Here is a 115,343-nt window from a genome sequence, read left to right as displayed (position 1 = left end):
ATGTTTGCATCTCTAGAAGTACCTAAAGTTACTGTAGCTAATGCTTGAGTTTCTCCACGTGTAAAGATTGATGAACCATGAGTTCTTGGTAAGTAATCTACCTCACACCAAATAGGTCTAATATCAGTAGTGGTACGTCCGTCTAAACGTAAACCTTCATTTAAAGTTAAATCTCTAACAGCTGCTTTGTGTGCTTTACTAAAATATTTTCCTACTAAATCACCGTATTCTTCTAATTCTTCTTCGGTGAACATTGCAATAACCTCTTCTTTAACTTCAGAAAAAGCTAATCCTCTTTCTTGTTTAGAAGTTCCTTTTTTAGCAATGTCATAACATTTTTGGTAAGCTGCATCATGAATTTTTTGTGCTAACTCTTCGTCTTCAGCTTCTCCTTCATACTCACGAGTTTCTTTTTTACCAAAAGCTTCCGCCAATGCTACTTGAGCATCACATTGTACTTTAATAGCCTCGTGTGCCACACGGATTGCTTCTGCCATTTCTTCTTCAGAAACTTCATCCATTTCTCCTTCAACCATTGCAACAAAGTCATTAGAAGCTCCAACCATTAAGTCGATATCCGCTTCAGCTAATTGAGTAGCACTAGGGTTGATAATGAATTCACCATTAATACGCGCAACACGTACTTCTGAAATCGGTGCTTCAAATGGGATGTCTGATAATTGAATTGCAGCAGAGGCGGCTAAACCAGCTAAGGCATCTGGCATTACCTCTTCGTCATGAGACATTAATTGAATCATTACCTGAGTTTCTGCGTGGTAATCTTTTGGGAATAGTGGACGCAATACACGGTCTACTAAACGCATTGTTAAAATCTCCTCATTTGAAGGACGTGCTTCACGCTTCATAAATCCACCAGGGTAACGACCTGCAGCTGCAAATTTTTCACGGTAATCTACCGTTAATGGTAAAAAGTCAATACCTGGATTTGCAGTTCTTGCTGATACAACTGTTGCTAATAACATTGTATCTCCCATTCTTACAACAACAGAACCATCTGCTTGTTTTGCTAATTTTCCTGTTTCTAATGTGATGGTTCTTCCATCTCCAAGTTCTATTACTTGGTTAAATACTTTTGGAATCATAAATTAATTCTTCTAAATTTTAATTCGTTTTTGTTTGTTGTTGTGTTGTTGTTGCTCCAATGGAAAATCAAAATTGTTGTTAGTAATTTTGAGCTTTTTATATATAAATTTCTGTTTGTTAGTCAGAAATAAACTTCATGTAAAAATAAAAAAGAGGCACGTTTATAGAGCCTCTTTTCTTGTAGAATTATTTTCTAATTCCTAATTCTTTAATAATCGCACGATATCTATTAATCTCTTTTTTCTTTAGATAATCTAATAAGCTTCTACGCTTACCTACCATACGTACTAACGAGCGTTCTGTGTTAAAATCTTTACGATTTTTCTTTAAATGCTCAGTTAAGTGGTTAATTCTGTGCGTAAATAACGCGATTTGACCTTCTGCAGTACCAGTATCATTTGCTCCTTTACCGTGTTTTGCGAAGATTTGTTCTTTAACTTCTTTTGTTAAATACATGCCAATATTATTTAAATGATTATTATGTACTCAATGCATTTACATTGAAGATGCAAATGTACGATTATTTTTTTGAATGGTAACGAAAAAGTTAGAAAGCAAAAAAGCTAGCAATCGCTAGCTTTTTTGTTATGCTCTTACAGGTTGATTTTGTATTAAATCTAAATACAAGTTTACCTGTTTTTTTAAGTCTTTTCGTTCGTAAATACCATCTAAGAAACCGTGTTCTAATAAAAATTCAGAACGTTGGAAGCCTTCTGGTAAATCTTTACCAGTAGTGTCTTTTACTACACGAGGTCCTGCAAATCCAATTAAAGCATTTGGTTCAGCAATGTTTATATCTCCTAACATGGCAAATGAAGCTGTAGTTCCTCCAGTAGTTGGATCGGTACATAAAGATATATATGGAATTTTAGCCTCTGCTAATTGCGCTAGCTTTGCAGAAGTTTTAGCTAATTGCATTAAAGAAAGTAAAGCCTCTTGCATACGAGCTCCTCCTGATTTAGAAATCATTAAGAAAGGAATATTGTTTTTGATAGAATGATCAATAGCTCTTGCTATTTTTTCACCAACAACACTTCCCATAGATCCACCAATAAAAGCAAAATCCATTGAAGCAATTACTAAATCTTTTCCCATTGATTTACCAACAGCAGCACGAGCAGCATCTTTTAATCCTGTTTTCTTCTGAGCAGCTTTTAGTTTTTCAGGGTACTTTTTAGTATCCTCAAATTTTAATGGGTCTTTAGCAGATAATTTTGGATCAAGTTCTGTGAACTTATTATCGTCAAAAAATATTTCAAAATATTCTTTACTCCCTATACGCACATGATATCCATCTTCTGGACTTACGTATAAATTTTTTTTAAGTTCGTCTGTGTCAATTATCTTTCCGCTTGGGGTTTTATACCACAAGCCTTTTGGTGTGTCTTTTTTTTCTTCTGTTGGGGTTTGAATCCCTTTGTCTGTACGTTTAAACCAAGCCATAATTTAGTTTTTTAATCTTTAGTTGTTTGGTTTTTCTTTTTTCAAAGAATTTTATAATGTGTTTACATTATTTAGGTCTTCAAAAGCTTTCTTTAATCTAGCTTTAAAAGTTTGTTCTCCTTCACGTAACCATTTACGAGGGTCATAATGTTTTTTGTTAGGAATATCATCTCCTTCAGGGTTACCGATTTGAGATTGCAAATATGCAGATTTTTCTTTCATATAATCACGAACACCTTCGGTAAATGCATATTGCAAATCAGTATCGATATTCATTTTTATAACTCCGTAACTAATTGCTTCACGAATTTCTTCTAAAGTAGAACCAGATCCTCCGTGGAAAACAAAGTCGATTGTGTTATGAGGAACGTTATATTTTTCTGAAATGTGTTCTTGTGAGTTCTTTAAAATTTTTGGAGTTAATTTTACGTTTCCTGGTTTATATACTCCGTGAACATTTCCGAAGGCAGCAGCAATAGTAAATTGCGGACTAACTTTCATTAATTCTTCATAAGCATAGGCTACTTCTTCTGGTTGTGTGTATAATTTAGAGCTATCAACATCTGTATTATCAACCCCGTCTTCTTCACCTCCAGTAATTCCTAATTCAATTTCTAAAGTCATTCCCATTTTACTCATACGAGCAAGATATTCTTTACAAATTTCAATATTTTCTTCTATTGGTTCTTCACTTAAATCAATCATGTGAGAACTGTATAGAGGTTTTCCTGTTTCTTTATAAAATTGCTCACTAGCATCTAGTAAACCATCAATCCAAGGTAATAATTTTTTTGCAGCATGATCGGTATGTAAAATAACAGGAATACCATATGCCTCTGCTAATAAGTGTATATGTTTAGCACCAGCTACTGCACCAGCAATAGCAGCTTTTTCATTATCATTTGATAAGCCTTTACCTGCATTGAATTGAGCACCTCCATTAGAGAACTGGATTATTACAGGCGAGTTAAGTTCTTTAGCTGTTTCTAAAACCGTATTAATAGTGTTTGATCCTACAACATTAACAGCTGGTAAAGCAAAACCTTTTTGTTTTGCTAATTTAAAAATTGCTTGAACTTCTTTTCCGGTGGCAACTCCAGGTTTAATCATTTTTTATTTTGTTTAGTAGTGTGTTACTTAGTTTAAGGAACAAATCTACACTTTTTTATACAAGTTGCGATAAATTTTTATTAGAAAGTACTTTGTTAAAAGGGGTAATTAATACCTATATTTAGCACAGAGTTAGAGAAATTGAAGTTTTGGAACCACTTATTATTAGTTAAATATGGTTCATGTGCTTTGAATCCTAAATCCAATCTTGCAATTAAAAATTTAAAGTCGTAACGAAGCCCGAAACCAGCACCAACAGCCATATCTTTTAACGATTTAAAACCATTAAATTTAGCTGGATCATCAACAAATTCTGTGTTGGTTATATCCCAAATGTTTCCTGCATCAATAAATAAAGCAGACTTTAAAGAACCAAAAACGTTAAAACGGTATTCAAAGCTAGTTAAAAATTTTAAGCTACCAATGTTGTATTCAAGAAGAGGTGCTCTAGTACCAGGACCCAAATCGTAGGTTCTCCATGCACGTATGTCGTTAGAACCTCCTGCAAAATAACTACGAGAAAAAGGAACGCCAGAATTATCATAAGTAAAAATAGCTCCAAGAAAAGTTCTGTGCGCTAAAACATTGTTATCACCTAAATCCCAATATTTTTTATACTCAATATCTGTTTTAAAATATTGAGCAATAGGAATTTTAAAAACAGTTTTTTGTCCAGAACTATTGGTCTTATTTGATAAAAGTCCCATAATATTTCCTGAGTTAGCAACTCTAAACTTAAAAAAAGAAAAGCTAGCATCTTTAATACTTTCTTGATTATTATAGGTATAACTATAGGCAATTTCTGGAATTAAAAAGTCGGATGTTACAATATTATATCTGTTAGCAAGGTTTAAGACGTTTTGAAACTCAATTGGGTTTGATGCTGCAAAATTAGCATCGGTAAGAACGCCTGAAATGAAATTAATTATTTCACCTGAGTTACTAGGGGTATTGTCTGGAAACGTATATGAAGGATCATAAATTTCAGCGACTTCAGATAATTTTCGATATTCAGAATTATATATAGAAAAATAATTATCAACATTTAGATTTCTAATATATTGAGTGTTTAATAGTTCTAATTGAATGGATTTTCTTTTGTTATAGTCCCATTTGTAATCTATACCAATAGATATATTTTGTTTATCCAATCCTATGTTTTTTTGAATTCCTATTCCTGAGTAAAACTTAGTTCTAGGAAACATTCTTTTTGGAACCAATTTATGCAATCCGAAAGGAGCCATAAATCGAGGAACTTCTAGTGAAATATCCGAACCAATTTCCCAACCGGGTCCATTATTGGAGTTAAAATAAGAACCAAAAGTAGAGAGTTTAAAAAGCTCAGCACCTTTAAATGTATTTCTATTAGTTAATGAAAACTTTAAAGAAACATCAAAGTTACGAATGTTGGAACGTGATAATTCTGTTTCAAAACCTAAAGTGTATTTTTCTATAGGGGTTAAATATACATTGGCTTCCAGTTCGTTTTCGCTTAATTCATTATATCGAATAGAGGTTGCTTTGAAGTTTTTTAATCCTCTTAAATGTGTGCGTGTTAAATTTCTTAGTGAGTCACTATAAACGGTATTTGGTTTTATGAATAAAGATTGAGATAAGTACTTAGGATTGTATTTTAGTTTTCGAAGTGCGTAAAAATTAATTCCATTATAACTTACACTGTCTTTATGCTTAGAGTTTCTAGTGCTATAATTATAGTCGGTATAAACGTTTACTTTTCTTAATTTCTGAATTTGAAAAGGAATAGTTTTATCAGAAATATTGATATCTACATCGGTTTTTTCATAATTTTTTAAAGTGTCATTTTCAAAGGAGATATAATTTTCATTAAATTGATATATTCCTTTATTCCTAAAAAGTTTTACAAGTCGATTCGCTTCCTTTATAAAGTTGTCATTCTTATAATGATCTCCAGGTTTTAGGTAGCTTTTCTTTTTTGTAAGTTGATATAAAGAATCAAGAACTGGAGATGTAATAAAAGTTTTAATACTATCTAAATAAGAAGGATTCCCTTTGGTAATATGGTAGCTAATTTCTCCTTTTTTCTTACCAATAGTATCTTTTTTAGAGAAAACTTTAGCTCTAAAATATCCTTCAGTTTGAAAGTAAGCTTTTAAGTTATCTACAGTTTTATCTGTTTTTTTATCGTCAATAATAATTGGGGGTTCCCCACTAGTTAAAAACCAATTATTAAAACCAATAAGTGTTTTAGCTACAGCTATACTTTGCTTTTCTGAAAATACATCTTTGTAAAAATTATAGGTTTTTGGATTTTTTTTAGCCCATTCACTAGGTGTTTTTGGAGCTTCGGGATTTCCTAAATTATAAAAATGTAATGATAATGGTATACCCAAAGCCTTAGCGTTAGGGCGTTGTAATAATAATTCAGCAATATTATCACTAGAGTTTTTCACACTATCAATATATACTGTGTTTTTAGCTAGTAATAACTCATTTTTTTTAACATATTTAATTGTGCTACATGAGCTGAATAAGCCTACTAATAAAAAGAAGAAAGAAAGTTTTTTCATTAACTTTACGCCTCGTATTAAGAATCAAAAATACTATTTTTTAGTGGTTTTAGAGTGTTAAAAATAATTTAATGAATTTATCTAAAAACAACATAAAGTTAATAACTAGTTTACAGCAAAAAAAGTATAGACAAAAGCATCAATTATTTGTAGGAGAAGGTGTAAAGGTGGTTAATGAATTACTAGCGTCTTCTTTGGTAGTAGAACAATTATATACTACAGAAGAGTCATTTATTTCTTCAAAAAATGTAGAGGTTATTTTGATTTCTGAAAACGAGTTAAAAAAGATTAGTACTTTAAAAACACCAAACAAAGTTTTAGGAATTTTTAAAATTCCAAACAAAAAAGAAGTTAATAAGGGCAATTTTATAGTTGCTTTAGATGGTATTAATGACCCAGGAAATCTAGGAACAATTATTCGTTTGTGTGATTGGTTTGGGATTTCTGAGTTGGTATGTTCTAAAAATACGGTTGATTGTTATAATCAAAAAGTGGTACAGTCTACCATGGGATCGTTAACTAGAGTTCAGGTTTCATATGTTGATTTGCCTAAGTTTTTAAAGAGTACTCCATTGCCTGTTTATACAGCAGATATGTATGGTGATAATGTTTATACTACTCCATTACCTCAAAAAGCAGTTTTAGTAATGGGAAATGAGGCAAATGGAATTTCTCCTGAAGTTGCTGATATTGTAAAAAATACTGTAACCATTCCAAGGTTTGGCGATTTACAAAAAACTGAGAGTTTAAATGTTGCTACTGCTACAGCTATATTATTAAGTGAGTTTAAAAGAAATTTGATTTAATACGATTGGATAGCTAATGCTTTATTTTTCTTAGAGAAAGCTTCCAATTCTTCTTTGTAAGGAGTATAAGTACTTTGAGCAAAAGTTGAAAGGTAATTTGTAATTTCAATAGGTTTTATTGGTTCAATATTCTCTTTTTTATGTAGCTCTGGATAACATGATATGAAGAACTTTTGTATGTGAGCAATAAGCTTAATTAAATCATTACAGTAAACAGAAGGATTATTGAAACCATTTTTTTTGCTATAACGATGAACCAATCTGCCACCTTTACAAATTTCATTTAATGGGCATTCTAAGCATTGTGTACAAAGCTTTGTGTTAAAATCATTAAAATATAATTTACCTAAAGAGGTGTGTTGTATGTCTTGAAAATTGTTCTTTTTAATATTAAGACCTGTTTTAGTAAAACCGTGACCACAAGCTTTAAGAGAATCAATAGCCTCGATTTCTCCATTCGTTTCGATAACTAAAACGGTTGATTCATTTTTTGCTTTTTCGTTAACTCTCATTAGAGAGTTTAACAAGCCTAAAAATAATGGGATTTTAAATCGCTTCGTATCTTTAATCCAAATGTCAAATAAATTAATTAACCAATCGGCCATTAAGGTTTTGTCTTTATCGAAGGGAAAATTGTCATGTGTGTAATCAGGAATTAAAAAGTTTACATAACTAACATTCATTTTTTTAAAACTATCGTAAATTTCTTTTGGGCTTTCTTCAATATTAATAACACAAGCTATGTCAGCAAAATTCATTTCATTTTTTAATAACTTGACACTTTCAAAAACTGTGTCGTAGCTGCCATTTCCTTTATGGTCTACTCTATACATATCGTGTGCCTTTTTAGTTCCGTCAACGCTTACACTAGGGCAAATGTTCAAGCTTTTGAATAGCTGTATCCAACTTTTATCTAAAAGAACACCGTTTGTTTGCAAGTCAAAAGAAAAAGATACATCGGTTAATTCTTGTTGTATTTTGTGCACTTTATTTATAAAATTAATATAAAAATCTTTAGAAGCGAGTAGAGGTTCGCCTCCATGGAAAATAAAGGAAAAATCTTTTTTATTATACTTTTTTATATAATTTTTAGTCTTTTCAATAATATTATCAACAACTTCTGAAGACATGAATTTAGGTTGGTTTTTATAGGTAGTGTCTCCAAGATTATACATAAAACAGTATGAACAATTAAGATTACATCTACTAGCAATTTTTATAGCTAAAGAATTAAAATTCATAATTAGAAAAGGTGTTGGTTAAAACAAGGAAACTATACAGTGTATAATTTCCTTGAGAAGATTTTAAAATTCTGTGTTATAATCTGAAGTGCTCTTTTTCAGCTTCAACTTCTATTAATTTCACACATTTTTGTAGCTTGTTACTCCAAACTAATCCGTCAGGACATACTCTTCCTCCTCCACTAGTAGGGTAATAAATTTCTTCTTCCACATAAATAGCTCCTCCTTTAACAAGATCTAGATTGTCAGCTTGTAAGTTTGTGAACTTTTCTAATCCCTTTGGTAAAAAAAATGTTTTCTTCATAATTATTAATTTTAAGTTAATTGCTTACTCTATTTCTTTTTAAGTTTAAAAGATTACATTTTCAGCTACCTGTAAATCATTAAACTAATAGAAGTTAATAGGCTTGTTTTTAAACAAGTTTCTTAAATGAATTGCAGCAAATATTAATGATTTGAGATGAAAAAGTAAGGTGACTAGGTGACTATTTATAAAAAATGGATGCATAATTTAAAAATTATAACACCCTTTTAGAGGGGTAATTAACTTGTTTTTGAAGAGAAGAGATTTGAGAGTAAGATTTCTGTTTGAAGGTAGATTTTATTTTTAGGATAGCGAATACGCTATAAAGATATAGATTGATAAAAGAAAACCTCTTTGTTTTTACTAAAAAACAAAGAGGTTGTTATTGTAGGCTTAAATTCTTTAAAACTTAAAATAATCCATTTATTTGAGCATCTATTCTATCGATAATAAAACCTAAGTCTTCTTGGTTATCAACAAAATCTAAATTATCAACATCTATAATTAATAATTTACCTTTATTGTATTGACTAATCCAAGCTTCATAGCGTTCATTTAACCTACTTAAATAATCGATACTGATAGAGTTTTCATATTCTCTACCACGCTTATGAATTTGACCTACGAGTGTAGAAATATCTGCACGTAAATAAATTAATAAATCAGGTGGAGTTACCAAGTTTTCCATTAATTCAAATAGAGAAGAATAGTTGCTATAATCTCTATTTGTCATTAAGCCCATTGCATGTAGGTTTGGAGCAAAAATATGAGCATCTTCATAAATAGTTCTATCTTGAATTATTTTTTTACCAGATTTACGAAGTTCTAAAACTTGACGAAAACGGCTATTTAAAAAGTATACTTGCAAATTAAAAGACCAACGCTCCATTTCTCCATAAAAATCATCTAAGTATGGATTTTCATCAACCGATTCAAAATGAGCTTCCCAATCGTAGTGTTTTGCTAATAATTTAGTTAAAGTGGTTTTTCCCGCGCCTATGTTTCCGGCAATTGCTACGTGCATAATTGTTTGTGTAAAAATGTTTTTAATATTGCTGGCACAGCCAGATTAGGGGGTGGTAAAATTACATAAAAAAAGGAATTAAGAAACAAGTTTAATAAATGAATATTAGATAAAAATAAAAAGCAAGCCAATTAGCTTGCTTTTTACTTTTCTGACATAGTTTATAACCTACTTAACAACTATTTTTCTTGTCACTTGTTTACCCGCATTTTCAACTTGTAATAAATAAAGTCCGCTTGCAGCTTTGGTTAATTGTATTTCTTCATTAAACTGACTAGAAATAGTTGAAAATTTTTGTGTTTCAAGTAATCTTCCCCTAAAATCAAAAAGTCTAATAATTGTTGATTTTTTATCTTTTACCTTGAAGTTTATTGTTAGCTTTTTATTTAATAGCGTGGGTGTTGGGCCTATTTTTAAATCATTAAACAACGTATTGTCTGTAGCAAAGCTTTCTTCAACGGTAATAGTATAGTCTTCTACCTCACCATTAAAATTTAATCCACAAGAATTAGGATTACTATTTACTTTTGTAGAAATTCTCATAGTTGTAGAATCTAATAAAGCATCTTCAGGAACGATAATAGAAAGAGTATTAGAAGTTAAGTCATAAGTTTCATTAGCATCAAATGCACAGTTTTGGTTCCAGTCTATCCAAGCAAATGTGTTTGTATTACTGTTTCCTGCTGTATTGATAGTGGTTGTTAAATCATAAGTTTCTCCTCTAACTACTTGGGTTGTTACTGATTTAAAATCTGAATACCCATTTGTTTTATCAGAATTATTGTTGATACCATTAAAAGTAACATTAGTAATACTTAATTGAGACTCAGTGTTACCTGAAGAATTACAAAGGCTGTTGTTTACGTTTAAAAGGATATTTACTGATTTAGCCATTGAACCTGATGCTGCAGTAACAGTAATTGTGTAATCTCCTGTATCTACTTCTTTGGCGGTTAAATTACTTATTGTTAAGGTAAATTTTCCACTAGCACTCATACTAGTAGGGGTTAATGTTATAGTAGAATTAGTTGGTGCTCCTGAATAAGAAAGATTAACAGTTTCATTAAACCCATACAAAGCTGTATAATCCAAATCAAAGGTTACTTCATTTGTAGCTTGTTTACATACAGATAGATCTCCTGTACTATTAGAAATAGAAAAAGTAGGTTCTAAAACTGTAATAGTATAATCTTCAACTTCACCATTAAAGCCCAAGTTACAAGAATTTGGGTCAGCGTCTGACCTTGTAGAAACTCTCATAATAGTTTCTCCTGTTGGGATGCCTTCAGGAACCGTGATTAAAATAGCGCTAGTAGAGGTTAAGTCGTAAGTTTCATTAGTATCAAAAACACAATTTTGGTTCCAGTCAATCCAAGCAAATGTTTTTACATTATCATTTCCAGCTGTATTAATAGTAGTTGTTAAATTATAGTTGTTACCTCTAACTACCTCAGTGTTTTGACTGGTGAAGTTAGAATAACCAGTTGTTTTAGTAGAGTTATTGTTAATACTATTAAAGGTAACATTCGTAATGCTTAATTGCGATGCAATATTTCCAGAAGAATTACAAAGATTGTCATTTACGTTTAAAAGTATATCAACAGATTTAGTTATTGAACCTGACGTAGCTGTAACAGTAATTGTATAATCTCCTTTTGAAATATTTGTAAGGTTAGTTACGGTTAAGGTAAACTTACCGCTACTACTTATTGAAGAATTACTTAACGTAACAGTAGAGTTAGCAGGAGCTCCTGAGTAAGACAAATTTACTGTTTCATTAAATCCGTATAAAGCATTGTAGTCAAAATCAAAAACAAGCTCATTTGTAGCTATATTACATACAGATAAATCTCCTGTATTATTAGCTATTGAATACGTTGGAGCTGTAGGGAAAATGGTTAAATTGCTATTGTTTATGTTATAAAAAATATTATCTGAAGCTTCTACTAATATTCGTGCATTTGTAGTAGGGGTATCAGGTATAATAATATCTTCTGAACCGTCATTTGGTGTATTGTTTTTTAGAGTGATAGGGTAAGTAAGGCCTCCATCTGTTGAAAGTTTTATGTTTACATTAGCACAGTTAATAGGTGATTGGTCTGTAGTTCCTTTATTCCATATAATGGTTTGGGTTGAACCAACTCCCCAAGATACCGCAGAATTAGGAGATGTTACAGTAAAAGCTTCAGCGTTTGTAACAGTTATTTTTATATCATCTCTAGCTGAGCTACCTCCTCCTATATGATTATCTCTAACTGTAAAGGCGAAATCTAATTCTCTTGCCACAGAAGGTAAAACTTCCCATTCAGTAGAATTGTTACCACTTAATACGGTAGATAGTGCAGGTATGTATCTATCAGCTGATGAAGAAGGAAGTAATGATCTGAACATAGGACCTCCTGTATTTGTAGATAATGGAGACATGGTTGCTACTTCATTATCAATTTGTTCCCAAGTATAAGATAAAGATTCTGTTCCATCAACATCTGTAGCGGTTCCTTTTAAAACAAATGGTGTCGATTTAGGAATACTAACATTATTTCCCGCATTAGCTGTAGGAGCAGTATTACCTGTGTTTGAAGTGCTGGCACAATTCCCTGAACCTTGAATATGATTCCACATTTGAGCAATGCTAACCGCATGAAAATAGTCATCACTTACATTTTGTACATTTGGACCGCAAATACCAGCATATCCCATAATTGTTGAACCACTACCTGGTTCAACAGCAGTACTAGAGCTTCTATTCCCCTCACATGAATTATTAAATGTATGAGTAGCTCCGAATTGGTGTCCAATTTCATGAGCAACATAATCTATATCGTAAGTATCTCCTATAGGTCGGCTTCTTCCTGTAACTCCTTGAGCCTTATAGTTTGTAGCACAAACAGAGTTTAGCTGAGCTAGTCCTCCTGCTCCAGTACTAAACGTATGTCCAATATCATAATTAGCATCACCAATAATTTCATCACATTTTTCTTGACTTTCATCAATCAAGGTTCTGGCACTATCATTTGTTAAGCCATCTGTATCAGCATCTAAAAAGATTAAAGCATCATTATTGTCCACGATAACCATTCTTACTGCTAAATCTCTTTCATAAACCTCATTAACACGAGTAATTGTAGTATTCATAGCAGATAGTACAGCTGCTTTTTTTTCTGCATCACTAGCTGTAGATGGTACCCTTTGGTTGTTTATGTGAAATTGAGCATATTCACCTGTACAAGCAATGGCCATTCTATAGGTTCTTAAATTGCCATCATCAGCATTTCTTCGTTGATGTGGTGATATGTTATTTTTTTGTACAGTGTCTTCTACCTTACACGAAAATTCATCTTTGCTTGGAGGTAGACTACTTTTCTTATAAACAATATATTCTTTATAGTCTTTGGTGTATGGATTTATGTAGGAAGTACCTTCATTTGCTGAAGAAATAATTACGTGAACTCCATCTTTTCCAATACTTATCTTAGCCGAAGAAGAAGGATTGTCAATTCCTTGAGCTGAAAAAGATTTAATCATAGGGTATTTTTCAGCTAGGGAAGGAGCTAAATAAGAAGTTTCTTTTATAGAAAATCTTTCTAGTTGTCCGTTAGCATTAGGAAGCTGGATAATTTTTGAATTAGGTGTATTTTTAGATAATGAGCTAGGCAATGTATTTTTAAAGCCTTCTAAGTTTAAACTCATTAAAATGTATTCTTTAGGTAAAGTGTTATTTGTATTAAAAATTTCTTTCTTTTGTTGAGTAATGGCGTCTTTATGACTCCTTGTCCATAGTTGTTGTGAAAACAAGCTAGCTATTGATAAATAGAAAGCAAATAAAAAAGGAAGGGTACTTTTTTTAAACATGATTTTTGTTATTGATATACGTTTAGTTTATAACAGTAAAACTCTAAATTTCCCTACCTTTGTAGGGTAGTTTAGCGCCACAATTTATGAATAAAAAAATAAGAATTAGTGATCTAGGAAGAAAAGATTACAAGGAAACATGGGATTATCAAACGAACCTTTTAGATGAAATAGTCTCATTAAAAAGAGAAAGAAGAAATGGAGATAGTGAAATAGAAACTCCTAATTACTTTTTGTTTGTAGAACACCCGCATGTGTACACCTTAGGAAAATCAGGAGATATAAAAAATCTTTTGTTGAATGAAGAAAAATTAAAAGAGAAAGAAGCAACTTTTTATAAGATTAATAGAGGAGGGGATATAACTTATCATGGACCAGGACAAATTGTTGGTTATCCAATTTTAGATTTAGAAAATTTTTTTACAGACATCCATAAATATTTACGTTTGTTGGAGGAGTCAATCATTTTAACAATAGCAGAGTATGGGTTGGAAGGAGAAAGAAGTGAAGGAGAAACAGGTGTATGGCTTGGAGTAGGTACGCCGTTTGCTAGAAAAATTTGTGCCATGGGAATTAGAGCCAGTAGATGGGTAACTATGCACGGTTTTGCTTTAAATGTGAATGCTAACTTAGGCTATTTTGATAATATTATTCCTTGTGGAATACGTGGAAAAGCTGTTACTTCAATGGAAGTTGAATTAGGTAGAAAGGTCTCGGAAGAAGAGGTAAAAGAGAAAATTATAAAACATTTTAAAGAACTGTTTGAAGTGGAAGAGCTTATAAAAGCATAAAAAAAGGTTGACAATTGTCAACCTTTTTTTATGCTTTAGAACTAAAAATTATTTTTTAGCTTTGATTTCAAAAGAAATTTCCATTAAATCATTGATGAATTTGTCTTTTAAAGCAGCGTCAATTTTTTTAGACTTGTAAGTAACACCAAAGTCAGTTCTATCAATACTAAAAGTATCACTTTTAAAAGTTACCATATCATCAGCTTCTGTAATAGTAGCAGGTATAGTAATACTTTTAGTAACGTCTTTAAGAGTTAAGTTCCCTGTAACGTGTACTTTTCCACCTTTTACTTCAGAGCTAGCTACTTGAAATTTAGCAGTAGGGAATTTTTCAACATCAAAGAAATCAGCATTTTTTAAGTGTCCCTCTAAATCTTCTTTACCGTCTCCAGCTTTTAAATCTTCACAAGAAATAGTAGTCATGTCAATAATGAACTCACCAGATTTTACGTTTCCGTTTTCGATTTCTAACGTTCCTTTACTTAAACTTACGACACCATTATGAGAACCAGTAGGTTTGCTACCTTTCCAAGCAACAGCAGATTCAGCGATGTTAGCCTTATAAGTATTAATAACATTCTCTGTTTTTGCAACTTCTTTAATTTCGTCACTAACAGTAGCCTTGTTTTTATCTGTTTTACAAGAAACAGCTCCAATTGCAACAAATGCAATAGCTAAAATTGTTTTTTTCATTTTTGTGTTTTTAATAATGATACTTAATCAGATACAAATATAATTAAAAATAATTCCCATGGAAATTATTTTTTATCTTTGGAATCAATAGTGATAGTTACAGGTCCATCGTTTAGCAACTCTACCTTCATATCCGCACCAAATTGACCTGTTTGTACTTTTTTACCTAAATCAACCTCAATTTGTTGAACAAACTTTTCATATAAAGGAATAGCAACATCAGGTTTGGCAGCTTTAATATAACTAGGACGATTTCCTTTTTTGGTAGAAGCGTGTAAAGTAAATTGACTTACTATAATAGCATCTCCATTTATATCTTTAATCGATTTATTCATAACACCTTCTTCGTCATTAAAAACACGAAGGTTTGTTATTTTGTTTGAGAGCCATTTAATATCATCAGGTGTATCTTCAGTAACAATTCCAAGTAAAATTAAAAGCCCCTGTTGTATTTTAGCTACTCTTTCACCTTCAATAGTAACGCTAGCTTTTGAAACACGTTGAATGACAATTTTCATTTTATATAAATTGTTGAATTTTTAAATATTTGAATGTTTTGAACCTTAGTGGAGATTAGACTAAAAAATTATATTACTCCCAAATGTCGGTTCTGTAGTGTTCTTCTTCGCCTTCTAAAATTTGTAGATAACTTTTATAACGAGACCAAGCTATTTCTTCATTTTCTAAGGCTTCTTTAACTGCGCACTGTGGTTCGTTAATATGAATGCAATTGTTGAATTTGCAGTTTTGTTTTAAAGCAAAAAACTCAGGAAAATAATCGCCTAATTCATCTTTGTCCATATCAACTACACCAAAACCTTTAATTCCGGGAGTGTCAATAATACGAGCATTAAAACTTAAATCAAACATTTCGGCAAATGTAGTAGTGTGTTGTCCTTGTTTGTGTTGTTCAGAAATTTCTTTCGTTTTTAAGTCTAAAGATGGTTCAATAGCGTTAACTAAGGTTGTTTTTCCAACTCCTGAATGACCTGCAAACATACTTACTTTGTCTGTCATCATCTCTTTTATTTTATCAATATTGATGTTTTTAGTCGCGGAAACTTCAATGCATTCGTAACCGATGGCTTCATAAATATCTTTTAAATACAAAATTTCGGCACGCTGCTCAATTTCGTAAGAATCAATTTTATTGAAAACTAATATAGTTTTAATTGAATAGGCTTCGGAAGTAACTAAAAAGCGATCAATGAAAGTCGTAAATGTAGGAGGGTTGTCAATAGTAATCAATAAAAACACCTGATCAATATTAGAAGCAATAACATGAGTTTGTTTTGAAAGATTAACAGACTTGCGAACGATATAGTTTTCTCGTTCGTGAATATTAGTAATCAATCCTGTTTCTTCATCATTTTTAGTTTCTAACGAAAAATCAACAATATCACCTACAGAGATGGGATTGGTACTTTTAATTCCTTTGATACGAAACTTTCCTTTAATGCGACACTTATATAGCTCGCCTTCAGATTTTACCCAATACCAACTTCCTGTAGATTTATAAACCGTTCCTATCATAAAACAAAGATGCGGATTATTCATAAAAATATAATATATTCGTTGCTTAAATTTTAAAAACATTATGAAAAAATTATTATTAGCAATTGCTTTTGCTGTATCATCGTTTTCGGTTGTAGCTCAGTCTTATGAGTACAAAGTGATTACAAGTGTTGAGTCAACGGTTCCAAATGGAATGGGGAGGTCAAGGTTATTATCTTCTAATGAAAGTAGAGATTTTAAAGATTTCACCTCAACAAGATCTGATGATAAAGAAAAAGATAAAAGAAACAAATCTGATCGTTCAGAAATTAGAGTTAAAAATTTTGAAGAAACAAAATTATTAAACTTCTTTAACTTAGGAGGAATAAGGTTCCAAAACATTGTAGCTAATGATGCTGTTATTTCTTCGAAAATTAACACTATGACAGAAGAAGGATGGGACTTAGCTTTTGTTAATACAGGAGTAGAAAGTTATGGAGGTAAAGGAGATAAAAATGGATTATTTATAACAAGATATATCTTTAAAAGATTAAAGAAATAAAAAAAGCGCCATTTGGCGCTTTTTTTATTTATTAATTATTTTCTCTTGATGATTGATACTTTCTTGATGTATTGCTTTGAACATTTTAAGTACAAACTCTTCACTTAAACCACGTTCATCACCTTCTAAAATCATTTTGCCTAGTATCTCATTCCACCGTTTAGTTTGTAAAATAGCGACGTTTTTCTCTTTTTTTAACTGACCAATAGAGTCTGCTATTTTCATACGCTTTCCTAACATTTCAATGAGTTGATGATCTACTACGTCAATTTGAGTACGTAGCGTATTTAAAGCATTTCTGTACTCAGTTTCTGTATCTGTGGCTTTTCTAACTTTTAAATCAATCATCATTTGAATTAATGATTTAGGAGTAATTTGCTGAGCTGCATCGCTCCATGCATTATCTGGATCGTAATGAGTTTCAACCATTAAACCATCAAAATTTAAGTCTAATGCAGTTTGACAAACATCGAAAATAATATCACGACGACCAGCGATGTGTGACGGATCACAAATCAGTGGTAAATCAGGGAAACGGTTTTGTAATTCAATAGGAATTTGCCATTCAGGATTGTTACGGTATCTTGTTTTTTCGTAAGTAGAGAAACCTCTATGGATAACCCCTAGTTTTTTAATATTTTTAGCGTACAAGCGTTCTATGGCACCTAACCACAATGGTAAATCGGGGTTTACAGGGTTTTTTACTAAAACAATTTTATCTGTACCCTCTAAAGCATCTGCTATTTCTTGAACAATAAAAGGACTTACGGTAGTGCGAGCACCAATCCATAAGATGTCTACGTCGTGCTCAATTGCAAGTTTTACGTGATCTTTGTTGGCTACTTCAGTAGCAATTAACATTCCTGTTTCTTGCTTTGCTTTTTGTAACCATTTTAGCCCTAAAGCCCCCACACCTTCAAAATTACCTGGTCTTGTACGAGGTTTCCAAATTCCAGCTCTTAAAACAGTAGCATCTGTATCTTTTAATTCGTGTGCAATTTGTAGTACTTGTTCTTCTGTTTCGGCGCTACAAGGTCCTGCAATTACTAGTGGATGCCCTAACCCGAAAGCATCTAACCATTTTTTTAACTCTTTTGTATTCTCCATTTTTGATATTCTTATTGTTGAGGTATTCCCTCTAAAATTCCATTTAATATTTGTTTTATATGATTGGTGTTTTCCATTTCTATATAGATTTCTGGAAAATCGTTGTTTTCTAATAAAGTTTTGAATTGTTGTAAGTTATGAATATATTCATTCAGAGACTCAATAACATTTTCTTTATTTTGCTCAAAAATAGGTGTCCACATTGCTGGTGAGCTTTTTGCTAAACGTACAGTAGAAGCAAACCCACTACCAGCCATATCAAAAATATCACGCTCGTTTTTCTCTTTTTCAATGACTGTTTTACCTAACATGAAAGAGCTGATATGTGATAAATGTGATACATAGGCTATATGCTTATCGTGTGACTTTGGATCCATGTATCGAATACGCATCCCTAATTTTGAGAATATGTCTAATGCTTTTTCCTGTAATTTGAATGCTGTTTTTTCTACTTCACAAATAATATTAGTTTTATTTCTAAATAAGTTTGTCAATGCAGCATTGGGTCCTGAAAACTCGGTTCCTGCAATGGGGTGTGCTGCTAAAAAATTTCTTCTTTTCGGATGGTTTTTAACAGCATCACAAATTAGTTCTTTAGTCGAACCTACATCGAAAACCAAACAGGTATCAGAGATATTATCCAATGTTTTCAAAATAACCTCTCGTGAAACATCAACAGGAATAGCAATAATGACTATATCTGCATTTTTTAACTCTGAAAAAGTTGCTTTTTGATGGATAATCCTTTTCTCTAAAGCAAGGTCTCCATGCTCTTCGTTGGAATCTATTCCGTAGATAGTAGCATTTTTAAATCTTAGCTGAATATCTAAGGCAAAACTTCCGCCGATTAATCCTAGTCCTATGATAAATACGTTCATTATATTCTGTTGATTGCTTCGTTAATTTTTTCTTCTGGAACGCATAATGAGAAACGAATATAGCCTTCTCCTTGATTACCAAAAATGGTTCCTGGAGCAGCGAAGATGTGTTTATTATATAGTAAATCATCAATCATTTCTTCAGATGTTTTTCCATCAGGAAGTTTGCACCAAACAAACATTCCAGACACGTTTTTATCGTAGGTACATCCTAATTTTTCTGCTAACTCAAATACTAGTTTTTGCCTTTTTTTATAGGTGTTGTTTAGCTGAGTAAACCAATCTTTGTCTAACTCTAATGCTTTAGTGGCTCCTTTCTGAATTCCATAAAACATACCTGAATCCATTTGAGTTTTTACTTTTAAAATTTCAGTTAAAAATTCAGGTTTACCTAATAACATTCCAACACGCCATCCAGCCATGTTAAAAGACTTACTCACTGAGTTTAATTCTAAAGCAACATCTTTTGCGCCTTCAATTTGTAAAATACTTTGAGGGTGTTCATTCAATATAAAGCTATACGGATTGTCATTTACAATAACTATGTTATGTTTTTTTCCAAAGTCAATCAACTTTTGAAAAGTTTCTTTGGTAGCATCAGCACCTGTTGGCATGTGTGGATAATTTACCCACATCAACTTTATTTTTGAAGTATCGAGTTTTTCCAAAGCTTCAAAGTTAGGTTGCCAGTTAGTTGCTTCTTCTAACTCGTAAAAAATAGGTTCTCCTCCTAATAAATTGGTCACAGAACTATAGGTCGGGTATCCTGGATTAGTAATTAATACCTGATCCCCTTCGTTTAAAAAAGCCAATGAAATATGCATAATTCCCTCTTTACTTCCCATTAAAGGAAGTACTTCGTTAGCAGGATTAATACTAACTTGATAGTTTTTATGATAAAAACTTGAAACAGCTTGTCTAAATTCAGGTAAGCCTTGATAACTCTGATAACTATGTGCTCCAGTATCTTGTAAACTATCTTGAATAGCTTTCAATACTGATGTTGGAGGTTGTAAATCAGGGCTCCCAATTCCAATATTTATGATTGGTTTACCTTCTGAAATTAATTGACGTACTTCTTGTAATTTTTTAGAGAAGTAGTATTCCTGTACGGTTTGTAGTCTGTTAGCAAACTGTATCATAATCTTCCGTTTTTGTATTCGCCTAATATTTTAAATTCTTCTGCCATAATTTGTATGATGGCTTTTGCTTTTTCGTAATCTTTATATTTTTCAAAAGTTACATCTACGAAAAAAGAGTACTTCCAAGGTGTCTCGATTTTGGGTAGCGATTGTATTTTAGTAAGGTTTAATTTACAGTCGCTCATTACATTTAGTACTGTAGCTAAACTTCCTCTTTTGTGATCTAGTTCAAATTTTAATGAAGCTTTATTGATTTCACTTTTACCATTTTTTGGGAGACTTGTTTGAAGAAATACAAATCGAGTTGCGTTATTTTTAATCGTTTGAATTTCATCTTCAATAACTGATAAATTAAAAATATCAGCAGCCATTTTTGGTGCAATTGCTGCAACTCCTTTTAATTGTTGATCCGCGATTCTTTTTGCAACAGCGGAAGTGTCAACATCTTCAACTAACTTGATGTGCTTATGTTGTTTGAAAAATTCTTTACATTGTAGTAATGCCATCGGATGTGAACAAACCTCAGTAATGTCTTCAATTCGTTGGTCAGGTAACGCCATTAAATGATGATGTATAGACAAGTAATACTCACCAGAAATATGCAAATTGTACTTGTCAATTAGGGCATAGTTGGGTATGATTGAGCCTGCTATGGTGTTTTCTAAAGCCATAATTGCTTGCTCACTTCTTGAATTAATAAGGCTATCAACCAATACGTCAAAAGATAAGCACTCGTGTAAGTCGATGTTTTCTCCGTAGTAGTTGTTTGCAACAATATGGTGGTTGCTTCCTTGTATTCCTTGAATGGCTATTTTTTTCATTTTACATCAAAAAAAAAGCCTCGATAAATTCGAGACTTTGATTGGGTATATATTTTTTGTTAGGTTAACAATATGATACAAAGTCTCGTCTCTTACTAAAAAAGTAAAAGTAAAAATAGAAACCTTGCCATACGTTTTGTAACATCATTGTATTTGTGTTTTTTGTACGGAACAAATCTTAGAAATAAATTTAACTAAACCAAATTTTTTTAAAAAAAAGTGTAAAAAATAAAAAAGCTTCTCATTTTGAGAAGCTTTTTGCGGTCTGGACGGGACTCGAACCCGCGACCCCATGCGTGACAGGCATGTATTCTAACCAGCTGAACTACCAGACCGTTGCTTTAAGCAATATGTTATATGTTTTTAGAGAAACTTTAGCGGTCTGGACGGGACTCGAACCCGCGACCCCATGCGTGACAGGCATGTATTCTAACCAGCTGAACTACCAGACCGTTGCTCTAAGCGGATGCAAATATATAACCTTTTTTTAAATAAAAAAGAGTTATTTATAAAAAATTCTGTCTAGTGATAAGATAAGCTATAAGCACTTTATCATAACCTTCACTAATATCTACAGGAATGTAATCTATTTTATATTGTAAGCATTTGTTTTTTAGGTTTTTGAAAAAAAAGGAGCTCAATTCTTGATATTTTTGCTGTACATTTTCTGCGTATAAATTTATTTCTTCTCCAGTTTCAACATCCACAAATTTTTTTGGTGAGTTATCAAAATCAAACAAAAATTCTGTTTTTTTATCATATGTATGAAACAATACTACTTCATGTTTATTAAATTTTAGATGTCTTAAAGCATTAAAAAGTTCTTCTTCATTCTTTGAAGTTTGAAACATATCGGTAAATAAGAAAATTAAAGACCTTCTATGAATCTTCTCTGCTATTTCATGTAAGTATTGATAGGTTTTTGTATTTGAAGTAGAATTAGATGATAATAAATGCTCTAATTGATGTAATAACATTTTACGATGACGTTCACTACCTTTTTCTGGAGCATAGTATTCATAAGTGTCAGAGTAAATACTTAAACCAACAGCATCACGTTGTCGCTTTAAGATATCCATTAAAGAGGCAGCTGCTACTGCAGAGAAACCAATCTTATTTAAATCATTTATTGATTCATTATTGCTTGGAGGATAATGCATCGACGCAGAATTATCAATGATTATATGACACCTAAGATTCGTTTCTTCTTCGTACTTTTTAGTGTACAATTTTTCAGTTTTGGCAAATAGCTTCCAATCTATATGTCGAGTACTTTCTCCTTTGTTGTAGAGTTTGTGTTCAGAAAATTCAACTGAAAATCCGTGAAATGGACTTTTATGCATTCCTGTAATAAAACCTTCTACCACTTGTTTAGCAAGTAGCTCAAGGTTGTTAATTTTTGAAGCAGTACTGTTTAAATCAATCATAGATTACCGAAAATAACAAAAGGTTTGGCGATAGCCAAACCTTTTTTATAATATCAAATAATATCTTTACTTATAAAGCAGCATCAATTTTATCTGTATATGCTTTTTTTGGAGCAGCACCAACTTGTTTGTCTACAACTTCTCCGTTTTTGAAGATTAATACAGTTGGTATGTTTCTTACACCATACTTAGCGGCAAATTCTTGGTTTGCATCTACATCTACTTTTCCAACTACAGCCTTACCATCGTATTCATTACTAATTTCATCAACGATAGGAGATACCATTCTACAAGGTCCACACCAAGCTGCCCAAAAATCTACTAATACTGGTTTGTCAGATTTTAATACTACTTCTTCGAAAGAAGCATCTGTAATTTCTAATGCCATTTTATTTATGTTTTATCTAAAGTTATTTTCTTATTTATTTACGTACAAATGTAAACAAATATTTTACCAATACAATTTTACAAAAATTACTTTTTATTATCATAATATCAATACTTTCTATTTATTTACGTGTAAGTTTGTTTTTGTGTATGTAAAATAATCTATAACTTTGTCAAATATATTTGAGGAAAAATTTGACTGATTGCAACCTCATTGAACAATGATTCAAAATAAAAATGCTAAAGCAGTAATATCTACTCCTTTTAGCGACTCAGCAATCCAAGTTTTTTCTTTTAGTTAAATTTTAAAAAAAAGTATTTATGTCATATTTTTTTACTTCAGAAAGTGTTTCTGAAGGACATCCAGATAAAGTAGCAGATCAAATATCTGATGCTCTAATAGATAATTTTTTAGCTTTTGATTCAAATTCAAAAGTAGCATGTGAAACATTAGTAACAACTGGTCAAGTAGTATTAGCAGGAGAAGTTAAGTCTTCTACTTACTTAGATGTTCAAAAAATTGCTCGTGAGGTAATTAATAAAATTGGATATACCAAAGGTGAGTATATGTTTGACGGTAATTCTTGTGGAGTGTTATCAGCAATTCATGAACAGTCAGATGATATTAACCGTGGAGTAGATAGAGCTTCAAAAGAAGAGCAAGGAGCAGGTGATCAAGGAATGATGTTTGGTTATGCGACAAACGAAACTGAGCATTATATGCCGTTAGCGTTAGATTTATCACATATAATTTTAAAGGAATTAGCAGCAATCCGTAGAGAGAATAAGGAAATTACTTATTTACGTCCAGATGCTAAAAGTCAGGTAACTATTGAGTATTCTGACGATAACGTACCGCAACGCATTGAGGCAATTGTAGTTTCTACTCAACATGATGATTTTGCTGATGATGAAACAATGTTAGCTAAAATTAGAAAAGATATTGTTGAGATTTTAATTCCTAGAGTAAAAGTACAATTAACTCCAGAAATTCAAGCGTTATTTAATGATGATATTAAATATCATATTAATCCAACAGGAAAGTTTGTAATTGGTGGACCTCATGGAGATACAGGGTTAACAGGTCGTAAGATTATTGTTGATACTTATGGAGGAAAAGGAGCACATGGTGGCGGAGCATTTTCTGGAAAAGATCCAAGTAAAGTAGATCGCTCTGCAGCGTATGCAACACGTCATATAGCTAAGAATTTAGTAGCTGCTGGAGTAGCTGATGAGGTCTTAGTACAAGTATCGTATGCTATTGGAGTAGTAGAACCGATGGGTATTTTTGTAGATACTTACGGAACTTCAAGAGTGGATTTAACTGATGGAGAAATTGCTCAAAAAGTTTCTGAAATTTTTGACATGCGTCCACACGCTATTGAAGATCGTTTAAAGTTACGTAATCCAATGTATAGTGAAACAGCAGCTTACGGGCATATGGGAAGAAAAAATGAAGTAGTTTCTAAAACATTTACACAACCTAATGGAGAAAGTAAAACAATGGAAGTTGAATTGTTTACTTGGGAAAAATTAGATTATGTGTCTAAAGTAAAAGAGAGTTTCAGTTTGTAATAAACGAAATAAAAACATAGTGAAAAATACCTGTAATTTTATTGCAGGTATTTTTTTATACAGCTATTTTTGTATAAAATTTAAAAACAATATAAACCGAACTTGTTTTTTATATTTTTCAAATTGCTAAAAATTGCTGTTCTCTTCTTTTACTCATTTCTATTAATTGTCTTAAAGATTTTATGTAGGGGGAAATACTTAGTTTTTGCTTGAACAATAAAAATGAGTTCATTAAAAATCACAAAAAATGAAAAAATTAAAGTATGTTTTTGCTATTGGATTAGGAGTAGCATTATTAACCTCATGTAGTAGCTCTGCTTCAGACGATTTTGATGAAGTTAACGGAGAAGCTAAAAAGAAAAGATTAAAAACTGTTGCAGCGACAAATCAAGAAAATGAAACAATTACTACTCAGTTTATGTATAATGCTGAAAAAGAATTGGTAAGTGTTTCTGGAACAAATGGAACAGACGCTACTTTAATAAACTATAGCAATGACGGGAGTACTATTAAGGTGACAGAAGACAGCGATCTTTCAGAAAGCCTTTCAATAGAAGAGTTGTATCAATCACCATATAATATTTATGAAACAGGAATGGCATTAGAATATGATTCTAACAAAAATCCTAGTAAAGTTTTATTTCAAGTTGAGGTTTATGATTGGGAAACTGAAATGAATGTTGTTGAAAATTATACAGCAGAAATATTTTATGACAATAAGCCAAATATGTATTTTTCTACTTTAGAATCTGCTGGGCTTATTGAAATTTTAGATGGAGTTGATGTTAGTTTTGGTGTAAGTCCTCAAGCATCAGAAGTAATTAAAGCTAGAAGATTATTACCATTAAATAACGTAACGAAGATTATCTATAAAGACGGAGGTGATAACGTTATAGGTACTTTAACTGTAGATTATACTTATGATTCGGATGGGTACCCTTTAATAGGAAAAGGAGTAGCTGTTGCTGGTGAAGAATCAATTGCTATAAATACTACTTATAGTTACGAATAAACTAGATTATAATAAAAAAAGCCTCGACATTGTCGAGGCTTTTCTTTTTTACTTCACTTGAAATACAAAGGGTATTCTAGCTTGAATTCCTTTTAGGTTTTTCATTTTGTGAATATTATGGTATAATTGGTAATTTTCATCACCTAAAGTTTCTTTAAGTATTTCTTCTTTTGAAGCTTTCATAAATGGAGAGAATTTTAGAGCCTCTTTTAAGTCAGTTTTATAATTAGGGTAATTACGAACTCTAAAATTTTGAACTTCTGCCAATTCAGCTGCAACTTTAATGGCGTCATTTAATCCTCCTAATTGATCTACTAAGCCATTTTCAATAGCTTCTTTACCAGTCCAAACTCTACCTTGTGCAATTTCGTTTACTTGCTCAAAAGTCATGTTACGCCCTGCAGAAACACGGTTAACAAAAGTAGTGTAGATTTGTTCAACACCTTCTTTAGTTACATCGTAGAATTTCTTGTTCATTGGCTCAAAAACACTATAAGAAGCACTGTTGTTAGTAGAGACTTGTTCTGCATTGATACCAATATTATCGGTAAACTGACTAAAGTTAGGAATGGCTCCAAAAACTCCAATAGATCCTGTAATTGTAGTAGGTTCTGCAATAATTTTGTTAGCATTACAAGCAATATAGTAACCTCCAGAAGCTGCATAGTTACCCATAGAAACTACTAAAGGTTTTTCTTTTTTTGTTAATTCTAGTTCACGCCAAATTAATTCAGAGGCTAAAGCACTACCTCCAGGTGAATTTACGCGAAGTACGATAGCTTTTACATTATCATCTTTTCGGGCTTTTCTGATAGCTTTGTTTATAATTCCTTGTCCGATATAGTCTTCGCTTCCTTCTCCATACACAATATCACCTTGTGCATAAATCACGGCGATTTTATTTTTAGCAGTAGAAGAAATTCTTCCTTTTCCAGAGTTTATGTAGTCTTCAATAGAAATAGTATTTACTTTCTTATCAGAACCCATAGCTAACTTCTTTTCGTATTCATCTTCATAAATAGAAGCATCTATTAAATTATTTTCTTTTGCTACAGTAATATTTCTTCCATTAGAATTATCAGCAATAAGGTTTAGTTTTTTTATAGAAATGTTTCTACTCTTACTAATATCATCTATGATTTCTGACCAAATTGATTTTAAAAATGAAGAGGTTTGTTCGCGGTTAGCTTCGCTCATTTCATTTTCCAAGAAAGGTTCAACTGCACTTTTATATTTTCCGTGACGAATAACCTCCATTTTAATACCATATTTGTCTTCAAAGTCTTTGAAATATAAAATTTCGGTAGATAAACCTCTAAAGTCAATAGCTCCAACTGGGTTTAAGAATAAACTGTCAGCAACAGAGCTTAGGTAGTAATTTTTTTGAGTATAAATGTCATTATATGCATATACAAACTTACCACTTTCTTTAAACTCTTCAATTTTGTTTCGTATGGCTTGTGTTTGGGCAATACCAGCATTAACAAAAGGTGTTTTAATACTTATTCCTTTTATTTTATCATCAGTTTTTGCATTTTCAATAGCGTTGATAATTTTGTTTAAAGCCAATTTTTCATCTGTTAGTTCTAGAGCTTCAGCAATAGGGTTGTCTTCTTTTGGAGCATAATCTTTAATAGGGGTTGATAAGTCTAATTCTAAAACTGAGTTTGATTTTACAACAATTTTTTCTTCAGCTCCTACAATAGCAGCTATAGCAAAAAAGAATACAAACAGTAAAAATAAGGCAATGAAAAAGCCTAGAACAGAGGCAAGTAAATTTCTTAAAAACTTCATGTTATATGATTAATTTTTTGAGCAAATATACAGTTTTTCGAAAGACGTCTTTTACTAAGGTTTTACTAGTTCCAACGATTTATTCCTACATCCAAATTCATGCGGTATTTTCGTTGGGCGAACTCAAAATAATTAAAAAGTTTATAGTTTACTTCATAGCCATAATCAACGTGTGGACTATAATCAATTACATTTTCATAAATGTTTGAATTAAATTGTAAAGGATTCCTAGCTCGATAATTCCATGTGTTTACATACAAACGGTTTTTATTTTCGAGGTATTGTTGTGAATAAAATCCTTCGGGTTTAGCAATGCTGTTTAAATAGGTAGTAAAACCAGGGTCTATAATTATAATTTCATATTCTAAACTATCATTAGCAATTACAACTGGTTCCTCTTTAGAAGTATTCTTTATAGGCGAGGAACTGCAAGCCCATATCATAATTCCAATAATACTAAGAAAAAGAATGCGTTGTAAGGTTTCCATAATCAGTATGATTTGTAATTATAAAGTTGCAAAAATTATTCCATTTTTCATTGATTTTTAATTTGTTTAACAGTAATTTTAAGCATTAAATAATAGAAAATGAAGAAAAGATGTTTTTGGGTTAGTAATGACCCACTATATATTGAGTATCACGATAATGAATGGGGAGTGCCTGTATATGATGACGATAAGCTGTTTGAGTTTTTAATATTAGAAACTTTCCAAGCAGGTTTGAGTTGGATTACAGTTTTGAAGAAAAGAGAAAACTTTAGAAAGGCATTTGATAATTTCGACTATAAAAAAATAGCAAAATACTCTGAAGACAAATATGAAGAATTGCTTCAAGATGCTGGAATTATAAGAAATAAATTAAAGATAAAAGCGACTATAACCAATGCTCAGGCTTTTATGAAAGTACAAGAAGAGTTTGGTACGTTTTCAAAATATATTTGGGCTTTTACTAATGGACAACCGATAGTGAATAAGTTTGAAAAGAGAGAAGAGGTACCAGCAACAACAGAGCTTTCTGACGCGATTTCAAAAGATTTAAAAAAACGAGGATTTAAGTTTGTAGGTTCAACAGTAATTTATGCACATATGCAGGCGACAGGAATGGTTAACGACCATACAACCGACTGTTTCCGATATCATGAAGTTTAAATTTCGTAATTTTAGCGTTCAAAAAATAAATTTAAAAATATATAAATGAAACTAAAACAAATGCTTTTTGTGTTTGCAGCAGCAGGAGTGTTAACTTCTTGTGGTGTAGACGCAAAAAAAGAGCCTAAAGTAGTAGAAAAAAAGGCAAAAGAATTTGAATATGTTGTTGAGCAATTTGCTGATATAAAAGTGTTACGTTATCAAATTCCTGGGTTTGATGAGTTAACACTAAAAGAAAAAAAATTAGTGTACTATTTAACACAAGCTGGTTTATCTGGACGTGATATTATGTGGGATCAAAACTACCGTCATAATCTAGAAATTAGAGCTGCTTTAGAAAACATTCATAATAACTTTAAAGGAGATAAGGAAAGTGAAGATTTTAAAGCATTCACTACTTATTTAAAAAGAGTATGGTTTTCAAACGGAATCCACCACCATTATTCTAACGATAAGTTAAAACCTACCTTTTCTAAGGAGTATTTAGAAACGTTGTTAAAAGAAACTAATACTGAGTTATCTACGGAAGCATTAGACGTTATTTTTAATGATAAAGATGCTAAAAAAGTAAACAAAAAAGCTGGGGTAGATAATGTATTAGCATCAGCAGTAAACTTTTACGGAGCAGATATTACAAGTAAAGATGTAGAAGATTTTTATGCAAAAGCTGATAAAGGCCCAGAAGGACAACCAATTGAGGCTGGATTAAACTCGAAGTTAGTTCGTGAGGAAGGAAAATTAGTGGAGAAAGTTTGGAAGTCTGGTGGAATGTACGGACAAGCAATCGATAAAATTGTTTATTGGTTAGAAAAAGCTAAAGAAGTAGCAGAAAACGAAAAGCAAGCAAAAACATTAGAGCTGTTAATCGAATACTATAAAACAGGAGATTTACATACTTGGGACGAATATGCAATTGCTTGGGTAGAATCTACCGAAGGAAATATTGATTGGATTAATGGTTTTATTGAAGTATATAATGATCCTAAAGGGTACAGAGGTTCGTACGAAACAATTGTACAGATCAAAGACTTCGATATGTCTAAAAAGATGAAAGTATTATCAGACAACGCTCAATGGTTTGAAGATAATTCTCCATTAGATCCAACTCACAAAAAGAAAGATGTGGTAGGAGTTTCGTATAAAACAGTAAATGTCGCTGGTGAAGCAGGAGATGCATCTCCAAGTACACCAATTGGAGTGAACTTACCGAACAATAACTGGATTCGTCAACAACACGGTTCTAAATCGGTATCGTTAGGAAATATTATAGGTTCTTATAACAATGCTGGAGGAACTGGACGTTTAAAAGAATTTGCGAATGATCAAGAAGAAATCGATTTAGAGATTAAATATGGTAAGCTAGCTGATAAATTACACACAGCATTACACGAGGTAATTGGCCATGCTTCTGGGGTTATTAATGACGGTATAGGGCAACCAAAAGAAACTTTGAAAAACTACGCTTCTACAATGGAAGAGGGTAGAGCAGATTTAGTTGGACTGTATTACTTAATGGATCCTAAATTACAAGAGTTAGGTTTAGTTGATGACTGGCAAAAAGTAGGAAAAGCTGCTTATGACGGATATATCAGAAACGGGTTAATGACACAGTTAATTAGAATTAACTTAGGAGACGATATTGAAGAAGATCACATGGTAAACCGTCAATGGGTTTCAGCATGGGCTTTTGAGCAAGGAGCGAAAGATAATGTAATTGAAAAAGTTACCAGAGATGGAAAAACTTTTTATAATATTAACGATTATGAGAAGCTTCGTGAGATTTTTGGTCGTTTATTAAAAGAAGCACAGAGAATAAAATCTGAAGGAGATTTTGAAGCTGCAAAAGCATTAGTAGAAGGTTACGGAGTAAAAGTAGATCAAGATATTCATAAAGAAGTTTTAGATCGTAATGCTCAGTTTACATCTGCTCCTTATAGCGGATTTGTAAATCCAGTATTAGAGCCAGTAACTGATACTGAAGGAAATATTACTGATATTAAGATTAAGCAACCAGAAACGTTTGAAGAGCAAATGAAGTTCTACGCTAAAAACTATAACTTCTTACCAATAAAAAATTAAAAAGTTATAAGCTTGAATAAAAAAACCGATTCTGAAAAGAATCGGTTTTTTGCTTTTATAAGAAACTCTTAAGAGTTTTATTATTTAGTTAATAATTTTGATAAAAACAATAACGCAATTACTACCGCTATTGCTATGGCAACGTATAAAGCTCCATTTTGATAATGCTTTTTATTGTTTTTAGCATCTTTTTTATAACTAAAATACATTAAAAGAATAAAAGCTATAACAAATAAACTCGCAAAAATAATTCTACCTGTAGTAAACATTTTAGCAGCAATAAGTATAAACATAAAATTGTATTTTTAGCAAAGTTAAAGAATGATTTTAGAATGGAGAAAACTAAAACAGCAATTATTTTTGGAGGCACTTCTGGTATTGGAAAAGGACTTGTAGAAAAACTAATACAAGAAAATTATATCGTAGCGGTAACCGGGAGAAGGCTTGAAAAATTGGAAGAGTTAAAGAATAAGTATTCTAACCAAATACTTATTAAGCAAAATGATATCCAACAAGTTGATGAGGTAGAAAAAGTGTTTAATGAGTTAGTAAATGAATTAGGAGAAGTTCATTTGGTGATACAATCTTCAGGAGTTGGATTTGTAAACCCAAAGTTAGACTGGGATAAACAAGAGCAAACTATAAACACGAATGTTTTAGGTGTAACAAAACTATATGCATTAGCTTATAAATTGTTTAAAAAACAAGGTTTTGGTCATTTAGTCGGTATTTCTTCTATCGCTTCACTACGTGGAAATAGAGCAGCACCAGATTATTTCTCTTCTAAAGCATATCAAAAAGCGTATTTAGAGAGTTTGTATATCAAAACAAAATCTATTAAAACAAAAAAAGTTTTTATTACAGATATCCGTCCGGGGTTTGTTGATACAGCAATGGCTTTAGGTGATGGTATTTTTTGGATGGTTCCTCTAGAAAAAGCAGTTAATCAAATTTATTCAGCAATAAAACGAAAAAAGCGAGTAGCTTATATCTCAAAAAGATGGAGGTTAATAGCTTGGGTATTAAAAATAGTACCAGCAAGAATTTTAAAAATGGCAACATAATGAAAAAGGAAAATTTAATAATATTTGATATTGATGATACATTAACTAAAAGTGAAAATCAACATCAAGAAGCGTATGTAGAAGCTATGAAAAGTTTCGGAATAAGTAAAGTAAACCAAGACTGGAAAAGTTATAAAAACATGACAGATAGTTATATTTTAAAAAGAAACTATGAAGTCAATTTTAATACAACTTTTAGTTTTTCTTTTATTCCTGAATTTGAAGAAAAAATGATGGAACTACTATTGTCTTTAACAAAAACAGAAGAAATACAAGGAGCAAGAGAAATAGTTGATTTTTTTATGAAAGAAACCGATTATGCTATTTGTTTTGCAACAGGGTCATTATTAAAACCAGCATTAATTAAATTAGAACAAGCAGGTATAAACTTTGTTCCGAATTTAGTAGAAGCATCAAATAATTTATTCACAAGAGAAGAAATTGTAAACTCAGCAATTCAAAAAGCAAAAAGTTATTTTCAAGTAGAAGAATTCAAAAATATTATTTCGGTAGGAGACGGAATATGGGATTTAAGAACTGCAAAAAACTTAGGAGTAAACTTTTTAGGTATTAGAAATAAAAATTTATCAGATTTTAAAGAAGAAGGAATTAAGAGTCATATTGAAGATTGGACAAGATTTAATTTTCAAAAAGTAAAAACAGAATTACAAATCATATAAGTTATATAGAATGAAAAAAAGAATTGAAGCAGTACATGAATTTCATAGTGCATTTGGGTTAGGAATTAAAAATGAACCCACCGCTAATATAGGTGAAGAAAGAAACTTACTTCGCTATAATTTAATGAAAGAAGAAAATGAAGAGTATTTAGAAGCAGCACAAAATAACGATTTGGTTGAGGTAGCAGACGCTTTAGGCGATATGTTGTATATTTTATGTGGAACTATAATAGAACACGGTATGCAACATAAAATAGAAGAAGTATTCAATGAAATACAACGAAGCAACATGAGTAAGTTAGGAGAAGACGGTAAGCCTATTTATCGTGAAGATGGTAAAGTACTGAAAGGACCAAATTACTTTAAACCAAACATTAAAAAAATTTTAGATAAATAAAAAAGCTCCTTAATAAGGAGCTTTTTTACATTTTGTTTTTCTATTTATTTACCCATAATTCTTTCTAATTCTGATGTTAATGTTTTTACATTATTAACCATTTTAATAATAATACCATTAGCATCTACAATTAAATGTGTAGGATATTGTTTAACCTTTAGTTTCTTAGCCATATAATCCTTTTGTTCAGGAATAGTAGGGTATTTAAATTCTTTAGTTTCTAAAAATTTAATCAATTCATCTTTTTTATCAAAAGCCAAACTAACAAATTCTATTTTATCATCCTTGTATTTATCAACCAGTTCATTTAATTCAGGAAACTCTTCTACACATACCTTACATGTAATAAACCAGCACTTTAGCACTAATAATTTTCCTTTTGTATCCGCTTTATTGTGAGCGTTACCATTTAAATCAACAAAATTGTAATCAGGAAGTTTTTTGCCTTCCATCTTAAAATATTGATGTGCTATTGAAGCCTTACTAACGATTGATTTTTTTATTTTTTCATCAGAAGAAGCATCAATACCAGTAAGCTGGTATTGTACTTTACCTTTTTTTTCCGATTTAATCGGAATATAAGCGCCTGTGCGTAGTAAGGTTAAAAAGATACCTTTTTCCATAGCTGCACCTTCATCATCTAGAGGAATAAAGGTAGACATTAAATCAATGTTTTCCTTTGCATAAGCTTCCCAGTTATCAAAGTTCTTTTGAATGTCTTCGATGTCAACGGAAAAAGAACCTGTTGAGGAATTATCAACAGATAAGGGCTCTTCAGGAGTGTCTTCTTTAGAAGAAGTAATTTTATTACTTTGGGCTATGATATTATTTTCATTTTCTAATGAATTAGAATAGAAATCCAATCCAAAAAATGAAATAACAAAACCAACTCCTATTGATAATAAAGCAGGTATAATATTTCTCATTTCTTTAGAATTTTTTATTAAAATAACTTAATTCCGTTTACTAATATAGCTTTTTTAAATGAAATGATTAAATTTTAACTCTCCAGTTGTGCTTGTCTTCTAATTTGTTATACTGAATGTTGAGTAGTTTTTCTTTAAAGAAAGAGGCATAAGAATCATTTGTTTCAGGTAATTCAAAAGTTTCGTTTTGGTGTTTAAATCCTTTTATAGGATTTATAACAGCAGCAGTACCAGAACCAAAAATTTCCAACAGTTCACCTTGTCTAGCAGCTTCTTTAATTTCAGCAACTGAAACTCTTTTAACTTCAATATCTATATTATAATCTTTTGCAAGTTGAATAATTGATTTACGAGTAACACCATCTAAAATTCTATCATTAGTAGGAGCAGTTATAAGTTTATTACCTATTCTAAAAAAGATATTCATTGTACCTGCTTCTTCAAGGTATTCGTGGGTGTTTGCATCAGTCCAAATAATTTGTTGATACCCTTCCTTATGTGCTAAACTAGTAGGGTAAAATTGCGCAGCATAGTTACCAGCGGCTTTGGCAAAACCAACACCACCGTCAGCAGAACGACTATATTCTTCAGCAAATAGTACTCTAACTTCACCAGCATAATATGATTGAGCAGGTGAGCAAATAATTATGAATTTATATTCTTCAGCAGGTGAAGCAGCAATAGCTCCTTCTGAAGCAATAATAAACGGACGAATATATAACGAGTTTCCTATTCCTTTATTAATCCATGCATCATCTATCTCAAGAAGTTTTTTTAACCCTTCAAAAAATACATTTTCAGGAACTGGAGGCATTGCTAAACGAGCCCCAGATTTATTAATTCTATGAAAATTTTCATCTGGACGGAATAAAAAGACATCATTATTTTCATCTTTATAAGCCTTCATTCCTTCAAAAACAGCTTGCCCGTAATGAAAAACCCTAGCAGAAGGCTCAAAAGTTAAAGGTCCATAAGGTAAAATTTTAGGTGTTTTCCATTCTCCATTAGCAAAGTCACAAACTAGCATATGGTCAGTAAAAGTGCGACCGAACGCTAAGTTGTTAAAATCTACCGTATTTATTTTAGACTCTTGTATAAGCTCAATATCAATATTCATTATGTGATTGTTTTAGAAGTGCTACGAAGATACGAAATCTAGTGGTATGTTTTGAGGTTAACTACCAGCTTGAAGAAATATGAGTATATTTGTAGATATGTTAATTTTAATTTTTTGAAAATGAAAAGACTACTAGTTTTTGCTACGCTTTTAAGCGTAATGTTTAGTGCTTGTAAAACTGAAAAGAAAGATGCAGCTCCTGCTGCGAATGGTATTAAAGAACAAAAGATTGCCTATGCGTCTTTTGGAGATGAGATTACAGATAGCAATGCTATTTCTGCTGAAGAAATGCGAATAAAATTCAAAAACTTAAAAAAAGGGGATACTCTAAACATAAAATTTACTTCAACGATAAATGAAGTGTGTAAGAAAAAAGGGTGTTGGATGAAGTTAGATTTAGGGGAAGAACAAGAGTCAATGGTGCGTTTTAAAGATTATGGTTTTTTCATGCCTTTAAATGCAGATAATAAAGAAGTGGTAGTAAACGGTAAAGCTTTTGTTACTGAGATTTCTGTTAATGAATTACAACATTATGCTAAAGATGCAGGAAAATCAGAAGAAGAAATAGCAAAAATTATAGAACCAAAATACACCTATGCTTTTGAAGCAGATGGAGTGTTAATGAAAAAATAATGAAACAATTAATTATTGTTTTATTGATGTCTTTGGTGCTTTTTTCTTGCAAAGCGGAAAAGGAACAACCAAAAGAGGAACTTATAATGTATCAGTCTTCTGAAATGGCAGCTTTAATGAATGCTATGTACGAAGGGAATATGACTGTTAAAAATAAGATTTTAGAAGGAGAGTCAATAGGTGACTTTCCTGAAACTTACTTGAATATTCATAGTGCTGTTTTAACTGATCCTGCAGATAGAAATGCAAGTTTTGAAGCTTTTTCAAAATTATATATTCAAAATATACAGCAAGTATATTTGGGTTCAAAAGATTCTATAAAGCAAAATTTCAACAAAGCTGTAAATAGTTGTATTGCCTGCCATAAAACAACTTGCACTGGACCAATACCTAGGATTAAAAAATTACTAATTAAATAGTTTAGTTATAAAACGAGAAATTATCATAACGTCAGATGGTTCTACAACCATTCATTTACCAGAATGGAATGAACAATATCATTCTAAACACGGAGCAATACAAGAAGCATATCATGTATTCATTAGAAATGGATTAAAGTATGTAGATGCTAAAAATGTTTCTATTCTAGAAATAGGCTTTGGTACAGGACTTAATTCTTTTATCACGTTATTGGAAGCTAAAAAGGAGATTGATTATGTTGGAGTAGAGGCATATCCTGTAGCTAAAGAAGAAGTAGCAAAATTAAATTATGTTGCGGAGTTGGACGCCGATGATAAAAGAGAATTTTTTGAAAAAATTCACGAAGTTTCTTGGGAAGAAAAACACAACATTACTCCCAATTTTTCATTAACTAAACGCAAACAATTTTTTGCTGAAATTACCGATGAGAATAGTTTTGATTTGATTTATTTTGATGCTTTTGGAGCAAGAGTACAACCCGATTTGTGGACTGAGGATATTTTTAGAATTATGTTTGCTGCGTTAAAACCAGAGGGTGTTTTAGTAACTTATTCAGCAAAGGGAAGTGTACGACGAGCAATGCAAGCAGTAGGTTTTGATGTTGAGCGTTTACCCGGGCCTCCAGGTAAAAGAGAAATGTTACGAGGAACAAAAATTATAACGTGATATTTTACGTGATTAATGTAGAAATTAGAAAATAAAGAAATGGAGTTTAAAAGACGTTTCGGTAATCGAAAAAGAGGGAATCCTAAAAGAGGGTTGTTTTTAGTAGTTTTATTAATTGTTGTGTTGTACTTATTTTTCAACGCAGAAAAAATTCTTGGAAAATTTTTATAAATGAAACCATTTCAGTTTAAAGAATTTACAGTGCATCAAGATAAAACAGCGATGAAAATAGGTACTGATGCTGTATTATTAGGAGCATGGTGTAATTTAGGAGAGTTTCCAGACACAATATTAGATGTTGGCTCTGGTACAGGAATCATTTCGTTAATGTTAGCACAACGAAGTGATGCGATGACTATTGATGCAGTTGAGATTGATACAAACGCTTATGAGCAAACGGTTGAGAATTTTGAGCAGTCTGATTGGGGAGATAGACTCTTTTGTTACAATGCTTCTTTTGTGGAATTTGCAGAAGAAATGTCTGAAGATGAAGAAGAGTATGATATAATTGTATCCAATCCTCCATTTTATACTGATAACTACGAAACAGAGGATGTAGCGCGAAACAAAGCACGGTTTACGAGTTCTTTGTCTTTTGAAGAGTTATTAAAAGGAGTTAGTGAAATATTGTCCGAAAACGGAAGGTTTTCAACCATTGTACCATTCAAAGAAGAAGAAAATTTTATAGAACTAGCTAAAAATCATAATTTATACCTACACAGAGTTTGTCGAGTAAAAGGAGCTCCTACTACTGAAATCAAACGTAGTTTATTAGAAATGTCCTTTGTAGAGACTACAATCCAAGAAGAAGAGTTGATAATAGAAACAAAAAGGCACCAGTACACTGATGCCTATATTAACCTTACGAAAGATTTTTATTTGAAGATGTAATCTTTTATGAGGTTGTGTTTTCAAAATTTCTGTTTAGTTTTAGTTATGTTCTTGTGAGTAATGTAGTTCTTCAGTGCCAGTTTTTATGACAGCAATAGGGGTTTTATTTTCATCAATAGCAACAAAGGTGAATTCACCTTCAATGGCTTTTTCTCTATGTTGAGAGTACATCTGTTCAGTAAAAATTTTAACAGTAACTTTTAAACTTTTGTTACCTATATAACTTACTTTTCCTACTAATTCAATAATAGTTCCAGCAGGGATAGGCTTTTTAAAATCAATTTTATCACTACTTACGGTTACAACTTTTTGCCTGCAGAATCGTGTTGCTGTAATAAAAGCAACTTCGTCCATTAGTTGCATAGCGGTTCCTCCAAAAAGGGTGTCATAATGATTGGTTGTATTTGGAAATACGGCTTTGAAAATACGTGTTTCCGACTTTGTTATTTTTTCTTCTGTGGTCATTTTATATATGTTAGTATAATTAGTGCCTGAAATATTCTTTTCAGGCACTTTATTATTAATTTACAGTTTCTAAGGTGTTAGCATTATAGCTTAAAGAGGCTTCTTTTGAAGCTGAAACCATAGCTATTAAAGCTTTTTCAGTTTCATCCCAATGTCTAGTTTTAAGACCACAATCAGGATTTACCCAAAGACGAGAAGCTGGAATAACTTTTTGTGCTTTTTGTAGTAATTCAACCATTTCTTCTTTTGAAGGAACTCTTGGTGAGTGGATGTCATAAACCCCAGGTCCAATTTCATTCGGATATTTGAAATCTGCAAAAGCGTTTAACAACTCCATTTGAGAGCGAGAACATTCAATAGTAATTACATCGGCATCCATCTCAGCAATGCTTTGAATAATGTCGTTAAACTCTGAATAACACATATGTGTATGTATTTGTGTAGCGTCATTTACACCACAAGAAGAAATTTTAAAAGCTTCAATAGCCCATTTTAGATAATCATTCCACCCTGATTTTCGTAATGGTAAACCTTCTCTTATAGCAGGCTCATCAATTTGAATAATTCTAATACCAGCATTTTCTAGGTCTCTAACTTCATCACGTATAGCCAGTGCAATTTGTTGGCAAGTAATGCTCCGAGGTTGATCGTCACGCACAAACGACCATTGTAAAATAGTAACAGGGCCTGTAAGCATTCCTTTAACCCATTTGTCAGTTAAAGATTGTGCGTATTGTGACCAATAAACAGTCATTGGGTGTGGTCTGTATACATCCCCATAAATAATAGGAGGTTTTACACAACGACTACCATAACTTTGAACCCAGCCTTTTTTAGTAAATGTAACTCCGGCAAGTTGTTCACCAAAATACTCTACCATATCGTTTCGCTCATACTCACCATGAACTAATACATCTAAACCTATTTTTTCTTGCCATTGAATGGTTTTTTGAGTTTCTTCTTTTAGCAAATACTTGTAATCTTCACTACTTAAGATACCTTTTTTAAATTGAGCTCTCCAGCTTCTTACTTCTTTAGTTTGAGGAAAGGAACCAATGGTTGTAGTAGGGAATAGCGGTAAATTCAATACTTTTTCTTGTGCTTCTTTACGAATTAAAAAACTATTATTTCTTCTAGAATCTGTTTCGTTAATGGAATCAACACGTAGTTTTACATCGTTATGATGGATTAATGCTGAAGATTTTCTATTGGCAATAGCTTTTTTATTTTCTTCATAAGCATTTAAAATATTTTCATCACTAGTGTTTTCAGATAACTCTTTTAATAAGCTTACTTCGGTAAGTTTTTGTTTAGCAAAAGAAAGCCATTGTTTAATGTCAGTGTCAAGAGAGATCTCTAAATCTAAATCACAAGGAGAATGCAACAAAGAACAAGAAGAAGCAATAAAGGTTTTTTCAGAACCTAACTTATCAGTGACTTTTTTTATTAGCTGTAATGACTTTTCAAAGTCATTTTTCCAAATGTTTCTTCCATCTACAACACCTAACGATAAGATTCTATTTTTAGGAAGAGTGTTCAATACATCATCTAGCTGTTCTTCGCAGCGAACTAAGTCGATATGCAATGCGTCTAAAGGAAGTATGTTAGCTAATGAAAGATTGTCTTTTAAACCTTCAAAATAAGTAGTAACTATAAACTTTAGTTTAGGAAACTTTTTTCTAATCTCATTATAGATAAATTGATAGGTTTCTTTAGCTTTTTCACTTAAGTCTAATGCTAAAAAAGGTTCGTCAAATTGAATCCATTCTGCACCTTGTGTTTGAAGTTCTTGTAGAATTTCAATATATACAGGGAGTAGTTTTGGGGCTAAATCTAATTTATCAAAACCTTCTTCTTTTTCTTTACCTAAAAGAAGGTAGCTAACCAAACCAATAATTACAGGCTTAGCATTAATCCCTGCTTGTTTAGCTCCGACAAACTCATTAACAATTTTGTTAGAAAATAGTTTGAATTCCTGATTTTTATAAAATTCAGGAACGATATAATGGTAATTGGTGTCAAACCATTTAGTCATTTCCATAGCAGTGATATCAAGATCATCTTTTTGATATCCTCTTGCCATAGCAAAGTAAAGGTCAAGTTCAGAATTTGAAGTTTTTAGCATTACTTCATTGTAACGTTTAGGAATAGCTCCAACAGTAAGTGTCATGTCTAACACCTGATCATAATAAGAAAAATCATTACAAGGAATAAGATCTATGCCTGCTTCTTGTTGTGTTTTCCAATTTTGTTGACAGATATTTCTTCCTGTTTCAAGAAGTTCCTGTAAACTAGTTTTGCCTGACCAATATTGCTCGCAGGCTTTTTTGAGTTCTCTGTTGCTACCAATACGCGGATAGCCAAGAATGTGCGTTTGCATTTTCTTTTAAACTTTTATAATTAAACATTAATTTTAAAAGCTCTTTTAGATGCTTCGCAATGCTAAAAACGATAAGATGTTTGAGGAAAAATAATGACATACCAAAAAAGCACAGCATTTCATAAAGAAAGTGTGCGTTAAAAATATATCATCGGTATGACCCAAAAGCTTCAAATCGCGAAAGCATTGTCAATATCCGAATAGGCAGGTCTCCTGACTTATAACAGCTTTTATCATCCTTCCCGCTTTTGGCAGTGGATATACTAGGATAAAAACTTTTGGTGTGTTACTTACAGTTGCGCGACAGTTCGTGATTTGCACACGATTCCCTATTAATCTACAGTTAAGTAAAACCTTTTCGGTTGATGAAGTATGTAAAGAACTTATCGGGGTAAATGTATGTATTATTTTTTTAGAACTGGTAATAAAAAAAAGCACCAATAAATTGATGCTTATGTTTGAAAAAGAAAATTTATAACTAATGTTTATTTTTTCCAGTTTTTAAGTTGGTCCAAGTATAGATAGCTTTCAACAAATTTTCTATGTTCAGTATTTGTCATAATTTCGAGAAGTTCTAACGCTGAAATATAACTTGCTAAATTTCCGTTTGAAGATAAAAACTTACCGTCTTTAACAAAAGTTACCAAGCTGTCGTTTTGCACTTTTAAATTTGGGTAGTCTTTTTGTAGTTGCTCACCGCCGCCAATCCATGTTACAATTTTATGACCATCTGCTATACCAGATTTACCAATTAAATTAGCTCCAGCACAATTACTAACAGTGTATTGGGTTTCTTGATTTTTTGTTTTTATAAAATCTACAACTTTATTATTATGTACCTGTGCGTACATGTCGTAAGCGCTTGGTACAAACAAGGCTGTTAGTTTAGGGCAGTTTTCAAAAGTATAGTCGGGAACAAAATGCATTCCTTCTTCAGTAGTAATGGGTTTAGCTGTTTCAGCAATAGCTACTACATTAAAAAGTTGTTTGCCATCTTTATCTGCTTTTCCAAATACATCTGACGTTGCTATAACTTCTCCTTGTAAAACCCCATTAAACATTAAAAGTCCAATAGTTGGTAAATTAGGATTAAATGGTTTTAGGTGTTTAGTTAGTGTGTCAGATGGAGATACAACTTGTTCAACTTCTTCTGTTTTTTTATTGGTTTTCGATTTTTCTGAATTACAACTAACAGTAATAATTGTAAAAAGTAGTATTACTACAATGCTTAAATTTTTCATGCGTATTTTATTTAGTATCTCTTTGAGTAGGTTTAATAATCATTCTAAAATATTGGTCTTTGTATATGTAATAGCCTAACCAGTTGTATAGAGTTCTTACTTTATTTTTGAAGTTTACAAGCCCCATAATATGTACAAAAATCCAAATTAACCATGCAACAAAACCTTTTAATGATTGTTTTTGTCCTGGGAAATCTAATACAGCCTTATTTCTTCCAATAATAGCTAATGAACCTTTATCATTATATTGAAAAGTTTTCCAGTTTGTATCTTTTCTAGAAAGGTTTTTAGCTAAGTTTCTAGCTTGTTGTAATGCAGGTTGTGCTAATTGAGGATGCCCTTTAGGATAGTTTTTATCTCCTAAAATCAAAGCACAGTCACCCAAAGCATAAATGTTATCATATGAGTGTACTAGGTTGAACTGATTTGTTTTCAATCTTCTACCAGCACCAAAGCTTTCTTTTGAAAAACCATCAAATGTTTTAGCAGATACACCGGCAGCCCATATAAGGTTTTTAGTATGTATTTCTTCTCCGTTTGATAAATATACAGTTTCACCATCAAAATCATTAACCATGGTGTTCATCGTTAATGTTACTCCGAGTTCACTTAACTTTTTAGAGGTATATTCTTGTGCTCTTTTAGACATTGGAGCTAATACAGAGCTTTGACCATCAATAAGATGAATTTCTCCAAAGTCATTTTTATCTAGTTCGGGGTAGTCTTTTATGATGATAGATGTTTTAATTTCAGATAAAATACCAGAAAGTTCAACCCCAGTAGGACCAGCACCAGCGATAACAAAAGTTAAACACTTCTTTCTTTCTTCAGGATTGTGAATTCTAGTAGCACGGTCAAATCGAGTTAAAATAACATTTCTAAGTGACAAGGCGTCACTAATAGTTTTCATTGGTAAACTGTACTTTTCAATGTTTTTGTTTCCGAAAAAATTACTTTCTGTACCAGTAGCCATTACTAAGATATCATATGCTATTTCTCCATTACTTACCACTATTTTATTTTCTTCTGGAACAACTTTTTCAAGAGTACCCAGACGAAAACGAGCATTTTTAAATTTTCTTAAAATTTTTCTGAATGGATAACTAATTGCAGAAGGTTCCATAAAACCTGTGGATACTTGGTAGATTAAAGGAGGAAAGAAATTATAGTTATTACTATCTACTAAAATAATTTGATAATTTTCAGAATTTCCTAACCCTTTTATAAGTTCTAACCCAGCAAAACCGCCGCCAACAACGACAATTTTTTTCATGTTTTTCATAATGCTATTATGCCCTTAAATTAATATAAATGCAAAGGTAGTTAAGTATGTTTTAGTAAAAAATAAACTAACTTAAGAATAGCTATTTTCTTTTAATTTCACTTAAGTATTCAGGAGTTAATCCTAAAAAACTAGCTAATAAATATTGGGGTACTCGTTGTACAAAATCAGGGAAGTCTTTTCTAAATCTAAAAAAGATATCTTCTTTAGAGTAACTGTTAATGTATTTTAAACGCATTAAAGCAGCTCCGTATGCGGTTTCATATATACTTCTAAAATATTTTTCTAATAAGGGAAACTTATTTAATAACTCGTTATATTTTGAAAAGGAGATTGACAAAATTTCAGAGTTTTCAACTGTTTCTATGGTAAAGTTAGCATGTTTTTGGTTCTGAAAAGCTAAAAAGTCAGTTAACCACCAATTTTCTAGAGCAAACTGTGTAGTTTTTTTGTAGCCCAAACTATCAATAAAATATAAATGTAAACAACCTTTGGTAACAAAAAATAGTTTATTACAACGTTTATTTGTGAGTAATAAAATTTCTTTTTTTTTATAGGATTGACAATCAAAAAAAGAAAGTATTTCCGTTAATTTTTCTTCAGAAAGATTTGTGTAATTTTTAATATGATTTTTTAAAATGCTTTTACCCATATCTTAGTTTAGTATTTAAAGGTAAAAATACCAACTTTATAGAGATTCCTTTTATTTTTAAAAGAAAAAGGCACCAAATAAATTGATGCCTTTTGTGTTCATTTTGGAAGACTTTATCCTTTTATACTCTCAGGGTTATAGCCTAAATACGGAACTTCTTTTTCAACAAAAGTAATTCCGTAATCTTCTAATTCTTTTAAAATTGGTTCGTACACCTCTTTGTTAATCGGTAATTGAACTCCAGGAGTTGTGATGTCACCGTTTAAAATACGTACCGTAGCCATAGCTACAGGTAAGCCAACAGTTTTTGCCATAGCAGTATAGGTTTGATCATCACCTTTAATAACCATACTACTTTCTATTTGATGATTTTCCTCCTTGTATTGATACCCAAAAATATGATGCATTACAATCATATCTTTATCCTCAGCTTCAAGAGTCCAAGAATCCATCAATATTTTTTGTAAAATTTCAGCAGGGGTAGCGTTTTTCAAGCCTACTTTTTTGTTCGGATTGAAGATGTCTAACTCTACAAATTTATCCCACATTAAATCATCTTGATCAATCTTTGCATACGAACGGAATTTTAATTCAACAGAATCTGAAGGAGAATAGGCTAGGAAAAGATTTGTAAAATCACGATAGCTCATGTTTTCAGAATCTTCAATAGTGTATGTATCATCAGTCATTCCTAACTGGACAAAAACATTCCAAGCACGAGAAAAACCAACTTTACGAATAGTTCCACGATACATGGTTTTAATATCTTCTAAACCATAAATACTTCTATACTTTAAAGAATCACGGTTTGCATACGCTTCAAATCTTCCACTGCCATTAATAGTTAAAAATTCAGTTCTTCTAAATAATTTTTGATATGGAATATACTTATAGGTTCCTTCTTGAATAAACATTGAAGCTCCACCTTGACCAGCTAATACTACATTTCTTGGGTTCCAAGTAAATTTATAATTCCATAAGTTGGTATCGCTTTCAGGAGCTACTAATCCACCACAAAAAGATTCAAATAATAGCATTTTTCCTCCTTGTTCTTTTATACGATCAATAACTTGCATAGCACTCATGTGGTCAATTCCTGGATCCAGACCAATTTCGTTCATAAATACTAAACCTTTAGCTTTAGCTTCTTCATCTAAAGCTTTCATTTCATCAGAAATATAAGACGCAGTAACCATGTGTTTTCCATAAGTAATACAATCTTTAGCTACTTCAATATGAAAACGAGCAGGTAACATTGAAATAACAATGTCAGCTTTTTGAATTGCATTTGAGCGCTCTTCAGCATTAAAAACATCTAGCTGTATTGCTGTAGCACTTGAATGATTGTGAATTTTAGATTGAGCGCTTTCTAACGAAACATCACCAATAGTTATATGTAGGTTTTCTTGTGAAGATTTATCTAATAAATATTTTATAAGTGAAGAGCTCGATCTACCAGCACCAATAATCAATATATTTCTCATTTATAATTATTTTTGTTGTGTATAAAATTTGAGGCGACAATATCGCTAAAAAAGTTTAAATTTAAACAAAAATCAAAATAATGTATAAAAATTTAACAATAGCTGCAGTCTTGGGAATGATTGCTGTGATTTTAGGTGCCTTCGGAGCTCATGCTTTAAAAACAAAATTAACACTAGAAGCCCTCGAGAGTTTTGAAACTGCTGTACGTTATCAGTTTTTTCATGTGTTTTTATTACTTTTTGTAAATATGTTTACTGAGCTTACTAACAAAGAAAAAAACAGAATTAGTTATTTTTTAATAGCTGGGATTTTATTGTTTTCTGGGTCTATATATTTAATTTACTTAGCGAATGTTCCTGCAAAAGCAATTTGGTTTGTAACGCCGTTAGGAGGAGTGTTATTAATCGTTGGTTGGAGCCTTTTAGCATATAGCTTTTTTAAAAAAGTTATTAAAGGTTAAAGTTGATAAAATCATTTAATGATATAGCTGTTTAATCAAAAAGAACTATTTTTGTCCAAAATTAAACACAACTAAAATCTTTTAAGATGACAAATCTTGATACGAAAACGATATCGTTAGATAACTTAGGCATAAAAGACGCTACGGTTCGTTATCAATTAACTTCAGACGAGTTACACGACATCACTATTGAAAAAGAACAAGGAGTAGAAACCAGTTTTGGAGCATTAGCTGTTAAAACAGGTGAGTTCACAGGACGTTCTCCAATGGATCGTTTTATTGTTAAAGACGATATAACTAAAGACCAAGTTTGGTGGGGAGATATTAATATTCCTTTCGATTCAGAAAAATTTGACAAGCTATACGATAAAGTAACTAATTATTTATCTAACAAAGAAGTATTTGTACGTGATAGTTATGCATGTGCAGACGAAGATTATAAATTAAATATTCGTGTTGTAAATGAATACCCTTGGAGTAACATGTTTGCGCACAATATGTTTTTACGTCCTACCGCAGAGGAGTTAAAAAACTTTTCTCCAGAGTGGACAGTAGTAAACGCTCCAGGTTTTATGGCAGATCCTGAAGTGGATGGAACACGCCAACACAACTTTGCTATTTTAAACTTTACTAGAAAAGTAGCGTTAATTGGTGGTACAGGATACACAGGGGAAATTAAAAAAGGAATTTTCTCTGCATTAAACTTTATTTTACCTGTATTCAAAAACACGTTACCAATGCATTGTTCTGCAAACGTTGGTAAAGATGGTGATACAGCTATTTTCTTTGGATTATCAGGAACAGGTAAAACGACCTTATCTACGGATCCAAATCGTAGTTTAATTGGTGATGATGAGCATGGTTGGACTGCTGAAAACACAATCTTCAACTTTGAAGGTGGTTGTTATGCAAAAGTAATCGACTTGTCTCAAGAGAAAGAACCAGAGATTTACGGAGCAATTAAAAGAGGAGCAATCCTTGAAAATATCGTGATGGACGATAAAGGAAAGGTAGATTTTGCTGATACATCAATTACACAAAATACACGTGTAAGTTACCCTATTTATCACATTGAAAATATTCAAACACCGTCAAAAGGTGCAAACCCAAAGAACATCTTCTTTTTAACAGCAGATGCTTTTGGAGTACTGCCTCCAATTTCTAAGTTAACACCAGGACAAGCAGCTTATCACTTTATTTCTGGATATACTGCTAAAGTAGCAGGTACAGAGGCAGGAATTAACGAGCCATTACCAAGTTTTTCAGCTTGTTTTGGAGCTCCATTTATGCCATTACACCCAACGCGTTACGCTGAAATGTTAAGCAAGAAAATGCAAGAAGCAGGCGTGAATGTTTGGTTAATTAATACAGGATGGACAGGTGGTGCTTATGGTACTGGTAGCAGAATGAAATTAAAGTACACTCGTGCTATGATTACAGAAGCTTTAGAAGGTAATTTAGAAAATGTTGAATTTGTACAACACCCAATTTTTGGATTATCAATGCCAACTACTTGTGAAAATGTTCCTGATGAAGTATTAAATCCAAAGCAAACATGGGCAGACAAAGATGCTTATGATGCAAAAGCTATGGAATTAGCGAATTCATTTAGAAAGAACTTTGCTCAGTTTGAAGAAATGGCAAGCGAGGAAATTATTAAAGGTGGGCCAATAGCGTAACCTTTAAAACATAAATACTAAGAAAGCATCCATAACGGATGCTTTTTTTGTGAAAAATACTCAGTATTTTAGCAATAAATAAATTTTAGCATGATTGTACAAGGAAATATAGTCGACATACAAAATAAACGAATCTTTAAAGGAGAAGTTGAGGTTAAAGAAGGAAAGATTACACAAATTAGAGCAGTAGAACATACTGTAGAAAACTATATTTTACCCGGATTTATAGATGCGCATATTCATATTGAAAGTTCAATGTTAGTGCCTTCAGAATTTGCTAAAATAGCCGTAACACACGGTACGGTAGCAACGGTGTCTGATCCGCATGAAATAGCCAATGTGCTAGGGGTAAAAGGGGTTGATTTTATGATTGAAAACGGAAAGAAAGTCCCGTTGAAATTCAATTTTGGAGCACCATCATGCGTGCCAGCGACTTCTTTTGAAAGTGCAGGAGCAGTAATTGATTCAGAAGACATAAAAAAAATGATGGAGAATCCTGATATCAAATATTTAGCAGAAATGATGAATTATCCGGGGGTTATTTATCAAGATGAAGAAGTGTTGCAAAAAATAGCTTGGGCAAAACATTACAACAAACCTGTAGATGGTCATGCACCTGGACTACGTGGAGAAGATTTAGATAAATACATAGCGGCAGGAATTTATACCGACCACGAATGCTTTACCTATGAAGAAGGATTGGAGAAGTTAGAAAAAGGGATGAAAGTCATTATCCGTGAAGGAAGTGCTGCAAAAAACTTTGAAGCATTAATTGATTTACTACCTGAGCATTATGAGAACATGATGTTCTGTTCCGATGATAAACATCCCGATGATTTGTTATTAGGACATATTAACCAATTATGTGAGCGCGCAGTAGCGAAAGAAATAGATGTTTTTAAAGTATTGCAAGCAGCCTGTATAAACCCAGTAGAGCATTACAATTTGGATGTTGGGATTTTAAACGAAGGAGATGATGCTGATTTTATTGTGGTGAAAGATTTACAAAAGTTTGAAGTACTACAAACGTATATTAATGGTGAATTAGTAGCTGAGAAAGGAAAATCATTTGTAGAGCATGTAGATTTTGAAGTGTTGAATAATTTTGACACTGATGCAAAAAACGTTTCCGATTTTGAATTCCATTCAGCATCTGAAAAGATTCGAGTGATAGAAGCTCTAGATGGAGAATTAGTGACGAATGAAATTGAAGCAGATTCGTTGATAAAAGATGGAAATTTAGTTTCAGATGTAGCAAACGATGTGCTAAAAATGACGGTAGTAAATCGTTATCAAAATGCGGAGCCTTCGATTGCGTTTATCAAAAACTTCGGATTAAAAGAAGGAGCAATAGCAAGTTCTGTAGGGCATGATTCTCATAATATTATCGCTGTCGGTGTATCGGATGAATTGATTTGTAAGGCAGTAAATTTATTGATTGAAAATAAAGGAGGGGTTTGTGCTGTAACATCTTCTGAAGAAAAAGTTGTTCCGCTTCCTGTGGCAGGAATCATGTCAGATAAACCAGCTGTTGAAATAGGAAAAGCCTATGCAGAATTGGATGCGATGGCAAAACAACTAGGTAGCAAATTACGAGCTCCGTACATGACCTTATCTTTTATGGCGTTGTTGGTAATTCCATCCTTAAAACTATCAGACAAAGGCTTGTTTGATGGGAACACATTTAAATTTACTTCTTTAGAAGTTAAATAAACGAGAGTTTGAAGACAGAAAAAATTATATTAGGGATTGACCCAGGAACTTCCATTATGGGGTTTGGAATTATAAAAGTGGTAGGGAAAAAGATGGAATTTGTTCAAATGAATGAACTGCTCTTAAAAAAATATGATGATCATTATTTAAAACTCAAAATTATTTTTGAACGTACCATTGAATTGATTGACACTTATCATCCAGATGAAATAGCCTTAGAAGCTCCTTTTTATGGAAAGAATGTACAATCCATGTTGAAATTAGGACGTGCACAAGGAGTAGCAATGGCGGCAGGATTGTCAAGACAAATACCAGTAACGGAGTATGCACCTAAGAAAATAAAAATGGCCATAACAGGGAAAGGTACCTCTAGTAAAGAACAGGTAGCGTTAATGCTAAAGTCACTGTTGAACTTAAAGGAATTACCAAAAAACCTAGATGCGACTGATGGTTTAGCAGCTGCGGTGTGTCATTTCTATAATTCAGGAACTAAAGTAGGAGGTAAGAACTATACAGGTTGGGCAGCGTTTGTAAAACAAAACCCGAAAAAAATCAAAAACTGATTTTTTCAATGCTTAATGAACAGTAAACAATTTTTGAAAAAAGCCGATGAAATAGCAAAAATTCTTTTTTCAATATTAAAAACGACAAGGATTTATAAGTAATCTTAATAACTAATAACTAATAACTAATAACTGATAACTGATAACTGATTTGGCAGGAATTTATCTACACATCCCATTTTGTAAGCAAGCGTGTTATTATTGCGATTTTCACTTTTCTACCTCTTTAAAAAAGAAAGAGGAGTTAGTTTCTTGTTTGGTGAAAGAGTTAGAATTTCGAAAGGAAGAACTACAACAAGAAGAAATAGAAACCATCTATTTTGGAGGAGGAACACCGAGTTTATTGTCGGTTGAAGAATTAAGGTTGTTGATAGATACTATTTATCAGAACTATACAGTAGTATCAAATCCAGAAATTACCTTAGAAGCAAATCCAGATGATTTATCAGAAGAAAAAATAATTGAATTATCTGAAACCCCTGTTAATCGCTTAAGCATAGGAATACAATCTTTTTTTGAAGAAGATTTACAATTGATGAATCGAGCTCATAATGCACAAGAAGCAAAAAACTGCTTGTCTGTCGCGACACGCTACTTTGATAATATTACTATTGATTTGATTTACGGAGTTCCGAATATGAGTAATGAACGTTGGAGAGAAAATTTGAAAATAGCTTTTAATTTCGGAATCAATCATATTTCATCATATGCGTTAACGGTAGAACCTAAAACAGCATTAGATTCATTTATCAAGCAAGGAAAATATCCTGATGTTGACGAAACGGTAGCCAAAGAACATTTTGATGTTTTGGTAGCAGAAACCACTAAAAACGGATTTGTACATTACGAAATTTCCAATTTTGGAAAACCAAATTATTTTTCAAAACACAATACAAGTTATTGGTTAGGTAAAAAATATATAGGAATTGGTCCTTCTGCACATTCGTTTAATAAAACACATCGTAGTTGGAATGTAGCTAACAATGCAAAATATATAAAAGCAATTCAAGAAGGAAAGCTCCCTTTAGAAGAAGAAAAACTCACTATAAAAGATCAGTTTAATGAATATTTAATGACAGGATTAAGAACCATTTGGGGAGTGTCGCTAGAGAAAATTGAGGAGGATTTCGGGGAAGAATTTAGAAAAAATCTCCTTAAAAATGCTGAGAAGTTTATCAATCAAGGGCTACTAGTCATTATAAATGAAGTTTTGAAGACTACAGAAAAGGGAAAGTTCTTAGCAGATGGATTGGCTTCCGAATTATTTATTATTTAAGTATATTTGAGTATGACTGCAACAATTGAATACAACTCAAGAAAATACAAAATAGATTTATCAAAACCACTAGACATTTCAATAGCAATTGATACCTCAAAAGAAAATATAAATGCATGGTATCTTGATGATCCTAAAATTTTTCCTGTTTCAGATGGGAATTGGATCGGAAGTGTACAACAAGGAGCTGATGTAAATTTTAATAACATACAGTTTAATCCGCACTCACATATTACACATACTGAATGTGTGGGGCATATAACAGAAGAAGTTTATTCAGTAAACAAAGAACTATCAAAATTTTTCTTCTTAGCAGAAGTAGTGACTATTGCTCCAGAGCAGTTAAAAAATAAGGATTTTGTAATTTCAAAAAAACAATTACAAAATGTTTTAGGAAACAAAAAGCGCGATGCAATTGTAATCAGAACCTTACCAAACCTTTCAGACAAAAAATCGATGCGGTATTCAAACACAAATCCAACCTATTTGTTAGAAGAAGGTGCTATATACTTAAAAGAAAAAGGAATAGAACATTTACTAATTGATTTACCATCGGTAGACAAAGAAAAAGACGAAGGAAAATTGTTAGCACATAATGCTTTTTGGGATACACAAGGAGAAATTAGAATGCAGGCAACAATAACAGAATTTATATATGTACCTAATAAAATAGAGGATGGAACTTACTTTTTGAACCTTATGATAGCACCATTTGAAAATGATGCTACTCCAAGTAAGCCAATTCTTTATAAATTGTGTTAATTGTTATGATAAAAACAAACTACTGAAAAGTTTTAGATAAGCATGCTTTTCTGAATATTTAAAATAGAATAGTTTATTGATGTTACTTAGTAAATGTTTCTTTTTAGGGATCTCTATCTGTTCGGCGAGATTTACTTTATGTTTCACTTACACTTCAAAGATAATGTAGATATTAAAGTGAAAATAAAAAATAAGATTAAAAGAGTGTTACTGTAGACGAATGGTTAAAAGTAAACTTTTAAGCGTGTAAAAACTATTAAAAAAAATAAAAAATAAAATTTTTGTAGAAACAATTTGTTTTTTTATAAATTTACAGCCGTAGAATTAAAGTAATGACAATTTTTAATACATATAAGCAATGTAAATCGACTGTGGTAAGACACAAAGACGATCGGGCAATGTATGTATTATAATTATGTTTACATAAAATATAACGATAATAAAAAGTCCGACTTCATAGTCGGACTTTTTATTTTTATATCAACATCAACACTAAAACCAAACCACATGAAAAAACTCTATTTTAATTATTTAGATACCTTTAAAGGTTTATCAATCGAAGTATGGTGGCTCGCTTTAATAACTCTAATAAACAGGGCAGGTACAATGGTAATTCCGTTTATGTCTTTGTATTTAAGAGAAAGTTTACAGTTTACTTTAAAAGATGTAGGTTGGATTATGACTTGCTTTGGATTAGGTTCTGTTGTAGGCTCTTGGTTGGGAGGAAAATTAGCAGATAAAATAGGTTTTTACAAGGTAATGAAAACCAGTTTGTTTTTAACAGGATTACTCTTTGTATCCTTACAATTTGTAGAAACTTTCTGGGGGTTTTGTATTGGTATCTTTTTGGTGATGCTAGTAGCAGATACTTTTAGACCCGCTATGTTTGTAGCCTTAAATACTTATAGTAAACCAGAAAATAAAACACGTTCAGTAACCTTAATCCGTCTGGCAATTAACTTGGGGTTTTCTGCAGGTCCAGCAGTTGGAGGATTAATAATTACCTCAATGGGGTATAGCGGGCTGTTTTGGGTAGATGGAGTTACTTGTGTTTTAGCAACTTTATTATTGATAAATGTATTACATCCTAAAAAAGCAAGAGTGTTAGATGAAGTAAAGGTAGAAAATCCAAAGTCGATTTTTTCAGATAAGGCTTTTTGGATATTTTTTGTAGGAATGTTTGTGTTCGGGTTTATTTTTTTACAATATTTCTCTACCATGCCATTATATTATAAAGATATACATCATTTAACAGAGTTAGAAATAGGACTGTTAATGGGCATGAACGGTTTTTTCATTTTCCTATTAGAAATGCCGCTGATTACTTGGTTAGAAAAAAGTAAGTATACTAAAGAATTCTTAATGTTTTTTGGCTTATCACTTACAGGATTAAGTTTTGTAGTAATCAATTTAACAGGTTGGGCTGGAATTTTAATTGTAGGAATGTTGTTAATGACTATTGGAGAAATGATAGCTTTCCCTTTTTCAAACGCCTTTGTAATGGAACGAGCCAAAAAAGGAAATCAAGGAGAATATATGGCGTATTATAGTATTGCATTTTCTATGTCGCATATTTTCGGACACAATTCTGGAATGCAATTAATTGATAATATTGGATTTGATAATACATGGAATTTTATGATTGTATTATCGGGAATAGGAGTATTATTTTTATTAATGTTAATACGAATTGTAAAAAGAGAGAAAGTAATCGCATGGACTTAAATCAAGTAACAATTCCGTCTATAGATGTAAATGAATCTGTAATATTTTATAAAAAACTAGGCTTGCTTCTCATTGTAGATGCAAGCCCTAGATATGTCCGATTTGAAGTGCCAGATGGTAATACAACTTTCTCAATTCATCAAGTAGAGAAGCTGCCTAAAGGAGAGGGTGTTACATTGTATTTTGAAGATGAAAATTTAGATGAATTAGTAGAGAAACTACAAGAAAAGGGAGTTCAATTTACCCAATTACCCAAAGATCAAACATGGTTATGGAGAGAAGCCCATTTGTTAGATCCAGATGGTAATAAATTAATTCTGTTTAAAGCAGGAGAACACAGAAAAAATCCGCCTTGGCGAATCGATTAAGAAATAGAAGTTTTTATCTTTGAATGTTTAATAAGAAAGCAGAAAATATGAATATACAAGACGCACAAAAACAGGTAGATGATTGGATTAAAAATCACGGAGTACGTTACTTTAACGAGTTAACAAATATGGCGCAACTAACAGAAGAAGTTGGAGAGGTTGCTCGAATTATTGCGCGTCGTTATGGAGAGCAAAGTGAAAAAGAAAGTGATAAAAACAAAGATTTAGGAGAAGAATTGGCCGATGTAATGTTTGTAGTGTTGTGTTTAGCAAATCAAACAGGCGTAAATTTGCAAGAAGCCTTTGATAAGAAGTTGGATATTAAAACTAAAAGAGATCACGATCGTCATCACAATAACAAAAAACTACAATAAATGAGTCTCATTAATAATATACAAAAAGGAAGTTTTTGGATTAATGTTTTAAAAGTAGGAACTCCTTTTTTAATAATCGTAGCGGTATTTTCTTTATTATTTAAAACAGGAGGGGCTATTTTTTCAGGAGACTTTGAAACTGTGTACAATGTACATTTCGCAAATAAACAGTGGATTCGTTTTTGGTTGAGCAAAATAGTAATCGCACTTATTTATAGTGTATACATTGTAAATAAAAAAACGAAATAGTTTTTTATGGATTTAAGATTAAAAACTGAAGAATTTAATTCAGGTACTCACATAACCATTTCAGGTTCAAAAAGTGAATCAAATCGATTGTTGATTTTACAACAGTTATATCCAGATTTACAGATAGAAAATTTATCAGATTCTGACGATACACACCATTTACAAGGAGCGTTAACCTCTGATGATATAGTTGCAGATATTGGACATGCAGGAACTGCGATGCGCTTTTTAACTGCTTTTTTTGCAACACAAGAAGGCGTTACAAAAATATTGCAAGGATCAGACCGCATGCATAATCGACCGATTGAAATTTTGGTTAATGCGCTCCGTGATTTAGGAGCAACTATAGAGTACGTTGAAAAAGAAGGATACCCGCCACTTAAAATATCAGGGAAAAAACTAGCAAAGGATAAGGTTTCGATTAATGGAAATGTAAGTAGTCAATATATTTCAGCATTAATGTTAATTGCTCCAGGTTTACAAAACGGATTAGAGATTGAGTTAATAGGTGAAATAACGTCTGTCCCATACATCAATATGACCTTACAGCTATTACATCAATTGAAGGTTGAAGCTGAGTTTAAAGGACAGGTTATTAAAATAAAACCTAAATTAACTTTAGAGAAACAAACAGTTGTAGTTGAGTCTGATTGGAGTTCAGCGTCTTATTTTTATTCGATTATAGCGTTGAGTAAAGTAGGTTCCTTTGTGAAATTATCAGCGTATAAAAAAGATAGTTTGCAAGGAGATAGTTGCTTGGAAAAAATTTATAAACACTTTGGAGTAACGACTACTTTTAAAGACAACTCAATTCTTTTAACCAAAGAAAAAGAACATAGTTCAGCTGTATTGAAAGAAAATTTAAAAAATGCACCAGATATAGCCCAAACTATTGCAGTTACATGTTTCGGATTAGGTGTTGCTTGTGATTTAACAGGGCTACATACCTTAAAAATTAAAGAGACTGATCGTTTAGAAGCATTACGTGAAGAGTTAACAAAATTAGGAGCAGATATTTCTGTTACTAATGAAAGTTTACACTTAAAATCATCTATAAAAATTAAAGAGAATATTCAAATAGCCACTTATAATGATCACCGTATGGCAATGGCATTTGCTCCGTTAGCATTAAAAGTTTCCTTAGAAATTTTAGAAGCAGAAGTAGTAACTAAATCGTATAGAAGTTTTTGGAAAGATATGCTGAGTGTAGGAATTCAGAATGTTATCATAAAATAATAGGGCAATAGCTTGACAACCCCTATGTTGAAATTGTATATTTGCCACCGTTAAGAAAATTTTACAAATGAAATTATCAAATTTTAATTTTGAATTGCCAAAAGAATTATTGGCAGAATATCCTTCAGAGCATAGAGATGAAGCACGATTAATGGTATTGCACCGTGACACACAAAAAATCGAGCATAAACTATTTAAAGATTTAATCGATTATTTTGATGAAGGAGATGTAATGATGTTGAACAATACGAAAGTTTTTCCAGCTCGTATGTACGGGAACAAGGAAAAAACAGGAGCCCGTATTGAAGTATTTTTATTACGTGAATTAAATGCTGAAAATCGTTTGTGGGATGTATTAGTAGATCCAGCAAGAAAAATAAGAATAGGTAATAAATTATTCTTTGGAGACGATGAAAGTTTAGTAGCTGAAGTTATTGACAATACTACTTCACGAGGTAGAACATTACGTTTCTTATTTGATGGACCTTACGATGAATTTAGAAAAAAATTAATTGAGTTAGGAGAAACTCCATTACCAAAATACATAAAACGTGAGGTAGAGCCAGAAGATGAAGATCGTTACCAAACTATTTTTGCTAAGCACGAAGGAGCAGTAGCAGCACCAACAGCAGGATTGCACTTCTCTAAGCACTTAATGAAACGATTAGAAATTAAGGGAGTAGATTTTGCTGAAACAACATTGCATGTAGGTTTAGGTACATTTAATCCAGTTGAGGTTGAAGATTTATCTAAGCATAAAATGGATTCTGAGCAAATTATTATCCCACAAGCTAGTGCAGATATTGTAAATAATGCTATAGCTAACAAAAAAAGAGTATGTGCAATTGGAACTACTGTAATGAGAACTATAGAATCATCTGTTTCTTCAAGCAATCAATTAAACGCTTTTGAAGGATGGACGAATAAGTTTATTTTTCCTCCTTATGATTTTAGTATAGCTAACTCTATGGTAACGAATTTTCATACGCCTAAATCTACATTGTTAATGATGGTTTCTGCATTTGCAGGGCACGATTTTATTATGGAAGCATACCATGAAGCAATTAAAGAAAAATATAAATTTTACTCGTACGGAGATGCGATGTTAATTTTATAAAACAGTTTTTAAACCATTTACAAAACCTCACAAGTTACTTGTGAGGTTTTGTGTATTTTTGTACCTGATGATAGTAAAGAAAAAAGACATACGTGCATTAACCAAAGAACAACTCCGTGACTTTTTTGTTGAAAACGGAGATAAAGCCTTTCGAGGTAACCAAGTATATGAATGGTTATGGCATAAAGCAGCACATTCGTTTGATGATATGACAAGTTTATCTAAAGTAACAAGAAAAATGCTTGATGAGAACTTTGTAATCAATCATATTGAAGTTGATACAATGCAGCGTAGTAATGATGGTACTATAAAAAATGCAATTAAACTTCATGACGGATTAATTGTAGAGTCAGTTTTAATTCCTACAGAAAAACGTACTACAGCTTGTGTATCTAGTCAAGTAGGATGTAGTTTAGATTGTAAATTTTGTGCAACAGCTCGTTTAAAACGTATGCGTAATTTAAATGCGGATGAAATTTACGATCAAGTTGTAGCAATTGATAAACAAAGTAGGTTATACCATAATCATAAATTGTCAAATATTGTTTTTATGGGAATGGGAGAACCTTTAATGAATTACAACAACGTAATTAAAGCTATTGATAAAATAACTTCAGAAGAAGGCTTGGGAATGGCAGCTCGAAGAATTACCGTATCAACTTCTGGTGTGCCTAAAATGATTAAAAAAATGGCAGATGATGAAGTACGTTTTAATTTAGCAGTTTCATTACACTCCGCTATTGATGAGGTTCGAACATCTATTATGCCATTTAATGCTACTTTTCCATTAAAAGATCTAAGGGAATCTTTGGAGTATTGGTATGAAAAGACTAAACGAAAAATAACGTATGAGTACGTTGTTTGGAATGGAATTAACGATCGAAAAGAAGATATTGATGCCTTGGTGCAATTCTGCAAATATGTTCCGTGTAAGGTTAATTTAATTGAGTACAATCCAATAGATGACGGAGAGTTTCAACAAGCATCAGATAGAGCTTTAAACAATTATATTTCTAATCTTGAAATGAACGATATTGTGGTAAATGTGCGTCGTTCTAGAGGAAAAGATATTGATGCTGCTTGTGGGCAATTAGCTAATAAATCTTAGTACTCTATAAATAGAAAAGCAATGAGAAAAGAAACTAGAATTAAACTTAAGTTAATAATAATTTTATAAAGTCTTAGTTTCTTTAAAAAAGTTAAAACGATAATATCCAGTATACCTAACAAAAATACAAAAGGGAGACCTAAAAAAATGTATGGTAAAATAACTGGATTACCTAAACAAGAGCGTTGATTACCGTCAGAAATGTAGCTTCCTAATAATATTAAACAGGTGCAGATTATAAGAAAAACAATCGCTCTTGTCTTTAAGTGTTTCATATTTTGTTTTTAATCAAAAGTAAACATTTTTTATTCTTATTTTTGTTCACTATATGAAGCCAGTTGAGCAAATAAAACTTCCGATTGCTAAAGAAATGGAACTCTTTGAAACAAAGTTCAAAGATTCGATGTTGTCTAAAGTTCCATTATTAAACAGAATTACCTATTATATCGTCCGCAGAAAAGGAAAGCAAATGCGACCAATGTTTGTGTTTTTGGTAGCAAAAATGGTTTCTAATGGTGGTTTTGATGAACGTACATATCGAGGAGCTTCAGTAGTAGAATTAATCCACACAGCAACATTAGTACATGATGATGTAGTTGACGATAGTAATAGACGTAGAGGTTTTTTCTCAATTAATGCACTTTGGAAGAATAAAATAGCTGTTTTAGTAGGTGATTATTTACTATCCAAAGGATTATTACTCTCTATAGATAATGAAGATTTTGATTTGTTAAAACTGATTTCTATTGCGGTTAGAGAAATGAGTGAAGGGGAGTTATTACAAATTGAAAAAGCTCGCAAACTAGATATTACTGAAGAAGTTTATTTTGAAATTATCCGTCAAAAGACAGCTACGCTAATAGCTGCTTGTTGTGGTATTGGTGCTGCCTCGGTAGGAGCAAATAATAAAACAGTGCAACAGATGCGTAAGTTTGGAGAGTATATTGGTATTGCTTTTCAAATTAAAGATGATTTATTTGATTACACTGAAGACAAAATAGGTAAACCAACAGGAATAGATATCAAAGAACAAAAGATGACACTTCCGTTAATTTATACCTTGAATACTTGTTCTCCAAAAGAAAAATCGTGGTTAATAAATTCCGTTAAGAAGCATAACAAAAACAAAAAACGGGTAAAAGAAGTTATTGCTTTTGTCAAAGAAAATGGGGGATTGGAGTATACTACTGCTAAAATGCACGACTATAAAAATAAGGCATTAGCCATTTTAGACAATTATCCAGACTCAGATTATAAAAATTCCCTACTGCAAATGATTGATTATGTTGTGGAAAGGAAAATATAGGAAGTTAACTTATTTATTACAATTACAAATCTCATTAAACCTCATAATTAAATAACCGTATCCACCACATTTTGACTGAATGTTTATTTTACTAGTTGTTCCATTGTATAAATTGTTTTTAATTAAAAGGCTTAATGCACATGTGTTTTCTAAATCATTTCTTGAGAATATATTAATATCAACTATTTTCTCTACATAACTTAGGTTCTCAAATCCTTCTAGCGTTTTTAATTTAGGGTTGTTTTCAAGCTGTAAACTAAAGTCTCCGCTAGAGGAATAAATAGAATTAAGAGTTTTTAATCCTTTTAAACTGTTTAGATTAGGGTTGTCTCCAATATTTAAATATCCTATTCTAAATATCTTAGGAGCGTTTATATATTCTATACTTTCACAATAGCTTATAACTAAACTTTTTATTTGCATTGTATCATAAAACCCATCAAAAGCTTTTAAAGACTTACAAAAAGAAATATAAATATCACTAGTATTAATTATATTATCGAAATTACCAAGACTAGTTAATTTGGGACATTGAGTGATAAATAAGGAAGAATGCAAGTTTCCATAAATATTATCTAGACCACTGAGTGATTCTAAATTATTGTTTTGAGCAATATAAAATCTATTTGATTTTGAACCAAAGTTATCATTAGTATGATTTCTTTTAAGGGAGTATAATCCTTCGAAATTCCTTAAATTATTGTTTTCATATATGTTTAGAGAAGATATACTTTTTAGTGATTCTAATCCTTCAAAATTTTGTATTTTTGAATTATACTCTAAGGTTAAATGATTTATTTTTTTTACTTTATTAAGACCCGTAAAATTTTGTAAAGAAGAATTATTCTCAATAATTATTTCAGATACATTCTCTAAATTATTCAATCCATTTAGTGTTTTTAAATTGTTGCACCCAATGATATGAAGTGTTTCAATTTCTTTTATACGGTCTAGTCCATTAAGGTTTTCAAATGTATTTTGATTTAATCTTAAGGTTTTTATATATTCTAAACACTTTAATGAGGATAAATCATCAGATTTACTAATACTTAAAGTGTTATTTATTTTAGTATATCCTAGAGTTGAAAAATTCTCTAGATCTATTTGGTTTTCAATGTAAAAACTTTCTTCAGTAGAAGAATTGGTGTTCGATGAACAAACATCTTTTGTTATTTCATCAGTGTTATTAGATGAGCATTTTGAAAATAAGAAAATTAGAATAGTTAGATTTAGGATCTTTTTCATTTGAAAAAAGTAAAAATTAAATATAATTTTTAATACTACAAAAATAGTAAAAAACCTCGAGAAAAATTCTCGAGGTTTTTTACTATTTAGGTGTCGAGCTTCTCGACTTACATCATTCCTGGCATTCCACCACCCATTGGAGGCATTCCACCACCTGCAGGAGCATCTTCTTTAATGTCAACCAAAGCACACTCAGTAGTTAATATCATTCCAGCAACAGAAGCAGCGTTTTCTAAAGCTACACGAGTTACTTTCTTAGGATCGATAATACCAGCCTCTAACATATCTACATATTGTTCAGATTTAGCATCATATCCAAAGTCTTTTTTACCTTCTAATACCTTGTTAATTACAACAGAACCTTCACCACCAGCATTTTCAACAATCGTACGTAATGGAGATTCAATAGCTCTATTCACAATTTGAATACCTGTAGTTTCGTCTAAATTTTCTGTAGTAATAGTTTCTAATACCTTTTTAGCACGTACTAAAGCAACACCACCACCGGCAACAATTCCTTCTTCTACAGCGGCTCTTGTAGCATGTAAAGCATCATCAACACGGTCTTTCTTTTCTTTCATTTCTACTTCAGAAGCAGCACCAACATATAATACAGCAACACCACCAGCTAACTTCGCTAAACGTTCTTGTAATTTCTCACGATCGTAGTCAGAAGTAGTCGTCTCAATTTGTGTTTTAATTTGGTTTACACGAGCCTTAATTTGTTCTTCATCACCAGATCCGTTTACGATAGTTGTATTGTCTTTATCAATAGTTACTGTCTCAGCAGTTCCTAATAAATCTAAAGTAGCATTTTCTAAAGAGAAACCTCTTTCTTCAGAAATTACAGTACCACCAGTTAAAATAGCGATATCTTCTAACATTGCTTTTCTTCTGTCTCCGAATCCTGGAGCCTTAACAGCAGCAATTTTTAATCCACCACGTAGTTTGTTCACAACTAAAGTAGCCAATGCTTGTCCATCAACATCTTCAGCAATGATTAATAAAGGTCTTCCTGATTGAGCAACTGGCTCTAAAATAGGTAAGATTTCTTGTAAGTTAGAAATCTTTTTATCAAATAATAAAATATATGGATTTTCTAAATCAGCAATCATTTTATCAGCATCTGTAACGAAGTATGGAGATAAGTATCCACGGTCAAACTGCATTCCTTCAACAACATCAACATAAGTGTCAGTCCCTTTAGCTTCTTCTACAGTAATTACTCCTTCTTTACCAACTTTTTCAAAAGCTTCAGCAATTAAGTTACCAATTATAGCATCGTTGTTAGAAGAGATTGCAGCTACTTGCTTGATTTTCTCTGATGAATCACCAACCTCTTTAGATTGTTTAGCTAAATCTTCAGTAATAGCAGCTACAGCTTTATCAATACCACGTTTTAAATCCATGGGATTAGCACCCGCTGCTACGTTTTTTAAACCTTCTTTTACGATTGCTTGAGCTAATACGGTTGCAGTAGTAGTACCATCACCTGCTAAATCGTTAGTTTTAGAAGCTACTTCTTTTACCATTTGAGCTCCCATGTTTTCTAACTCATTTTCTAACTCTACTTCTTTAGCTACAGAAACACCATCTTTAGTTACATGAGGAGCTCCGAAAGATTTAGAAATAATAACGTTACGTCCTTTAGGACCTAAAGTTACTTTTACTGCATTTGCTAATGCATCTACTCCACGTTTTAATCCGTCGCGAGCGTCTACATCAAATTTTATATCTTTTGCCATGTTTGTTTAAGTTTTTTGCCGTTAGCATATAGCTGTTGGCTTGGTTTTAAATTTTTTGTTTAATAGGCTAATAGCGAAAAGCTAATAGCAAAGAAATTTTAGATAATAGCGAAAATGTCGCTTTCTCTCATAATTAAATAATCTTTTCCTTCTAATTTAAGCTCTGTACCAGCGTACTTTCCGTATAAAACAGTATCACCAACTTTTACAGTTAAAGGCTCATCTTTTGTTCCGTTTCCTACGGCTACGACAGTACCTTTTTGTGGTTTTTCCTTTGCATTGTCAGGGATGATGATTCCTGATGCTGTAGTAGTTTCTGCTGCAGCTGGTTCAACAAGAACTCTGTCTGCTAAAGGTTTAATGTTTAATCCCATTTTATATATTTTGATTGATTAAATTAATTTTACTGGTAGTATTTTGTCAGAAATTATGCCATTAGATTTTTGCTGACAATTTTTCTAATACATTAGATTAATAAATAAAAAAAATGCCAACGTGTCATTTACGTTGGCATTTTATATTCTATTTTTTGAAAAACTACTGAGCGCTGTCTTTAGCTGTATCTGTTGCTGCTGGTGTAGCAGGAGTTGTTGTAGTTTCAATATTGTTTAAGGTTTCATTTAATTGAGGAGCGTCAGCTGCATTTCCTCTTGGAATAGCGAAGTTTGCTAATAAAATTAAAGCAAACATAGTAATAGCTAATGTCCAAGTAGTTCTGTCTAAAAAGCTATTTGTATTTTGTACACCTCCAATATTTTGAGCTCCACCGCCTCCAAATGATGAAGATAATCCTCCACCTTTAGGATTTTGAACCATTACAATTAAGATTAATGCTATTGCAACAATCAATATTAAAACTAAAAGTAAAGTATACGTTGTCATCTATTTATTGTTTTGTAAAATTTGTATTCTTTTAATTTGGTCTGCAAAGAAACCACTTTTTTCTGGATATTTCAAACTTAATATTTTATATGCTTGAATAGCACTGTCATATTTCTTTTGTTCTAAATATACTTTAGCTAAAGTTTCAGTAGCTAATTGATTATTTTGTTGATTTTCGGATATTTTTATATCCGAAGTATTTGTTTTATTAGGACGAGAAATTTTTGGAGCAGTTTCAATAAAACGATCAATAATAGCTTCATGTTCAGACTTAACAGGCACTTCTTTAGCTTGTTTTTCTGAAATTTTATTATCTAAAGTTCTAACAATAGTTTTTTTAGATGATAGTTGCAACCATTGATTAAAAGAAAAGGTTTCGTTTTGTGTGAAAGAAAGAGGTTTGCCAATAGCTAAATCTTCTTCTATTGCTGAAACTTTTACTTGTTTCCTTTTAGGAAGAATTTTGTCTTTTAAACTAATCTTTTCTTCTTTTATAGGAGCTTCTTTGAAAGCTTCAGAGGTAATAAAATCAAATAAAACAGATCTATCACTGGTGTGAGCTGCCGTTATTTTTAACTCGTTGTTGTATTTATAACTTTCTTGATTTTTTAAAATTTTTAAACGAAGCGCTCTAGCAGATTGAAAAAAAGGATATTCTTGAATAATATCAGTGATGTCTGAAAGATGTTCTTGCGAAATTAATTCAGGCTTTTTTAATAATTGTATGTACGTGTTTTTTTTCAAAATTATCTATCCCCAGTCTCCAACAGAAGCATTAAATATATCTTGTGTAATTCGTTCTAAAATTTCATCTAATGCAGCTTCTAAGACAGTACCAGTTAACTGTTGGTTGGCTCCATAATCGTAGTAAAAAGAAAAACGCTTTTCAAAATTTTTCTTTTCATTTAAGTTGTTAATAAAGTTTACGTTTACAGTAATTGTTAATCGGTTTTGAGCAGCTGTTTGTTGAGCTGTGGCACTCATTGGTGTAATTCGATAATCAACAATTTCACCATAAAAATGTAAATCACCACTAGTGCTAACCAAGGTTAAATTAGTTTGACGTGTAAATAAGTCTTGTAAATCTTGTGTGAATTTTTGACTAAGTATTGGTTCAACTAAAGGTGCTTGGTTAGGAAAAAAATCAACCTGAATTGTTTTTGCATTTCCTGTATCTCCACCAGTAAAAGAGTATGCTCCACAACCAATAATGGTTGTAAAAGTAATAAGTAACGATACTATATAAAGAGTTTTTTTCATTTAAAGTTGAATAATTTTTAAAAGTAAACAATATAACTATTATAAGTCGTATTGTTTTATTTTTCTGTATAAGGTTCTCTCAGATATTCCTAATTCTTTGGCAGCTAATTTACGCTTACCATTGTTTTTTTCGAGAGACTTTTTTATCATTTCTATTTCTTTTTCTTGTAACGATAAACTTTCATCTTCCTCAATGGTTTCCGCATAATCATAATCATTTTGATGAGAAGTTGATTTTGGAATTTGTACTACCTCAATGTTTGAAGCTTCTGATAAATCTTGATCTTGATAAATACGTTCAATTAAACGATGATTGTCTTCTTGTACCTGTTCAGAGTCTCCGTTTTGCATTAAATCTAGCGTTAGCTTTTTTAGATCATTAATGTCATTACGCATATCAAACAAGATTTTATACATGATATCTCGTTCATTAGCAAAATCTGATTGACTTGTAGTTCTGTCACTTACAACAGCAGGTAGATTACTACGGTTTTCAGGCAAATATTGAATTAGTTTTTCAGGGGTAATTAGCCTATCTTCCTCAACTATTGATACTTGTTCGGCAATGTTTTTTAATTGACGAATATTACCAGGGAAATGATAGTTCAATAAAACCTTTACAGCATTCTCATTTAACCTGATGGTAGGCATTCGGTATTTTTGTGCAAAATCGGCAGCAAACTTTCTAAATAATAAATGAATGTCTTCACCACGTTCTCTCAAAGGAGGTAGTGAAATTTCTATAGTACTTAAACGGTAATATAAATCTTCACGAAATTTCTCTTTAGAAATGGCTTCGTGCATATTAACGTTGGTTGCAGCTACAATACGAACATTTGTTTTTTGTACTTGTGAAGATCCTACTTTTATAAATTCTCCATTTTCTAAAACACGTAATAAACGTACTTGCGTGGTTAACGGCAGTTCACCAACTTCATCTAAAAAAATAGTTCCGCCATCAGCCACTTCAAAATAGCCTTTTCGGGTTTGTGTAGCTCCTGTAAAAGCTCCTTTTTCATGTCCAAATAATTCGCTGTCAATTGTTCCTTCAGGAATCGCTCCACAGTTAACTGCAATGTATTTTGCATGTTTTCTGTGTGATAATTGATGAATTATTTTTGGTATACTTTCTTTTCCAACACCACTTTCACCAGTAACTAATACCGAAATATCAGTGGGAGCAACACGAATCGATTTTTCAATAGCACGATTTAGTTGCATATCGTTACCGATAATGCCAAAGCGTTGTTTTATAGCTTGTAAATTTTCCATTTCTTTTTTAGAATAAAGAAAAAAGAGCAGAGAGAAAAGCTTATACCTTTTTCTTTTCTCTTTACACTCTTTTCTATAAATTAATTATTGTCAGAATATCCAACAGCCGTACCTTTTAAGGTAGTAGAAGTACAATCTTCAATTTTTACATTTACAAAATCACCCATTTTGTAGTTTTCTTTAGGGAAAACTACAACAGTGTTTTGTGTATTACGACCTTTCCATTCGTTTTCATTTCTTTTAGAAGTTCCCTCGATTAAAACTTCCTGAATTTTACCCACATGCTCTTTAGCTCTGTATAAACTATGTTCTTGTTGTAGATTAATTATTTCTTGTAAACGACGTTTTTTAATAGTCAAAGGAACATTGTCTTCCATTTTCTTAGCAGCCAAGGTTCCTGGTCTTTCTGAATAAGCAAACATAAACCCGAAGCTATATTTTACATAGTTCATCATGTGTAAAGTGTCAAGATGGTCTTCTTCGGTTTCTCCACAGAACCCCGCAATCATATCTTGACTTAAAGCCATTTCAGGAACAATTTTATAAATATTATCAACTAACTCCATGTACTCTTCACGAGTGTGTTGACGATTCATAGCTTTTAACATATTGTTACTCCCGCTTTGAACAGGTAAATGAATGTACTTACAAATATTTTGGTGTTTTGCCATTACATGAATCACATCTAGCGTCATATCCTGTGGGTTAGACGTAGAAAAACGGAAACGCATTTTTGGGAACTCAGTAGCACACATGTCTAATAATTGAGCAAAATCTACTGCAGAAGCTTGTGCTAATTCAGATGCTTTTTTGAAATCTTTTTTCAATCCACCGCCATACCATAAATAAGAATCAACATTTTGACCTAATAAAGTAATTTCTTTGAAGTTCTTTTCTTGCATACTGCGAATTTCTTCAATAATACTCTTAGGATCACGACTACGTTCACGACCACGAGTAAAAGGAACTACGCAGAATGTACACATATTATCACAACCACGAGTAATTGATACAAATGCAGAAACTCCGTTAGAGTTTAAACGAACAGGAGAAACATCAGCGTACGTTTCTTCCTTTGATAATATTACATTTACAGCATCACGACCTGCGTCAACTTCTTCAATTAAATTAGGTAAGTCACGATAAGCATCAGGACCAACGACTAAATCAACGATTTTTTCTTCCTCTAAAAACTTTTCTTTCAATCGTTCTGCCATACAACCCAGTACACCAACTTTCATCGTTGGATTTACCTTTTTAACAGCATTGTATTTTTGGAGTCTGTTACGAACAGTGGTTTCTGCTTTTTCACGAATAGAGCACGTATTTACCAATACTAAATCAGCATCTTCTAAATTTTGAGTGGTATTAAAACCCTGCTCTGCTAAAATTGACGCCACAATTTCGCTATCGTTCATATTCATTTGGCAACCATAACTTTCTATAAAAAGTTTTTTGTTGTTTCCTTCTTTGTGTTCTGTAACAAGGGCTTTTCCTTGTTTTTTTTCATCAATTACTTTCTCTACGTGTTCCATAAATCCTTAAATCGTACTAAAATAGGCTGCAAAGATACAACCAAAAAGTGTAATTTGTGACAAATTGACATGGATTGTTTTTTTAAGAAAAAGTAAAATTTTGTTAAAAAAGACCCATTAAAAAAAAACTATATACTTTTGCAAACTGAATTACACTTATATTACAAAAGTGTAAAATGAGATAAGAGATATAAGACGTATGGCAAAAAATTTAGTAATAGTTGAGTCACCTGCTAAGGCGAAAACAATAGAAAAGTTTTTAGGAAAGGACTTTCAGGTTGAATCGAGTTTTGGACACATTGCAGACTTACCATCTAAGGAGTTGGGAGTAAATGTAGAAGGAGATTTCAAACCGAAGTATATAGTTTCTACCGATAAAAAAGCGGTAGTAAAAAAACTGAAAGACTTAGCAAAGAAAGCAGAAACTGTTTGGTTAGCATCCGATGAAGACCGCGAGGGAGAAGCTATAGCATGGCACTTAGCGGAACAATTGAAGTTGAAAAATGAAAACACTAAGCGTATTGTTTTTAACTCTATTACTAAAAATGCAATTTTAAAAGCAATTGAAAACCCACGCACAATTAATTACAATCTTGTTGATGCTCAACAAGCAAGACGTGTGTTAGATAGAATTGTAGGATATGAATTATCTCCTGTATTATGGAGAAAAGTAAAACCAGGATTGTCAGCAGGTAGAGTACAATCGGTTGCTGTCCGTTTAATAGTGGAGCGTGAAAGAGAGATAGAAGGTTTTACACCAGTAGCTTCTTATCGTGTTGACGCGGAGTTTGTAAATGAAGAAGGAAAAAAGTTTAAAGCAAAATTAGCAAAGAACTTTTCAACAAAAAAAGAAGCTGAAAATTTCTTAAATTCTTGTTTAGGAGCAGAATTTTCTGTTGCTGATTTACAAAAAAAACCAGCAAAAAAATCTCCAGCACCGCCATTTACTACATCGACGTTGCAACAGGAAGCGTCAAGAAAATTAGGTTTTCCAGTTGCCAAAACTATGATGGTAGCACAACGTTTGTATGAAGCAGGGTTAATAACCTACATGAGAACAGACAGTGTAAACTTATCTGATGATGCAAAAAAAGCTGCTCAAGCAGAAATTATAGCTTCTTATGGTGAAGAATATAGCAAGCCACGTAATTATGCAACTAAGTCTAAAGGAGCACAAGAAGCGCATGAGGCAATTCGTCCGACTAACATGGAGAATCATGAAATTACAGGTGAGTATGATCAAACAAGATTGTATAGCTTAATTTGGAAACGCACATTAGCTTCACAAATGAGTGAAGCTAAGCTAGAACGTACCGTCGTAAAAATAGATAACAATAAGAATAAAAAGCAGTTTACTGCAAATGGAGAGGTAATTACTTTTGAAGGATTTTTAAAAGTATATTTAGAAGGTACAGACAACGAAGAGGAAGAACAGGCAGGAATGTTACCTAAAATGGAAGTAAATGAAGAATTAATAAACGAGTTGATAACAGCAACTGAGCGTTACACACGTCCGCCAGCAAGGTTTTCTGAAGCATCTTTGGTAAAACAATTAGAAGAGTTAGGTATTGGTCGCCCTTCTACGTATGCACCAACCATTTCAACTATTCAAAGAAGGGAGTATATTGAAAAAGGAACTGTAGAAGGAAAAGAAAGAAATTACACTCAATTAAGTTTAGCCAATCAAGAAGTGTCAGAGCAAATTTTAACTGAAAGAGTAGGTTCAGATAAAGGAAAGCTCGTGCCAACAGATATAGGAAATATAGTAAATGATTTCTTAGTAGAAAATTTTGATGCAATTTTAGATTATGGTTTTACAGCTAAAGTAGAAAATGAATTTGATGAAATTGCAGAAGGAAAAGAAGATTGGATAGCAATGATTAAAGACTTTTATAAAAACTTTCATGTTGTTGTAGAAGATGTTGCTGCAAATGCAGAAAGAGCAAAAGGGGAACGTTTATTAGGTGTAGATCCTGAAAGTGGAAAGAATGTGTATGTGCGTTTAGGGCGTTACGGAGCAATGGTGCAGATAGGAGAGGCAACTGATGAAGAGAAACCTCGTTTTGCAAGTTTACAAGGTGACCAAACAATGAATTCAATTACCTATGAAGAGGCAATGGATTTATTTAAGTTGCCAAAAACATTGGGAGACTATGAAGAGAAAGAAGTAGTTGTAGCTAATGGAAGATTTGGTCCTTATATTAAATTTGATGGTAAATATGTATCGTTAGATAAAGGAGAAAATCCAATGTCTGTAGATATGGATAGAGCTATTGAATTGATTGAAGCAAAAAGAAAAGCAGATGCTCCTATTGGAGAATATGAAGGAATGCCAATTCAAAAGGGAGTAGGGCGTTTTGGCCCTTTTATTAAATGGAACTCTATTTTTATCAACGTAAATAAAAAATACGACTTTGATAATTTAAGTCAAACAGATTTAGAAGAATTAATAGAAGATAAAAAAAGAAAAGAGCGTGAAAAGCTAATCCACAATTTTGAAGAGGTTGGTATTCGTGTAGAAAAAGCACGCTGGGGACGTTTTAATGTAATAAAAGGAAAGATAAAGGTAGAACTGCCAAAGACAACAGAGATAGAAAAACTAACACAAGAAGAGGCTGTTAAAATGATTGAAGCAAAAACACCTAAGAAAAAAACAGCTAAAAAGAAAGCAACCAAAAAAAAATAAAGAAGCTTTCAGAAAAAAAATAGTTTAGTATATTGCGACTCCAAAAATTCCCCTAATAAATGAATATAGACTTCTTTTCCCCTATTGAAGATTCTGTAGCTACTCGTGTAGTTTTACAGCCTTCTTCTGTATTAGGAAGAACTATTCAACTACATACTGTTCAAGATGGTTTTCCAGATTTAACAGAAGTAACTATCGCAATTTTAGGGGTTAAAGATGATAGAGGAGCAGCAGGTAATTTAGGGAGTGGTAAAGAATTACACGAAATTCGTAAACATTTGTATCAATTATTTCCTGGTAACTGGCATACTCGTATAGCAGATCTCGGAAACATAGAGAAAGGAAATACATTAGAAGATACCTACTTTGCTGTTAAATCATCAGTAGCATTTTTACTAAAAAAAAATATACTTCCTGTAATAATTGGGGGAGGACAAGATTTAACTTACGCAAATTATAGAGCTTACGACGAACTAGAGCAAACAGTTAACTTAGTAGTTGTTGATAGTCGGTTTGATCTAGGCTCATTAGAAGAAGAATTAAGCTCTCAATCTTATTTAAGTAGAATTGTAATGGAGGAGCCTAATAATCTGTTTAACTTCAGTAATATAGGGTACCAAACCTACTTTAATTCTCAAGAAGAAATAAATCTATTAGATAAATTATATTTTGAAGCCTACAGATTAGGAGAAGTTAAAAACATAACATTGGTAGAACCAATAATGCGTGACGCAGATGTTGTAAGCGTAGATATAGGCAGTGTACGTCAAAGCGATGCTCCTGCAAATAAAAATGCTTCGCCAAATGGATTTTATGGAGAAGAGTTATGTGCTGTTGCACGTTATGCAGGGATAAGTGATAAGGTAACATCTTTTGGAATATACGAGTACAATAGCCTTTTAGATTTAAATCATCAAACAGCAAAATTAATAGCTCAAGTAATTTGGTATTTCATAGAAGGAGTAAATTCAAGAGCTAAAGATTACCCATTTGTAACCAAAGAAAGTTACCAAAAGTTTACGGTACTTTTAAATGATGATGATCCAATAAACTTTTATAAGAGTGATAAAAGCGGTCGTTGGTGGATGGAAATAAATTTAATATCAAATAATAAACACAAAAGACATGCGTTAATACCATGTAACTATCGAGATTATGAACAAGCATTACAACAAAAAATACCAGAAAGGTGGTATAAGGCTTTGCAAAAGCTTGTTTAAAAGAAAGTTGTATGTTCTGTAAAAAATAATAATTCGTAATTGTTTTTTAATAAAAAAAATAATAGGTTTACGCCTCTTTTATAAGAAAGATTTAATATGAAAAAAATAACAGTACTTGCATTGTTAGCATCTATCATTTACTCTTGTGGTTCAAGTGGTGATAGGGGAGAGTTAGTAGGAGTGAAATCTAAAAGGAAATGGTTTGCTGAAAAACCATATGGTATGGCTAAAATCCCAGGAGGATCTTTCACTATGGGAAAACAAGATGAAGACCCTATGGGGGCTATGAATGCTCCAACTAAAACAGTTACGGTACAACCATTTTACATGGATGAGACTGAAATAACAAACAGTGAGTATAAAGCTTTTGTTCATTGGGTAAGAGATTCCATAACAAGAACTAAATTAGCTTATCAAGCAGAATTTGCTTCTTTAGGAGGAGAGGATGCAGCTAATACAGGTAAAAATGCACAAGGAATACAATTATATGCTTTTGCATCAAAAGATACTGTTAATGAAACTCCGTATGATAAGTACATGCGTGAAAATTATTACGAATTAGGAGAAGGGTTAGATTCACTAAAACCATTAAACTGGGAAGAAGAGTTAATTTGGGATTCACAAGAATATCCTGATGCTGATTATGTAGAGGTGATGGACTCTTTATATATTAGAAAAGATGAGGCTTTAAATGGAATTAGAACATTTAATACAAAATTATTAAACTATAGGTATTATTGGTTTGATAATGAGGCTGCAGCAAGAACAGGTAAGAATAGAAGAGATTTCTTAAAAGACGAAGTTATAAATGTGTATCCAGATACAACAGTATGGATAAAAGACTTTAATTATTCATACAATGATCCAATGCATCAAGAGTATTTTGGGCACAAAGCGTATGAGAATTACCCAGTAGTAGGGGTAACATGGAATCAAGCAAAAGCATTCTGTCATTGGAGAACCCAAACAAAAAATAATTTTCAAAGATCTAGAAAGAAGTTAGGTTTAGTGCCTGCTTTCAGATTGCCTACAGAAGCAGAGTGGGAATATGCAGCACGTGGAGGATTAGATTATGGTAAATATCCTTGGGGAGGACCTAGTACAACGAGTGATAGAGGATGTTTTTTAGCAAACTTTAAACCAGTTCGTGGAGATTATGCAGCTGATGGAGCCCTTTACACAGTTGAAGCAATGTCTTATAATCCTAATGAGTATGGATTGTTTAATATGGCAGGTAATGTTTCAGAATGGACAAATACAGCTTACAATCAAATGTCTTATTATATGGGATCTACCATGAACCCTAATGTTGAAATAAAAGAAAATAGAAGAAAAATAATACGTGGAGGATCTTGGAAAGATGTAGCATATTTCTTAGAGGTAAGTTCTCGTGATTGGGAATACGCTGACACCGCAAGAAGTTATATCGGATTTAGAACCGTACAAGATTATTTAGGTACCAATAAAAGTAATTAAACAAGAAAACAAGAATAAATATTAATCCCCAAATTTTAAAAATCAAGAATTATGGCACAATCAAAATCAACTAAAAAAATGTTCAACATGGCTTACGGTTTAGGAGCCGCAGTAGTTATTATTGGAGCATTATTTAAAATTTTACACTGGCCTTTTGGAAATGAAGTATTAATGGTAGGTATGATTGTTGAAGCAGCAGTTTTCGCATTGTCAGCGTTTGAAGCAGTTGAAGACGATTTAGATTGGACAAAAGTATACCCAGAGTTAGCAGATGGACAATCATCAGGTAGCAAAAGAGATAAAAAAGTTTCTGCTTCACCAGAAGAAGCACAAAGCATGTTATCTCAAAAATTAGACAATATACTAAGTGAAGCTAAATTAGATGCTCAATTAGTATCTCGTTTAGGAGACAGTATTAAAAGCTTCCAAGGAGCAGTAGAGCCATTAGCTTCAGCTTCTCAATCAATTTCAGCTACTAACAGTTACAATGAACAAATGTCTAGAGCAGCAGCTCAAATGGAATCATTAAATAGTTTATACCAAACTCAAGTAGAAAATGCTAGTAAACAAGCCGATTTAAACTCAGCTATGGTAGAAAACTCTCAACGTTTACAAGAGCAAATGCAATCGTTAGCAACAAACCTATCTTCATTAAATGGAGTATATGGAGGAATGTTAACTGCAATGTCTAACAAATAATTAATTAGTTTAATCTAATTTATTAACTAAACAAACTAATTAATATGGCAGGAGGACAACTATCACCAAGGCAGAAGATGATTAACCTTATGTACTTAGTGTTTATTGCAATGTTAGCAATGAACATGAGTAAGGAAGTATTATCTGCCTTTGGATTAATGAATGAAAAGTTAACAGTAGCTAACCAAAAAGCAACAGAGAAAAATAAAACAGCTTACGAAACGTTAGCTCAAAAGGCAGCAGAACAAGCTAAGCAATACGGTGAAGCTAAGGAGAAAACAGATAAGTTAAAAGTAGCAGCTGATGAATTATATGCTTACGTAGGAGATTTAAAGAGCCAAATGACTGGTGATTTAGAAGATAAAAAAGCATATGAAACAATGGATAAGTCTAAATTTTTAGATGAATTGTTCTTTAAAGGAGGTAAAATATCAAAAAAAGGACAAGAATTTGTTGCTAAGATAGATGCTTTCAGAAATGATGCTGTTGCTGCTTTAGAAGGTACAGAAGTAGCAGATGTAATAGCCGCTCGTTTTAATACAAGTAAAGTAGAAAATAAAGACGGTAAAAAAATTGACTGGTTAAAATATCATTTTGAAGGTTTCCCTTTAATTGCATCTTTAACTAAGTTAACTCAAATCCAAGCAGACATTAAAGCTACAGAATCTGATGCTTTAACAGCTTTATTACAAGGAGAATTACAAAGTGCTGTATCTATGACCAAATATGAAGCAATGGTTGTTTTTGATAAGAGTGCTTATTATCCTGGAGAAAACTTATCAGGTAGAATTGTATTAGGAAAAAAAGATCCTAATTTAACTGCAGAGAAAGTTATTATTAATGATAAAGAAGTTGAGCAAGAAAAAATTCAAGCAGGACAAGTTATTCTAGACGGTCCAGCAGGTAATGTAGGAGATAAGGAATTAAAAGGAGAGTTCCAATTTAAAGAAGGAGATTCTATTGTAAAAATAGATATTAAAGGAGCTTATGCTGTTATTCCTAGACCAAATGAAGCTCTAGTTTCTGCAGATAAAATGAATGTAGTATACCGTGGTTTAGCTAACCCGTTAACTATTTCTATTCCAGGAGTACCAGGAAATAAAGTTTCTGCAAAAGCTCCAGGATTGAAAAGAGTTAGAGGAGACAAGTATACTATGTATCCAGGTAAAGGTAGTGAGGTAAACATCGTAGTTACAGGAACTCCAACGGGTGCATCAAAAGGTGTGCGTTCTGTTAAGAAATTTAGAATTAAAGACATACCACCAGCAGTAGGTATGGTTAGAGGTCAATATGGTACCGTAAAAATGCCAAAAGCTAGTTTAGGAAGAATAAGCGTAGCTGCAGGATTACCAGACTTCTTATTTGATTTAAAACTAAACGTATCTAGCTTTAAGGTTAAAGTACCAGGACAAGTAGCGATACCTGTAAGTGGTAGAGGTTTAAACTCTAGAGCTAAAGCAGCTATTAGTAAGGCTAGAAGAAATGATGTAATTACAATTTTTGATATCAAAGCATCAGTATCAGGTTCTAACTATAAAATTAAAAAAGTATTACCTGTTAGCGTAGAAATTACAAATTAATAAGTAAAAAATAAGAAAGTATGAATTGGAAGCGTTTTTATATGGTTTTATTCGCATTTGCTGCGACAAGCTATGCAAGTGCACAAGCTAACCTTTTAAATGCTAAAAAGGTAGATGAAATTGGATTTAAATCTGAAGCTCAAATAGCTTCAGAAGATGACAAACCACTTCCTTATGGCTACATTAGTGATAGAGATGTGTTATGGTCTAAGGTGGTGTGGGAATATGTAGATTTAAACCAGAAAATAAATCTACCTTATTATTACCCAATTGATACTATGAATGCAGGTCTTACAAGACGTTCTTTATTTGATACCTTATTAAAAGGTATTAAAAATGGTGAAATAACAGAGGTCTATAACGACTCTTATTTTACCACTAAAATAGGAATGGAAGAAGTTAATATGATGACGTTTAATGAACGTCAAAATGGAGACTATGTGGATCCTTATTATGTACAGTCTCAAGATATTAAGGGGTTTAAGTTAAAAGGTATTTGGTATTTTGACAAACGCCAAGGTGAGTTAAAATATCGTTTATTAGCCTTAGCACCTATGGGACCAGATGTACAGGTAATGGGAGTTGAAGAAATTGACGACAGTGAAAATGTGTATGAACTATTTTGGGTGTTTTTCCCAGATGCTCGTGAAACATTACACAATTCAAAAGTATTCAACCCAGAAAATTCAGCACAACCACTTTCTTATGACAACTTGTTAAATGCAAGACGTTTTAACTCAACCATTTTAAGAGAAGAAAACATTTATGGAGATAGATCTATAAAAGATTATGTTCGTGGTAATTCTTTATTTCAATTGTTAGAAGCAAATAGAATTAAAGAAGGTATTCGTAATAGAGAAATGGATATGTGGAATTATTAATATTCCTTTTCAGTATAAACAAAAAAGAGCTTGCATTGCAAGCTCTTTTTTATTACAATAGTAGTACTTTTGAATTATGAATAAAGAGGTAGATTATATCATAGTTGGCTTAGGGTTATCAGGAATAGCCTTTACAGAACAATTAATTAAAAACAATAAAAGTTTTATTGTTTTTGAAAATACTTCACAAGTATCTTCAGTAGTTGCTGGTGGAGTATACAATCCTGTAATCTTAAAACGATTTACGCCAGTTTGGAATGGACATGAACAACTAGAAAAGGCAATCCCTTTTTATGAAGAACTAGAAGAAAAGTTACAACTTAACTTAGATTATAAATTTACTACTAAAAAAGTATTTTCAAGTGTAGGAGATGAAAACAATTGGTTCATTGCATCAGATAAACCAATGTTGTCTTACTATATGAATCCAAAAATATCAAAAAAAAAAATAAAAGGAATTATAGGTAATTATGGATTTGGAGAATTAAAAGGAACAGGAAGAATTGATACCCCTTTATTAGTAAAAGCTTACAAAGAATATATTAAATCATTAAAAAGTCTTGTAGAAGAAGCTTTTGATTATTCAAAAGTAAATATAGAAGAAGACAAAGTTAGTTATGATAATATTACTGCTAAACGAATTGTGTTTAGTGAAGGATTTGGTTTAAAGAAAAATCCATTTTTTAATTATTTGCCTTTAAATGGGACTAAAGGAGAAACGATAACAATTCATGCTCCCGAATTAAAAATAGATTTTTTATTAAAAGGAAGTGTTTTTGTTATGCCATTAGGTAATGATAATTACAAAGTAGGAGCTACTTTTAATTGGACAGATAAAACATCAGTTCCAACAGAAGAAGGAAGAAAAGAGTTGGAAGAAAAATTACAAAAGATAATATCAGTTCCATATACAGTAATTGAACAATCAGCAGGAATACGTCCTACAGTAAAAGATAGAAGGCCTTTAGTAGGAAAACATCCAGAATATCAAAAATTAGCTATTTTAAACGGCTTAGGAACACGTGGTGTAATGATTGCCCCAACTGTTGCAGAAAACTTATATAATCATCTCGAGAAGGGGGAAGAGTTGGATAAAGAAATAAATATAAAAAGGTTCGTTGAATAACGAACCTTTTTATATTGTTATATTTTAAGAAATAATAAACTTATTCCTAGTAGAGTTACTTTTCTGATTGTAATTCTTTGGCGTTCTTTTTATAACCCACAAATAGGTTAATCCAAATAATTCTTGAAAGTCTTAATGTAATAGGTGTTAATATTAAAGAAACAACTATTATAGCTATGAAACTATGTAAAATAGATAAGCCAATAAAAACTTTAGCAATAATAAAAATAGCGACAAAAAGAGCTACTGCAAGCGCGTAATTTACATACATCGCACCAAAGAAAAAAGAAGGCTCCATCATATACTTAAAATTACATTGAGGACAATTTTCATGTAAAGTAGTTACTTTTTTAGGGTTGAAGTTAAGTTTGTATTTAAAGAAGTCTCCTTCATGACATCGAGGACATTTACTATTAAAAATACTATACAATTTACTTCCTTTTCCAAACATTTCTTATGGGTATTAAGTTCGATTAACTATTTGCTTTTTGTAAGTTTGTACAAATTTCAACAAAAATAAAACTATCGTTTGTAACTCTAGTTACAAAACCAAAGTAATTTGCTAAAAATATGTTAAACGTACACGATGTATCAGTTTCATTTATGGGAACAGATTTGTTTTCTGGAATCACTTTTAAATTAATAAAAGGAGACAGAATTGGATTGATTGGAAAAAATGGAGCAGGAAAATCTACCTTATTAAAAGTTTTATCAAAAGATATTGAAAGTAGTGGCGGAACACTGGCATTTGATAAAGATGTACGTATAGGGTTTTTACGACAGGATATTGATTTTGTCCATGGAAGAACTATTTTAGAAGAAGCATACCAAGCATTTACTGAAATTAAAGAAATTGAACTAGAGCTTGATGAAATTAATCGTCAACTAGCAGAAAGAACTGATTATGAAAGTGAAGCGTATAATCAATTAATTATTGATTTAAACGAGAAAACTGAACGTTACGAGTTACTTGGTGGATATAACTATCAAGGAGAAACCGAAAAGATTTTACAAGGATTAGGTTTTCAACGAGAAGATTTTGATAAGTTAACCGATACTTTTTCTGGAGGTTGGCGTATGCGTATTGAACTTGCAAAACTCCTTCTTCAGAATAATGATATTTTATTACTCGATGAGCCCACAAACCACTTAGATATTGAGTCGATTATTTGGTTAGAAAACTTTTTAAAAAACTATGCAGGAGCTATCGTTTTAGTATCGCACGATAAGATGTTTTTAGATAATGTAACCAATCGTACTATAGAAATTTCGTTAGGTCAAATCTACGATTATAAAAAACCGTACTCTGAGTTCCTAAAACTGCGAGCAGAGATTAAAGAAAAGCAGCTGCAAACACAGAAAAATCAACAGAAGGAAATAGAACATACCGAAAAATTAATAGAGAAATTCCGTGCAAAAGCTAGCAAAGCTTCCATGGCACAATCGTTAATTAAAAAGTTAGAAAAAGTAGAACGTATTGAAGTAGACCAAGATGATAATGCGGTAATGAATGTGCGTTTTGCTATATCAAAAGAACCAGGCAAAATTATTGTAGAGGCTGAAAATTTAGCAAAAAGCTATGGAGAAAAAGAGGTGTTAAAAGATGTAAACTTATTAATTGAACGTAATAGTAGAATTGCCTTTGTAGGACAAAACGGACAGGGAAAATCTACCTTGGCCAAAATGATGGTAGGGGAAATTCCGTTTGAAGGAAACTTAAAACTAGGACACAATGTAGAAATAGGTTACTTTGCACAAAATCAGTCAGAAGAATTACCACCAGAGAAAACAGTGTTAGAAATTATGGAAGACGCTGCTACCGATAGTAATAGAATGCGTGTGCGAGATATGTTAGGTTCGTTTTTATTTGGAGGAGAGGCAGTAGATAAAAAAGCAAAAGTACTATCAGGAGGTGAGCGAAATCGTTTGGCATTATGTAAGTTGTTGCTATCGCCATTTAATGTCTTAATAATGGATGAGCCTACCAACCACTTAGATATTGCTTCTAAAAATGTATTAAAAAAAGCATTACAAAACTTTGATGGTACGCTAATTGTCGTATCTCACGACCGTGATTTTTTACAAGGATTAACCACAACGGTTTACGGATTTAAAGACCGTGAAATAAAAGAATATTTAGGAGATATTGATTATTTCTTAGAGCAACATAAAATGGAAAGTTTGCGCGATGCTGAGAAAAGAACCGTAGTTACTAAAGAAAAAGATACTTCTAAAAAAGAAGCCTATCAATTATCAAGAGAGCAAGAAAAAGAATTAAAAAAGTTAAAAAATAAGCTAAATAAAATTGAAACACAAATAGCAAATTTAGAGGCTGAAATAGAAAAAATAGATTTAGAATTAGCACAGAACTACGATGAAGTATCTTCACGTCCTAACTTCTTCGAAAACTACAAAGCAAAAAAGGCGAAAGTTGATGCACTAATGGAAGAATGGGAACAAGTTGAGGAGCAGTTAGTTGATTTTTAATATTAAGAATAAAAGTAAAAACTTGTTTTAATAACGATGTACAAAAGTTACTAAAACAAGTTTTTACAACAATAAAAAGTAGTAAGTATAAAAGCACTTTAGTTTAAAAAAATATGAAATATACTTGTCTTGAGTTCAAACCATCTTAAATTAGCAGTCCATTATTTTATTTCATTAAGTAAAGTTTTCCAAATTGTAGCTTTAAACTTATTTTTAAACACTCCAAAATGGCCAATTTTCTCAACTCCAAAATCACTAGGTTTTAAAATAGTTGATTTAATATTTGAGTTTTGATACTGACTAGTCATCCATTCTACTGCTTTTTGAGGGGCAAAATCATCATCTTCAATACAAAAAGCACTTATATCAAATTTAATTTTATCATAGTATTTTAAAACTATCGATTTATCACCTTGCATATAATCTGATTTTTTACCCCAATTTTTCCATTGGTTAGCTACATTCTTAGGTAGGTTTTCCATACCGCTTAGCTTTTTAGATTTGAGGTATCCAAATAAATTTAGGATGGAGGGAAATAAAATGTACCAATTAAACCACATTTTAAATTTGTTAATTCCTTCCCAAAATCTCCAATAACCAGACTGCGCAGCAAGGAGTATTATTTTATCAAATTTAGGAGAGGATTTAGCCAACCCTATAAGTTGCCCACCAATACTATGTCCAAGAATTACTTTTTTTGAGTTCGGATAATTTTTTAAAACATATTGCAGAACAGATTCAATATCATTTTTCCCCCAATCAGCAGCATTATTACTTAACTCTAAAATAGGTTTTCTTAAGGAGCGACCAATTCCGCAGTAATCAAAAGTAAGAACTGAAATTCCGTTTTCAGACAGATATTTTGAAAAGTTTTGATAATACTCTTGTTTCACTCCTGTTGCAGAAGCAATAATAAGTACAGTTTCATTTTTTTCGTCTTCATAAAGAGTGGCTGATAGTACTTCGCAATTTGATAATATTTCTATTTGTTTCATTTACTTTTTTTAGTTACCTCTTACGACTTGTATATAATGCGTTGCCGTCCCGTAGGGCGGCTATGCATTATATACCTTGTTGTACGCAGGTTTTATTCGTTTAACTTTAATTCAAATATTTTAGAGTTTCTGTCAGGAAACGTGTAGTTAGATGGGATTTGAGACCTGTCCAAATCCAAAAAACCATTCTTTTCGTAAAAACGATGCGATGCTTTGGCAACTGATGGTGTGTCCAGTAGAATACTTTTAAATGCGAGTTTTTGGGATTCAGACTTTAATTTATCGAACAGCTTTTGAGCAATTTTTAAGTCCGTTCCGCGTAGTTCTTTTTTAACGAACATCTTTCTTAAAACCCCGATATTCTCATTTAATTTTTGAAGTCCGATACATCCAACAATTTCACCTTCCAACTCAGCAACCCAAAACCCGCCACCTTTATAAAATTCTGCCGTATTAATTAAGTCCAATTGTTCATTTTTCTTAAATCCGAGTCCAAATTCTCCGTTTTGAACTCCAAGAACAAAATTGTTCAATTCGATTTGGTGTTGAGAAGTAAAATTATTTATCGTCATATTTTGATCAATTTACGTATTATCGGTCTAGCCCGTTACGGCATTAAAGTTAGTATTTTTCTGTTAAGCAAAGGTTTTAGCAATTACGAATGGATTCAGGCATAGTCGAACCCACCGTAATTGTGGTTATACATCTTAAGTAAGTCGTTTTTTAATTCAGTTTTTATACATCACAACTTATTATTATCCCAGTAGTAATAATTATGTTCATCATCTAAAATAAAGTCAGTTGTTGGATACAATTTATTTCCGATAGAATTACTTTTTTCTGTTTCTAATGTTAATAAACTAGCCTTTGTTTCAATTACAAGTTTTTTTGCTCTTTCAATAAGTGCTTTAGAAAATTCTAAACCTCTATAATTTATACTAACATACAAATCATTTAACAACCATAATCGTTTCATATTTGTAGGAAAAAAAGAGGAAATAATTGAACGAATCCAGTCATTACATTTTTATTGTTAAATGAAATATAAATCACAGATTCATTGTTTTGCATACGTGCTGTTAAAAAGACAATGCTTGTTCAATATCACTTTCTTTTCTATAAAATACTCTGTACTCATCAAAAAGCTGAGCCAAACCTCTTAAATCTGATGTTTGTGCTTTTTTTATTATCATTATTCCGTTGTATTTATCTTATTTAGTGATTTATTATTTCTGCAAAATCATTGATATTATTTTATCATTTGTCTAAATGTTAGATTTACTCTTGGTGTGTGGATTTTCTTTGTAGTTGGAATATTGTGAATCCAATGCGATTGTGTTTGATCTTTCATTTCTAATAAATCGCCACTTTCAAGCTCAAATATTTGTTTGTGCTTGGTCTGTTTATGTTTTATAGCAAATTTTCTTTTTGCTCCAAAATTTAGAGAAGCTATAGAACCATTAGTTTTTAAATCTCTTTCGTCATCACTATGCCAAGCCATTCCTTCTGCTCCTGTATGGTACAGATTTAATAAAACTGAATTATATTCTTGTTGTGTTTTTTCTTGCACAATTTCTTTTAATTCAAGCAATAAAGGAGTCCATAAAAGTGCAGTTCTACTAATTTTTGAATAGGTGTATTCATACGGCTTATCAGCATACCAGGCTACTTTACGTTTAGTAATTATGTGCTTTCCAAAAATAATAGCTTCGTCATTTTTCCAAGCTATTTGTTCCATTAAGCTCTTATAATATGCATCACTTTGTTTTTGACTAAATATTTTACCCCAGTAATGTACGGTGCCATCATAAGGTAACCAGTTTTTTGTTGAATCTACTTGTTCTTGAAATAATTCCATCTTTTACTTTCTTAAAAAACAATCTAAGGTGTGGTCGTTAATCATACCAATAGATTGCATATAAGAATATATAATTATTGGACCAATGAAACTCATTCCTTTCTTTTTTAATTCTTTAGAAATCTGTTCTGCTAAAGAAGATGTAACCGGCAATACTGTTGCATCTTTGTAATGATTAATTATGGGTGTATCATTTATTTTACTCCAAATATATTTACTAAAAGAACCAAATTCTTTTTGAACTTCAATAAACACTTTTGCATTTTTAATAGCAGAGTTTATTTTTAATTTATTGCGTATAATTCCTTTATCATTAACCAGTCTGTCAATATCTTTTTCTGAATATTTGGCTACTTTATTAACATCAAAATTATCGAATGCTTTCCTGTAATTTTCTCTTCTTTTTAAAATGGTAATCCACGATAAACCTGCTTGAGCACCTTCCAAAATTAACATTTCAAATAAGGTTTTATCATCATATTTTGGTACTCCCCATTCGTTATCGTGATATTCTTGATAAACAAGGTCGTTGTTACACCATTTACACCTTGTTAGTTCTGCTTTGCCTTCTATAATTTATATTTATCAGTCATACAATGACCACAAGGTCTATAGTCATTTTCTATAGCTTCTTTTTTGCTTTTAAAAAACACTCGATTTTGGGTTTTCATTCGCTTGCCTGATTTACATTGAAGTGTGCCGTATATTTTCAATCGTCTATTTCCACCAAGAGTAATTTCTTTATTTTTAATTTTAAGAAACAGCTCTTTTTTATTTATGTCTGAATGTTTAATCATTAGCAGTTTTTACAGCTTCCCAACCCAAAATAGCCTTCTTTCTAATTGGATTCCAACGATAGCCACCCGTTTTTCCAGAAGATTGAATTACTCTATGACAAGGAATTAAATAAGCAATAGGATTACTTCCAATTGCTGTTCCTACAGCTCTTGAAGCTTTTGGTTTTTCAATTTTTTTTGCAATTTCTCCATAGGTAGCTAATTTTCCTTTAGGAATAGTCAATAAAGCCTCCCAAACTTTTAATTGAAAATCAGTGCCTTTTAAATGTAATTTTATTTTACTAAGTTTATTCCAATCATTTAAGAATACCATCAATATTTTTTGTTGAATTTTATCAACCTTTTGTTGGTAATTTGCATTTGGAAAACTATTTATCAAAACCTGTAAAGCCTCTTCTTTATTATCTACAAAAGCAATATGACATATTCCTTTTTTAGTAGTGGCAATCAAAATATCACCAAACGGAGTTTCGGCATAGCTATAGTTTATATTTAAGCATTTACCTCCATTTTTATATTCTCCTGGTGTCATTCCTTCTATGTTTATAAATAAATCGTGTAAACGACTAGTACCTGAAAGCCCTGTATCTAAAGCAGTATCAAACAATGTATTTTTATCTTTTTTAAGTTTGCTTTTAGCATAATTTACACTCAAAAATTGAATGTATTTTTTTGGTGTAACACCAACCCAATCTTTAAACAATCTTTGAAAATGAAAAGAACTCATATTTAAATGTTCAGCAATATCATCTAGAGTAGGTTGCTCTTTAAAATGTTCATCTAAATATTCAATAGCTTCTGCTATTTTATCATAATGATATGTGTTTGTATTATTTGACATAATTAATCTTGATATGCTTTTCTTTCCTTATTTAATTCTTCAATTAATTCGTCTATTTCTGTTTCGGTTGTATTGTAATTTGTAATACAAGCTCTAAATGTTGGAACGTTTTTTATAGGGTAAACCGATATCCAAGAATTTCCTTTAGCCAAAATGTTGTCTAAAATGGTTTTTGTGAAATTAGCATCCGATTCAAATTCTTGGTATGTAAAACAGATTACTGGTAATTCGGTACTGTTCTTAATAATCCAATTATTTTCTGTTAGTTTAGTTCTTAAATATTCTCCCATTTTAGCTTGATGATTGATTACTTTTTCATAACCATTCCAACCGTAAAATAATAAAGATGAATAGACTTTTAAACCTATAAATCGTCTTGACCATTGAATGGAATGTGAGAATGGTTCAACAATTTCTAATTCATTTGCCTCTTTAGGCATATATTCTGTGGTAATTCTAAATGTTTTGTTTAGAATTTCTTGATGAGAAGTCAAGAATACGCTTGTTCCCATAGGAACAGACATCCATTTATGTGCGTCAAAAGTTATTGAATCCGAAGCAGAAATACCTTTCAGTATATGTATTAGATTTGAACTTAAAACAGCTCCTCCACCATAAGCGGCATCAACGTGAAACCAAATATTATGTGTTTTGCATATTTTTGAAATTTCTTCTAAGTCGTCTATTGTTCCTGTTCCTGTTGTTCCTGCTGTACCAATAACCATTAATGGGCTATGTGTTGAATTATTTAGGTTTTTGATTTCTTTTTCTAATAAATCAGTGTCTATTTTTAAATCTTTAGTCGTTGGAATTGTTTTTACAAATTCATATCCTAAGCCTACAATTTTCGCTGCTTTTTGCACAGAATGATGTGCTTCTTGAGAACAAAAAATAACAGGTTTTTTATCTAAACCAAACATTCCGTTTTTAGCGAAATCAGGATATTTATTATTTAATGCAGATAATACAGCAGTTAAATTTGCTTCAGCTCCGCCAGTTGTAAAAACTCCGTCTGATTTTTTTGGATTTAAGCCAAATTTTTCAATAAACTGATTAATTATGTGAGCTTCTACTTCAACGGCAAAAGGAGCGTGACTCCAAGCTGCTAATTGAGGATTATAAGAAGCGGTTATAAAATCTGCAATAATTCCCGCAAAATTTGCTCGAGGATTAAATAAACCAAAATATTTTGGATGTGGTGTGTGAACAGAATAATTTTCAAGTCCGTTTATTATATGCTCTATAGCTTTGTTTGGTTCGGTTCCAGAAACTAAATTTTCAGATTCTATAATATTTCTAATGTCTTGTAAGTTAAGTTCTGGTGTAGTACTGTAATCTTTAGTATTAGTGTAAAAATGCTCTATTTTTTGTGAAACAGTATTTAGTATCTCTTTGCGTTGTTTTTCGTCAAAATCAAAATTCATTTTAAGTATTGTTTTATTTTTAGACAAAATTCTAAAATGTTTTTTTGCTATAAAACCCGATTCTTGCGGTTTTCTTCTAAATGACTTACAACGGTCTCGCATAACCGTCAGTTACGGTAAAATCAGCAGGATTTTTCCGCTGACGGTTAAAGTTAGTAAATAGGCGAGAATTTTCCAGTGGAAAATTCCGCCGTAATTGCGGTTATACATCTTAAGTTAGCTAGTGTTTTTTTAATATTCATTTTCGTTTTCTTCCAGTTTCATAGTTATCGGACTAAAAATTCCCTGATAGATAAGTCCCAGTTGAAGTCCGATGAATGGAATTATAAGTAATATTGTTTTCAGCCACGATTGATTCCATAATGCTTTTAACATTGGTGTCGATTCATTTCCACTAACCATTGTTGGTGGATTTTGGTAAATGAAATAATAGAAGTAGATAATTCCCAAAAGCCCAGCAATTGAGTGAGCAATAATACTAAACCAATTCAGTCGATAGAATTTCAAAATCAGGAAGTTGATTAGTGCTGGCAGAGAATTTACAAGAAAAGAAATTATTCCGATTAAGAATGTGTATCCGATTATTAACCAAATCCAGCTCAAAGAAAACATCCATAACATTAGAACCATTCCATAGTAAAGTCCTAAATAGGTCAGTAAATACCAAATAAACATTGTTATTGGTGTTAGTAAATATCTCATATTGGTTGGTTTTACATTATTAACTACAACTTGTTTATATAGATGGATAATACATCTTTATACACCTGTTTTGGTAGGTTTATAGTTGTACTTTATGTTTGTTTATACTTTATGAACTTACTAATAATAATTTAATTTCCTTACGGAAACCCATAATCGTAGCTATTTATATACTAAAAGTAGCTTTGGGTCGCTGATATCACCGCATGCTCCGAAGACACCGCGGCATGGGTCGCTGATATCAAGGCATGCTCCGAAGACACTACGGCACGGGGCGCTGATATCAAGGCATGCTCCGAAGACACTACGGCACGGGTCGCTAATATCACGGCATGCTCCGTTGACACTGCGGCATGGGTCGCTGATATCACGGCACGCTCCGAAGACACCACGGCATGGGTCGCTGATATCACGGCATGCTCCGTTGACACTGCGGCATGGGTCGCTGATATCACGGCACGCTCCGAAGACACCACGGCATGGGTCGCTGATATCACGGCATGCTCCGAAGACACCGCGGCATGGGTCGTTGATATCACGGCGTGCTCCGAAGACATCGCGGCACGATTAGTTAATATTTTTCACTACTATGTTGTTATTTTTTTTAATAATTACTATTGGTATAGTAGGGGATAAGCTAAAAATAGATTAAAGGCTTATTTTTGCATTGATAACTTTTTAAAATGCTGTTTAAACTAGAAATTCCCATACCAGAAAACCAACAAATTTACTTACCTATTTTAACAACAAAAGAGGTTGAACTTTTTATAAAAAGAGAAGATACTATTCATCCATTCGTTTCAGGCAATAAATTTAGAAAACTGAAGTATAATATTGCAGAAGCAAAACAACAAAAAAAAGAAACCTTATTAACTTTTGGAGGCGCTTTTTCAAACCATATTGCAGCTACTGCTGCTGCAGGAAAAATGGCAGGTTTTAAAACAATAGGAATTATTAGAGGTGATGAACTTGGAAAGGATGTAGCCAAAACACTTTTACAAAACGAAACCTTGAGAAAAGCTTACGAAAGTGGTATGCAATTTAAGTTTATTACTAGAGAAGCCTACCGAAGTAAAACATCTGAAGAATTTATTAATCAGTTAAAAAAAGAATTTGGTAATTTTTACCTAATTCCTGAAGGAGGAACAAATGCTTTAGCTGTAAAAGGTTGCGAGGAGATTTTAACAAATGAAGATGAAAAATTCAATTATATTTGCTGCGCAGTAGGTACTGGAGGAACGATTTCTGGATTGATAAATTCGGCCAAAAAGAATCAAAAGGTAATTGGGTTTCCTGCACTAAAAGGTGATTTCTTAGCAGAAGAAATAACACCTTATGCAAAAGAAAGTAAAAATTGGAACTTGCAAACCAACTATCATTTTGGAGGCTACGGAAAATATACTGAAGAGTTAATCCGTTTTATAAATGAATTTAAAGGGCAAACAGGTATTTTATTAGATCCAGTTTATACAGCGAAAATGTTATTTGGAATACTAGATTTAGTAGCAAAAGATATGTTTTCGAAAAACAGTAAAATACTAGTAATTCATACAGGAGGTTTACAAGGAATAGCAGGAGTAAACCAGAAATTAAAGGATAAAAATAAAGAGTTAATAAAGGTTTAATGAAAATAAAGGTAGTTTTTTTAGTAGTTTGTGCGGCAATATTTACAAGTTGCGGGTCGGGTAAAAATGTGGTGAAAAATACACCAAAAGAGGTGGTTTTAGAACCTAGAGAAGAAAAAATGCCTGAGTTACCACAGTTAGAGCAAATACAAAAGCCAATATCAACAACTACAAACCATACCGAGGCCTATATTCAAAAATTTGCACCAATTGCAGTGAAGAAAATGCACGAACATGGTATTCCTGCTAGTATTACCTTAGCGCAAGGAGTATTAGAATCGGGGAGTGGAAGAAGCCCTTTAGCTCGAAGATCAAACAATCACTTTGGCATTAAATGTCATAGAGGTTGGCAAGGTAATAGTGTAACTCATGATGATGATGAAAAAGGAGAATGTTTTAGAAAATATAAATACCCTGAAACTTCGTATGAAGATCACTCACAGTTTTTACTAACTCGTAAACGATATGCAAGTTTATTTAGATTAAGGCATACAGACTATAAAGGTTGGGCATACGGGTTAAAAAGAGCAGGATATGCAACGGACAGAAAATATCCTCAAAAATTAATTTCTATTATTACAAAGTATAACTTAGATAAATACGATCGAGTTAGAAGAGATGGTTCTTTAGCAGTAAAAACGCCAACGTATAAAACAACTTCACATAAAGTTCAAAAAGGAGATACGCTATACTCTATATCAAGAAGATATAATGTTTCGGTACAACAATTGAAAAAGATGAACGGTTTAAGTGATAATAACATTAGTATTGGGCAAGATCTATTGGTAAAATAAAAAAAGCGGAGTTTTACTCCGCTTTAACTAACCAAACCCCAATTAAAACTACCAAGAGTAATTTTTCTTTTCTGCTTGTTTTTTAATAGCTTTAATCATAACACTTTCTAACTCATTTTTTTTAGAACTTTCCCTTTGTTTTTTAGCTACATACTTTTTTCTTTTTTTATTTAATTCTTGAATTTTTTGTTGAATTTCAGTACGCTCTTTACGTTTTTTCTCCACATACATTTTAATTTCTTTGGCAGATTTGTTTTGTAACTGTTTAGGAAGCTGCTTCTTTTTTAAAGAACCATAATCAATTTCTTTTTCTTTTGAAGCATCCACCAAATCCCATTCAGCATTTTTATATAGTTTAGAGCTTTTAGTTACGGCACGTTTTACAACTACAGCTTCATCTAAACTCTCAGCATTCATGTCTTGCTTCGCTTGGTTACTATATTTAGAATATCCATAAGAACCATAGTGAATGTAGGTGGCATTTAAACGTTTGTTTAAAATAATAATATCGTTGTCATAAGGTGTTACAATATGTACAATGTGTTTGTTTTGATTAATAGTCATATAATCACCATCTCCATAAATAGCTCCGTCTTGCCATCTTCCAGTAATCCCTTGGTTATAATCACCGCAGAATATTGTGTTAACTATAATATCTTTTTCTTTAGCATTAGTAATAGCATCTTTATAGTTTACTTTTCCTTGAGTAAAAGGCTCGTTTCCGGCGATAAAAATCATTTTTAAATCACGTTTATTAGTTCCCCAATCCAATTCGTTTAAAGAAGTTTGTATTACTTGACCACAATATTCACTTCCGCCATTAGTGCTTAAAGAAAAAAGATGTTCAGAAATCTCATCTAAATCACTCGTAAATTGTAAAACCTGTTGGATATATCCTTCTTTAGGAGATAAACTTGAATTTCCGTATTCGTATAAAGCAATTTCTAAATTAGGAGTAATACCGTTGTATTTAGCATACGATAATTCATTAACAATTTCCCATAGTTGTGCTTTTGCTTGGTTAATGAGTCCGTCCATACTATTACTGGTATCCAGTAACAAAGCAACTTTAACAGTTTGTTTTTTTACCTTTCTTATAGGGGGGTTTTTGTTGGCAAACGTAGTTGTTGTTAGTAGTATTAAGCAAAAGAAAAATACTTTTAATGTGTGCGTTTTCATAATTTTTATTTTTAGTTATTAATTGGGTATAAGTTTGATTGGTGTTAATTTCTATTCAAAATTACTTCCAACTTTCTTCTTAAAAAATACAGAATGAGTGAATAGGTTGTTTCATTTAGGGAAATAACGAGTTAAATGAGCAACATCTATTTTTTGACTGTTTTTTGTGGAGTTTTAATGGTTTAGGTGTTTTTTTGTATGGCTTTTTGTGAGTATGTTTACACAAATAAAAAATTAATAAACATGAGAAAAGAAGTAATTTTAATATTCCTTTTTTTAGGAATTATATGTTTGAGTTGTGAGCCGAAAACCAGAAATGAAACTAATGAAATAACTGTTTTAGATAAAACTAAAAAAGAAATTAAAGTCGATACTTCTTTAATTAAAATAGCTGATTTACCTATACATATTGATAGTACAAATTATCTTATACACCCTGTAGGATATGGAAATAATAAGGAAGTAAATAAAAGCTATTTTTCATTAAGTAAAGGAGGAAAAACATATCATTTGACAGATTTCTATGATAATGAAATTAATGGAATGATGATTAACCTTAAATTTCAAAAATTAGGGTCAGATAAGTTTACATCATTAACGAAAGAAAATATCCATATATCTTCTGTAAGCTTTTTAAGAGAGATATTTAATGTTACAAAACAGCAAATATTAATGTATAAAGTTATTGATAGCGATACTAATGATGATAAAAAACTCGGTTATGAGGATGATATAAGTTTGTACTTAAGTAAAATTGATGGTACAAATTTTATTAAAATTTCACCTCAAAAACAAAAAGTAATAAATGTTAAGGAGTTAGTTGAAAATAAAAGACTGTATTTTAAAACAACAGAAAAAATAAAATCAGAAGAAGATAAATTACAAATACATTATTTTTATGTTGATTTAACTAATGAAAATTTTAATGTGGTTGAATATTTTCCAGTAAATGATTAAAAAAATATACATAGTATTTCTTTTCCTTTCATTCGCTGCTTTTTCTCAAACAAAGGAAAATACAGCTAAAGAGTTTTTAGTAAAAGTTCAAGTAGTTAGTAAAGAGACGCGTCAGCCTATAAAAGATGCGAGTGTAGAAGTAAATGGAAGAACATATCGATTTTCTGAAATAACGGGAAGCTATACTGTAAAAGCCACAGCGGGAAGTCAACTAGAAGTATCACATCCTAGTTTTAATCGTGTTTTTTATACAATTAGAGATGATGAAGATATAAAGGTGGAAGTAGAAGATTTTACGCCCCAAAAAAAATCAAAACTAAGCTCTTATAGTACAAGAAAACAAACAGGTTTATATTCACAATATTTAGATTCTGTTCAGTTTTATAAAAAGAAAAATATTGATAAGAGCTTGTCTTTTGTTGAAAAGACGTTGTTGATAGACCCAAATAAAAGCCAAAGAGCTACTGTGTTTAAAGAATTAGCTGAGGTGTACTTTTATTGGAAACAGTACGATTTAGCGGTTGAGAATTATCAAATTGCCTTACAAGAAGTAAACTCGCCTAGGCTTCGTTTGAAACTGGCAAAAGCAGCATTTTTATCGGAAGATTATAACAGTAGTGAACAAAACTATATACAAAGCCTACAAAGCGGGGTGCTTAATAATTACTTACGTTTAACTGCATACCAAGGATTGGGAGATGTGTACTTAGCTCAAAAAAACTATAACAAGGCTAAAGCAAACTACGAAAAAGGATTAGAAATTGCGAAAAAGAATTTAATCACACCTAAAATAACAGACTTAAACTCTAAGCTAGCAGAAGTTTTTGCAGCCCAAGGAAACACACAAAAAGCAGATGGCTATTTTAAAAACTCATTAAAATTAGCATCCGAAGAAAACAAAAAACGTTCGTTAAAAGAACAGCAAAAAGTAGCCGATTTTTATAATAAATCTCAACGATACGACGAAGAAATTCAGTTGCGAAAAGAAAGCCTAAAAGAAGCAGATAATATAGTTGTAGAAGCGGAAAGCAACGAATCTTTGGTAGATTCAATTACCTCACAAAAAATCAACTATAAAATAGGAAATGCCTACATGCAAAAATCTGAATATGAAGAGGCAATCCCGTATTTAAAAAAGAGTATTGCAGATGCGGATAAAAACAAAGACTTAATTATTCAAAAAGACGCGACTAAGCGTTTATCGGAAGTATATGCTACGGTTGGAGATTACACAGAAGCTCTAAAAACGTATCAAGATTATGTAAAATTGGTAGATACTTTATATTCACGAAAAGAACAGGAAATTCAACAAGTAAAACGTTTTAGTAAACGAATTTCAGATAGCCAAAACAGAATAGTAAGTTTAGAAAAAGACAAAGAATTAACAGATAGTAAAATAAGTTTAGCATACAAAGACCAGCAATTGGTAGAGGAGAGTAATAGACGTCAAAAATGGATTATTTATTCATTAATTGGAGGTTTTTTATTAATGGTTTTATTGGTGTATTTTATGTTTAGAACGAATAAACAACAAAAGTTAGCCAATAATTTATTGGCTTTAAAATCGATGCGGTCACAGATGAATCCGCACTTTATTTTCAATGCATTGAATTCAGTTAACAGTTTTATTGCAGTAAGTGACGAGCGAAGCGCAAATAGATATTTGTCAGAGTTTTCGGTATTAATGCGTTCGGTATTAGAAAATTCAGATGAAGATTTCATACCGTTAACCAAAGAAATTGAGTTGTTAGAATTGTATGTGAAGTTAGAGCACAACCGGTTTAAAGATAAGTTTGATTATACTATTAATATAGACAAAAGTATACCTTTAGATGAATATTCGATTCCACCAATGTTATTGCAACCGTATATAGAAAATGCAATTTGGCATGGACTTCGATACAAACAAGAAAAGGGAAAACTTCAAATTTCAATGCTTCCAAAAAACAATGATTCTATTACTATTTTAATTGAAGATGATGGGGTTGGAAGAGAGAAATCAATAGAAATGAAGACGAAGAACCAACTCAAACAAAAATCAAAAGGAATGAGTACAATAAAAAATAGAATTGCTATTTTAAATAATATGTATCAGGATAAAATATCTGTGGTGGTTTTAAATGCTTTTGAAGATGGAAGCGGAACTAAAGTAGCATTGACACTAAAAAAGGATAAAAATTAGCAATGAAAATAAAAGCAATTATAGTTGAAGATGAGCAAATAAGTAGAGATATTTTACGAAACTATATTACTAAATACAGTCCTAATGTAACCTTGTTAGGAGAAGCAAGTAATATTGAAGAAGCACTAAAACTAATTGAAAAACACGAATTGGACTTGGTGTTTTTAGATGTAGAAATGCCTTTTGGAAATGCTTTTGACTTGTTAGAAAAAGTAGAAAATCAAACTTTTGAAACAGTTTTTGTAACTGCTTACGATCATTACGCGATTGAGGCATTAAATAATCAAGCAACTTATTATTTGTTAAAACCAATTTCAATCGACGAGTTGATTAAAGCAGTAGGTATTGTAACTGAAATTAAAGAGAAAGAAAATGAGTTAGAAACTAATGTGTTAACTCCCAAAATGACTCATCAAGTAAATGGGAAAATTACGATTCCGCAACAAGATGGATTTGAAGTAGTAGCTGTTGAGGAAATTTTATTTTGCAAAGCAGATGATAACTACACGGAAATCTATTTTGATAATTCTAAAAAAGTGGTAAGTAAAACACTTAAATATTTTGAAGAAGCTTTAAAAGACAGTTCTTTTGTTAGGGTACACAAATCGTATTTAGTCAACGTTAATGAAATAGTAAAGTATAAAAAAGGAAAAGGAGGAAGTGTTGTGCTGTCAAACGAGAAAGAAATTATGGTTTCAGCATCCAAAAAAGCAAATTTATTATCATATTTTAAATAAAAATTTATGCCAATTATAAAACCAGTAAGAGGAAAACACCCACAAATTCCAAATGATTGTTACATTGCGGAAAACGCAACTATTGTAGGCGATGTGCAAATGGGGGAGTCGTGTAGTGTATGGTTTAATGCGGTGATTCGCGGAGATGTACACTATATAAAAATGGGAGATAAAGTAAATGTACAAGATGGTGCAGTAATACATGCAACATATCAAAAATCACCAACAACTATTGGAAATAATGTGTCTATTGGTCATAATGCCTTAGTACATGGGTGCACTATTCATGATAATGTGTTGGTAGGTATGGGAAGTATTATCATGGATGATTGTGTAGTAGAGTCAAATTCTATTATTGCAGCAGGTGCTGTAGTAACTAAAAATACACATATTGAAAGTGGAAGTGTGTACGCTGGGGTTCCAGCAAAAAAAGTAAAAGATATTTCCAAAGAACTTATTTCAGATGAAATTGATCGAATTGCCAATAATTATGTGAAATATTCAAGTTGGTTTAAAGAATAATGAAAAAATAAAAAAGCCTGGTTCTGTTTCCAAAACCGAGCTTTTTTTTCAATCAAAAACTAATCTACTATAAATCGATATTACTTATCGCTTTTATTTTCTTTATGATGCTTTCTTTTTTTGTGTATTTTGCGATCACCTTTCTTGCTATGTCTCTTTATTTTTCGAGCAGCCATTTTTTCATAACGTTCATATTGTTGCTCATTTAAAATACGTTTCATTTCAGTTTTGTAAGCAATTTGTTTGTCAAGCATTTTACTTTTCATAGCATATTTTTGATCAGCAGTAGGTTTAGTACCACTTTTTTTCATAGCTTTTCTTTTAGCCCACATTTCCTGTCTTTCAGAAATTTGCTCTGCTACTAAAGGCTTCACTTGTTTTTGTTGAGACTCTGTTAAATCAAGCTGTAAGGTCATTTTTTTTACAGCTAATTCTGTTTTTTGCTCTACAGTTAATTTTTCATGTTTAGTTTTATCTCTCTTTTGAGCTTGAGTAGTAACAGTAAAACCAACTGCTAAAATCAAGAGTGTTAGTGCTTTCTTCATGTTGTTAAATTTTAAGGTTTATTAATTATTTACGCTTCTAAGACCGTTGCAGATTAAAAAAGTTTAAATTTGAAACTATATTTAACATTTTTTTATTTTTTATGAAGTTAATTTTCAGAATTGCTGTAAGGTTTTTATTGGTGGTTATAGGAGTGTTTGTAATCTTCTTTTTTTGGGCGTCTTCACCAACAATTGATGAAGCAGAATATGCTAAAATTATTACGCATGAGTATGCGAGTACAACTGATAATGATTCAATCTATAGCATAGTAACCTACAATATTGGGTACTTAAGTGGGATGACAAATAACCGAGCAGTAGCAAAACCTAAGCAATTGTTTGAAGGAAATATGAAAAAGGTATTAACTGAAATAAAAAAAGTAAATCCAGATATTATAGCGCTTCAAGAAGTTGATTACAATGCAGCTAGATCTTATAAAGTAAACCAAGAAGAAAAATTAGCAGAAATAGGTTATAATTATGTAGCAAGAGGTGTAAACTGGGATGAGAATTATGTGCCTTTTCCATACTGGCCACCAAGTATGCACTTTGGTAAAATAGTTTCAGGTCAATCAATTTTAAGTAAATATGAGTTAAAAGATTATGAGCGTATCGTTTTAGAACGAGTAGCTGATAACCCTTTTTATAGAGACGCTTTGTATTTAGACAGGTTGGTACAAGTGGTAAAAGTTAAGGTAGAAGGAAAAGAAGTGGTAGTAATAAATTTACATTTAGAAGCATTTGATAAAGCAACGAGAGTAAGACAGTTTGAGTACGTATTGAATCTTTTTAATAAGTATAAGAGTCAATACCCTACAATTTTATTAGGAGATTTTAACTCAAAAGCTAGAGACAGTGAAGCCGTTATTCAAAAAATATTTGCAATGGATGGAGTAGGAAATGCTGCTTTCTCAACTGAAAATCCTGAGAATACTTTTGATACAAAAAATCCAGAAGAACGTATTGATTATATTTTTTATACCAAGGATTTTATAGAGTATGTAGAGGGAAGTGTATTAAAAAAGTTCGGACAGGCATCAGATCATTTGCCTATTGAAATGAAGTTTAAATTAAAAAAATAAAGAAGCTTGGTAAAGCTCCAAGCTTCTTTATTTAAATATAGAGTTGTTTTCAAAGCTACCTTACAATAAGATACTGTCTATAGTGGTATGTAGTTATACATATTTTTGTATTGAATTTAAACATTTTTTCTTTTCTTGGATTGATTTTCTCTTTTTACATAATCATTACCTAGAGCAATTTCTTTCATTTTTACTGCACCTGCTTCTTCTGCTTTATCCACAACAATAGATAAATTTTGGCTTTCTAAAATAGTTTTAATATCGTAAAATTCATCACACCAAATTTCTTCCTGATTTTTGTCTAGATTTGGACTGCGTTCATTATTTCTATTTTTATCGGCAACAACTCGTGCTTGAATGCGGCTTAGGTTTTTGGGACTCATAAACTCTACACCATATAACGAATTTTTAGCTTTTTTTACCACTAAGCTCCCATTTTCAACCCATGCAGTTTCCATTGTGTCATTAACTTCATAACCTGCATTTTGTAATGCCTTTTTAATAGCCTTTCGTCGAGTTTCAATAATGATTTTCTCCGAAACTTCAGTATACAAGTATTTGGCTTTTTCTAAGGCATCTTTTACATCATTTAGATTATCTGAATTAAGTAAGGCTATCCATTTATCAATAAAACTCAGATTCAATTCTAAAGATTCTAATTGGCCAATGGCTGTTTTGAGCTTTTCTTTAGCTTCCCGTAATGCCAATTGATTTTTACTGAACTCGGCTACCTGAATAGTTAATGAATCCAATAACAAATCGTAATTAGGAGCTTCTTCTTCTAATTCGGCACAACGATTCATAAATTCGTGTATTTTGTTCTGAGGAATTTCAGAAATATACATTTCCTTTAACGCGTTTTCTAACTTTTTTAGTCTGGAAATTACTTTAGGACGATTGGAACGCCATTTTTGTACAGACAGCAAACTGTCACCAGAAGATAATCGTTCTTGAATTGCTTTTTGTTCATTTGTCAGTGTTTGAGAATTAAAAGAAGCTTCTTTTAAAAGGCTGTACAAATAATCTACTTTTTCACGATATTCTTCTATTTCATTTATATTTGAAGGAGTGTCGAAGTCTTGGAAATCAATGCTTTTGTTTTTAAGTAAAAAGCGTAATTCGTTATGTGTACTCTTTAGGTTCTTAAATGATTCCCATTTAGAAGTCCTAATTTTAACTACTTTTTTCACCAAATTCTTTTTTTCCTTATCTAGAAACTCGATTTGTCCCGAAACTTCTCGCTCTATTTTTCTATAATCATCTTCTGAAATATTTTGGTAATACTCCAATGTTTCATCCAAAGCACCTTGAAGTTCTTCTGTAAACATATTATGTTTGATGGCATAAGCCTTCACGTGTTCTATTTTGTTTTTTAATCTAGTTAACCACCTTTTCTTTATCAATTTTCGCTCAGCTGGGGTAACGATTCGTACAACTTTTGGTCCGCTCATGGTGTGTTGTTTAAAGCATTTTGTATGGCGTGTTTCAGCCTTAATTTTTCATTATCTGTATCTTGTAACCACTTATAAGAGGTAGTTCTATGTATATGAGGAATCGATTTTTTTAAAATCAATGGGCGCCATATTTCACGATGTCTTGCATCTTTAAGTAATGAGTTTTGAGGTACATCACATTCAATTCCAATAACAAATCGTCCTGTGTTTTTATCTTCAATGGCTAAATCTAAATAAAAAACATTGTTATCATTATTTTCCACGGTTTCATAACCCAAGCTGTGAATGTAATTTCTAACAGTATTTTTAAAACCATCGTTATTTAGTGTTTTACTTTCTTCTATTTTTCTTGATGAAAGCCTTTTTAACGATTGATTAGCAACCTCTATTTGATTACTAAAATGTGTTTCGGTATATTTCAAATAGCCCTGAATATAATCCCTTGGTTTTGATGGAGATCGTCCTGTAGAAAGCATATCAGAAATATCTTTGATGGGCATTGAGGTGGCAATAACTACTTTATGTCTTGCTCTTGTAATAGCTACATTGAGTCTTCTTTCTCCACCACGATGCCCTAAAGCTCCAAAATTGCGGCGGAAAACTCCTTGTTTATTAAAACCAAATGTAGTGCTAAATAAAATCATATCACGTTCATCTCCTTGAACATTCTCTACATTTTTAACAAAAAAGCCCATGGCTTCTCCTTCTTGTTGTTTGTTACGTTCACGATTTAAAACTTCCATAAAAGCATCATCTGAAAGCGCTTTTTCTTCAATTTTATCTTCAATAAGATCTGCTTGTTTTTTATTGAAGGTTACAATACCTGTACTTAAAATTTCATTTTCAGGTAATTGCCAGTGGTTAAATAAGTATTCAATTAGCACTTCAGCTTCAGTTTCGTTGGTTTGTTCATTATAAACACCATTTACTCGAATGACTTCTAGAGGTTTTATTTTCTTAATTTCGTTTTTAGGGTGATAAGCAGGAATGTGTAATTGACCAGCATAAAAGGCATGGTTAGAAAAGTTGATAAGTGCTTTGTATTGAGAACGGTAATGAATTTGAAGTGTAGTGGTGGGAAGAACCGTTTTGGCTAATGTTAATAAATCTGGACAATCTTTGACTTCTTTTTTATTCCAAGCCTCTTCATATAGAGTTAATTCTTCTTCGGAATTATCCTCACTGAGTTCGATATTTATGCCTTCACTTTCGTCATCATCCATTTTATGACCAAAGAAGTTTGCCGGAGGCATTTGCTTTTCATCACCACTTACAATTACACGTTTTGCACGATAAAGTGAAGGGATTGAATGATCAATTAACATTTGAGAAGCTTCATCAAAAATTACTACATCAAACAATCCTGCTTGTAAAGGTAAAGCTTGTGAAACTACCTCTGGGCTCATCAACCAAATTGGACGAATATTCATTAAACCTAAATTGTCACCTAAATGAATAAATTCTCGTAGTTTTTTATAGTTCTGCCCTCGTAGACGTGTAATACCATGCCATTGTGACTTTGAGCCAATTTTTTCAAAGTCATAGTTTAAGTTAAGTAGTTCTTTGTTTAATGTTTTTATTTCAGCTAAACTATTTTCTAACAATCGTACATTTTGGTCAATTTCACTATCAGCCATTAGTAAGGCTGGTGTTTCTTTTTCAATACGTTGTTTCCAACCCAATAAACCTTCTCGTCGTATTGTTTTTTGGATAATTTTAGGCCAACGTTCAGAGGTGTATTGAGTAATTTTATTTTCGTAATTCCTAAAAATTGCTAAAAGTTGTAATGTTTTGTCTTCTTGAAGTTTATCTCCTAGTCTTATCCTAAATTTTTGATATGGAATAAAGTGGTTTATGTCTTGGGACATTTTTTGAATGACAGATAAATCGGTATTGTTATTTTTTATGTTTGAATGGAAAAAAATAAAACTAGAATCTATTAACCATTGTTTTAAGTCAGTTAGTTTTTTGTAGGATTCTTGTCTTTTTTCAAAACGATTACTAGCACTGCTTAATTCTTTTATGAAATTTTGAAATTCAGATTCTTTTCCGGATTTTAAAACTTTTTTAGCTTCATCTTTTAAAGGGCATTTTTTTAATGCTTTTACTAAAACAATCGTGTCTAATAGTTCGCTGATTTTATCACTAATTTTCACAGCAAGAAACTTAGGGTTTGTAATGGTTTCTACTGTATTGTTTAACTTTATTAATATATCATTAAAGTGATTTCGGTAAGCTCTAAAAGTAATTTCGTACTCAGAATTTGTTTTTAATAGTTTTATATTTTCTTTATTGGAGTGAAGTTCAAGTTCTTTTAAAACTTTCTTCAATAGAAATTGATGTTTCCATGTTAAAGGATTAAGAAACTTAAAAATGGATGTATTTAGATAGCTGTCACAAGCTCGAATTACTTCTTCTAGGATTTCATTATCAGTTTGTATTAACCAACTCGAAAAATAGATTTTTTTGTATTTGAAAATCAGTATTTTGAGGTCTGATAGTAATTGTTTTAGTTCATCAAGAATATCGTCACCAATGGACTTTTCATTGAATTCATCCCAAATAAAATCAAGCCAAATTTTAGCATTTTTAGCTTCTGTATCAGTAATATTTAGGAGTTTTTGTTCGTTTTTATACAGCCATGCTTTATAAAATTGAGCGTGTTCATTATCATAGACTCCTGTGGTTTGTTTTATACAATCTACTCTTTTTTCTTCAATCTCATTAAAAAGCTCTATATCTTGCTTAATTGCTTTTTTTGTTGCGTCATCATATTGTGTTATTTTTAAATTGGAAAGCGCATTATTTTCATATTTTGAAGGCACCCATTCACGCATTAACATACTGATTTCCGTTTCAAGAATGTTTAAATCATCTGCTGAAGTATTTTCTAGAAAATTTCGGGCTTCAGGAATATCAATATAATCACTATGTTGAATTTCAATAAGTTCAGATAAAATGTTTCGATAACTTGCACCTGCTTGCTCGTCCAGCATATGAATCTCTTTAGAAATTATATTCAATTTCGATTCGATTCTATCAATTTGTTTTGCCAAGTTATTTCGCTTGAATGTGATTTTTTCAAGAATATTTTGTTGCTCAGATTTGTTTAAATCGAAAGAAACCTGTTCACGAATACTTCGAATAATTTCTTGTCTATCTTTAGCAATATCAGTGATAGAAAGAGCTCTTTTTTCTAGACCTACAGCCTCTAGCCGTTTCATAATTACCTGAATTGCTGCTCTTTTTTGAGAGACTACTAATACTTTTTCCTTTCTACCAATACAATCGGAAATGATATTAACAATCGTCTGGCTTTTCCCTGTTCCAGGTGGACCTTCAATGACAATACCTGGTTTTATTCGACTATGCATTACTGCGTGTTCTTGTGAAGGATCTACATTAACGACAGTAAATCGATTATTTTCTGATTGTATGGGCTTATATTCGGGTGTTTGTGGCGTGCTTATTTTTAAAATTGGTTCCATAGCTGTTCCCGAATGTGGTAATTTTTGAAGTAAACGCAAATCTTCACTAATTGATTGACCTGTAAAATTGGCATTAAAAATTACTCCAGAGCTATGTAGTTCAAGACCTATATCTTCCATCATGTAAGTAACTTCAGGATGAGTAACAAGTTTTGAAGTTTTGTGTTTTACAAATGAACCGAAGGCATCGATAACCTCAGAAACACTTAGAGATTGCCTACTTAAAACCTCATTATAAATTTGTGTTATTCTTTTGTAATTTTCAGGTTCTAAGGAGCTTGAAAGAGCTGGGTTTAGTCGAATTTCTTCACGAACTTTGTCGAAACCAATTTTTAGTGTAGGGTTTGATCGGTATTTAAATTCCAGTGTAATTGGCCATAAAATAATAGGTAATATTCGGGGACGATTATTTTTTTTGAACTGACTAATTAGGAATGGAAACCCTAAATACAAAGAGTCTAAACCGGTATCGCGTTTAAAGTTTGCTGTTCTTAAAACTAACCTCCTTGTTCGGTAACTAAGTAATGGGTTTTGGCTGAAACTTAATGGATCTATTTTTTCCGTACTAGATGAGCGATTAATAATACTATTGAGTATTTTTTCTGAAGGTTTTAATGAGGTTCCTAATGTCTTTAAATCTAAACGAGGAGAATGTTTAGAAATAACTAATCTAACTAAAGGACCTCTAGAGGAAGTATGAATAATCTTTTTTTCAAAAAAGTTTAATAAACTAGAAGCATATTCATGCTTTGGTGGTGTAATCCATTTGTCTTTGGGAATAGATAAACATAAAATTGATTGCAATATGGGTAATCGTCTTTCTATCCTGAAACGATCTGCCCAACGATTTAAGTTATTGTTATCACTTAGTGAAAACCCTTCTAAAAGCTCGTGTAGAGATTCGTAAATTTCTAGTCTGGATTTTATTAGAGTTTCTCTAAAAAAACTTTCATTAGATTCAATTTTTATTTCTCTTGCCAAATTAGTAGCTTCTTTTACTAATTGATTTAAGGAGATAAATTGATCTTGTTGAGCGCTTAAAATAAGTATCAAATCTTCTTCACTAAGTCGGATGTCTCCCATTAAATCAGATAAACTGATGTTTTTGGCATCAGGATAAATTTGACGTAAAAGATTCAATTCAGATTTTAATCGTACCCTAGAAGTACTTAGTGTATTAATCTTGAGCTTGTCATTATCCAATTCAATACCTAAACTCTTTGCTTTTTGCAAAACATTTTGTTTTCTACTCTTGAGGTTAACCAACCATTTTTCACGTGAAAGTGTGTTTAAATAATCAGGAATGTTTCCTTCTATAAGCTCTGAAGCTAGTGTTGGGTTGCCAAGTAACCATGCAGGAATAATAATTTGTCCTCGCCAAGTAAGTGGTAAAGCTTCATTGAGGTGCATTAAAGCTAAGGAAAACCTCCACTCCAAATCGATATCTTCTTTAGAGCGTAAGTTTCTAATAGTAGCAGCTATTTTTCCTTCTCCAAGGATTTCTTTTACCCAATTTGAAATTTCACCAGAAGTAAATAAGGTCAAACCTTTTTCCCAATTATTTTCCTCTGCTGCCGCAAGTGCAAAATAGCTTACATTGGTGTAAGTTGTATCTCCAAGTTGGATGGTTTTTTCCTTTTTTTGATCAGTCCCCGAAGTAGCTTCTATAGGAGGAGCAACATATTCTTTATTCAGCCATTTTTCTACTTGTTCCCAGTGCCAACGTTTAAGAGGGTCTCTACATAACAAGCCTTTTAGCAATAAAAGTATACGTTCATCAATACCTTCTGGAATTTGAACGCCTCTGGTTACCAAATGGATCATGAAGGCCTTGTCATTAATGTTTTCAAAGAACGCTCCTTTGGTAATTTGCTCTAAAACTATCATTCCTAAACTCCACCAATCCGAGGCAGGACTTACTCCGCCAATGATAGCTTCCGGAGCTGTATACCGAGTTAATTGTATAGGGGTATCGGTATCAAGATCATAATCTGATAACCTTGCAGAACTGTAATCGATAATTACCAAATCGAAGGTTTCATTATCACGGATTAGAATGTTTTTAGGACATAAATTACGATGTCTAAAACCAGCTTCTGAGAAATCTCGTAGTGCTCGACCGATTTCGTTTACTAAAGTTTCGAGTCTGTTTTCTTTTATATATCCTAAATCATTGAGTGATCCTCCTTGGATATGTTCAGAAACTTCAAAAAATCGATTGTTCCAATAACCTGTTTTTACTAATCTAGCAATATGATCAACATCTGCTCGGTGCAGTACATCATAAATTGTTTTATCAGGCTCAGAATTTTCATGATAATAAGTTAAAAAAAAGTGTTTTTCATTAGTGTCTTTAACTAAAAAACATTCTTTGGTAGCTCCTGAAATCTCGATAGGTTCAATAATGGTGTATGCATCAATTTTCTTGAGGGCTTCTTCTTTAATTGTTAATTCTTGAATGTCAGCACCACATTCCATGCACATAAAATCGTCTTCTCCAACTTCATGTCCGTTTTCACAAAGGCGTTTGATTGATTCTTCAGCTTCAGGATGAATTTCGATTCGACCGCCTACTGGAGTTTGGGGTACATTCATTAATAACCAACTACATGTTGAATTACTGATTATGTTTTGGCAATACATTTCGGTTACTGGTCGTTCAGTATTACATGCAGGACAAAGTCGTATGTGTTTCATTTCTTATGTTGCTTTATCACCGCTTGAGTATTGGTTATTTCAACGTTGTTTTGTCGAAAACTTTCAGTTATTTTATTCATTCCATTAATAGGTATGCCTGCCATCCAAAGAGTCTCATTATTAAACTGAATGTCTAATTTACTTTCGGGTTTTTTGTTTAAATATTTAGCAAAGCTTTGCGCTCCTAAATTAGTAAGAAAATGAATTTGTTGATTGTCACTTCCTAATAAAGCTCGAGTTTGGGCTTTTGTATAGTCATAAGGTTCAGAAATTAACACATCGATTAATTTCTCCTGAACAACTTTTTTATATTTTAATTCTTGGAAAGAGTATCCACTGTAAACTAACAAGGAAAGTTTATAAGGTTTAAGAAATTTTAGCAAATTTTGTAAAGCAGGTTCTTGATCAAAGGGTTCTCCGCCGGAAATAGTAATTCCATCGCATGTTGGAAGCCACTTTTTTAATAGATTTTTTACTTCTTCTATATTTATTGAATTGGTTTTGAATTGCCAGGTATCTGCTGAGATACATCCTTCACAATGTAGAGAGCAGCCTTGAAACCAAATGCCAACTCTTTGCCCTGGACCAAGTGTAGTTACTGGAAAGTGTAAACGAGAGATTCCTATTTTCATTCAATTATTTTTTAGTTAGATGAATGGTAGTACTTCGGTTTTCAAAAGAAATAGAAGTTGCTTCTACCGTTTCTCCCTTGTCTGGATTTAAAGAGAACAAAGCTCTAGAGAAAGGTGAGATAAAATGGTACTCAATTTTATTTCTAATGCCTCTACCACCATTGTTTAAATCAGCAACAGATAATTCTTTTAATGTTTGCATCACTGTGGGGTGAATATTTAGTGTAATATTTAATTGTTTTTGAATCCCCTTTATATTATTTTTCATCATCATATCAAAAATCATTTCACCAACATCTTTACGTATATAATCAAAAATAATAATGTTGTCTCCAATTCTATTGAGGAGTTCAGGTCGATTGAGTTCAAACTTAAAATAGCGCTCAATTTCATGTCGTACTTTCTTTTCAACAGTTTCAAAACTATCTTTATAAGTCACATTTGGTAATCGTTCACCAGTAGTTGAATTTTTATAAATTCCAAGGTTTGATGTAAAAATTATTAGTGTCTCAGAGAAATAAACGGTGTCTCCTCGTCCACTCGTAAGAACCCCATCATCTAGAATCTGAAGAAATTTATCTAATATTCTAGGGTGTGCCTTTTCAATTTCGTCAAATAAGACTACACTAAATGGTTTTTCTCTTATAGCATTGGTGAGTTCGCCACCAACATCGTAACCCACATATCCTGGAGGAGCACCGATTAACCGTTGATCGGAATGTTCAGCGCTGAACTCAGACATGTCAAACCGAATATAGGCACTTTCATCACCAAATAATAAACTGGTTAAGGTTTTAGCTAATTCAGTTTTTCCAACACCAGTAGGCCCTGCTAAGAAAACTACACCTCTTGGGCGATTATTTCTTTTAGAATTCCCCACTCCAGTGATGGCTCGCTTTACAATATCCATGATATGTTGTACAGAATGATCTTGTCCAATAACACGTTCTTTGATAAAAGCTTCTCCGTTTTCAATTTTGCTACGTTGAATTTTCATCCAAGGGTCTTCAGTTACACCTACTTTGTATCGCCGTACTGCATCTGCTATCATAGATATTGGTATGTTTTCTGACCTTGCTAGTTCTATAATCGCCACTAAGTCTAACAATAAAAGACCTTCAGTTTCTTCCACAAATTCAGTAACTATAGTATCTACATTAGTTTTATCTTTACTTAGGCTCTCCACAATCGGGTGAACCAATCTTCTACGAGCAATGTGATTAGGTTTTCCAATAGGTATATGTCTTATTTTAGGGTTGTTAACCACCATCCAATCGGGTAAGTCTCCCTCTTTATCAACTAACCATATTACAATGTTGTAATACGGATTAGGAGGGTTACCGTAAGGTTTAGTTTCTGTAGTTTGAGATAAGATATGAGCTATACTAAAAGAATCGTGTTCTGCTTTTACCAAATTTTCAACATTTATTAAAAACTGAGAAGCGAAATCGACAATTAACCCAATGGGTTCATCAGGATAGTGAATAATCTTTTGTAATACCGTATTAAAGGTTTGTAAATCGTTATAGACACCTTCTTGCTGAAGAGGAATTTGAAGTTTTTGAAAAAACACTTTTTTTTCATCTGAATTTCCTGTAAAAAAGGGAATGTCAAAACCACTTAACGGGTTATAGTAAACCACATGTGTATACCCTATGTTTTTTAATTCAGAATCTATTACATTTTCTAATCGATGCCAACTGTAGCTGCCAAAATCGTTCTCCAGTAACTGAAAATCCTTAATATTACCCGAAAGAAAAAATTGACTTTTTAAAGGAACAAACCTTCTAAAGTCTTGTAGCCATCGAGGTTTGGTGTTATTCATTCTTGTTTTTGTTTTAACTCATTTATTACAATTTTTGAAGCGTTTAATACTTAATCTAAATTAACTGTTATATATCGCTTAATTTGTTAATTAAAGTATCATAGCGTTTACTGTATTTAGATTGGAAACTTAATGAGCTGATTAATATTTTTATGTCTTGCAATTTTTTCTTCTTCCTTAACCTTACTCATTAACACACTTTCAATACTCTACTACCTGAGAAGTATCTCAAGAGTATGACTCATTGTTCTTTTCATACGATAAGGTTCCTAAGTATTTATTGGTCTTGTTTTAACATGACCAATTTAAAAATAAACAAATATATAATTACAAAAACGATTAAAGAAAATTAAAGAATATATAAGTTTTTTAAAAAAGTAAGTATTTATAAATCATGTTTAGTGAGGTGTTCAGCGGTAGATGCATAGTCTTACTTATATATCCTGATTTTTTGAAACTGAAATAAACCTTAATGCCTCTTAGATGATAGAATTTTGCAAGAATTTGTATTAAAAATCAAAATGTATGAGAACATTTTGATTTATTGTTAAAACTAAAAAACCCGAACAATTTTGTTCGGGTTTTTATCGTGGTGCCTCCAGGAATCGAACCAGGGACACAAGGATTTTCAGTCCTTTGCTCTACCAACTGAGCTAAGGCACCAGTCATAACTTAAAAAGTAACATCTTTAAAATAAAACTCGCAACTAATTTTACTAGTTTTATTGTGGTGCCTCCAGGAATCGAACCAGGGACACAAGGATTTTCAGTCCTTTGCTCTACCAACTGAGCTAAGGCACCAGTTGCTACTTTCGTTAAGCGGATGCAAATATACAATCGTTTTTTAATTATACAAAGTAAAAACTTTAAAAAAATGTAACGTAAATTTACAAGCTCTAAGAAATGAAATATGTACCTAATTATAGATGTAGGAAATACAAGAGTTAAAGTAGCTGTTTTTGAAATAGATACTATTAAAGAAGTCTTTACTTTTGAAAAAACAAATATAATTTCAGAGCTAAAAAAAATAATTTCAAATTTTTCAATTTCGAATAGTATTATATCGTCTGTAGCTAATTTTACAGATGAGGAAACGAAAAAAATAGCTGAACTTTTGAATCCGTTTTTTTTAGACTCAAATACCAAAGTTCCATTTAAGAACTTATATAAAACGCCAAAAACATTAGGAGTAGACAGGGTAGCATTGGCATCAGCAGCGATAAAAAAATATCCAAATAAAAATGTATTGGTACTAGATGCTGGTACTTGTATAACATATGAGTTTATCACAGATGAAGGAAATTATCTTGGAGGGGCTATTTCACCGGGGATAACTATGAGGTATAAGGCACTACATACTTTTACTTCTAAATTACCGTTATTAAAAGCAAAAGAATTAGAAAACTTTATTGGTACAGATACAGAAAGTTCAATTCATTCAGGGATTATCAATGGAGTTTGTAATGAAATAGACGGGGTTATAGTACAATATCAAAAAAAATATCCACATTTAACAGTAGTTTTAACAGGAGGAGATACATATTTTTTGTCAAAACAATTAAAAAGTGTCATATTTGCCCATCCAAATTTTGTTTTGGAGGGGTTACATACTATTTTGATACACAATTTAGCGAATGATTAAGAGATTTATATTAGGAGTTTTTGTACTTACTTCATCAGTAATAATAGCACAAAGAAATAGTGCATCACCTTATTCTTATTTTGGTATTGGTGAGAGTTTTGAGGCAGTAACAGTAGAACAAGCTTCTATGGGAGGTATAGGTGTTGCAATGAAAGATTATCATCACCTAAATTTTACAAACCCAGCTTCAAATGCTGATTTAAAAGCAGCAACCTACGCAATAGGTGGTAGTTTGACTTTTTTAACAGTTAAAGAACAAAATGCTTCTCAAACAGGTAACTCAACAAACTTAAGATATATATCGTTAGGTTTTCCTGTAGGAAAAAATGCAGGTTTATCTATTGGTTTGCAACCTTTTTCATCTGTAGGCTACTCTTTGCTAAATGATGAAAATGCTGATAATGTTACTTTATTCACAGGTGAAGGAGGAGCCAATAAGATATATGCTAGTTATGGTATGTATGTTTATAAAGGCTTGTCTATTGGTGCTGAAGCGGGATTTATTTTTGGAAGCATAGATAATAGCGTTTTAAATCAAAGAGCAGATGTAGCATTAGCAACTAAACATGAAGAGTCTTTCAATTTAAGAGGAGGACAGTTTAAGTTAGGTATACAATATAAAACAGAACTTAAAAATAAACTACAACTATCTACAGGAGCATCATTTATTTTGTCTACAGATTTATCTGCTAAAGGATCTGAGAAAATGTATTCATTGTCATTTAATGGATCAGGGCAAGAAGTTCCTAGAAATGAACTATTCAATAGAACTTTAAATGGTAATATCAACATGCCTTTAAAAAGTATTTATGGTTTTGGTTTAGGAAAAGAAAATAAATGGTATGTAGGAATTAATCAAGAATTTCAAACAGCTTTAGAAAGTAATAGTGTTTTTATAGCAGATGGATCATCTCATAAATATGAAGATTCAAATAAATTTGCAATAGGAGGATATTTTATACCGAAAATAAATTCTATTTCAAGTTATTGGGATAGAGTTGCTTATAGGGCAGGTTTGCGTTTTGAAGATACAGGATTGCTAGTTAAAACTACCGATAATTTTACTTCTGTGAAAGACTTTGGCATAAATGTTGGACTAGGATTACCGTTGCCAAGACAACTATCAAACGTTAATATAGGGTTTGAGTATGGGCAAAGAGGTACTACTAACAATAACTTAATAAAAGAAGACTACTTTAATGTAAGATTAAGTTTATCTTTAAATAGTATTAAGTGGTTCCAAAAAACACGAATAGATTAACATAAACTGAGAACGATGAAAAAAATTACGTATTTACTAACAGGATTATTTTTGTTTGTAGCCGTAAGTGGAGCGAAAGCGCAAGCAAGTCAAGAGTGTCATATTAAATACAATCTTTTTAAAGGAGATGCTACAACTAAAAAATATGACCAAGCAAAACCTAATTTAGAATACTTATTAGATAACTGTGCTACATTGTCTATTAACATATACAAGTATGGAGCAAAAGTTGCAGAGAACTTAAAAGATCCTGTTTTAGCTAAAAAAGTATATGAAACAAGATTAGCTAATTATCCAAAGAAAGGGGCAGCAAAAGCGCATAGTGATTACGCTGAGTTTTTAATAGATAATAAATTAGCTTCTGATGATGAAGTTTTTGAAATCTTAAAAAAGGCTTATGATATTTCTCCTAAAGATATGGGGGTAAAAAATATCTTCAGATACTTCCAAATGATAGCTGATAAGTATCAAGATACAAATCCACAAAAAGTATTTGATACTTATGATGATGTAATGGAATCGGTTGATGAAAAGCTGGAAGATTACAGTAAGAAGATAGCAAAGTTACAAGAGAAAGATTCTGTGGGTACTATTACATCAAGAGAAAAGAGTCTTTTAAGAGCATATACTATTAACTCTTCTTCATTAGGTCAAGTAGAAGGTGGTTTAGACGCTAAAATATCTAAGATAGCAACTTGCGAGAGATTAATACCTATTTATTCTAGAGATTTTGAAGAAAATAAAACTGATGGTGTTTGGTTAAAAAGAGCAGTATCAAGAATGTATAACAAAGAGTGTCAAACAGATCCTTTATTTGAAAAATTAGCAAACGAGTATGCTAAAGTAACACAGTCTGCAGATGCATATAACTTCTTAGCAGGAGTTTTGGCTAAAAATGGAGATAAAGGTGGAGCTGCTGAGATGAGAAAAAAAGCATTCGACTTAGAAACAGATCCATTTAAAAAAGCCAAGTATAAATTAAGAGAAGCCCAAAATGCTGGTGGAAGTAGAGGAAGAGCTTTAGCTTACGAAGCTTTGAAATACAATCCTAATATGGGTAAAGCATATTTGTTTATTGCAAGTTTATACCAAAGAAGCGCAAATTCATGTGGTAGCGACGAGTTTGAAAAAAGAATGGTATATGTAGCAGCCTTAAATAAAGCTTTAAAAGCACAAAAAGTTGATCCAGGATGTGGAGCAGGAAGATATATTTCTAGTTACAAAAAAAATGTACCATCTAAAAAGTTAATTTTCCAAAAAGGAATGTCTTCAGGTGCAAGTTATAGAGTAGGATGTTGGATTGGAGAAACTGTTCGTGTACCTTAATAGAAGTTAATGCTTAAAAGAGCAAAACATATATACAATAGCATTGCTACCATTTATTTGGTAGCAATGTTTTTTTCTTGTACTAATTCTAAAAAGGAGGTGCGAGATTTTCTTGCTGATAAAAATTTACCAGTAGGTTCGGCAGTAAATATTTATCATGTTCACAAAGATTCTGGAAGAATAAGTTCAAAAACAAAAGCACCTATTTTTTATGACTATTCAAATAGAAAAGAACACCCTTACAGTGAGTTTCCAAAAGGAATAGAAATAGTAACAATAGAAAAAAAAGGAGCAGATTCAACAACAATTTCTGGTAATTATGCATTAACCTATAATAAAACAAAAATATCTGAAATTAGAGGTAATGTTGTTATCACTAACCATAGCAATCAAACAAAATTAGAAACTAACCAGTTGTTTTGGGATCAAAAGGAGCATTATTTTTTTACAGAAGACGGTTTTCGATTTACAACACCTGAATCTGTAATTAATGGTTTTGGATTTGAGTCGAGCGAAGACTTAACTAAATGGATAGCTAAAGATATTACTGGAGATGTAGAAACTACACAAAAAGATATATAATGAACGCACTTTGGAAATATTTACAATACGGATACTTGATTATAGGAGTAATCTTTTTTGTTGAAGGAATCTTTAAATGGAATTCAGACAGACAAGAAGCATTTATTATGTTTGGATTTGCTATCTTTATCATATTAATTTTCTTCTTCAAACGACACTTTAGAAGAAAAGTAGAAAAAAGAAACAAAGAACGTTAATGCAACCCGAACTCTTAATAATTCTTACTTCTATTTTATTTTCAGCCTTTTTTTCTGGGATGGAAATAGCCTTTATATCTGCAAATAAACTTCACATAGAGTTAGAAAAAAAGGGAGACGGTTTGCTCTCTAAAATTCTAACTAAGCTAACTGAAAAATCCTCAAAGTTTATTACGACTATGTTAGTTGGTAATAACGTAGCTTTAGTAATTTATAGTTACTTTATGGGGGAGTTGTTAATGAGATGGTTTCAATCTTTTTTACCTTCTGATTATACGGTTGTAAATTATGTATTGTCAGATATAAGCTTACTAACACAAACACTTATTTCAACAGTAATTATCTTGGTAACAGCAGAATTTTTACCAAAAGCTATCTTTAGAATTTATGCAAATGAAATGCTAAAGTTTTTTGCTATACCTGCTTATGTTTTTTATGTTATTTTTTATGGAGTTACATGGGTAATTACCAGGATATCAGATTTTTTTCTACATGTATTTTTTAGAACAAAAGAAGATGAAATTCAGACCGAATTTAGTAAAGAAGAATTAGGAAATTATATTTTAGAACAATTAGATTCAGGAAACGATGAAGAAGAAGTTGATTCAGAAATTCAAATATTTCAAAATGCATTAGAGTTTCATAAGGTTAAATCTCGTGAAATTATGGTGCCTAGGACAGAAATTGTTGCGGTTGATTTACACGAAACGGTAAGTAATCTCAAAAAAATGTTCATTACAACTGGGTTATCGAAAATCTTGGTTTATAAAAATTCATTAGATGATATTTTAGGGTATGTAAATGCCTTTGAGCTTTTTAAAAAACCACGTACTATTAAGTCGATTTTGTTACCAGTAGAGTTTGTTCCTGAGTCAATGATTATTAATGATGTACTTAATAATTTAATAAAAAAGCGTAAAAGTATTGCAGTTGTAGTTGACGAGTATGGAGGAACTTCAGGTATTATTACAGTTGAAGATATTGTAGAGGAGTTATTTGGAGAAATAGAAGATGAACATGATACGCAACAATTATTAGAAGAACGAATTAGTGAGTATGAATTTAATTTTTCAGCTCGTTTAGAGGTAGATTATTTAAATGAAGAATATGGTTTAGGAATTCCTAAAGAAGAAGCTTATGAAACCTTAGGAGGTTTTATTTTAAACCATACAGAAACAATACCATTACAAGATGAGGTATTAGATATAGAAAACTTCCAAATCAAAATTTTAAAAGTAAGTGCAACTAAGATTGATGAAATTTATTTTAAAGTAATTTACAAAGAAGATTAAGCTAGCCTCTTTTACTTAGAACTCCCTCAAAAACAGCGTAAAAAAACATTGCATTATTTAATGTGAAATTGTATTTTCGCACACTGTTAATAAAATAAATTACGTATGGCAATTTTATCGAAAATTAGAGAACGTTCAATGTTCTTAATTCTTGTAATTGGTTTAGCACTTTTTGCTTTTGTATTAGACCCTTCTACAATATCAGATTTTTTCAGCGCAAGTAAAGTAAACGAAATAGGTGAAGTAAATGGAGAAGCCATTTCTCGTCAAGAGTTTGCAGAAGCACTAGAAGCTTACAAAGCGCAAACAGGAAATAGTATGTCTGAGATGCAAGCAGCAAAGGCAGTATGGAATAATTTAATCCGTCAAAAAATATACAAAAAACAATTAGAAGAAGCTGGAATTACTGTAGGAGATGTAGACATTTTAAATGCCTTATATGAAACTCCTGTAGTTCAAAATGATGCTAGATTCCAAACTTCAGGTATTTTCGATAAAAACAAGTTAAAAGAACATTTAGCTACTATAAAAGAAGAAAATGGACAAGAATGGGCTGCATGGCAAAATTACATGGCTTCTATTAAAAGTAACATAGAAAAAACAACATACGACAACTTAGTAGCTGCTGGTTTAGGAGCTTCTTTAAAAGAAGGGGAGTCTAGATATTTAACTGAAAACACAAAAGTATCTGGTAGGTATGTATATGTACCTTATACAACAATTGCAGATAGCTTAGTAACTTTAAAGAAAAGCGATATTCAAAATTATATAAACCAACATCAAGATGCTTTTCAAGTAGAAGCTTCAAGAGACATTAACTTTGTAAAATTTAATATCGAACCTTCAGCAAAAGATGAAGAAGCTATTAAAGCTAATGTGGCCAAATTAATTGATGATTCTGTAGTAAATAACACTCCAGTTAAAGGGTTAAAAAATACTACTAACTACAATGAATTTTTAGAAGAAAATGATTCTGATTTAAGATTAGATAATAGTTATAAATTTAAAATACAAGTTCCTCAAGTAATTGCAGAAGAGGTTTTCAATGGAAATGAAGGTGATGTATTCGGACCATACAAAGATGCAGGATTCTTTAAGTTATCTAAAATTACTGAGGTAAAACAATTACCAGACTCTGCGAAAGCAAGTCATATTTTAATTCCTTTTGTTGGTTCTGCTAGTGCTGATGCTACTGTTGTTCAAACGGAAGAGGAAGCTAAGAAAACAGCAGATAGCTTATTAGCTGTTGTTAAAGCAGATAAATCTAAGTTTGCAGATTTAGCTAAAAAAATGTCATCTGATCAAGGTTCTGCTGAAAAAGGAGGATTTTACGATTGGTTTGCTTACAATAGAATGGTACCATCATTCAGAGATTTTGTTTTTGAAGGTAAAGAAGGAGATATGGGAGTTGTAAAGACTCAATTTGGGTTCCATGTAATTAAAATTGATGGGCAAAAGAATTTCCAACCAGTAGTGAAGTTAGCTACTTTTGGACGTAAGATAGAAGCTTCAGAAGAAACGGAGAATGCAGTATTCCAAAATGCAGAAACATTTGCTTTAGAATTAGCTAATGGAAAAGCTTTTGAAGAAGCTGTAAAAGAAAAAAACTTAACTTCACTACCAGCAGTAGGATTAAAATCTTTAGATGAAAACGTACCAGGAGTTGGTAACGAAAGACAAATTATTACTTGGGCTTTTGAACCAGAGACTGAAAAAGGAAGTTACAAGCGTTTTGATGTTGAAGGAGGATATATTGTAGCGGTACTAACAGCAAAAACAGCTAAAGGTTTAATGCCTGTTGATAAGGCAATTACTTCTGTTCGTCCTATATTAACAAACGAAAGAAAAGCCAAAATGATTGAAGATAAGATGAGCGGAGCTACTTTAGAAGAAATCGCAAAATCTGTGAGTCAGTCAGTGAGAGCAGCAACCGATGTAAACTTACAATCACCAACAATTTCTGGTGTAGGATTTGAGCCTAAAGTAGTAGGAGCAATGATGAACGCTAAAGAAAACAAGATGGTTAAAAATGTTGCAGGAGATAAAGGTGTATTTGCTTTTGTAGTAGAAAAGAGAGAAGAGCCAACAGCATTACCTAACTATGACACATATAGAAAGCGTATTGTTGCTGAAAGACAGAATAAGACATTTCAAATGTATGAGGCGGTTAAAAAAGCGTCTGAAATTGAAGATAACATGAGTTCTTTTTACGGAATTCAATAAGAAATAACGTCATACCAATAAAAAAATCCCGAACTATTCAGTTCGGGATTTTTTATATGGTAATTTTGATAAAGTTTACCCAAATCCGTTTATAATCCATATTCTCTTTAAAATTTTCTATCATGAACTCTCTTTCATATATAATTCTTTTTTTTAAGTAAGACTTGCCATTAACATAAATTGTTATTTTCTTACTTAAGTCAACCATTTCTGGAGAAAGATTAATTCTAAAAGATTTGATTCGAGAAGTTTTAATGGTGAAGGTATTGTTTTGGTATGAAGCAATTATTTTTCCTGATTTTTTTGGAAAGTCAAAGGCTTTTTTATCTACAATTTTTTCTATTAAGCTATCTTTTTCATTATATGTAAGCCACTTTTTAATGTCAAAATTTAAATTATTATGCCAAGAGGTTTTCTTTTGTAAAGTGTCAAGTTGTATGTTAGTTAACCAATCAATACTTCCATAATTATTATCATCAAACTCCCAAGTTATTTTTCTTGGATGAGGATTTCTTTTCCTTTTCATTAAATCTGAAAAAAGAATTTTATAAGCAGACTCAGAAGCATCAAATTGAGGAAACCAATGAGGATAACCATTATATCGATAATCCTTATAATCTGCGGCTATACTTTTCATTAACTTAACTAAATTATCATTAGCGTTTGGAGGATAATAGTAATCTTGGTCGGTAGAAAAATTAATGAATGAACGATTTAATATGTTTTCAATATAAGTTCCACCCGTATACACTTTTGGTTCAGTATTAAAACCATAAAATCCAGCAAATATATTAGGCTGTTTCATTAAATATGAAAATGCCCCAGTAGCTCCATTCGAATGTCCAGAAATAAAAATTTTATCATCGTTTATATTGATAGCTTTTTTTAATTGTCTTACAATTGAAGGAACCATAAAAAAACCAGCATCAGAGGTCATCCAATTATACTTTTTGTTTCCTTTAGGAAAAATTAAAATAACATTATTTTTATCTGCATACTTTGTATAATATCTGTTCCAATACTTTAGGTTTTTCTTTGTTTCAAAGTCAGAAAGTTTAGTATGTCTTACAGCTCCATGTAAAAAAATAAGGACAGGATATTCTTTTTTAGGAGTATAGTTTTGGGGCAAATGAACGTAATAAGATGTTTTTAAAGAATCGTTTATTTTAAAGCTTATAGAATAACTTTGTTGTTGTTTTGTTATATAGGGATTAAATTCTTTTAAATATTTAAAAAGTGTTTCGCTCTTTAAGGTTTCAGGAATACTTATTTTTAAAGTATTGAAAAACTCTACTTCTGATTTTTTTAGATTACTAAAGAATTTAGTTTTTCTTTTTAAAGCCTTAGTTTTTAATTTTGTCCATCTTTTGTCGTTTTGAATATTTTTGTAATCTTCATCTGCATATTCACCAACAACATAGTCCCAACCAGGATAACCGTCTTCATCTTCTATTAATTCAGATAGAGGAGTTAAGTATTTGAAAGCTTTATTATTTTGTTTTAAATCAGCAGCAATAATAGAAGAATAGTATAATTCAGTATCGGTAATACTATCAGGAAACTTTTCAAAAGCTTTTTCAAATAAGCTTAATGCTTTTTTGTAAGAGGTAGTGTCTTTTGAAGTATTCATTGTTTTCATAGCTTTTTTTACTAGTTCAGAATATGTGGTCTGAGCATTAGTTGATATAAAAGCTAAAAAGAAGAAGGTGTAAAATAGTAATTTCATTATTGTTTTTTTTACAAATGTAATTGCAAAAAAGAAATGAAACTTGTAAAAATGGGACGGTAGCTATTTTAAATGCCAAAAAGTATC

General features: G+C 31.7%; 105 protein-coding genes, 4 tRNA genes and 1 riboswitch (2 of these 110 only partly in view). Of the genes, 50 read left to right on the top strand and 59 right to left on the bottom strand.

The window, feature by feature from the left end:
* From MHM83_RS08900 to tamL, 5 genes are all read right to left on the bottom strand, one after another.
* A protein-coding gene (locus tag MHM83_RS08900) for a polyribonucleotide nucleotidyltransferase (protein ID WP_047788612.1) crosses the window boundary here: on the bottom strand, positions 1-1,103 show its 5' end (the start). The gene continues 1,126 nt to the left of window position 1, outside the view; only the first 1,103 of its 2,229 coding nucleotides appear in the window; it begins with the start codon at positions 1,101-1,103; its stop codon lies beyond the left edge, outside the window.
* A 187-nt stretch (positions 1,104-1,290) separates the two neighbouring features.
* Positions 1,291-1,560: a 30S ribosomal protein S15 gene (gene rpsO / locus MHM83_RS08895; RefSeq protein WP_047788611.1), complete on the bottom strand. Its 270-nt coding sequence runs from the start codon at positions 1,558-1,560 to the stop codon at positions 1,291-1,293.
* A 129-nt stretch (positions 1,561-1,689) separates the two neighbouring features.
* A complete protein-coding gene (gene accD / locus MHM83_RS08890) occupies positions 1,690-2,547 on the bottom strand; it encodes an acetyl-CoA carboxylase, carboxyltransferase subunit beta (RefSeq protein WP_173360535.1) in 858 nt (285 codons plus the stop codon).
* Between the two features lie 51 nt (positions 2,548-2,598).
* Entirely contained in the window at positions 2,599-3,657 is a 1,059-nt protein-coding gene (fbaA, locus tag MHM83_RS08885) for a class II fructose-bisphosphate aldolase (RefSeq protein WP_047788609.1), read from the bottom strand.
* 95 nt (positions 3,658-3,752) lie between these two features.
* Positions 3,753-6,206, bottom strand: a complete 2,454-nt coding sequence (gene tamL, locus MHM83_RS08880; RefSeq protein WP_159493299.1) for a translocation and assembly module lipoprotein TamL — start codon at positions 6,204-6,206, stop codon at positions 3,753-3,755.
* Positions 6,207-6,277: 71 nt separating this feature from the next.
* Here tamL and MHM83_RS08875 point away from each other — a divergent pair, with 71 nt between their 5' ends.
* Positions 6,278-7,012, top strand: a complete 735-nt coding sequence (locus MHM83_RS08875) for a TrmH family RNA methyltransferase (protein WP_239179305.1) — start codon at positions 6,278-6,280, stop codon at positions 7,010-7,012.
* Here the strand turns inward: MHM83_RS08875 and MHM83_RS08870 are convergent.
* The 4 genes from MHM83_RS08870 to MHM83_RS08855 all read right to left on the bottom strand — a co-directional run bounded on the left by MHM83_RS08870 (position 7,009) and on the right by MHM83_RS08855 (position 13,433).
* Positions 7,009-8,253 (bottom strand): radical SAM protein, encoded by a 1,245-nt coding sequence (locus MHM83_RS08870; protein ID WP_239179303.1) that lies wholly within the window; start codon positions 8,251-8,253, stop codon positions 7,009-7,011. The two genes, MHM83_RS08875 and MHM83_RS08870, sit on opposite strands and share 4 nt — an antisense overlap.
* A gap of 76 nt (positions 8,254-8,329) precedes the next feature.
* On the bottom strand, positions 8,330-8,557 hold the full coding sequence (locus MHM83_RS08865) for a hypothetical protein (protein ID WP_159614053.1): 228 nt from the start codon (positions 8,555-8,557) through the stop codon (positions 8,330-8,332).
* Positions 8,558-8,966: 409 nt separating this feature from the next.
* A complete protein-coding gene (locus tag MHM83_RS08860) occupies positions 8,967-9,581 on the bottom strand; it encodes a deoxynucleoside kinase (protein ID WP_047788603.1) in 615 nt (204 codons plus the stop codon).
* Between the two features lie 168 nt (positions 9,582-9,749).
* A complete protein-coding gene (locus MHM83_RS08855; RefSeq protein ID WP_239179301.1) occupies positions 9,750-13,433 on the bottom strand; it encodes a reprolysin-like metallopeptidase in 3,684 nt (1,227 codons plus the stop codon).
* A gap of 86 nt (positions 13,434-13,519) precedes the next feature.
* On the opposite strand from MHM83_RS08855, the gene lipB reads away from it, so the two are divergent.
* Positions 13,520-14,224: a lipoyl(octanoyl) transferase LipB gene (gene lipB / locus MHM83_RS08850; RefSeq protein WP_239179299.1), complete on the top strand. Its 705-nt coding sequence runs from the start codon at positions 13,520-13,522 to the stop codon at positions 14,222-14,224.
* Between the two features lie 48 nt (positions 14,225-14,272).
* On the opposite strand, the gene MHM83_RS08845 is transcribed toward lipB, so the two are convergent.
* The 3 genes from MHM83_RS08845 to rsgA form a co-directional block, all read right to left on the bottom strand.
* On the bottom strand, positions 14,273-14,917 hold the full coding sequence (locus MHM83_RS08845; RefSeq protein ID WP_239179297.1) for a YceI family protein: 645 nt from the start codon (positions 14,915-14,917) through the stop codon (positions 14,273-14,275).
* A gap of 65 nt (positions 14,918-14,982) precedes the next feature.
* Positions 14,983-15,435 carry a D-aminoacyl-tRNA deacylase gene (gene dtd, locus MHM83_RS08840; RefSeq protein WP_239179295.1) on the bottom strand — a complete coding sequence of 151 codons (453 nt, stop codon included), beginning with the start codon at positions 15,433-15,435 and terminating at the stop codon, positions 14,983-14,985.
* 73 nt (positions 15,436-15,508) lie between these two features.
* Positions 15,509-16,450: a ribosome small subunit-dependent GTPase A gene (rsgA, locus tag MHM83_RS08835; RefSeq protein ID WP_047788599.1), complete on the bottom strand. Its 942-nt coding sequence runs from the start codon at positions 16,448-16,450 to the stop codon at positions 15,509-15,511.
* A gap of 64 nt (positions 16,451-16,514) precedes the next feature.
* Between rsgA and MHM83_RS08830 the strand changes: the two genes are divergently transcribed.
* A complete protein-coding gene (locus MHM83_RS08830) occupies positions 16,515-16,973 on the top strand; it encodes a hypothetical protein (protein ID WP_159614049.1) in 459 nt (152 codons plus the stop codon).
* Positions 16,974-16,997: 24 nt separating this feature from the next.
* Here MHM83_RS08830 and MHM83_RS08825 read toward each other — a convergent pair whose 3' ends face one another.
* The 8 genes from MHM83_RS08825 to trxA all read right to left on the bottom strand — a co-directional run bounded on the left by MHM83_RS08825 (position 16,998) and on the right by trxA (position 22,736).
* Positions 16,998-18,080 carry a bifunctional 3-deoxy-7-phosphoheptulonate synthase/chorismate mutase type II gene (locus tag MHM83_RS08825; protein WP_159614047.1) on the bottom strand — a complete coding sequence of 361 codons (1,083 nt, stop codon included), beginning with the start codon at positions 18,078-18,080 and terminating at the stop codon, positions 16,998-17,000.
* An 11-nt stretch (positions 18,081-18,091) separates the two neighbouring features.
* Positions 18,092-18,958: a prephenate dehydrogenase gene (locus MHM83_RS08820; RefSeq protein ID WP_201284971.1), complete on the bottom strand. Its 867-nt coding sequence runs from the start codon at positions 18,956-18,958 to the stop codon at positions 18,092-18,094.
* Entirely contained in the window at positions 18,958-20,100 is a 1,143-nt protein-coding gene (locus tag MHM83_RS08815; RefSeq protein ID WP_159614045.1) for a pyridoxal phosphate-dependent aminotransferase, read from the bottom strand. The genes MHM83_RS08820 and MHM83_RS08815 overlap by 1 nt, the downstream gene beginning before the upstream one ends.
* Positions 20,097-20,921 (bottom strand): prephenate dehydratase, encoded by an 825-nt coding sequence (locus MHM83_RS08810; RefSeq protein WP_159614043.1) that lies wholly within the window; start codon positions 20,919-20,921, stop codon positions 20,097-20,099. Before MHM83_RS08810 ends, MHM83_RS08815 begins: the two co-directional genes overlap by 4 nt.
* A 261-nt stretch (positions 20,922-21,182) precedes the next feature.
* Positions 21,183-21,256: transfer RNA gene (locus MHM83_RS08805), tRNA-Asp, on the bottom strand.
* A 43-nt stretch (positions 21,257-21,299) separates the two neighbouring features.
* A tRNA-Asp gene (locus MHM83_RS08800) sits at positions 21,300-21,373 on the bottom strand.
* Between the two features lie 54 nt (positions 21,374-21,427).
* Positions 21,428-22,348 carry a DUF58 domain-containing protein gene (locus MHM83_RS08795; RefSeq protein WP_073181843.1) on the bottom strand — a complete coding sequence of 307 codons (921 nt, stop codon included), beginning with the start codon at positions 22,346-22,348 and terminating at the stop codon, positions 21,428-21,430.
* A gap of 70 nt (positions 22,349-22,418) precedes the next feature.
* Positions 22,419-22,736 (bottom strand): thioredoxin, encoded by a 318-nt coding sequence (gene trxA / locus MHM83_RS08790; protein WP_028892415.1) that lies wholly within the window; start codon positions 22,734-22,736, stop codon positions 22,419-22,421.
* A 320-nt stretch (positions 22,737-23,056) separates the two neighbouring features.
* Here trxA and metK point away from each other — a divergent pair, with 320 nt between their 5' ends.
* Both metK and MHM83_RS08780 read left to right on the top strand, forming a co-directional pair.
* Positions 23,057-24,310: a methionine adenosyltransferase gene (gene metK, locus MHM83_RS08785; RefSeq protein ID WP_239179293.1), complete on the top strand. Its 1,254-nt coding sequence runs from the start codon at positions 23,057-23,059 to the stop codon at positions 24,308-24,310.
* A gap of 247 nt (positions 24,311-24,557) precedes the next feature.
* On the top strand, positions 24,558-25,322 hold the full coding sequence (locus MHM83_RS08780; protein ID WP_239179291.1) for a hypothetical protein: 765 nt from the start codon (positions 24,558-24,560) through the stop codon (positions 25,320-25,322).
* Positions 25,323-25,370: 48 nt separating this feature from the next.
* Here MHM83_RS08780 and sppA read toward each other — a convergent pair whose 3' ends face one another.
* Both sppA and MHM83_RS08770 read right to left on the bottom strand, forming a co-directional pair.
* Positions 25,371-27,116 carry a signal peptide peptidase SppA gene (gene sppA / locus MHM83_RS08775; protein WP_239179289.1) on the bottom strand — a complete coding sequence of 582 codons (1,746 nt, stop codon included), beginning with the start codon at positions 27,114-27,116 and terminating at the stop codon, positions 25,371-25,373.
* Positions 27,117-27,181: 65 nt separating this feature from the next.
* Positions 27,182-27,604: a DUF6146 family protein gene (locus tag MHM83_RS08770; RefSeq protein WP_239179288.1), complete on the bottom strand. Its 423-nt coding sequence runs from the start codon at positions 27,602-27,604 to the stop codon at positions 27,182-27,184.
* Between the two features lie 99 nt (positions 27,605-27,703).
* On the opposite strand from MHM83_RS08770, the gene MHM83_RS08765 reads away from it, so the two are divergent.
* Both MHM83_RS08765 and MHM83_RS08760 read left to right on the top strand, forming a co-directional pair.
* Positions 27,704-28,264 carry a DNA-3-methyladenine glycosylase I gene (locus MHM83_RS08765; protein ID WP_239179287.1) on the top strand — a complete coding sequence of 187 codons (561 nt, stop codon included), beginning with the start codon at positions 27,704-27,706 and terminating at the stop codon, positions 28,262-28,264.
* A 45-nt stretch (positions 28,265-28,309) separates the two neighbouring features.
* On the top strand, positions 28,310-30,343 hold the full coding sequence (locus MHM83_RS08760; RefSeq protein WP_239179286.1) for a dipeptidyl peptidase 3: 2,034 nt from the start codon (positions 28,310-28,312) through the stop codon (positions 30,341-30,343).
* Positions 30,344-30,423: 80 nt separating this feature from the next.
* Here MHM83_RS08760 and MHM83_RS08755 read toward each other — a convergent pair whose 3' ends face one another.
* On the bottom strand, positions 30,424-30,636 hold the full coding sequence (locus tag MHM83_RS08755; RefSeq protein WP_231128378.1) for a hypothetical protein: 213 nt from the start codon (positions 30,634-30,636) through the stop codon (positions 30,424-30,426).
* A 39-nt stretch (positions 30,637-30,675) separates the two neighbouring features.
* Between MHM83_RS08755 and MHM83_RS08750 the strand changes: the two genes are divergently transcribed.
* The 3 genes from MHM83_RS08750 to MHM83_RS08740 are packed head-to-tail and all read left to right on the top strand — an operon-like array spanning position 30,676 to position 32,484.
* Positions 30,676-31,407, top strand: a complete 732-nt coding sequence (locus MHM83_RS08750) for an SDR family NAD(P)-dependent oxidoreductase (RefSeq protein WP_239179285.1) — start codon at positions 30,676-30,678, stop codon at positions 31,405-31,407.
* A complete protein-coding gene (locus MHM83_RS08745) occupies positions 31,407-32,087 on the top strand; it encodes an HAD family hydrolase (protein ID WP_239179284.1) in 681 nt (226 codons plus the stop codon). The genes MHM83_RS08750 and MHM83_RS08745 overlap by 1 nt, the downstream gene beginning before the upstream one ends.
* A gap of 10 nt (positions 32,088-32,097) precedes the next feature.
* Entirely contained in the window at positions 32,098-32,484 is a 387-nt protein-coding gene (locus MHM83_RS08740; RefSeq protein ID WP_239179283.1) for a nucleoside triphosphate pyrophosphohydrolase family protein, read from the top strand.
* 44 nt (positions 32,485-32,528) lie between these two features.
* Here MHM83_RS08740 and MHM83_RS08735 read toward each other — a convergent pair whose 3' ends face one another.
* Positions 32,529-33,410, bottom strand: a complete 882-nt coding sequence (locus MHM83_RS08735) for a TlpA family protein disulfide reductase (protein WP_053056649.1) — start codon at positions 33,408-33,410, stop codon at positions 32,529-32,531.
* 67 nt (positions 33,411-33,477) lie between these two features.
* The gene (locus tag MHM83_RS08730; protein WP_239179282.1) at positions 33,478-34,527 is read right to left on the bottom strand and encodes a branched-chain amino acid aminotransferase; all 1,050 of its coding nucleotides are present in this window, start codon (positions 34,525-34,527) and stop codon (positions 33,478-33,480) included.
* A gap of 120 nt (positions 34,528-34,647) precedes the next feature.
* Here MHM83_RS08730 and MHM83_RS08725 point away from each other — a divergent pair, with 120 nt between their 5' ends.
* From MHM83_RS08725 to MHM83_RS08710, 4 genes are all read left to right on the top strand, one after another.
* On the top strand, positions 34,648-35,160 hold the full coding sequence (locus tag MHM83_RS08725; protein WP_239179280.1) for a DUF4920 domain-containing protein: 513 nt from the start codon (positions 34,648-34,650) through the stop codon (positions 35,158-35,160).
* Positions 35,160-35,579, top strand: a complete 420-nt coding sequence (locus MHM83_RS08720; RefSeq protein ID WP_239179278.1) for an acetolactate decarboxylase — start codon at positions 35,160-35,162, stop codon at positions 35,577-35,579. Before MHM83_RS08725 ends, MHM83_RS08720 begins: the two co-directional genes overlap by 1 nt.
* 7 nt (positions 35,580-35,586) lie before the next feature.
* Positions 35,587-36,246: a tRNA (5-methylaminomethyl-2-thiouridine)(34)-methyltransferase MnmD gene (mnmD, locus tag MHM83_RS08715; protein ID WP_239179356.1), complete on the top strand. Its 660-nt coding sequence runs from the start codon at positions 35,587-35,589 to the stop codon at positions 36,244-36,246.
* A 171-nt stretch (positions 36,247-36,417) separates the two neighbouring features.
* Positions 36,418-37,137, top strand: coding sequence for a tRNA1(Val) (adenine(37)-N6)-methyltransferase (locus tag MHM83_RS08710; RefSeq protein ID WP_159493317.1), 720 nt, complete (start codon positions 36,418-36,420; stop codon positions 37,135-37,137).
* A gap of 39 nt (positions 37,138-37,176) precedes the next feature.
* Here MHM83_RS08710 and MHM83_RS08705 read toward each other — a convergent pair whose 3' ends face one another.
* The 6 genes from MHM83_RS08705 to MHM83_RS08680 all read right to left on the bottom strand — a co-directional run bounded on the left by MHM83_RS08705 (position 37,177) and on the right by MHM83_RS08680 (position 44,641).
* Positions 37,177-37,602, bottom strand: coding sequence for an acyl-CoA thioesterase (locus MHM83_RS08705; RefSeq protein ID WP_159493318.1), 426 nt, complete (start codon positions 37,600-37,602; stop codon positions 37,177-37,179).
* A gap of 55 nt (positions 37,603-37,657) precedes the next feature.
* A complete protein-coding gene (gene metE, locus MHM83_RS08700; protein ID WP_159493319.1) occupies positions 37,658-39,982 on the bottom strand; it encodes a 5-methyltetrahydropteroyltriglutamate--homocysteine S-methyltransferase in 2,325 nt (774 codons plus the stop codon).
* Between the two features lie 186 nt (positions 39,983-40,168).
* Positions 40,169-40,355, bottom strand: a riboswitch (cobalamin riboswitch).
* Positions 40,356-40,467: 112 nt separating this feature from the next.
* The gene (locus MHM83_RS08695) at positions 40,468-41,223 is read right to left on the bottom strand and encodes a DJ-1/PfpI family protein (RefSeq protein ID WP_159614015.1); all 756 of its coding nucleotides are present in this window, start codon (positions 41,221-41,223) and stop codon (positions 40,468-40,470) included.
* 7 nt (positions 41,224-41,230) lie between these two features.
* Positions 41,231-42,505, bottom strand: a complete 1,275-nt coding sequence (locus MHM83_RS08690) for an NAD(P)/FAD-dependent oxidoreductase (RefSeq protein WP_239179276.1) — start codon at positions 42,503-42,505, stop codon at positions 41,231-41,233.
* 82 nt (positions 42,506-42,587) lie between these two features.
* Positions 42,588-43,157: a Crp/Fnr family transcriptional regulator gene (locus MHM83_RS08685; RefSeq protein ID WP_047788579.1), complete on the bottom strand. Its 570-nt coding sequence runs from the start codon at positions 43,155-43,157 to the stop codon at positions 42,588-42,590.
* A 113-nt stretch (positions 43,158-43,270) separates the two neighbouring features.
* Complete coding sequence (locus tag MHM83_RS08680; RefSeq protein ID WP_047788578.1) at positions 43,271-44,641, bottom strand: saccharopine dehydrogenase family protein; 1,371 nt, start codon at positions 44,639-44,641, stop codon at positions 43,271-43,273.
* An 80-nt stretch (positions 44,642-44,721) separates the two neighbouring features.
* On the opposite strand from MHM83_RS08680, the gene MHM83_RS08675 reads away from it, so the two are divergent.
* From MHM83_RS08675 to MHM83_RS08610, 14 genes are all read left to right on the top strand, one after another.
* Positions 44,722-45,102, top strand: a complete 381-nt coding sequence (locus tag MHM83_RS08675; RefSeq protein ID WP_047788577.1) for a DUF423 domain-containing protein — start codon at positions 44,722-44,724, stop codon at positions 45,100-45,102.
* An 86-nt stretch (positions 45,103-45,188) separates the two neighbouring features.
* Positions 45,189-46,781 carry a phosphoenolpyruvate carboxykinase (ATP) gene (pckA, locus tag MHM83_RS08670; protein WP_239179274.1) on the top strand — a complete coding sequence of 531 codons (1,593 nt, stop codon included), beginning with the start codon at positions 45,189-45,191 and terminating at the stop codon, positions 46,779-46,781.
* Positions 46,782-46,871: 90 nt separating this feature from the next.
* Entirely contained in the window at positions 46,872-48,494 is a 1,623-nt protein-coding gene (gene ade, locus MHM83_RS08665; RefSeq protein WP_239179272.1) for an adenine deaminase, read from the top strand.
* An 8-nt stretch (positions 48,495-48,502) separates the two neighbouring features.
* Positions 48,503-49,057: a crossover junction endodeoxyribonuclease RuvC gene (gene ruvC / locus MHM83_RS08660; protein WP_239179270.1), complete on the top strand. Its 555-nt coding sequence runs from the start codon at positions 48,503-48,505 to the stop codon at positions 49,055-49,057.
* A gap of 151 nt (positions 49,058-49,208) precedes the next feature.
* The gene (hemW, locus tag MHM83_RS08655; protein ID WP_239179268.1) at positions 49,209-50,333 is read left to right on the top strand and encodes a radical SAM family heme chaperone HemW; all 1,125 of its coding nucleotides are present in this window, start codon (positions 49,209-49,211) and stop codon (positions 50,331-50,333) included.
* Between the two features lie 12 nt (positions 50,334-50,345).
* Positions 50,346-51,095, top strand: coding sequence for a cyclase family protein (locus tag MHM83_RS08650; protein WP_239179266.1), 750 nt, complete (start codon positions 50,346-50,348; stop codon positions 51,093-51,095).
* A gap of 507 nt (positions 51,096-51,602) precedes the next feature.
* Positions 51,603-52,820: an MFS transporter gene (locus MHM83_RS08645; protein ID WP_159493325.1), complete on the top strand. Its 1,218-nt coding sequence runs from the start codon at positions 51,603-51,605 to the stop codon at positions 52,818-52,820.
* Positions 52,811-53,188, top strand: coding sequence for a VOC family protein (locus tag MHM83_RS08640; protein ID WP_073181792.1), 378 nt, complete (start codon positions 52,811-52,813; stop codon positions 53,186-53,188). The genes MHM83_RS08645 and MHM83_RS08640 overlap by 10 nt, the downstream gene beginning before the upstream one ends.
* Before the next feature lie 47 nt (positions 53,189-53,235).
* Positions 53,236-53,562 carry a nucleotide pyrophosphohydrolase gene (locus MHM83_RS08635; RefSeq protein ID WP_073182681.1) on the top strand — a complete coding sequence of 109 codons (327 nt, stop codon included), beginning with the start codon at positions 53,236-53,238 and terminating at the stop codon, positions 53,560-53,562.
* On the top strand, positions 53,563-53,811 hold the full coding sequence (locus MHM83_RS08630) for a hypothetical protein (protein WP_073181790.1): 249 nt from the start codon (positions 53,563-53,565) through the stop codon (positions 53,809-53,811).
* A gap of 6 nt (positions 53,812-53,817) precedes the next feature.
* Positions 53,818-55,047 (top strand): 3-phosphoshikimate 1-carboxyvinyltransferase, encoded by a 1,230-nt coding sequence (locus MHM83_RS08625; RefSeq protein WP_239179264.1) that lies wholly within the window; start codon positions 53,818-53,820, stop codon positions 55,045-55,047.
* A 67-nt stretch (positions 55,048-55,114) separates the two neighbouring features.
* Positions 55,115-56,164, top strand: coding sequence for a tRNA preQ1(34) S-adenosylmethionine ribosyltransferase-isomerase QueA (queA, locus tag MHM83_RS08620; protein ID WP_047788566.1), 1,050 nt, complete (start codon positions 55,115-55,117; stop codon positions 56,162-56,164).
* A gap of 67 nt (positions 56,165-56,231) precedes the next feature.
* Positions 56,232-57,272, top strand: coding sequence for a 23S rRNA (adenine(2503)-C(2))-methyltransferase RlmN (gene rlmN / locus MHM83_RS08615; protein ID WP_172644833.1), 1,041 nt, complete (start codon positions 56,232-56,234; stop codon positions 57,270-57,272).
* Between the two features lie 328 nt (positions 57,273-57,600).
* A complete protein-coding gene (locus tag MHM83_RS08610; RefSeq protein WP_047788564.1) occupies positions 57,601-58,578 on the top strand; it encodes a polyprenyl synthetase family protein in 978 nt (325 codons plus the stop codon).
* A 9-nt stretch (positions 58,579-58,587) separates the two neighbouring features.
* Here MHM83_RS08610 and MHM83_RS08605 read toward each other — a convergent pair whose 3' ends face one another.
* The 8 genes from MHM83_RS08605 to miaB form a co-directional block, all read right to left on the bottom strand.
* On the bottom strand, positions 58,588-59,823 hold the full coding sequence (locus MHM83_RS08605) for a hypothetical protein (protein ID WP_239179262.1): 1,236 nt from the start codon (positions 59,821-59,823) through the stop codon (positions 58,588-58,590).
* Positions 59,824-59,930: 107 nt separating this feature from the next.
* On the bottom strand, positions 59,931-61,568 hold the full coding sequence (gene groL / locus MHM83_RS08600) for a chaperonin GroEL (protein ID WP_239179260.1): 1,638 nt from the start codon (positions 61,566-61,568) through the stop codon (positions 59,931-59,933).
* A gap of 98 nt (positions 61,569-61,666) precedes the next feature.
* On the bottom strand, positions 61,667-61,942 hold the full coding sequence (locus MHM83_RS08595) for a co-chaperone GroES (protein ID WP_047788560.1): 276 nt from the start codon (positions 61,940-61,942) through the stop codon (positions 61,667-61,669).
* A gap of 163 nt (positions 61,943-62,105) precedes the next feature.
* The gene (secG, locus tag MHM83_RS08590; RefSeq protein WP_047788559.1) at positions 62,106-62,450 is read right to left on the bottom strand and encodes a preprotein translocase subunit SecG; all 345 of its coding nucleotides are present in this window, start codon (positions 62,448-62,450) and stop codon (positions 62,106-62,108) included.
* On the bottom strand, positions 62,451-63,194 hold the full coding sequence (locus MHM83_RS08585) for a hypothetical protein (RefSeq protein WP_239179258.1): 744 nt from the start codon (positions 63,192-63,194) through the stop codon (positions 62,451-62,453).
* 6 nt (positions 63,195-63,200) lie between these two features.
* Entirely contained in the window at positions 63,201-63,710 is a 510-nt protein-coding gene (locus tag MHM83_RS08580) for an LptE family protein (protein WP_239179257.1), read from the bottom strand.
* Positions 63,711-63,749: 39 nt separating this feature from the next.
* Positions 63,750-64,982 (bottom strand): sigma-54 interaction domain-containing protein, encoded by a 1,233-nt coding sequence (locus MHM83_RS08575; RefSeq protein WP_239179256.1) that lies wholly within the window; start codon positions 64,980-64,982, stop codon positions 63,750-63,752.
* 80 nt (positions 64,983-65,062) lie between these two features.
* Positions 65,063-66,517, bottom strand: a complete 1,455-nt coding sequence (gene miaB / locus MHM83_RS08570) for a tRNA (N6-isopentenyl adenosine(37)-C2)-methylthiotransferase MiaB (RefSeq protein WP_239179255.1) — start codon at positions 66,515-66,517, stop codon at positions 65,063-65,065.
* Positions 66,518-66,716: 199 nt separating this feature from the next.
* Here miaB and topA point away from each other — a divergent pair, with 199 nt between their 5' ends.
* The 7 genes from topA to MHM83_RS08535 all read left to right on the top strand — a co-directional run bounded on the left by topA (position 66,717) and on the right by MHM83_RS08535 (position 76,185).
* Positions 66,717-69,203: a type I DNA topoisomerase gene (gene topA, locus MHM83_RS08565; protein ID WP_239179254.1), complete on the top strand. Its 2,487-nt coding sequence runs from the start codon at positions 66,717-66,719 to the stop codon at positions 69,201-69,203.
* 59 nt (positions 69,204-69,262) lie between these two features.
* The gene (locus MHM83_RS08560) at positions 69,263-70,423 is read left to right on the top strand and encodes a formimidoylglutamase (RefSeq protein WP_125068872.1); all 1,161 of its coding nucleotides are present in this window, start codon (positions 69,263-69,265) and stop codon (positions 70,421-70,423) included.
* Between the two features lie 96 nt (positions 70,424-70,519).
* Positions 70,520-71,899 carry a type IX secretion system lipoprotein PorK/GldK gene (gene gldK, locus MHM83_RS08555; protein ID WP_073181772.1) on the top strand — a complete coding sequence of 460 codons (1,380 nt, stop codon included), beginning with the start codon at positions 70,520-70,522 and terminating at the stop codon, positions 71,897-71,899.
* Between the two features lie 51 nt (positions 71,900-71,950).
* Positions 71,951-72,598 carry a T9SS inner membrane protein PorL/GldL gene (gene gldL, locus MHM83_RS08550; RefSeq protein WP_239179252.1) on the top strand — a complete coding sequence of 216 codons (648 nt, stop codon included), beginning with the start codon at positions 71,951-71,953 and terminating at the stop codon, positions 72,596-72,598.
* Positions 72,599-72,642: 44 nt separating this feature from the next.
* Complete coding sequence (gene gldM / locus MHM83_RS08545) at positions 72,643-74,178, top strand: type IX secretion system protein PorM/GldM (RefSeq protein WP_047788551.1); 1,536 nt, start codon at positions 72,643-72,645, stop codon at positions 74,176-74,178.
* A 20-nt stretch (positions 74,179-74,198) separates the two neighbouring features.
* Positions 74,199-75,059: a type IX secretion system protein PorN/GldN gene (gldN, locus tag MHM83_RS08540; protein WP_082118617.1), complete on the top strand. Its 861-nt coding sequence runs from the start codon at positions 74,199-74,201 to the stop codon at positions 75,057-75,059.
* 76 nt (positions 75,060-75,135) lie between these two features.
* A complete protein-coding gene (locus MHM83_RS08535) occupies positions 75,136-76,185 on the top strand; it encodes an NAD(P)/FAD-dependent oxidoreductase (RefSeq protein ID WP_239179250.1) in 1,050 nt (349 codons plus the stop codon).
* 55 nt (positions 76,186-76,240) lie between these two features.
* On the opposite strand, the gene MHM83_RS08530 is transcribed toward MHM83_RS08535, so the two are convergent.
* A complete protein-coding gene (locus MHM83_RS08530; protein ID WP_047788549.1) occupies positions 76,241-76,636 on the bottom strand; it encodes a DUF983 domain-containing protein in 396 nt (131 codons plus the stop codon).
* Positions 76,637-76,755: 119 nt separating this feature from the next.
* Between MHM83_RS08530 and MHM83_RS08525 the strand changes: the two genes are divergently transcribed.
* Entirely contained in the window at positions 76,756-78,672 is a 1,917-nt protein-coding gene (locus MHM83_RS08525) for an ABC-F family ATP-binding cassette domain-containing protein (protein ID WP_159613983.1), read from the top strand.
* Positions 78,673-78,833: 161 nt separating this feature from the next.
* Here the strand turns inward: MHM83_RS08525 and MHM83_RS08520 are convergent, their stop codons facing one another.
* The 9 genes from MHM83_RS08520 to MHM83_RS08480 all read right to left on the bottom strand — a co-directional run bounded on the left by MHM83_RS08520 (position 78,834) and on the right by MHM83_RS08480 (position 85,289).
* The gene (locus MHM83_RS08520) at positions 78,834-79,667 is read right to left on the bottom strand and encodes an alpha/beta hydrolase family protein (RefSeq protein ID WP_159613964.1); all 834 of its coding nucleotides are present in this window, start codon (positions 79,665-79,667) and stop codon (positions 78,834-78,836) included.
* Between the two features lie 92 nt (positions 79,668-79,759).
* Positions 79,760-80,239 (bottom strand): GNAT family N-acetyltransferase, encoded by a 480-nt coding sequence (locus MHM83_RS08515; protein WP_239179248.1) that lies wholly within the window; start codon positions 80,237-80,239, stop codon positions 79,760-79,762.
* Positions 80,240-80,409: 170 nt separating this feature from the next.
* Entirely contained in the window at positions 80,410-80,643 is a 234-nt protein-coding gene (locus tag MHM83_RS16255) for a GNAT family N-acetyltransferase (protein ID WP_370641927.1), read from the bottom strand.
* 273 nt (positions 80,644-80,916) lie between these two features.
* Positions 80,917-81,525 carry an alpha-ketoglutarate-dependent dioxygenase AlkB family protein gene (locus MHM83_RS08505; RefSeq protein ID WP_239179246.1) on the bottom strand — a complete coding sequence of 203 codons (609 nt, stop codon included), beginning with the start codon at positions 81,523-81,525 and terminating at the stop codon, positions 80,917-80,919.
* A 3-nt stretch (positions 81,526-81,528) separates the two neighbouring features.
* Entirely contained in the window at positions 81,529-82,098 is a 570-nt protein-coding gene (locus tag MHM83_RS08500; RefSeq protein ID WP_239179354.1) for a DNA-3-methyladenine glycosylase I, read from the bottom strand.
* Positions 82,095-82,322, bottom strand: a complete 228-nt coding sequence (locus MHM83_RS08495) for an Ada metal-binding domain-containing protein (protein ID WP_239179244.1) — start codon at positions 82,320-82,322, stop codon at positions 82,095-82,097. Before MHM83_RS08495 ends, MHM83_RS08500 begins: the two co-directional genes overlap by 4 nt.
* Entirely contained in the window at positions 82,315-83,163 is an 849-nt protein-coding gene (locus MHM83_RS08490; protein ID WP_239179242.1) for a methylated-DNA--[protein]-cysteine S-methyltransferase, read from the bottom strand. Before MHM83_RS08490 ends, MHM83_RS08495 begins: the two co-directional genes overlap by 8 nt.
* A 2-nt stretch (positions 83,164-83,165) precedes the next feature.
* Entirely contained in the window at positions 83,166-84,587 is a 1,422-nt protein-coding gene (locus MHM83_RS08485; protein ID WP_239179240.1) for a pyridoxal phosphate-dependent decarboxylase family protein, read from the bottom strand.
* Positions 84,588-84,818: 231 nt separating this feature from the next.
* Positions 84,819-85,289: a hypothetical protein gene (locus MHM83_RS08480; RefSeq protein ID WP_239179238.1), complete on the bottom strand. Its 471-nt coding sequence runs from the start codon at positions 85,287-85,289 to the stop codon at positions 84,819-84,821.
* Between the two features lie 683 nt (positions 85,290-85,972).
* Here MHM83_RS08480 and MHM83_RS08475 point away from each other — a divergent pair.
* Complete coding sequence (locus MHM83_RS08475) at positions 85,973-86,914, top strand: 1-aminocyclopropane-1-carboxylate deaminase/D-cysteine desulfhydrase (RefSeq protein WP_159489740.1); 942 nt, start codon at positions 85,973-85,975, stop codon at positions 86,912-86,914.
* Positions 86,914-87,708 (top strand): glucosaminidase domain-containing protein, encoded by a 795-nt coding sequence (locus tag MHM83_RS08470; RefSeq protein ID WP_073181756.1) that lies wholly within the window; start codon positions 86,914-86,916, stop codon positions 87,706-87,708. The genes MHM83_RS08475 and MHM83_RS08470 overlap by 1 nt, the downstream gene beginning before the upstream one ends.
* A 48-nt stretch (positions 87,709-87,756) precedes the next feature.
* Here MHM83_RS08470 and MHM83_RS08465 read toward each other — a convergent pair whose 3' ends face one another.
* On the bottom strand, positions 87,757-88,887 hold the full coding sequence (locus tag MHM83_RS08465) for a vWA domain-containing protein (RefSeq protein ID WP_239179236.1): 1,131 nt from the start codon (positions 88,885-88,887) through the stop codon (positions 87,757-87,759).
* A gap of 243 nt (positions 88,888-89,130) precedes the next feature.
* Here MHM83_RS08465 and MHM83_RS08460 point away from each other — a divergent pair, with 243 nt between their 5' ends.
* The 4 genes from MHM83_RS08460 to MHM83_RS08445 are packed head-to-tail and all read left to right on the top strand — an operon-like array spanning position 89,131 to position 93,285.
* The gene (locus MHM83_RS08460) at positions 89,131-89,844 is read left to right on the top strand and encodes a hypothetical protein (protein WP_125064433.1); all 714 of its coding nucleotides are present in this window, start codon (positions 89,131-89,133) and stop codon (positions 89,842-89,844) included.
* Positions 89,837-92,026 (top strand): tetratricopeptide repeat-containing sensor histidine kinase, encoded by a 2,190-nt coding sequence (locus tag MHM83_RS08455; protein ID WP_239179234.1) that lies wholly within the window; start codon positions 89,837-89,839, stop codon positions 92,024-92,026. The genes MHM83_RS08460 and MHM83_RS08455 overlap by 8 nt, the downstream gene beginning before the upstream one ends.
* A gap of 2 nt (positions 92,027-92,028) precedes the next feature.
* On the top strand, positions 92,029-92,763 hold the full coding sequence (locus MHM83_RS08450; protein WP_239179232.1) for a LytR/AlgR family response regulator transcription factor: 735 nt from the start codon (positions 92,029-92,031) through the stop codon (positions 92,761-92,763).
* 6 nt (positions 92,764-92,769) lie between these two features.
* Positions 92,770-93,285 carry a gamma carbonic anhydrase family protein gene (locus tag MHM83_RS08445; protein ID WP_073181751.1) on the top strand — a complete coding sequence of 172 codons (516 nt, stop codon included), beginning with the start codon at positions 92,770-92,772 and terminating at the stop codon, positions 93,283-93,285.
* 80 nt (positions 93,286-93,365) lie between these two features.
* Here MHM83_RS08445 and MHM83_RS08440 read toward each other — a convergent pair whose 3' ends face one another.
* Positions 93,366-93,830, bottom strand: a complete 465-nt coding sequence (locus MHM83_RS08440; RefSeq protein WP_159489746.1) for a hypothetical protein — start codon at positions 93,828-93,830, stop codon at positions 93,366-93,368.
* 101 nt (positions 93,831-93,931) lie between these two features.
* Between MHM83_RS08440 and MHM83_RS08435 the strand changes: the two genes are divergently transcribed.
* Complete coding sequence (locus MHM83_RS08435) at positions 93,932-94,912, top strand: endonuclease/exonuclease/phosphatase family protein (RefSeq protein WP_239179230.1); 981 nt, start codon at positions 93,932-93,934, stop codon at positions 94,910-94,912.
* 116 nt (positions 94,913-95,028) lie between these two features.
* Here the strand turns inward: MHM83_RS08435 and MHM83_RS08430 are convergent, their stop codons facing one another.
* The 6 genes from MHM83_RS08430 to MHM83_RS08405 form a co-directional block, all read right to left on the bottom strand.
* Complete coding sequence (locus tag MHM83_RS08430) at positions 95,029-96,363, bottom strand: hypothetical protein (protein WP_239179228.1); 1,335 nt, start codon at positions 96,361-96,363, stop codon at positions 95,029-95,031.
* Positions 96,360-102,551, bottom strand: coding sequence for a protein kinase domain-containing protein (locus MHM83_RS08425; RefSeq protein ID WP_239179226.1), 6,192 nt, complete (start codon positions 102,549-102,551; stop codon positions 96,360-96,362). The genes MHM83_RS08430 and MHM83_RS08425 overlap by 4 nt, the downstream gene beginning before the upstream one ends.
* Complete coding sequence (locus tag MHM83_RS08420) at positions 102,548-103,183, bottom strand: 4Fe-4S single cluster domain-containing protein (RefSeq protein ID WP_047788531.1); 636 nt, start codon at positions 103,181-103,183, stop codon at positions 102,548-102,550. The genes MHM83_RS08425 and MHM83_RS08420 overlap by 4 nt, the downstream gene beginning before the upstream one ends.
* 4 nt (positions 103,184-103,187) lie before the next feature.
* On the bottom strand, positions 103,188-105,008 hold the full coding sequence (locus tag MHM83_RS08415; protein ID WP_239179224.1) for an AAA family ATPase: 1,821 nt from the start codon (positions 105,006-105,008) through the stop codon (positions 103,188-103,190).
* A gap of 590 nt (positions 105,009-105,598) precedes the next feature.
* A tRNA-Phe gene (locus MHM83_RS08410) sits at positions 105,599-105,671 on the bottom strand.
* Positions 105,672-105,735: 64 nt separating this feature from the next.
* Positions 105,736-105,808 (bottom strand) — tRNA-Phe (locus MHM83_RS08405).
* A gap of 109 nt (positions 105,809-105,917) precedes the next feature.
* On the opposite strand from MHM83_RS08405, the gene MHM83_RS08400 reads away from it, so the two are divergent.
* From MHM83_RS08400 to MHM83_RS08370, 7 genes are all read left to right on the top strand, one after another.
* Entirely contained in the window at positions 105,918-106,649 is a 732-nt protein-coding gene (locus tag MHM83_RS08400) for a type III pantothenate kinase (RefSeq protein WP_239179222.1), read from the top strand.
* Positions 106,642-107,910, top strand: coding sequence for a hypothetical protein (locus MHM83_RS08395; protein WP_239179220.1), 1,269 nt, complete (start codon positions 106,642-106,644; stop codon positions 107,908-107,910). The genes MHM83_RS08400 and MHM83_RS08395 overlap by 8 nt, the downstream gene beginning before the upstream one ends.
* Positions 107,911-107,925: 15 nt before the next feature.
* A complete protein-coding gene (locus MHM83_RS08390; RefSeq protein ID WP_047788527.1) occupies positions 107,926-109,236 on the top strand; it encodes a hypothetical protein in 1,311 nt (436 codons plus the stop codon).
* Between the two features lie 9 nt (positions 109,237-109,245).
* Positions 109,246-109,818, top strand: coding sequence for an LPS export ABC transporter periplasmic protein LptC (gene lptC, locus MHM83_RS08385; RefSeq protein ID WP_047788526.1), 573 nt, complete (start codon positions 109,246-109,248; stop codon positions 109,816-109,818).
* Positions 109,818-110,015 (top strand): hypothetical protein, encoded by a 198-nt coding sequence (locus MHM83_RS08380; RefSeq protein WP_159489762.1) that lies wholly within the window; start codon positions 109,818-109,820, stop codon positions 110,013-110,015. Before lptC ends, MHM83_RS08380 begins: the two co-directional genes overlap by 1 nt.
* Positions 110,015-111,307: a hemolysin family protein gene (locus tag MHM83_RS08375; protein ID WP_082118615.1), complete on the top strand. Its 1,293-nt coding sequence runs from the start codon at positions 110,015-110,017 to the stop codon at positions 111,305-111,307. Before MHM83_RS08380 ends, MHM83_RS08375 begins: the two co-directional genes overlap by 1 nt.
* Before the next feature lie 105 nt (positions 111,308-111,412).
* A complete protein-coding gene (locus MHM83_RS08370; protein WP_239179218.1) occupies positions 111,413-113,530 on the top strand; it encodes a peptidylprolyl isomerase in 2,118 nt (705 codons plus the stop codon).
* Between the two features lie 52 nt (positions 113,531-113,582).
* On the opposite strand, the gene MHM83_RS08365 is transcribed toward MHM83_RS08370, so the two are convergent.
* Both MHM83_RS08365 and MHM83_RS08360 read right to left on the bottom strand, forming a co-directional pair.
* Entirely contained in the window at positions 113,583-115,256 is a 1,674-nt protein-coding gene (locus MHM83_RS08365; RefSeq protein WP_239179215.1) for an alpha/beta hydrolase-fold protein, read from the bottom strand.
* Positions 115,257-115,319: 63 nt separating this feature from the next.
* Positions 115,320-115,343 carry the 3' portion of a helix-turn-helix domain-containing protein gene (locus MHM83_RS08360; RefSeq protein WP_239179213.1) on the bottom strand. Its footprint extends 786 nt past the window's final position, so only the last 24 of its 810 coding nucleotides appear in the window; its start codon lies off the right edge, out of view — the gene reads right to left on this strand; it ends in the stop codon at positions 115,320-115,322.

This window comes from Tenacibaculum sp. Mcav3-52 (assembly GCF_022347665.1).
Lineage (GTDB): Bacteria > Bacteroidota > Bacteroidia > Flavobacteriales > Flavobacteriaceae > Polaribacter > Polaribacter mesophilus.
The sequence above is the reverse complement of the archived record's forward strand: the minus strand, read 5'-3'. Positions and strand labels throughout refer to the sequence as shown.

Bases quoted from the DNA above. Each gene is read 5' to 3' on its own strand.
- rpsO (WP_047788611.1), bottom strand. From the start codon at position 1,560: ATGTATTTAACAAAAGAAGTTAAAGAACAAATCTTCGCAAAACACGGT.
- accD (WP_173360535.1), bottom strand. From the start codon at position 2,547: ATGGCTTGGTTTAAACGTACAGACAAAGGGATTCAAACCCCAACAGAA.
- fbaA (WP_047788609.1), bottom strand. From the start codon at position 3,657: ATGATTAAACCTGGAGTTGCCACCGGAAAAGAAGTTCAAGCAATTTTT.
- tamL (WP_159493299.1), bottom strand. From the start codon at position 6,206: ATGAAAAAACTTTCTTTCTTCTTTTTATTAGTAGGCTTATTCAGCTCA.
- MHM83_RS08875 (WP_239179305.1), top strand. From the start codon at position 6,278: ATGAATTTATCTAAAAACAACATAAAGTTAATAACTAGTTTACAGCAA.
- MHM83_RS08870 (WP_239179303.1), bottom strand. From the start codon at position 8,253: ATGAATTTTAATTCTTTAGCTATAAAAATTGCTAGTAGATGTAATCTT.
- MHM83_RS08865 (WP_159614053.1), bottom strand. From the start codon at position 8,557: ATGAAGAAAACATTTTTTTTACCAAAGGGATTAGAAAAGTTCACAAAC.
- MHM83_RS08860 (WP_047788603.1), bottom strand. From the start codon at position 9,581: ATGCACGTAGCAATTGCCGGAAACATAGGCGCGGGAAAAACCACTTTA.
- MHM83_RS08855 (WP_239179301.1), bottom strand. From the start codon at position 13,433: ATGTTTAAAAAAAGTACCCTTCCTTTTTTATTTGCTTTCTATTTATCA.
- lipB (WP_239179299.1), top strand. From the start codon at position 13,520: ATGAATAAAAAAATAAGAATTAGTGATCTAGGAAGAAAAGATTACAAG.
- MHM83_RS08845 (WP_239179297.1), bottom strand. From the start codon at position 14,917: ATGAAAAAAACAATTTTAGCTATTGCATTTGTTGCAATTGGAGCTGTT.
- dtd (WP_239179295.1), bottom strand. From the start codon at position 15,435: ATGAAAATTGTCATTCAACGTGTTTCAAAAGCTAGCGTTACTATTGAA.
- rsgA (WP_047788599.1), bottom strand. From the start codon at position 16,450: ATGATAGGAACGGTTTATAAATCTACAGGAAGTTGGTATTGGGTAAAA.
- MHM83_RS08830 (WP_159614049.1), top strand. From the start codon at position 16,515: ATGAAAAAATTATTATTAGCAATTGCTTTTGCTGTATCATCGTTTTCG.
- MHM83_RS08825 (WP_159614047.1), bottom strand. From the start codon at position 18,080: ATGGAGAATACAAAAGAGTTAAAAAAATGGTTAGATGCTTTCGGGTTA.
- MHM83_RS08820 (WP_201284971.1), bottom strand. From the start codon at position 18,958: ATGAACGTATTTATCATAGGACTAGGATTAATCGGCGGAAGTTTTGCC.
- MHM83_RS08815 (WP_159614045.1), bottom strand. From the start codon at position 20,100: ATGATACAGTTTGCTAACAGACTACAAACCGTACAGGAATACTACTTC.
- MHM83_RS08810 (WP_159614043.1), bottom strand. From the start codon at position 20,921: ATGAAAAAAATAGCCATTCAAGGAATACAAGGAAGCAACCACCATATT.
- MHM83_RS08795 (WP_073181843.1), bottom strand. From the start codon at position 22,348: ATGATTGATTTAAACAGTACTGCTTCAAAAATTAACAACCTTGAGCTA.
- trxA (WP_028892415.1), bottom strand. From the start codon at position 22,736: ATGGCATTAGAAATTACAGATGCTTCTTTCGAAGAAGTAGTATTAAAA.
- metK (WP_239179293.1), top strand. From the start codon at position 23,057: ATGTCATATTTTTTTACTTCAGAAAGTGTTTCTGAAGGACATCCAGAT.
- MHM83_RS08780 (WP_239179291.1), top strand. From the start codon at position 24,558: ATGAAAAAATTAAAGTATGTTTTTGCTATTGGATTAGGAGTAGCATTA.
- sppA (WP_239179289.1), bottom strand. From the start codon at position 27,116: ATGAAGTTTTTAAGAAATTTACTTGCCTCTGTTCTAGGCTTTTTCATT.
- MHM83_RS08770 (WP_239179288.1), bottom strand. From the start codon at position 27,604: ATGGAAACCTTACAACGCATTCTTTTTCTTAGTATTATTGGAATTATG.
- MHM83_RS08765 (WP_239179287.1), top strand. From the start codon at position 27,704: ATGAAGAAAAGATGTTTTTGGGTTAGTAATGACCCACTATATATTGAG.
- MHM83_RS08760 (WP_239179286.1), top strand. From the start codon at position 28,310: ATGAAACTAAAACAAATGCTTTTTGTGTTTGCAGCAGCAGGAGTGTTA.
- MHM83_RS08755 (WP_231128378.1), bottom strand. From the start codon at position 30,636: ATGTTTATACTTATTGCTGCTAAAATGTTTACTACAGGTAGAATTATT.
- MHM83_RS08750 (WP_239179285.1), top strand. From the start codon at position 30,676: ATGGAGAAAACTAAAACAGCAATTATTTTTGGAGGCACTTCTGGTATT.
- MHM83_RS08745 (WP_239179284.1), top strand. From the start codon at position 31,407: ATGAAAAAGGAAAATTTAATAATATTTGATATTGATGATACATTAACT.
- MHM83_RS08740 (WP_239179283.1), top strand. From the start codon at position 32,098: ATGAAAAAAAGAATTGAAGCAGTACATGAATTTCATAGTGCATTTGGG.
- MHM83_RS08735 (WP_053056649.1), bottom strand. From the start codon at position 33,410: ATGAGAAATATTATACCTGCTTTATTATCAATAGGAGTTGGTTTTGTT.
- MHM83_RS08730 (WP_239179282.1), bottom strand. From the start codon at position 34,527: ATGAATATTGATATTGAGCTTATACAAGAGTCTAAAATAAATACGGTA.
- MHM83_RS08725 (WP_239179280.1), top strand. From the start codon at position 34,648: ATGAAAAGACTACTAGTTTTTGCTACGCTTTTAAGCGTAATGTTTAGT.
- MHM83_RS08720 (WP_239179278.1), top strand. From the start codon at position 35,160: ATGAAACAATTAATTATTGTTTTATTGATGTCTTTGGTGCTTTTTTCT.
- MHM83_RS08710 (WP_159493317.1), top strand. From the start codon at position 36,418: ATGAAACCATTTCAGTTTAAAGAATTTACAGTGCATCAAGATAAAACA.
- MHM83_RS08705 (WP_159493318.1), bottom strand. From the start codon at position 37,602: ATGACCACAGAAGAAAAAATAACAAAGTCGGAAACACGTATTTTCAAA.
- metE (WP_159493319.1), bottom strand. From the start codon at position 39,982: ATGCAAACGCACATTCTTGGCTATCCGCGTATTGGTAGCAACAGAGAA.
- MHM83_RS08695 (WP_159614015.1), bottom strand. From the start codon at position 41,223: ATGAAAAATTTAAGCATTGTAGTAATACTACTTTTTACAATTATTACT.
- MHM83_RS08690 (WP_239179276.1), bottom strand. From the start codon at position 42,505: ATGAAAAACATGAAAAAAATTGTCGTTGTTGGCGGCGGTTTTGCTGGG.
- MHM83_RS08685 (WP_047788579.1), bottom strand. From the start codon at position 43,157: ATGGGTAAAAGCATTTTAAAAAATCATATTAAAAATTACACAAATCTT.
- MHM83_RS08680 (WP_047788578.1), bottom strand. From the start codon at position 44,641: ATGAGAAATATATTGATTATTGGTGCTGGTAGATCGAGCTCTTCACTT.
- MHM83_RS08675 (WP_047788577.1), top strand. From the start codon at position 44,722: ATGTATAAAAATTTAACAATAGCTGCAGTCTTGGGAATGATTGCTGTG.
- pckA (WP_239179274.1), top strand. From the start codon at position 45,189: ATGACAAATCTTGATACGAAAACGATATCGTTAGATAACTTAGGCATA.
- ade (WP_239179272.1), top strand. From the start codon at position 46,872: ATGATTGTACAAGGAAATATAGTCGACATACAAAATAAACGAATCTTT.
- MHM83_RS08650 (WP_239179266.1), top strand. From the start codon at position 50,346: ATGACTGCAACAATTGAATACAACTCAAGAAAATACAAAATAGATTTA.
- MHM83_RS08645 (WP_159493325.1), top strand. From the start codon at position 51,603: ATGAAAAAACTCTATTTTAATTATTTAGATACCTTTAAAGGTTTATCA.
- MHM83_RS08640 (WP_073181792.1), top strand. From the start codon at position 52,811: ATGGACTTAAATCAAGTAACAATTCCGTCTATAGATGTAAATGAATCT.
- MHM83_RS08635 (WP_073182681.1), top strand. From the start codon at position 53,236: ATGAATATACAAGACGCACAAAAACAGGTAGATGATTGGATTAAAAAT.
- MHM83_RS08630 (WP_073181790.1), top strand. From the start codon at position 53,563: ATGAGTCTCATTAATAATATACAAAAAGGAAGTTTTTGGATTAATGTT.
- MHM83_RS08625 (WP_239179264.1), top strand. From the start codon at position 53,818: ATGGATTTAAGATTAAAAACTGAAGAATTTAATTCAGGTACTCACATA.
- queA (WP_047788566.1), top strand. From the start codon at position 55,115: ATGAAATTATCAAATTTTAATTTTGAATTGCCAAAAGAATTATTGGCA.
- rlmN (WP_172644833.1), top strand. From the start codon at position 56,232: ATGATAGTAAAGAAAAAAGACATACGTGCATTAACCAAAGAACAACTC.
- MHM83_RS08610 (WP_047788564.1), top strand. From the start codon at position 57,601: ATGAAGCCAGTTGAGCAAATAAAACTTCCGATTGCTAAAGAAATGGAA.
- MHM83_RS08605 (WP_239179262.1), bottom strand. From the start codon at position 59,823: ATGAAAAAGATCCTAAATCTAACTATTCTAATTTTCTTATTTTCAAAA.
- groL (WP_239179260.1), bottom strand. From the start codon at position 61,568: ATGGCAAAAGATATAAAATTTGATGTAGACGCTCGCGACGGATTAAAA.
- MHM83_RS08595 (WP_047788560.1), bottom strand. From the start codon at position 61,942: ATGGGATTAAACATTAAACCTTTAGCAGACAGAGTTCTTGTTGAACCA.
- secG (WP_047788559.1), bottom strand. From the start codon at position 62,450: ATGACAACGTATACTTTACTTTTAGTTTTAATATTGATTGTTGCAATA.
- MHM83_RS08580 (WP_239179257.1), bottom strand. From the start codon at position 63,710: ATGAAAAAAACTCTTTATATAGTATCGTTACTTATTACTTTTACAACC.
- MHM83_RS08575 (WP_239179256.1), bottom strand. From the start codon at position 64,982: ATGGAAAATTTACAAGCTATAAAACAACGCTTTGGCATTATCGGTAAC.
- miaB (WP_239179255.1), bottom strand. From the start codon at position 66,517: ATGGAACACGTAGAGAAAGTAATTGATGAAAAAAAACAAGGAAAAGCC.
- topA (WP_239179254.1), top strand. From the start codon at position 66,717: ATGGCAAAAAATTTAGTAATAGTTGAGTCACCTGCTAAGGCGAAAACA.
- MHM83_RS08560 (WP_125068872.1), top strand. From the start codon at position 69,263: ATGAATATAGACTTCTTTTCCCCTATTGAAGATTCTGTAGCTACTCGT.
- gldK (WP_073181772.1), top strand. From the start codon at position 70,520: ATGAAAAAAATAACAGTACTTGCATTGTTAGCATCTATCATTTACTCT.
- gldL (WP_239179252.1), top strand. From the start codon at position 71,951: ATGGCACAATCAAAATCAACTAAAAAAATGTTCAACATGGCTTACGGT.
- gldM (WP_047788551.1), top strand. From the start codon at position 72,643: ATGGCAGGAGGACAACTATCACCAAGGCAGAAGATGATTAACCTTATG.
- gldN (WP_082118617.1), top strand. From the start codon at position 74,199: ATGAATTGGAAGCGTTTTTATATGGTTTTATTCGCATTTGCTGCGACA.
- MHM83_RS08535 (WP_239179250.1), top strand. From the start codon at position 75,136: ATGAATAAAGAGGTAGATTATATCATAGTTGGCTTAGGGTTATCAGGA.
- MHM83_RS08530 (WP_047788549.1), bottom strand. From the start codon at position 76,636: ATGTTTGGAAAAGGAAGTAAATTGTATAGTATTTTTAATAGTAAATGT.
- MHM83_RS08525 (WP_159613983.1), top strand. From the start codon at position 76,756: ATGTTAAACGTACACGATGTATCAGTTTCATTTATGGGAACAGATTTG.
- MHM83_RS08520 (WP_159613964.1), bottom strand. From the start codon at position 79,667: ATGAAACAAATAGAAATATTATCAAATTGCGAAGTACTATCAGCCACT.
- MHM83_RS08515 (WP_239179248.1), bottom strand. From the start codon at position 80,239: ATGACGATAAATAATTTTACTTCTCAACACCAAATCGAATTGAACAAT.
- MHM83_RS16255 (WP_370641927.1), bottom strand. From the start codon at position 80,643: ATGAAACGATTATGGTTGTTAAATGATTTGTATGTTAGTATAAATTAT.
- MHM83_RS08505 (WP_239179246.1), bottom strand. From the start codon at position 81,525: ATGGAATTATTTCAAGAACAAGTAGATTCAACAAAAAACTGGTTACCT.
- MHM83_RS08495 (WP_239179244.1), bottom strand. From the start codon at position 82,322: ATGATTAAACATTCAGACATAAATAAAAAAGAGCTGTTTCTTAAAATT.
- MHM83_RS08490 (WP_239179242.1), bottom strand. From the start codon at position 83,163: ATGTCAAATAATACAAACACATATCATTATGATAAAATAGCAGAAGCT.
- MHM83_RS08485 (WP_239179240.1), bottom strand. From the start codon at position 84,587: ATGAATTTTGATTTTGACGAAAAACAACGCAAAGAGATACTAAATACT.
- MHM83_RS08480 (WP_239179238.1), bottom strand. From the start codon at position 85,289: ATGAGATATTTACTAACACCAATAACAATGTTTATTTGGTATTTACTG.
- MHM83_RS08475 (WP_159489740.1), top strand. From the start codon at position 85,973: ATGCTGTTTAAACTAGAAATTCCCATACCAGAAAACCAACAAATTTAC.
- MHM83_RS08470 (WP_073181756.1), top strand. From the start codon at position 86,914: ATGAAAATAAAGGTAGTTTTTTTAGTAGTTTGTGCGGCAATATTTACA.
- MHM83_RS08465 (WP_239179236.1), bottom strand. From the start codon at position 88,887: ATGAAAACGCACACATTAAAAGTATTTTTCTTTTGCTTAATACTACTA.
- MHM83_RS08460 (WP_125064433.1), top strand. From the start codon at position 89,131: ATGAGAAAAGAAGTAATTTTAATATTCCTTTTTTTAGGAATTATATGT.
- MHM83_RS08455 (WP_239179234.1), top strand. From the start codon at position 89,837: ATGATTAAAAAAATATACATAGTATTTCTTTTCCTTTCATTCGCTGCT.
- MHM83_RS08450 (WP_239179232.1), top strand. From the start codon at position 92,029: ATGAAAATAAAAGCAATTATAGTTGAAGATGAGCAAATAAGTAGAGAT.
- MHM83_RS08445 (WP_073181751.1), top strand. From the start codon at position 92,770: ATGCCAATTATAAAACCAGTAAGAGGAAAACACCCACAAATTCCAAAT.
- MHM83_RS08440 (WP_159489746.1), bottom strand. From the start codon at position 93,830: ATGAAGAAAGCACTAACACTCTTGATTTTAGCAGTTGGTTTTACTGTT.
- MHM83_RS08435 (WP_239179230.1), top strand. From the start codon at position 93,932: ATGAAGTTAATTTTCAGAATTGCTGTAAGGTTTTTATTGGTGGTTATA.
- MHM83_RS08430 (WP_239179228.1), bottom strand. From the start codon at position 96,363: ATGAGCGGACCAAAAGTTGTACGAATCGTTACCCCAGCTGAGCGAAAA.
- MHM83_RS08425 (WP_239179226.1), bottom strand. From the start codon at position 102,551: ATGAAACACATACGACTTTGTCCTGCATGTAATACTGAACGACCAGTA.
- MHM83_RS08420 (WP_047788531.1), bottom strand. From the start codon at position 103,183: ATGAAAATAGGAATCTCTCGTTTACACTTTCCAGTAACTACACTTGGT.
- MHM83_RS08415 (WP_239179224.1), bottom strand. From the start codon at position 105,008: ATGAATAACACCAAACCTCGATGGCTACAAGACTTTAGAAGGTTTGTT.
- MHM83_RS08400 (WP_239179222.1), top strand. From the start codon at position 105,918: ATGTACCTAATTATAGATGTAGGAAATACAAGAGTTAAAGTAGCTGTT.
- MHM83_RS08395 (WP_239179220.1), top strand. From the start codon at position 106,642: ATGATTAAGAGATTTATATTAGGAGTTTTTGTACTTACTTCATCAGTA.
- MHM83_RS08390 (WP_047788527.1), top strand. From the start codon at position 107,926: ATGAAAAAAATTACGTATTTACTAACAGGATTATTTTTGTTTGTAGCC.
- lptC (WP_047788526.1), top strand. From the start codon at position 109,246: ATGCTTAAAAGAGCAAAACATATATACAATAGCATTGCTACCATTTAT.
- MHM83_RS08380 (WP_159489762.1), top strand. From the start codon at position 109,818: ATGAACGCACTTTGGAAATATTTACAATACGGATACTTGATTATAGGA.
- MHM83_RS08375 (WP_082118615.1), top strand. From the start codon at position 110,015: ATGCAACCCGAACTCTTAATAATTCTTACTTCTATTTTATTTTCAGCC.
- MHM83_RS08370 (WP_239179218.1), top strand. From the start codon at position 111,413: ATGGCAATTTTATCGAAAATTAGAGAACGTTCAATGTTCTTAATTCTT.
- MHM83_RS08365 (WP_239179215.1), bottom strand. From the start codon at position 115,256: ATGAAATTACTATTTTACACCTTCTTCTTTTTAGCTTTTATATCAACT.